Below are 86,219 nucleotides of genomic sequence, written 5' to 3'. Positions count from 1 at the left end.
TGAGCCAGGATCAAACTCTCCATTGTATAAAATACTCGTTGCAACCAAAGTTGCTGATGTGTCCGTCCGATCCGTGGCCCTTTCCTTTTTTTAGAATTGACGCAAAGTTTAATCTTCTGCGCTAAGTAAAGGTTTACCTATTTTTCTTTTTGTCTCACTCAATCTCTCAAAGAACTTCTGCAAAGACTATTTCCTTGCTTTGCCCCTTCTCGTTAGAAGGGCGGCTTACTTAAAGCCTTGTTACTGTTGTTTTCCCTACTTGACCTGCTGTCGTTTGGGGAGTGCAAAGGTCCGAATTGTTTTTCGTTTCTGCAACTCTTTTTTTCTTTCTTTTTCTTCTTTCCCTCAGCCTCCCTGCCGGAAGCCGTGCTGCTTTCTTTTGTGAAGCGGCTGCAAAGGTAAGAAGCTTTTTACTTTCGAAGCAAGCAAACAAGAAAACTTTTTTTCTCTTCAGCTGCTCTTTTGCGCTCCTTTCCAACCCCTGCAGGCTGTGTTACCAGCCTTGCCTTTGCCTGCTTTTCAGAAGCCTTCCGTCTGAAGGGGCTGCAAAGGTAAGGAATGTTTTTCTTCCTGCAAGCTACCCGGGGAAAATTATTTTTACTTTCTTTCCGGTTGCTGCCGCGGAGTTGCGCCTTCTGCTTTCACTACCCTGCAGGCTTTCTGCCAAAGCCCCTTTTCCTCTCCCCTTCTTCTCAGTTGGGAGTGCAAAGGTAGGGCTTGTTTCTGGCTTTGCAAGGGGTGCAAAACGAATTTGCTTACATTTCTCACAACTCACTCATTTACAAGACCATTATTTCACCTTGTGTTTTCTTCCCTCCATACATGGCGTCGTTCCTGTACAATTTCGCTCTGCTCACCTCTGCTTTCCCCTTCTATCAAAGCTTTCTGCCGGCTCTTTTTTAGAGGTTTCTGTACTTATTATACATGCTGCGCATTAGAATGTATGCCCTCCTTGCTTCAGCCCAGAAGCTATCCATGTTTTATACTTTCCTTACTTACCCCGCTATCGGCGTACTCTTGCAGGTATTTATACTTCTCGGTTAGTTCGCCATTGCGCGCGATAGTAGCCCGCTCCAGCATGCCGCCTTCATCTCCATTAAAGAACTGCGGGAATACATAATCTATAATGTTACGGCCAAAGTCGCGGGAAGCATTGCGGGGTAATTCGCAGGGGAGGTTATCTACAGCCATTATGGTAATGTTCTCTTTTCGGCTAAAGGCTGGCTCGAGCTCACCTGTTTGAGGATTGTAATCGTAGGCTGGCTCCGGAATAGTAGTAGAGCGCTTGGTAGTAGGTATAGAACCATCCACGTCGCAGGTAATATCGGCAATGGTGTCGATCTTGAAATCAGGCTGGCGCGTCTCCTCTTCAGTAAAGAGTTTAGGCGCACGCGGATTCCAGTAAGCACAGGCCAGCAGCAGATCGGTAACGCGGGTGAACTTGCGGAAAGTAGACTGGTATAGTTCAGGGTTGGAATAAAAATCCGGAGAGTCCCATACTTCCACATCGGGACGGGTGTTGTAGTCGCCGGAGTGCAGCTGGGCGTATACCGGCTCGTTAAACTGTTTGTACAGGTAGTCAAACACACTCACCTTCCGGATTCCCATTTTATCCAGTACTTCCATAGCTCCGCCTGCCACACGGCCTCCACCGGTTACGGCAATCTTGATAGGCGGAAGCTTCACTTTAAAGAACTCTTCCTGCATATCCTCCATTTCGTGGCAAAGGTAAGCTGGCGTCAGATCAAAGAGGTTCCACTTTTTGCCATAGGTAAGTATACCGTTGTACGCTCCTACAATGCCGGCATACCTGCCGAAAGCAACCACCCGATGCCCCTGCGAGTCTGTTAGCAGCTCGTAATCTATCAAAGTGATGTGCTTATCAAGTATGGCGCGAAGAAGCTTGGCGTTATGCGGTTGCTTCTTTATAGTATGCGAAAAGAAGAAGTATGTCTTGTTCGGGATCAGCTGGTCTACGGGTACTTCTTTTACCCCCATTAGTACGTCGCAGTCGCTCAGGTCTTGCTGCAGTGGTATGCCCAGCTCTTCGTACTCCTGATCAGAGAAGCAACGTACCTCGCTTGGCTGCACCACCACCTGGGCCTCCGGAAACTCCTGCATGGCCTCCTCACACTTTTTAGGTGTAAGTGGCACCCGCTTATCTACCGGTACTTTGCCTTCTTTTATGATCCCGATTTTAACTTTCTTCATCTGCGCGTGTTTCTGAATTGTTCTTCTTTATTTTATGTTTGGCAGTCTGGAGGATAGGGTATTTGTAAGCCCGCTACTCTCCGTGGTACTGTAGTGCATAAACCGGCGCCAACACCTTATATATACTAATGTATACCATTAGTATATATAAGGTGTTGGCGCCACACACAGAACTATTTAGCTTTCATGCTTCAATATAATAAACAATTACTATTACTTTTGCAGAAATTGTTGAAAGAGAGCCTTTGGCTTGTCTTCCACTGGAAAACTGAAACCCAAAAATTCCCAATCAATACTTCATCTATATGATACTTAAAACCAAACCTGCTGATGTTTTTAAGGAGCGCCACAACGGCCCCGACAAGGAGCAGATGCAGGACATGCTTAAAACCATTGGGGCAAGCTCACTGGACCAACTGATTGAGGAGACCGTACCGGCCGCCATTAGATTAAAAAAGCCGCTGAACCTGCCAAAGGCGCTTTCTGAAAAAGACTTCCTGAAGAAATTCGGGGAGATCGCCAGAAAGAACAAGGTGTACAAGTCGTACATCGGCCTTGGCTACAACGACACCATTATGCCTCCGGTTATACTTCGTAACATTATGGAGAACCCGGGCTGGTATACTGCTTATACGCCTTACCAGGCTGAGATCGCGCAGGGCCGACTGGAGGCGCTGATCAACTACCAGACCATGGTGATGGACCTGACAGGTATGGAAATTGCCAACGCATCGCTGCTGGACGAAGGTACTGCCGCTGCCGAGGCCATGAACATGTTCCATGCCCAGCGCAAAGGCTCCCGCAAGAACGCGAATCGCTTCTTCGTATCGGAGCAGGTATTGCCACAAACAATTGACGTACTGCTTTCGCGCGCTACGCCACTTGGCATTGAGCTGGTGATAGGCGACCACCGTGCGTTTAACTTCTCTGACGAGACCATTTTTGGTGCGCTGGTTCAGTACCCGGGTGCCGATGGCGAGGTGTTCGATTACACTGATTTTATCTCGAAAGCGCACGAGCAGGAGATGCTGGTAGCCGTTGCTGCCGACATTCTTTCGCTTACGTTGTTAACACCTCCGGGTGAGATGGGCGCTGACGCAGCCGTAGGTACCACGCAGCGTTTTGGCGTGCCAATGGGCTTTGGCGGTCCGCATGCAGGTTACTTTGCTACAAAGGATGCCTTCAAGCGTATCATTCCGGGCCGTATCATTGGTCTTTCTGTGGATGCTGAGGGTAACAAGGCTTACCGCATGGCCCTGCAGACGCGCGAGCAGCACATCCGCCGCGAAAAAGCTACTTCTAACATCTGTACAGCGCAGGTACTGCTGGCGGTTATCGCCGGTATGTATGCAGTATACCACGGCCCACGTCGCCTGAAGTATATCGGCCTGAACACTTTCGCGCTGACACAGCAACTGGACAAAGGCTTGCAGGCACTTGGTTTTGAGCAGCAGAACGAAGCTTATTTCGATACGCTGAAAGTAGCTGTTGAAAGCGCCGAGCTGAGAGACGCTATCCGCAGAGAGGCTGAGACAGCTGGCATTAACTTCCGTTATTTCGGAGAAAACAACATCGGTATTTCGCTTAACCAGAACACGGAGCTGGAAGATGTGAAAGCTATACTTGCTGTTTTCGCGAAAGTGGCTGGTAAGTCTGCCGATGTATTAAGTATAGATGAGCTTCCGGAAGAGACGGAGATCAACTGGTCTGACAGCCTGATCCGTAAGAGCGACTACCTGACACACGAGGTATTTAACAAGCACCACTCGGAGCACGAGATCCTGCGCTACATGAAGCACCTAGAGAACAAAGACATCTCCCTGGTACACTCTATGATTCCGCTTGGTTCTTGCACCATGAAGCTAAACGCTACGGCAGAGATGATCCCGGTAACATGGCCGGAAATTGGTCAGTTGCACCCGTTTGCTCCTGCTGATCAGACAGAAGGCTACCAGCAGATCTTCGCTGACCTGGAGGCCTGGTTGTGCGAGGTAACTGGTTTCGACGCGATGTCGCTGCAGCCAAACTCTGGTGCACAAGGCGAGTACGCTGGCCTTATGGTGATCCGTGCTTACCATGAGTCTCGCGGTGATCATCACCGTACGGTTTCCCTGATCCCATCTTCTGCACATGGTACTAACCCAGCTTCTGCGGTTATGGCCGGCATGAAAGTGGTGATCGTGAAGTGCGACGAAAGAGGTAACATCGACGTAGCTGACCTGCGTGCAAAAGCAGAGCAGTATAAAAATGAGCTGTCTTGCCTAATGGTGACCTACCCATCTACACACGGTGTATATGAGGAGAGCATCATCGAGATCTGCCAGATCATTCACGAGAACGGTGGCCGTGTATACATGGACGGTGCCAACATGAACGCCCAGGTAGGCCTTACTTCTCCTGCCAACATCGGCGCTGACGTTTGCCACCTGAACCTGCACAAGACCTTCTGTATCCCTCACGGTGGTGGTGGTCCTGGCATGGGCCCAATCGGTGTGGTGAAAGACCTGGCTCCGTTCCTGCCTGGCCACGCTGTAGTTGATCTGGGCCGTAAGGACGCGATCAATGCGGTATCGGCTGCACCTTGGGGTTCTGCTTCTATCCTGCCAATTTCTTATGCTTACATTGCAATGATGGGTGGCGAAGGTCTGACAGAGGCTACCAAAGTGGCTATTCTGAACGCGAACTACATTAAGGCACGTTTAGAGAAGCACTATCCGGTACTGTATGTAGGTTCTAAAGGCCGTTGCGCACACGAGATGATCCTCGATTGTCGCGAGTTCAAGAAGTTCGGTGTAGAGGTAGAGGATATCGCAAAGCGTCTGATGGACTATGGTTTCCACGCGCCAACGGTATCGTTCCCGGTTGCGGGTACGCTGATGGTAGAACCAACAGAGTCGGAAGCACAGGAAGAACTGGACCGTTTCTGCGACGCTATGATCTCTATCCGTGAAGAAATTCGCGAGATCGAGGAAGGCAAAGCCGATCAGAAAGAGAACGTGCTGAAGTATGCGCCGCACACGATTAAAGTGGTGATGACAGAAAGCTGGAACAGACCATATACTCGTGAGAAAGCGGTGTTCCCGATGGCTTACCTGCGCGACAACAAAGTATGGCCAACCGTTAGCCGCATCGACAGCGCTTACGGCGACCGTAACCTTGTTTGCTCCTGTGCTCCGGTAGAAGCTTACAACGAACAAAACCAGGAAATGACAGCCATCGGCTAAGTCATACTTACTTCAAGTATAAAACGCCTGACTCATTGCTGAGTCAGGCGTTTTTGTTTATGCTTCAGCATGTTATACTTCCTGCCTGTATTTACCGGCTGGCTGGCAACGGCGTATACTTGTACATGCACTGTCACTTAAACGAACTATGCTATGAAAAACATCGACACAAAAAGTAAAAGCCTGCTTTTGCTTCTGGCAAGTATACTTTGGGCCATCAGCTGTACGCCTACCATGAATGTGCAGAGCAGCTACGGTCGTGCAACCAGCTTCGACCGGTACAGGACTTTTGCCTGGTACCCAGCCGAGGCAGCGGATAACCTGGAAAGCAAGACTGGCTTCGACACGCAGGTAGATAGGCGCATCAAAACAGCTGTGGAGGCAGAACTGGTAAAGAAAGGCCTCAGACCGGATGCAGAGCAACCGGATTTTCTAATTGCCTATGATGTGGCAGTTCCTCCGGGCCAGGAAGCAAACGCAGAATTTTCGCCCGGCTTTGGCTATGGATACAGCCACTGGTATGGCTACCGGTTTAACTACGATGTCAGCGGATTTCCTGATTACAGAAGTATAACCCGATATCCTGCAGGCACCCTTCTCATCGATTTCATTGATCCTGATACAAATCAACTGATATGGCGCGGATCAGCAGAGGGCGAAATAGTGCCTGTGCAAACCGACGAACGAAAGATCAGGCGCTCTGTAACCAACATACTTCTGCAATATCCTCCGGGCCAGGAGGCCATGCCAACCAGGTAAAAGGTTTTACTAGAGTTTAAATTCTAGGGAGATGCCGCCCAGCGCCCTCGCTCGCGTCCCGCCACTTGTGCCGAAGAAAAACGGCCAAAGTCCGCTGGATGGCGCACACTCGCAGGACGCGAGCGAGGGCATTAATCAGAGCTCAACGGCCCAGCTTTACTAAAATTTATACTTTAGGGAAAGTCCGCCATAGTAGTTGCGAGGAGCGGCAGGCTGAAAATAGCGACCTCCGAAAGCATTCAGGTCGTTGCCCAGGCTATACTTCTGGTTGGTCAGGTTCTCTACACCTCCGAACACATCCAGCGCAAAATGCCGGCCCAGCTCCCTGCGGAAACCAGCCTGTGCACCAACCACAAAGTATGCGTCAGCAAAAAACGTATTTTCGTCTGTTAAAGGTATTTCGTCTACATAGTTTGCTGTCAGGTTCAGGTATAGCCCCAGTTTGGTAGCCAGATCCACACCAGCTGTAACGGTATGTGGGGCAACACCTGTCAGCTTGTTTCCGCTCAGGTCGGCCTCGTCTTTCTGATAATCTCTGAAACGGAAATGGCTGTAGGTATAGCTGCCCCATACTTTCAGCAGACTTACCGGCAGCTCCACGTTTTCTATTATAGTATAAGCCAGGGCTGTTTCGAGGCCGCTTTGGGCGGTAGCTCCCACGTTGCGGAACACGGCTATACTTGACAGGTCCTGCCGGCTCACGATGGTTTCGCGCAACCGGAAGTGAAAGCCTACCAGATCGTAGCTCAGGCGCCGCCCCAACGTATAGCCGCGGATGCCGGCTTCGTAGTTTATACCTTTCTCCGGCTCCAGTTGCTGGTTTAGCTCCCCGTTAGAGGTTAAAATCTCTTCCTCAGTGGGTGGCGAAAAGCCGGAGCTTACGCTGGCATGCAGCGATACCTGATCTGTTAGCCGCTTCAGAAGCGCTACCCGTGGCGATAAAACAACGTCATAGTTTCGATTAAAGCGGTACTCACCACCACTTACTGCCTGGTGTAACCTTGTAATCTCATAGGAGGTGTTGTTGAGGCTGAGTGCAGCAGTGGCTATCCAGCCGGCAGGTAATGTGAACTCTGCCTGAGTGAAGAGCAGGCCGGTTTTCGCCAGCACTTCATCGTCGGAGCGTAATGAGTCTGGTCTGCCTTTGTTGTTGTCGTAGGTTCTGTCTACGGCAAAGCCGTGCTGGTATTCACCGCCAGCGGTAAGGGTAGTACCCACAGCGCCTAAGTTGGTATTCCAGGCAAAGCTGGTGCGGCCGCCGTACTCCTGGGCTGTGTTTCGTTCATAATCGGTGTTGAATGGGTGGTCGCGGAAACGGAACAAACCATACAAGGCGGTAGTGTTCTTCCAATTGTCGCTGAACCGGTACTCCTGCGAAAGCCCCACGTTTACCCCTTCCTGGTTCATAGACGCATTTTGCACAACGCTCCCGAACATGCCGCCGCGTGCCTGCCGCGGGTTCTGCTCATACTGCTCTTTCGTCAGCCCACCCGGAAGCTCATAGTACAGGTCTGAGTAAATAACATTAGCCTTGATAGTGCTCCTCTCTGATGGATAAAATTCAGAGCTCAGCAGAAGCACCTGCCGATCCATGGCTGATTGCTCGCGGTAGCCGTCGTATTGCTGCCGGGTATACTGCACCAGCAGGTTTGCCTTGTCGCTGCCTGTGCTGGCGGTGGCCATGTAGCGCCGAAGCCCATAAGAGCCAAGGGTAGTTTTCAGCTGCAACTCGTGCTCGCCGGGGGCAGCACGACGGGGCTCCAGCAGCATGGTACCGCCTGTACCCGCTCCGTAAATACTGCCCGCAGGGCCTTTCAGCACCTCTATCCGGCTGAAGTTGGCAGCGTCCAACACGTTCAGGTTGGTTACGCCAGTAGCTTCGGTCAGCGGCACTTCATCAAAGTATACTTTCACATTGCGGATACCATAAGGCGAGCGCAGTGAGCTGCCCCTGATGGAGATGCGGTAACTAGCAGTTGCCCTTTCTTCCATGCGTATGCCCGGAAGGGTATTCACTGCCCGTACGAGGGAGCTTTCATCGGAACGTTGCAGCACCTCACTTTCCACCACACTCAGGGCGCCTGCCGTTTGCAGCAAGGGGCGGTTGCTTTCGTAGCCGGTTACCACTACTTCCCCCAACTGAGCCGCTGCCGGCTGCAACAGAATGGTTTGCCTGCTATTTATACTTTGTATTTGCAGCACCTGCGGAGTATAGCCCAGGTAAGCAAAGTTTATACTTGCTGCCTCCGGCGGCAACTGCAGGCTCCATTGCCCTGCTTTGTTACTAAGCGTCTGTTCTCCGGTATTGGCACTCACTGTAACGCCTTCCAGGGGGAGGCGGCTACGGGCGTCCCTTACCTGACCGCTCAGCAATGCCTGCGCAAATACGCCTCCTGGAAATAGCAAGTATAGGAACAACAGCAGAAGTATGGAAAAAGGTGATCTCAGTTTCATAGCGGCAAGTTGGCTGAAATGAGAACGGAAGGCAAAAGGCATGGGTTATTTTTTAGGTAGTAGTAAATAAAAAAGCTCCGACAGAATCTGCGGAGCCTTTCCAAACTATGAAAGCTAATGAGATCTTTATATCAAGTTTACTTGATTTTAAATTCTGTTCTTCTGTTAAGCTGATGCTCTTCTTCTGAGCACTGCACGCCATCCGTACAACCGTTTCTCAGCCTGGTTTTGCCATAACCTTTTGCCGTCAGCCTGTTGCGGTCGATGCCTTTTGATACCAGGTAATCGACAGCGGCCTGTGCTCTGCGCTCTGAAAGCTGCTGGTTATAGTTAACACTCTCGCGGCTATCGGTATGGGCGCTCATTTCAATTTTTATCTTAGGGTTCGTTTCCAGCACGGTTACCAGCTTATCCAGCTCTTTGGCAGCGTCCGGACGAATGTCCCATTTATCCAGGTCGTAGTAAATATTCTCCAGTACAATGGCTTTGTTCACTTCATTACGGTCGAATAGCAGCGCTACATGCACGGTATCAGGAGCCGTATCAGGCACCTTTGCCTGTACAGATTGCTTCAGGTAACCGTCTTTGGAGCCCAGGAAGGAGTAGGTATTGCCCATGCGGCCATCCATAAAATACTTACCCCCTTCATCTGACATAACCATAACCGAATCGTTTAGGTTCTGTTGCGATACAGTTATACTTACCTGCGGAAGCGGAACCTGAATATTACGCTTCTTTTCGTTTTGCTTGCGCTCAAGGGTGGTAATCGCCAGCACTACAGGTTTCTGCAGCATGGTAAAGCTGAAAATATCTTCTGTGCCATCTGCGGCGTCACGGTTAGATGACAGTAATCCGGTTTCTCCTGCCTTGTCATACATGATGCCATAGTCGTTTTGCGGAGAATTTATCGGGTGACCAAGATTTTTTACTGTTGTCCAGGCAGCATGATTACCTTCTGCAGAGAAGATATCCAGACCACCCATGCCAATGTGCCCATCAGAGGCGAAGAATAACTTGCCGTTTTTATCTACATACGGAAAACTCTCGCGTCCAGATGTGTTAATAACATGGCCTGCATTTTTTGGCTCGCTCCAGCTTCCGTTGGCCTGGCGCTCCACGAAATAAATATCGGTCTCTCCTTTGCCTCCGGGCATATCCGACACAAAGTACAACAGCTTTCCATCGGGCGATAAAGCAGGATGGCCAACCGAATATTCTTCAACTTTATTGAAGGCGAACGGCTGAATGTTGCTCAGATTACTGCCCTGTCGCTTGGCAGAGTAGATCTCCAGGCGGTTCACGTACTCTTTTACTTCTTCCTTATCTTTCACCCAGCTGGTCGGGTCTATGTCACCGGTTTCGCGTTTCTTCACCATCTGCGTTCTGGTAAAGTATAGCATACCTCCATCTTCAGCAGCAGAGGCTGTGGCATTGTGGTATTGACTGGTCTGTACATCCTGCAGCGCTACCGGGGCGCCCCAGTTGCCGTTCATATCTTTATCAGCAGTGTACAGTTGCAGGTAAGGCCTGCCTGTCCAGCCGTAGATGTCTGTTTTGCTGTCGCCTCTAAGGCCACGGTCAGAGGTAAAGATGATGCCGTTGCCATAGCTCATTGGGCTGAAATCAGCGAAATTGGCTGTATTTATACTTTGCAGACGGGTAACTTCAGCTACCGGCAGCTGCGTCATCCACTTCATACTTTTATCACAGGCCTGCATCAGCTGCTGTGCCCGCTCTTCCATTTGCGGCATTTCATCGGCCCACAGCATGTACTGCGCTTTGGCCTCATCATACTTGCCGTTGCTGCGCAACGCTTCGGCGTAGTGGTACAGGCTCATCGGGTCGCGGCCAGGCAGCGCTACTACTTTGGCATACCATACTTCAGCCTCGGAGGTGCGGCGGGTAAGGCGGTAGGCGTCTGCTATACGCTGTGTTGTCTGCGCATCGGGCTGGCGTTTGGCGATGGCTGCCTTGTACTGGTCCAGTGCCAGGGCAAACTCATAGTTTTCGTAGTGTTTGTTGGCTTTGCGCAGCTCAGACTGTGCCTGTGCTACCGGAGCCGCTCCCAGCATAGCGGCAATCAACAAGTATATTGGTGTAAATCTATATCTCATGGAAGTATAAGCTATCTGTTAAAAGTATTGCGGCGTCAGCATTTTGGTATCCTTCTTTTTGAAGAAGTAATAGCCTACCGAGATCTCGTGGGTGTTGAAGCCGTCCAGGTCGTTGAGCATTTTGTCGTAAGCATAGCCCAGGCGCAGCGACTTCATCAACTGCAGTTCGGCGATCAGGGCTACGGCCGTACGCTTCTGTACCGGATCTACCTCCTCGTTCTTGTTCATCAGGTTCATGCTGGTGCGGTACGAGCTGCCCAGCCATAGCTTATCGCCGAGCAATACAAAGGCGTTCAGGTCCACGTTGGCAGGTGCTTTGAAATCTTCCTTGATCAGCACGCTTGGCTTAAATTTCACGAAGCTGCCCATGTCAAACACATAACCGGTGGTGAAGTAGTAGTGACGCTCCGGTTCTACCAGTTGCATGTCTTTGTACTGCACCAGGTCAGAGGCTGACAGGCCGGCATAAAAGCGCTCGGTGTGGAAGTACATGCCCAGTTTCACATCCGGCTTTATGGTCACCTCTTTACTGTTTGGGATAGAAGGATCATCCTCAATGCCCAGTTCGGTACCATCCATCGTGTTCTGCACCAGGCCGGCTGCCAAACCCAAGCTCAGCACGCCATTTGCGCTTACCGGCAATTTAACAGCTGCATTGGCGTAAGCCGACAGCACCGACTGCGCCCCTACTTTGTCGCGCGTGATGCCCAGGCCAAGGCCCAGTCTGTCGTAGGCGGTAACTCCGTCCACATTCAGCGACTGCGTAGTGGGTGCACCTTCCAGGCCCGTCCATTGTGAGCGGTGAAAGGCGTTTACGTTAAGTATGTTCTTGCTGCCCGTGTACGCCGGGTTAATGGACATACTGTTAAAAATATACTGTGAGTACTGAGGGTTTTGCTGGGCACTAGCTGTAAGGGTAAGCAGTAGGGCCAGCAGGGTATAAAGTATTCTCATATTGGTTAAATTTTTCAATTATTCAGCGCTTGTCTATCGGAAGATGGTTGTGTAACCGGTAAACTCCTTGTCCACTCCATCGCATAGTTTAACCCTTACCTTATAGAAGTAAGTACCCTGGCCTAATCCTTTGCCGTTCCAATCGTTCTGGTAGCCTTTCTTTCTGTAGATCTCAGAGCCCCAACGGTTGAAGATCACCACTTCGTTGTCGGCAAACTTCTCCAGGTTTTTAACTTCCCAGTTATCGTTGCGGCCATCGCCGTTCGGGCTGAAGGCTTTCGGGAAGCTGAGCTCGCCATCAGCCAGTTTCGCGTCGATCGGAGCAGTAGTTTCCAGCGAGCTGGCGCAGCTGCCGTTGTTGGCTACTACCGTTACGGTGCCGGTAGCATTTGGCGAGCTGGCTTTTACCTTGATGCTGGTAGTGCCCTGGCCACTTGTGATCGTGAAGCCATCGCTTACGGTCCAGGTATAGGAAGTTGCACCCGCTACTTCCGATACAGAGAAGGTAAGGCCGTCGCACACATTCGAGTTGTCGGTGATAGTACCTACAGCAGTTGGAGGCAGAGTGATGCTAACCGGCAGTGTTGCTTCAGCACCGGTACCACAACCGTTCGTTACCGAAACCTTCACCGTTCCACCTTCTGAAGTGGCTGTTACTGTGATGGTGTTCGTTCCGTCACCTGCTGTAATCGTCCAGCCGGTTGGTACCGTCCAGTTATACTTTGTTGCACCAGGCACAGCCGCCACACTAAACACGTTGCCTTCGCTGTTGATGCAGATATCGGCAGGACCCGTAATGGCTACCGGAGCGGCCGGCGCTACAGTTGGCGTTACGTCTATACTTGCTGTGGCCCCTGCGCCGCACTGGTTGTTTACGGCTGCTGTTATTTTACCAGCTTCTGTACCAACTACCACTGTTATGGTGTTACCGGTACGGCTGCCTTCAAAGCTCCAGGTATTCGGAATGGTCCAGGTATACCCTGCAGCTCCGGCTACCTCATCAATACTATAGGTAAGCTTCTCGCCCACGCAGGCAGTTGCCAGACCATTGATCTTAACTGGTGCCGCTGGTGTGTTGGTTACTGCTATCGCCAGCGACACTTTGTTGCTGCTTCCGCATGGTCCGGTAGCGGCTACTTCGATGTTACCGGAAGTAGTGCCTGCCTTAACTTTGATCTGGTTGGTGTTGTTATCTGTAATTACAGTCCAGCCAGTTGGTATGGTCCAGGTATAGCTTACGCCAGCTACGGATGGTACCGTATAGGTTACTTCGGTGCCTGCGCAGATAGCAGTGTTGCCTGTAATGGCGCCCGGCATGGCAGGTAAGGCTGTGATGCCTACTACTTTGCTTGCTACCTTAGAGCCGCAGGCATTGGATGCCGTTACCGTGATGGTGCCTCCTGCAGTACCTGCTTCTACTGTGATGCTGGTTGTACCGTCGCCGCTGGTAATTCTCCATCCGGTTGGCACTGTCCATACATAGGTAGTAGCACCTTCCACCGCTGCGATACTATACGTATTGCCCTGGCTTGATCCGCATACCGCGCTTCCGCCGGTAATGGCACCAATAGCGGCCGGCGCTGTGGTTATGCCTACATTCAGGCTTACGAATGCACCGTCGCCACACGGGTTGCTGCCAGCTGCTTTTATAGTTCCGGCATCCTTCACAATAACGGTTATGGTTCTGGAGGTTCTGCTACCTACTACAGTCCAGGTAGCCGGCACATCCCATACATAACCTGTAGCGCCTGCTATTTCCGGTATGCTGTAGGTTTGCTCTGTGCCAACGCATGCAGTTGTGTTACCGGTAATACCGCTTGCAGCAACCGGTGCTGTACTTACGGACAGTGCTCGTGAGGTTAGTGTGCTGCGGCCACAGCTGTTATCGGCAGTTACCGTAATGTTTCCGCCCGCTGTACCTGCTCTTACTCTTATTTTGTTTGAGTTGGCCGGCTGAGTCAGGATAGTCCAGTCAGCAGGCACGTTCCAGGTATACGATGAGGCGCCAGCTACTGCTACCACAGAATATTCTGCTTCAGTACCTGCACAAACATCTGCCGGACCTAGTATGGCAATTGGAGCAGCTGGTGCCGGTGTTATCGTTATTACCTTAGTACCGGCAGTCGTGAAGCCACAGCTGTTGGTTACTCTCACCGTCAGGGTACCGCCAAGTGGGCTGCCTGCCTTAGGTTTTACCACTACCGTTGCAGCATTCTGGCCACTTACAATTTCAAGTCCTTCCGTAACAGACCAGTCATAGGCTGTAATACCCTCCTGGCTGGTTACAGTATAACTCACCCCTTCGGTGCTGTAGCAAATCGCATTGCCCCCTCCTGTTATAACTGGTATGGCTGGCGCTCCGGTTACTCCTACATTTAATGCAGCAGTCATGATTTTACCGCACTGGTTTTTAACTGTTGCCGTGATAATACCGGGAGCTGTACCTGCTTTCACTGTAACCGTATTGCCGCTTTGTGCTACAATTTCCCAGCCTAGTGGTAAAGTATAAGTATAAGTACCGCCAATTACCTCAGTTACAGTATAAGTTATCTTATCTGTGTTGGCACAAACAAGCACAACGCCTGTAATAGCTAACTGCTGGTCAGGGCAGGTTACAACAATGGTTTCGTCTTCCTCGTCGTTGTCCTTGTCAGGGTCTTTGGTAGGATCCTGGGCAATAACCGTAGCCACGTTTCGGATGGTGCCATTTTTAACCAGCTTCGCCTGTATGGTAAGTGTAGCTGTTGCATTGCTTGCTAAATTCCCTATGGTATAAATGCCTGTGGCCGGATCGTAGGTGCCTACGCTGGTGGTGTGGCTAACATACAGCAGCCCTTCAGGAAGTTGCTCTGTTACTTTTACTCCTACTGCTCCGTAAAGGCCGCTGTTCTTCGTGGTGATGGTATAGGTAACCACATCCCCGATCTTATAAGGGCCACCGCTTACAGTTTTATTTATACTTAAGTCAGCAGACTCTACCGGCACAACAATCGTTACATCGTCCTCGTCGTTGTCTTTATCCGGATCCTTGGTAGGGTCCGAACCTTCCACTACTGCTATGTTTCTGATGTTACCAGCGGCAGTTATTCTTGCCTGAATGGTAAGTGTTGCAGTTGTTTTGCTGGCCAGGTTGCCCACGGTATATATACCGGTTATTGGGTCGTAATCGCCTACACTGGCGGTGTGGCTCACATATTGCAAGCCTGTAGGAAGCTTTTCTGTTACTTTAACTCCCTTCGCTTCATACAAACCGTTGTTTGTTGTCTCTATTTTATAAGTAACCACGTCCCCGATAAGATAAGGACCAGCGTTTACGGTTTTCTTCACGCTCAGGTCCGCCGACTCCACCGGTACATTGATCGGATTATCGTCTTCGTCATCATCCGGAATAGGGTCCGGGTTATCGCCTATGATTACTACCTTGTTGTTTACATTGCCTGTAGATATAATTCTGAAAGTCAGCTTAAGCGTGGCTGTCTCTCCTACAGCCATATTGCCGATATACCACTCGTTCTTTTGAGTGTCATAAGTGCCCTTACTTGCCGATACCGGCCTAACAAATGCCAGGCCTACAGGAATCTGTTCTCTTACCACCACGCCGGTCGCGTCGTTAGGACCCAGGTTTCGGGCAGTAATGGTATAGGTTACTTCGCTGCCAAGTATGTAATCTTTGTTTTCAGCCTCTTTCTGCACGCTGAGGTTAGACAACACTATGTTTGGCATGAACACCAGGTTGTTATGCAGATTTACTACACTTGTCAGCGAGATAGCTCTACCGATCATGATCACGCCGTTGCCCAGGGTGATGTCTTTCTGCGCGATAACAGTGCCCTGGAAAAGCGTGGTTTTACCTGTATCTACTTTCCCTTTTACAACCCAGAACACGTTCTTTGGCTGCGCACCATCTACCAGGTTTACATAGGTCCGGTCATAGTTCGAGAGCAGGTCTCCTTGTATGATAATGATAAAGACGGCATTCGGGTCTCCGTTGCCATCCAGCGTCAGACCGCCCCTGAGAGTGGCGTCGCCATTGATCTTATAAACGCCGGGAGTCAGCGACTGGAAGTTGTTTCCCAACACCGGGTCTTGCAGCGTAGTGGCTGGCAGGTTTTCTAGTCGGTTATACAGCGCCTCTGCATCATCACGTGCTCCCGGAGCAAGCGAAGCAGGTCCGTACATCCTTTCGCCAACAACGGTAAGTTGTTCATCTCCGGTTATGTTTCTTCCGGAAGAAATACCCAGGTCACCATACACATCCGTCTCGCCAATGTTATTGACTTGCGTAGTGGCCAGAACCGCAAATTTCTCAGCGCGGTTCAAGGTAAGATCTGGCTGCCCATAGCTAAGGGTGGTGCTCACAGCCAAGAAGAGAGAGAGTAGCAGTAAAAGTTTATTCATACAGGCATTATTAAAGGAAATATACTTCCGGACATAAATATATGTATATTTTTATAGACGTTTATTATGTCCCTTTACTGATGTTTTTTAAATTAGTTTAACTTTATATAAAAAAAATAATGTATTCAGCCATAGTAGATGTTGTAACGACAATTAAATTATACTATTCGGCTATTCACTTTTTTTGAAAAAGTTTAGAAAATAATGCATTTTGAGTACAAGATGGAGAACGGGAGGAGGCAAATACAATTCAAATTATATATAGGTTTATAGTAATAATGTACAGAGTTATGGCCCGATATACGGGATACAGCATCCGATGTTATAATAAAAAGGGGAATTGGGGAGATTTTTTAGAAGAGAATTACAACAGAGAACAGTGCAATAAAAAAAGCTAGCTCCTGCCACTATTTACTGCAGCAGGAGCTAGCTATAGTACTATAATTTTTTTTTTATACGTGTACGTGGCGCTCAGCATGGTAGGAAGAACGAACCAATGGTCCGGACTCCACATACTTGATGCCTCTTCTCAGGCCTTCTACCCGGTAATGCTCAAACAAGTCCGGGTGTATGAATTCGGCTACCTCGATGTGCAGTTTGGTTGGCTGCAGGTATTGGCCCAGCGTCAGGATATCGCAACCGTTAGCAGCCAGGTCATCCATGGCCTGGTAAACCTGCTCGCGCGTCTCACCTAATCCCAGCATAATACCGGTCTTGGTGCGCTTGCCATACTCTTTGGTGCGGCGGATCTGCTCCAGGCTTCGCTCATACTTGGCCTGCGGGCGCACGCGGCGGTAAAGCTCTTTTACCGTTTCCATGTTATGCGAAACAACCTCCTGCCCCGGCGATATCATCGTGATCAATGCATCCCAGTTTGCCTTTACGTCCGGGATAAGGGTTTCTATAGTTGTTGCCGGCGATAGTTCTTTTACCAACCGTACTGTTTCGTGCCAGATGGCTGCGCCACGGTCTTTCAGCTCGTCGCGGTTAACAGAAGTGATCACGGCATGTTTTACACCCATCAGCTGGATAGCCTCGGCTACACGGCGCGGCTCGTCCTGATCGTACTCGTTCGGGCGGCCTGTCGCTACTGCGCAAAACGAGCAGCTGCGCGTACAAACGTTGCCCAGAATCATAAAAGTGGCCGTACCAGCACCCCAGCATTCACCCATGTTCGGGCAGTTGCCGCTCTCGCAGATGGTGTGCAGTTTATATTCAGATACTATGTTTCTTACTTTAGTGTATTCCTGGCCCACAGGCAACTTTACACGCAGCCAGTTTGGCTTACGTATCTTGCCATTTTCACTCAGCTCGGCGGGCGTTGTGTTAGGCTGTATAACCGGAAGTGATATTATTTCATCCATGCTGCAAAGATAGGAACTTATGAGTAAAGAGATTAGCCATTCGCTAAGATTTGTGCCACCATCCAGTGTTACAACGTTCTCTTTTAACAGTACTATCTGCCGGATTGTTTTTGGGAAAAGCTATTTACGACGGCCATAGTAGATATTAAGGTATACCGAGGCAAAGGTGCTGTAGTTTTCAGCTTCCGGAATGATGATCATTTTGTTGAAATACTGCTCTACCAGAAAGCCCACCTCGATGCCGGTTATACTTTCTTTGTAACGGCCATACTCAAAACTGAGGCCTGCTTTGGCATGCAAACCCGGCCTTATCTTTGTTTCGCCAAAGCCTGTGAATAAGTTAGCGTTGCCTTGTATATTATCAGGGATCGGGTGCTTTTGGGGGTCGTATTGTTCGGTGCGGACATCGTTGCCACCGGCGCCGCCATAATTGTAGCGGATGTAATAGGGCACCAAGAGGCCCAGGGAAGGTCCGGCAGCTCCAACAGCATTTACCTGCACGCCTGATTCGGCTGCCTTCCGGAACAGCACGTACTCAGCCCCGTATTGCGGGCGCAGCACGAACATGTAATTCTGCTTGCCAAGTATAAAAAAGTCTCCGGTCTGCCCGCTGTACCAGCGGCTTTCCTTCGGGTGTTTTACCTCCACAATCTCCAATCCCCAAAGTTGGTAAAGATCATCGCGCACAAAATGAGAGGAGCGGAAAAAGGCCCCTCCGATCAGCCCGGCATTTGAGTTGAAGTTAATGCCGTAGCTTAGCTCGTTCCTGAAGTCTTCGTCGTCTGATTGCGCAGCTGCGGGCACCAGGGCCAGCAAGGCAAGGGCTAAAGTAATCGCCAGGTATCTTACCACCTTCTATTGATTTATAGTTTGACTAAATCTATCTAAATTTACGCTGTTATAAAACTATAGTTAGCATACATGGCAACCATTCACAACACGTATACAGGCGAACTGCGCACCAGTGCCAAACACCTTGCCTCTGGCAATACCATTATTACCGATGCACCCGTTGACAACAATGGCCGCGGCGAGGCTTTCTCTCCATCTGACCTCGTTTGCGCCGCACTTGGCAGCTGCATGATGACGATCATGGGCATTGTAGCCAACCGCAACAACATCAACATAGAAGGCATGCAGATCGAAACAACAAAGATCATGTCGGCTGAGCCGCGCCGTATTGCGGAAGTCGTATTGAACTTTAAAATGCCCCTCAACAACTATACTTCCAAAGAGAAGGCATTGCTGGAAAATGCGGCCCGTACCTGCCCTGTTGCACTAAGCCTGCACCCGGACATCAAACAATCGGTTTCGTTCCAGTACTAAAACAGGCAGCATAGCAACCTGTTCAGGCTGCTATGCTGATACTTTCTTCTTGATAGCGTCTACGTTTATGCCCAGGTGAGAGGCATCGTAGGTACACATGCCGTCCTGAATAAGCAACAGCTGCGGAGACTCGTGCCGCACCTGAAACACCTCCGCTACTTCGTTGGAAACCGGTCGGTAACTGAGCAGGTCCAGGTAATAGAATTTTACGCTTTTCAGATCCTCATTGCCGCTGCACTGTCGTTCCAGCCTGCTTTTGGCGGTGGCGCTGATAGAGCAGGAGGTGCTGTGCTTAAAAATTACCACCGGAGCGCTCTTCGACTCTTCCATCACTTCTTCAAGCTGCGCCGCACTGGTTAAGGGGGACCAATTCATATAAATCTTTGCTTTTACTTCTGTGTGTTATCTTTCTTTCGTTTAAACAGCCAGCCTTTCTTCAGCTTCACAGGCAGACTCTGCGCTGCGTTGCCTCTTTCTGTAAACCTGTACTTGTTACGTCCATCGTTGGTAGCCACCCGTTTACGCCCTGCTTCTCCTTTTTTAAAAGTATAAGTGCTTGTATTCAGGTGCGTATCCTTGTAAGCAACATCTGTCTTGTCCGCCTCCTTCAGCGATTGCCGCTTCAGGTGGTTGTGCTGGTCTACGGCTTTATAACTGATCTGTGCCATAGCAGCTCCTGCGCTGAGTAAAACTAATGCTGCAACACAGGCTAATCGCTTCCAAATCTTTACAGGCCTACGCACATCCATACAAATTTTTGCTAAACTGTTGATAGTTATACTTAAATCCGGTCAGCTGGTTTCTGTACTTTACCTTCTTCGCTTCTTTTTAACGAGACCGTTCTTGTCCATCGGCACATCCACGCCCTGCAGACCGGAGGCGTTCTTGCCCTGCACTTTTACTCTTGCTTTGCTTGGCTTCGGGCACGGAATGCCTTTGCGCTGGCAACCGGAACCCAACAGCAGTACTAGGCAAAACAGGGTTAGATAAAGAAAACGTAATCTAGGCATAGGGCTGCAAAGTATAATCGCTGAACATAAAAAGTATAATTAGAAGGTGAGAACCGCTTCCACCTTTTCGCGCAGGCGCTGTTTTGGCAGGAACTCCTGCTCCAGCGGCGGCGCAAACGGTACGGCTGTATCCAGGCTGGCAACCCGTGTTACCGGGCCATCGAGCAGCTCAAAGCAGTGCTCACCGATCCAGGCAGCTATTTCGCCGCCAATGCCGCCAGTTAAGGTATCTTCGTGTAATACGATAACGCGGCCGGTACGGGCTACGGTATCGCGCACGGCTTCTTTATCCCATGGCAACAGCGAGCGCAGGTCCAGGATGTCAATACTGATCTCTGGCATTTCCTGCTGCAGTTGCTTGGCCCAGTGCACGCCCATGCCATACGTAATAATGGAAAGGTCGCTGCCCTCGGCTACTAATTTGGCTTTGCCTATCTCTACGGTATAATAATCGTCCGGAATCTCCTGTGAAATGGAGCGGTACAGCAGCTTGTGCTCGAAGTACATCACCGGGTTCGGATCTTCGATGGCTGCGTTTAGCAAGCCTTTGGCATCGTAAGGCGAAGATGGGTACACGATCTTCAGGCCCGGTGTGTGGAAGAACCAGGCCTCGTTGCTTTGCGAGTGGAACGGACCGGCAGCTGTACCGGCACCCGTAGGCATGCGCACCACCACATCGGCATGCTGGCCCCAACGGTAATGACTCTTGGCCAGGTTGTTCACGATCTGGCTGAAACCGGCGCTCACAAAGTCAGCGAACTGCATCTCCACCATACTTTTCTTATTCTTAACTGACATGCCCAGGCCAACCCCAAGTATAGCCGACTCGCAAAGCGGCGTGTTGCGTACGCGTGCTTTTCCGAATTGGTCTACAAAGCCTTCTGTTACTTTGAACACGCCGCCATACTCGGCAATGTCCTGGCCCATCAGCACCAGTTCCGGATAGCGCTCCATACTTTGGCGAAGCCCGTCTGAAATGGCATCCACAAATCGTTTTTCGGTTTTCGCGTCAGAAGCAGGTTTTATTACCTCCTGCTCGAACGGTGCATACATATCGGCCAGTTCTTCCTCGCGGTTTGCTTCCGGCATTGGCGTACCAAAGGCGGTCTGCAGTCCTTCTTCTATTTCTGCCTTTATCTCTTCGCGTATGCCCTCCATGGCTTTCTGCGTCAGCACCAGTTCTTCCAGCAGATAGCGCTCAAAGTTGTCTACCGGGTCTTTTTTAGCCCATTTTTCGAACAGTTCCTGCGGCACATACTTGGTTCCGCTGGCCTCTTCGTGCCCGCGCATCCGGAAGGTAATTGCCTCGATCAGCATCGGGCGCGGGTTTTTGCGCATGCTGTAAGCAGCCTGGCGTACCGTATCGTATACTTCCAGCACGTTGTTACCATCTATCTGCAGCGCATCGATGCCATAAGCCGGCCCTTTGTCGATAAAGTGGCTGAACTTAAACTGTTCGCTGCTTGGGGTAGAAAGGCCGTAGCCGTTGTTCTCGATCATGAAAATAACCGGGAGGCCCCATACTGCCGCCACATTCAGCGCCTCATGGAAATCCCCTTCACTGGCTCCGCCGTCACCACTGTAAACCAACGTCACCTTTTCCCTGTTATCCAGCAGGTCGGCCAGCGCAATACCATCTGCCACAGCCAGCTGCGGCCCCAGGTGCGAGATCATACCCACGATATGGTGCTCGTTCGTACCGAAGTGGAACGAACGGTCGCGGCCTTTGGTAAAGCCGGTCTTTTTGCCCTGGAACTGCGCAAACAGCCTGTCCAAAGGCACGTTGCGGCTGGTAAACACGCCCAGGTTGCGGTGCAGCGGCAAAATATACTCGTCTGCCTCCAGTGCCAGCGCTGATCCTACCGAAATGGCTTCCTGGCCAATGCCGGAAAACCACTTGCTCACACGCCCTTGGCGCAGCAGCACGAGCATGCGTTCCTCGATCATGCGGGGCTTCAGAATAGCCTTGTAAAGGGCTAAAAGTTCGTCGTCTGTATATTCTTTGCGGTTAAAGTTCATCTTCAAGAGCAGAATTTCGTTATAGTTGGGCAAGATAATGGTTTAGCGGTAGCCCTGAAATATATCCCGCTAATTTATACTTTTGTCTTATACTTTGACAAAGGATTATTTGACAAAAGACCTAGGACACATACTTGAGAATGGTGGAACTGATCGACCAAACTATAGTATATCCATAAAAAGTCTTTTGTCCTTGGTCTATCAATCTTATGTCTCTAAATAACCATGATACAATTTAAAGAATTTACCTTAGATAATGGCCTGCAGGTGATCGTGCATGAAGACAATGCCACACCGATGGCCGTGCTGAACGTGCTCTACAACGTAGGCTCGCGCGACGAGGAAGAAAGCCGCACCGGCTTTGCCCACCTGTTCGAGCACCTGATGTTCAGTGGCTCCAAAAACATACCGGTGTACGACGAACCCCTGCAGCGCGTAGGGGGCGAGAACAACGCCTTCACCAGCCCCGACATCACGAACTACTATCTCTCGCTGCCGGCTCAGAACATCGAAACCGGTTTCTGGCTGGAGTCAGACCGCATGCTGGAGCTGGCCTTTAGCGAAAACGGCCTGGAAGTACAGCGCAAGGTGGTAGTAGAGGAATTCAAGCAGAATTACCTGAACCAGCCCTACGGCGACGTGTGGCTGAAGCTGCGCCCGCTGGCCTATGAGCAGCACCCATACAAGTGGGCGACCATCGGCAAGGAGATCTCCCACATCGAGAATGCCAAGATGGAAGACGTGAGAGCCTTCTTTAACAAGCACTATTCGCCGAGCAATGCCATACTGGTGGTAGCGGGCAACATCACCTTTGAGCGCGCAAAGGAGCTGACCGAGAAATGGTTTGGACCTATACCTGCCGGAGAAAAGTACGAGCGCAGCATACCTGCCGAGCCGGAGCAGAAAGGTCCGCGCGTGCTGGAAACAAGTGCTGATGTGCCATTAGCGGCCATCTACAAAGCGTACCACATGCCGTCGCGCACGCACAAAGATTACTATGCCGTAGACCTGATCAGCGATATTCTAGGTCGTGGCAAGTCTTCAAGGCTGTACGAGCGGCTGGTAAAAGGTAAAAAGCTTTTCAACTCGATCTCGGCATCTGTTTCGGGATCGATAGAGCCAGGCTTGCTTATTATCCAGGGCAAGCTGCACGAAGGGGTAGATCTGCACGAAGCAAACGCTGCCATTGAGGCTATTAACCAGGAACTGATGGACAATCTGGTGGACGAGCAGGAACTCGACAAAGTAAAGAACCAGGCGGAGGCTACCATTGTTTTCTCCGAAATAGAGTTGCTGAACCGCGCCATGAACCTGGCATACAGCAAACTGCTGGGCGATGCCAACCTCATCAACCTGGAAGGTGAGAAAGTACAAGCTGTGACACCAGAAGATATTCAGCGTTGCGCGAGGAAGGTACTAAGCTCGAACAACTGCTCTACCTTGCTATACAGAGCCGAGAAGAAGGAAAAGGCTGTGGCACCAGTAGAGTAGAACGCACTTAGCTATACTTTATAGAAAGCGGCTGTAGCTTTAGTGCTACAGCCGCTTTTTCTTGATTCCATACTTCCCTGGCTGCATTACAGACCTAATCTGTTTCACGCGAAACCTATACTTACCATTTAAGCAAAACATTTTTACGCCAATATTTGTATATACAAACAACAACAATACCTTTGCCTCTGACAAACCAGCTATGCGCATAGAAGACGAAATACAACAACGTGAGTTTACAGACGATTACCGTCGCCTGCTCGTAAACCTGCTGTTTACCAACAACTGGGTAAACCAGCAGCAGTTGTCTTTCTTCAAGCAGTTCGGCCTGACACAACAGCAACACAATGTACTGAGCATCGTGCGGGGACAACACCCGTCACCTGTGTGTTTCGGAGACATCCAGAACCGCATGGTAGACCGCAACTCCAACGTTACCCGGCTGGTCGATAAGCTAATCGAGAAAGGCTACGTTACCCGCGATATCTGCGCTGCCAACCGCCGCATGATCGAGGTGCGACTGACTCCCAAAGGACTGGAAAAGCTGACGCAGATTGATAGTTATCTGCCGCAACTGCTGGAACGTTTTCATAACCTCAGCTCCGAAGAAGCCGTTTTAGTCAGCAACCTGCTGGATAAGCTCAGAGGCTAAAGCAAATTTTTTTATACTAATATTTGTATATACAACCAATGTATATACTTAGATCTAACTTATGAAAAATATCACGATACAAGGCGCTGTTATACCTGCTTTAGGTTTGGGTACGTTCCAGTTGCCGGACGCTGTCGCCCAGGAAATCACAGCTGCGGCCCTGTCTGAGGGCTACCGCCACATCGATACGGCACAGATCTACCAGAACGAAGCCGGTGTGGGTACCGCCATCAAAAACGCAAGCATAGACCGGGAGAAGATTTTCCTGACCACCAAAGTATTCCGCGAGAACCTGCATAAAAAAGATTTCCTGCCATCAGTAGAGGAAAGCCTACGCAAACTGAAAACCGATCACGTGGACCTGCTACTCATCCACTGGCCCAACCGCAACGTGCCCGTAGCCGAGTATATGGAGCAACTGATGGAGGCCCAGCACAAAGGATACACGAAGTATATCGGCGTGAGCAACCACACGACGGCTTTGCTAGACCAGGTGCTTGCGACCGGTGCCGACATCATCACCAACCAGGTAGAGTACCACCCGCTGATTAACCAGAACAAGCTGCATACTTACCTGCGCGAGAAAGGCATCTCCTTAACGGCTTACAGCCCGATAGCGCAAGGCAAAGTACTCGGCAACCCTACGCTTAAAGCTATTGGCGAAAAGTATGGCAAGAGCGAAGTACAGGTATCCCTGCGCTGGCTGGTGCAGCAAAACAACGTGATGGCTATACCCAGAACATCCAAAGCAGAACGCCTACGGGACAACATCAACCTCTTCGATTTTGAGCTCACGGCCGACGAAGTAAAAGCAATTGACCAGCTCAAACAGGACAACATTCGGGTAGTCAACCCTTCTTTCGCCCCGGACTGGGACACGGTTTAATTACGAATTACAAATTAATAATTACGAATGAGGGAGACAGGGAAGGCAGAAGTGACAATGACTTTCTAACTCTCTAACTTTTTAACTTTCTAACTACACATATGGCACAACCACTTTTAAGACCGATAAGAATACAGGATCTAGAACTGAAGAACCGCGTGATCATGGCGCCTATGACGCGCAGCCGCGCCGATAACCCGGAGAACGCACCTACCGAGCTGCATGTGCAGTATTACGAGCAGCGTGCCGGAGCCGGACTGATCATTTCAGAAGGCTCCCAGATCTCGAAGCAGGCAGTTGGGTATATCAACACGCCCGGCATTTACTCCGAAGCACAGGTAGAAGGCTGGAAGAAAGTAACCCGCGCCGTGCATGCCAAAGGTGGCAAGATATTCCTGCAGCTGTGGCACGTAGGCCGCATGTCGCACCCCGACTTCCATAACGGGGAGCTGCCAGTAGCGCCTTCCGCCATCAACCCGAACGACAAATCCTTTACCCCGCAGGGCTTTAAGGATACCGTTACGCCCCGCGAGCTGACCCAGGAAGACATCAAACAAATTGTGCAGGACTTTAAAAACGCTGCCAAAAACGCGATGGAAGCCGGCTTTGACGGGGTGGAAGTACACGCCTCCAACGGATACCTGCTGGCCCAGTTCTTTGTAAGCTCTGCCAACGTGCGCACCGATGCCTATGGCGGCAGCAAAGAGAACCGCGCCCGCATTCTCTTCGAGGTGCTGGATGCCATCAAAGAAGTAGTACCAATCGAACGGGTGGGTGTGCGCCTGAACCCAAGCCTGCACAACTCCTTTGGCATTACCCTCAATGAGGATACCATCCCGACGTACGATTACATCATCGAGAAGCTGAACGAGTACAACCTGGCCTACCTGCACCTGTCAGAGCCGTTTACCAACGTGAGCAGCATTCCGTACGCAGAGCCGCACATTGCCAAGCGTTACCGCCCGATCTACATAGGCAACCTGATCATCAACGCAGGCTTTACGCAGGAAACAGGCAACCGCGTAATAGAGGAAGGAGACGCAGACATGGTAGCTTTTGGTATACCGTTCATCTCCAACCCGGATTTACCGAAGCGTTTCGAGCTGCACGCCGAACTGGCCGAAGCTGACAAGAGCACCTTCTACGCACCGGGCCCGGAAGGCTACATCGACTACCCGTCGCTGGACGAGGAGCAGAACGAGGAAGAACTGCGTGCTTAATGTATAACGTATAAACTGCCACAAAAGAGCGCCGGCTACTGAGAAGTAGCCGGCGCTTTTGCTTTTATCTGCACCCAAAACAGCACAAACAAAGTATAGCTTCCAAAAATCGCAGGCGCGGCTTCCAACATATCGCCATTTGCGTTACATTTACTTTTCAGACCTGCTCTTTTATAAGCAGGCAATGCAAAAACCTATACTTATACATGAAACTGAAGATAAGAACCGGCTTTGGCTACGATGTGCACCAGTTGCAGGAAGGGCTGGATTTCTGGCTGGGCGGCATCAAGATACCGCACACGCATGGCGCCTTAGGGCACTCTGACGCGGATGTGCTCATCCACGTGATATGCGATGCGCTGCTGGGCGCTGCCAACCTGCGCGACATCGGCTTCCACTTCTCCGACAAAGACCCCAAGTATAAAGGCATCGATTCTAAGATACTGCTGAAAGAAGTGGTGCACCTGCTTTCCCGCGAAGGCTACGAGATCGGCAACATCGACTCTACCATCTGCCTGCAGGAGCCCAAGGTAAACCCGTACATCCCGGAAATGAAAAAGTGCCTGGCAGGTGTGATGGGCATACCGGAGCACGATATTTCGATAAAAGCTACTACCACCGAGCACCTGGGCTTTGTGGGCAAAAAAGAAGGCGTGGCCGCTTTTGCCACCGTTCTGATCCAGAAACTATAATCTAAACTAAACTTCACCCACCTTAAAAACAACCATGAAACATACTACCTACTATGCCGGGGTATTGCTGGCTGCCCTCTCTGTGGGCTGCGCCAAAACACCCACTACCTCGGTTAAAGAACCTGTAGTTGTTACCGATGCAGCGCAACTACAGGCTGCTGCTCCAAAGTATGCCGCTACCGTTACGGCTGCTGATTTGTCCAAGCACCTGCACATCCTGGCTTCAGATGAGTACGAAGGCCGCGACACAGGACAAAAAGGTCAGAAAATGGCTGCTGAGTACATTTCAAAAGAGTTTAGGGAAGATGGCCTAACCGGGCCTGTGCAGAACAGCAGCAACCCATACTACCAGCCGGTTGAGCTGGAAACAAGCAAGTGGGGAACTGGTTACATCACCATAGGCAAGCAAAGATTCTCGATGCTGCAGGATTTTTTCGTGCTGGGTGCCTCTCCTTACCTCACCGAGCAAACCCCTGAGATCGTGTTCGCCGGGTATGGCATTGATAACGGAACGTACTCAGATTATACTAGCCTGGATGTAAAAGGTAAAATGGTAGTGGTGCTGGGCGGCGAGCCTAAAACTGCCGACGGCAAGTACCTGATCAGCGGCACCGACAAAGCTTCCGACTGGGGCAACGACTTCCGTACCAAGCGCAACGCTGCTACCAAGCGCGGAGCCAAGAGCGTGGTGATCGTTACAGGTGCCAACGCCGATGAATTCAAGACCATGACACAGCGCTACAGCTCTTATGCTACACGTCCGGCCATCGGTTTGAAGAACAGCGCTACACAGGAAAACGCAACGGTTATACTTGCCTCTCCTGCAGTTGGCGCAGCACTACTGAACACGACTCCGCAGAAAATGTTCGCCTATGCCGCGACAGTTGCAAAAGCAGGTAAGCCGACACCAGGCACGTTTACAGCAGCAAAAGACATCAAGATCAAGACCGAGCGTATTGCCACGCCACTTCCTTCTGAGAACGTGCTGGGCTTTATCGAAGGCTCCGATAAGAAAGATGAAGTAGTAGTTGTTTCGGCGCACTATGACCACGTAGGCGTAGACTCAACGCTGCAGGGTGACCAGATCTACAACGGCGCCAACGACGATGGTTCCGGCACGGTAGCCGTACTTGAATTGGCAGAGGCGTTTGCCCAGGCAAAGAAAGATGGCTTTGGCCCACGCCGCAGCGTACTTTTCCTGACTGTTACCGGCGAAGAGAAAGGCCTGCTGGGCTCTGAGTACTACTCCAACAACCCGGTGTTCCCGCTGGCCAACACCGTTGCCGACGTTAACATCGACATGATCGGCCGCATGGACTTTGATTACGAGAAGACCAACGACAGCAATTACATCTACGTGATCGGTTCGGATAAACTTTCTTCGGAGCTGCACGCCATCAACGAGGAGGCCAACAAGAAGTACGTGAACCTGAAGCTCGACTACAAGTATAACGACGAGAACGACCCGAACCGCTTCTATTACCGCTCCGACCACTACAACTTTGCCAAGCACAACATTCCGATCATTTTCTACTTCAACGGGGTGCACGCCGACTACCACAAACCGTCTGATTCAGTAGACAAGATCTTGTTTGACAGTGCCGAGAAAGTGGCCCGCCTGGCGTTTTACACTACCTGGGAGCTGGCCAACCGCGACAACCGCATTGTAGTAGACAGCCACAAGCAGTAACATACTAAAACTGGTACAAAACCCGTTTAAAACAAAACAAAGTATAGCCCCTGTTGGCTTTTAAGAAAACACCCTAACTTTAAGGGTGTTTTTCTTTTGATTACCACCTCCTGAATGCAGCTATACTTCAGGAAATACCGTAGGGTAGTATCGTTATGAGTAAACTAAAACAGTTTCTGCAGGATTCAGAAACAAAAGCATTTGACCTTGGCCACCGCAATACCATCCGGTTCAACATCGGCAAGTATAACGCCGCTGTGCAGCGTGGCCTCACCCAATACACCGACCACGAGCTCGCCCGCGAGCGTGCCTCCTATATCAAAACAAATACCATCAACAACTTAGACAAGTACCTGATGGAATTTGAGTCCAATTTTACAGCCCGTGGCGGCAAGGTAATCTGGGCCCGCGATGCACAGGAAGCACTCAAAGAGATTGGCGAGATCATGAAGCGCAAACGTGCCCGCTCCATCGTAAAGTCTAAATCGATGACGACGGAAGAGGTGCACCTGAACGATTACCTGGAGAAGAACGGCATTGAGGCAGTAGAGACCGACCTGGGCGAGTACATTGTGCAGCTGGCAGAGCAGCGGCCTTACCACATCGTAACACCGGCCATGCACATGTCCAAAAAGGATATTGCCGACCTGTTTGTCGAGAAGCTGAAGATTGCTCCTACCGATAGCGCGGAAGAACTCGTAGGTGTAGCCCGCAGGCTACTGCGCGATAAGTATACTTCGGCAGAGGTGGGCATAACCGGTGGGAACTTCCTGCTGGCAGATATTGGCGGCGTGGCGGTAACGGAAAACGAAGGAAACGGGCGCCTGTCCACTGCTTTCCCGAAAACACACATTGCCATTGTAGGGATCGAGAAGATGCTGCCCTCTGTGATGGACCTGGACTTGTTCTGGCCATTGCTGAGCACCAGCGGTACCGGGCAGAACGTGACCATCTACAACACCATCTTCACAGGCCCACGGCAGCCAAAAGAGAAGGATGGCCCGGAAGAAATGTACGTGGTGCTGCTCGACAACGGCCGTACCGAGCTGCTGGCCCAGCCTGAGAAGCGCGAAGCCCTGAACTGCATCCGTTGCGGTGCCTGTCTCAACATTTGTCCGGTATACAAGAATATCGGCGGCCATACCTACGAGACTACTTACAGCGGCCCGATTGGCTCTGTTATCACCCCGCACCTGAGTGGTATGGAAGAAAACAAGCACCTGAGCTTTGCCAGCTCGCTGTGCGGTGCCTGTACGTCGGTTTGCCCGGTCAAGATCAACATCCACAACCTGCTGCTGCTTAACCGCAAGCAAAGTGTGGAGCAAGGCCTGGCCGATAGCCAGGAAAAGCTCGCCTTTAAGTACTGGACCAAAGCCATGAAGAGCCGAACGTTGATGAATCTGGCTCCGGCCGGCATCAAAAATTTTGTAGTAAAACGCTTTACCAAAGATACCTGGAGCAAGCGCCGCGAACCGGTACACTTCCCTCCGAAAACGTTCAACCAACTCTGGAAGGAGCGGAAAAAGTAAAAGTATAAACGAACATGTTCCACATGAAAAATGCCTGCAATTAAGTTTGCAGGCCTTTTATACTTTGTTGCCGGTTATACTTTGCCAGCAGTTATTATTGCCGTCGTCATCCATAAGTTTATACTTTAAAAGATGGTTGATGCAAATGGTTTACGGGAGAAGACCGTGGCTTCGTCCACATCTTTCAGGCGGCAGATAAAGCGGGTCATGCGCTCTACGCCAAAACCTGCCCCGGCTGTTCTCGGCAACAAACCACTTTTGGCCACTTCCAGGTAATGGCGGAAGGTTTCCTGGCTGGTGCCAACCTCGTCCATTCGCTTCAGGATCTGCTTATACTCGTGTTCGCGCTCTCCGCCGGATAATCCTTCACCAAAGCCTTCCGGCCAGATCACGTCGTAGTTCAGGTAAGTGCCATGCTTAACCGGGTCTTCTTTGTCGTAAAATTCGCGTTTGTGGTTCAGCAACCAGAACGGCTCCGTTGCCTCCTCTGATTTTAGCTTTTCATACTCCGGCCCATAGGCAGCCTCCAGCTTTTCGGTACGGTATACCGGCCACTTCTCGTACTGTGGCAGCAGTTCGCCCCGTAGTTCCAGCAGTACTTCCGGCAGCTCTTTGTTTAGCCGCGCAAAAATAAAGTTTACCAGCTCCTCCATAAACTCCATCACATAGAAGCGGTCCTTGCCCTTAAACTCGAAATCTACCTGCGTGAACTCGAACAAATGCCTGCCGGTACCCGCGCGGTCGGCAAACTCCAACCGCACGTTCGGCGACACAATGTAAATGCCTTCCAGTTCCGGGTTTACCAGTGCCAGCTGCTTGTGAAAGATCATCGATTTGGTCAGGCTCCAGCGCTGTTCTGCATAGCCGATGGTGGCATCTACCACACCGTGGTTCAACGGGTCGGTAATGGGTGAGAGCATGAGCGGCATGAGCTGCGTGAGACCTTTTTGGAACATGAACTCATGTGTAGCACGTACAACCCCCTGCTGCACCTTCAGGACCTTGGCCAGGGAGGCGCGGCGCAGATGATCGAGGGTTGCATCCAGCACCGTCGGCGCTGCAACTGTTTGTGTTTCCATTTATAAATCTTTAATAATGAATGATTTGATACATCACAAAATTAAAATACAATACCTTTCTTTGAAAAATATTTAACATATATTTAAATTTGTTGAAAATTACAAACACATTACCCTTATAGATTATAATATTGATAAAAATATACTTTATTAATGCCCATGAATTACGAAATTGATAAACTGGACCGGCAGATTCTGAGCCTGTTGATGCAGAATGTGAACCGTGCCTACACCGATATTGCAAAGGAGCTTGGCGTTTCAGGAGGAACGATACATGTGCGGTTGAAAAAACTAAATGAGATGGGCATCGTGCAGGGAGCGCAGCTGCTGGTGAGTCCGTCGGCCATTGGTTACGATGTATGTGCCTTTATCGGGGTGTTCCTGGAGAAAGGTTCTGAATATAAAGATGCCGTAACCAAGATGCGTGAGATACCGGAAATTGTGGAACTACACTATACCACCGGCTCTTACAGTATGTTTGTAAAGATTATCTGCCGCGACACCAAACACCTGCGGGAAGTGCTGAACGAGAAGATACAGGTCATAGACGGCGTGCAGCGCACCGAAACGTTCATCTCGCTGGAAGAGAGTATTTCGAGGCAGATAAGTATAGAAGTATAAAACAGAAAAACCGCTAAGTATACTTAGCGGTTTTTCTGTTTTATGTCATTTCGAATGCAATGAGAAATCTTATACTGTAGCTGAAGTTTATACTTTGCGCTAGCAAGCCTTTGCTTTGTAGCCACCTGTGTTCCTCAGTTATACTTGCCTATAGTTTCATTTTATACTTTGGTGCGCTCACGGCCGCGGGGCCTCGTCCTCGGGCATCGCGCTGTGTGCCTGAAGCTGCCATCGGCTGCGCCTGCAGGCTGCTTCGCTGTCGCTCAGCACCGCAACATGCACAAGGCGCTCAACCCAAGGACTGGAAATGACACGGCTTCGTAAGCTACTTTGCAATAGGAACAGAGTTCCCTCTCCTGTTTTTAGGAGAAGGTTAGGGTGAGGTCAATACTGGCGCTATGAAACTTATACCTCAAGTATAGCTACTACAGAGTTCCCCGCCTTAGACTAGTGAGAACGCGAGTTCGAAACTAGCGAGCGTAGCTCTGAGGGGCAAGGGGTGGTTGGACAACACCGACTATGAAAGTATAAGCTTAACGATTGCTAAAGGCAGAGATTCCCCTCCCAGGAGGGGCGCAGGGGTGAGTTTATACTTTACCTTATCTAGATACAGCAGAAATCATAAACATAAAGTCCCCTCTCTCTTTTCAGGGAAGGGGACTTTATATATGTTAGCTAGCTGCTCCTTTTGCTATACTTCTGTTACTTACTTCAGCTTTTGCAAAGCGGCACGCAGTCTGCCCAGCGACTCCTGAATAGCCTCCAGCGATGCACCGCCTACTGACAAACGGAACCAGTTAAGGCCACGGTCAGAGCCGAAGGCAGAGAACGGCACCACCGCCAGCTTCGCCTCCGACAGCACGTAAAACGATACATCCTGGCTTGTTTGCAGCACTTTACCGTCCGGTGTGGTTTTGCCGGCCAGGTTCATTTGTGCCGAAAGATAAATGGCCCCCATTGGCTCGATGGCGTCTACTGTAAAACCTTCTTCTTTTAACTGCTTGAAACCATTGTACAGTACATCAAGGCTCTGCTGCACCTTCTCCTTGAATTCAGCCATAAAGCTATCTACCGCCTCCGGCTGGTTCAGGTACGCGGCAGTAGCCATTTGCTCGGCTTTCGGAGCCCAGGCACCTACGTGGCCCAGTATGGCCTTCATCTTGTCCATCACCACGGTCGGGCCAAATGCATAGCCTACGCGCACGCCTGTTGCAGCAAAACACTTCGAGGTACCGTCAATGTAAACCACGTAATCGCGTAACTCCGGGCGCAGGCTAACCGGGTCGTAGTGGCGGTGTTCTGTACCGAAGGTAAGCATCCAGTAGATCTGGTCGTAGAGCATGTAGAGCGGCTTTTCACCTTCAGCGCGGCTCTTGTTTTCCGCTATCACCAGGTCGCATATCTCTTCCAGGTCTTTGCGGGAGAACATGGTACCGGTTGGGTTGAGCGGCGAGCAAAGCGCCAGCATGGTAGCCCCTTTCAGGTGCGGAGCCACATCGGCAGCCGTCGGCATAAAGTTATTTTCCGGCTTTGTCTCCACCATCACAGGCGTAGCACCTGACAGATGGCAGTAATGGTTGTTGTTCCAGGAGGGCGTCGGGAACACTACTTTATCGCCCGGATCAACCAGAGCCAGGTAGGTTGCATAGATCAGCGGACGTGAGCCGCCAGCAACCAGGATGTCGTTTTCAGGATATGAAAGCCCCAGTCGCTCTTTTGTGAAAGCGGCTACGGCTTTGCGCAGCACGGCTACACCGTTAGCAGGCGGGTAATTGGTATGTCCTTCGGCGTATGCTTTGGTTATTTCTTCGCGGAGTTCTTCCGGAATCGGGTATATGGTAGGGTCGAAATCACCGATGGTAAGATTACAGATCTGCTCACCACGTGCGATCATAGCGTTTACCTCTCCGCCTAGCTTGATAATTTCAGAGCCGATGAGGGTTTGCGCCATTTTAGAAACGGTCATGCTATTTTGAGTTTGAGTTTGCTGCAAGTTACGACTATTCAGTATCTTAACATAACATGCCGCAACAGTTCCCCTTCAGAAAATGTGTAAAAGCAAAGTGCCTGCAAGAATTCTACAACTCGCAGGCACCCAATAAAAACAGGTATTATACTTACAACAACAGCCTCAACATTATAGTGTCCGCTGGCTTAAATAAAAGGAGAAAGCTTTTGTAACTCTCTACCTCTTTAACTCAATTCGTCTTCATCCGGCAGGATCTCCACGTCCTGCACCAGCACGAAATTTTCAATCTCGCGGGCTTTGGGTGTATTGGCAAGACCGCCTTCGGCAGTCTCTTTATACTTGCGCTCCATACTTTCGCCAACCTCGCCGAGGGCAGCCACGCACTGGTCTACCGGTATAACCGGGTTAACGCCTGCAATGGCAAGCTGCGAGGAAGAGTAGGCAATGGCTGCCGCACTGGCGTTACGAACGATGCAGGGCACCTCTACCAGGCCTGCCACCGGGTCGCACACCAGGCCGAGCATACACTGGATGGTAATGGCAACGGCTGCAAACACCTGCTCCACGCTTCCGCCAAGGCAGTACACAATAGCACCGGCCGCCATCGCAGCAGCGCTACCTGTTTCGGCCTGGCAACCGCCCACCGCGCCGGCCAGCGATGCGTTCTGCTCAATGATCAGGGCAATGCCTGCCGCAACCAGCAAACCTTCCAGAATTCTTCTATCGTCGAGATGGTGCAGGTCCTGCAGCGTAGTTAGCGTGCCGGGCAAAATGCCGGAAGCACCCGCCGTAGGCGCCGCTACTACGCGGCCCATGCACGAGTTTACCTCTTTAGCTCCCAAGGCACGCGACACCAGCATCTGAAACTCCGGCGACAGCACCGTTACCGGCGACTTTGCTACCTTCTTGGCGCTGTTGTCCACCATACCCGAGCGGGAGCGCATGTCTTCCGTCAGGCCGGTATGCACAGCATCTTTCATCACCTCGTAGGCTTTAGCCAAGTTCTCCCAGATAAACTCTTCGGTTCGGCCTTTCTGCTCTACTTCGTACTCCAGCACAGGCTGGTATAAGGGTTCGCCGGTTTCTGCGCAGTGCTTTTCCCAGCTTTTAAAATCAGTGAATAGTAATGACATATATCTCGTTTCATAGCCTCCTGTTGCACGTTGGCAACAAGGGCACTAAAGATAAATCAAATTTAACAATCAGCCATGCGTTGGCCCAAGTTCATAACAACAGTAGTAGCTGCAAACGTTCTGTTCTGCTAAACTATACTTTGCCCAAACCTGCTGCTGTGCAGTCCGTTCCCCAGAGATACCGTATCTATACTTTTGAACGATGGAAAACAACAGGAAACGCATTGCCATACGAGTGCACGGTAAAGTGCAGGGCGTATTTTTCAGGGCCAGCACCCAGGAGAAAGCGCAGGAACTTGGCCTGTCCGGTTTTGTGCAGAATGAAGACGACGGCACGGTATACCTGGAAGCTGAAGGAGAAGAAGCCGTTCTGAAAGAACTGGAGCAATGGGTGCACGAAGGCCCAAGACACGCGCGGGTTGATAAGGTGGAGGTAGAGGAAAAGGAAGAGCTAAAGGGGTTTAAGGGATTTGAGCAGCGGAGATAGAAGTGTTGGAAGATGTGTAATTAAACATTAACTTTATCCTATATAAATCTTCCTCTTGCTTCACTACAATGAGTACAAGAATCCTTCATTGCTCAACTTCTGTTGAAAACTATAACATCTGTGTAGAACATAGTATAGCTGGCTTCTCGCATCGTGGCCCACAGCCCAATGATCTGATTTACTTAGCGGTCAAAGTAGGGAAGAAAACTTTGTGTGGAGTACGATTCAGGTTAGAGGCAGCGACAGATTCCAGACCTTGGCCCGATGGAGAGAGATACGCACATGCTCTGACAGCTAAAGAGGTAGAGTTCTGTAAGCCATTCGACCTTGCAGTTTTATCAGAACCAGGAGGTAAATACTGGAGCATAAAATATGTGCAGTCATCAAAGCCCATCACAGATAAAGCGGCATGCGACCTGCTAGACAGGGAATTCAAGATCAATAAAATCAATCATTTCATACCGTTTCAAGCAGATACAAAAGTAGGCAGTACTCCTACAAGCCCGATACAGGTACCTGAACAAGACACAGATATTGCTGAAGACGCTCCGTTAACACGTGATTCTATTAAAATTCAGGCAATGCTCGCAGAAATTGGTAACCAGATGGGATACAACATCTGGCTTCCGAAAAACGACAGAAGCCGGGTACTGGAGATATGGCAGTCAAAGCAGAACTTTGTGTTAAACGACCTGCCTCTGAACTATAACATTGATACTCTTAAAACTATCGAGAACATTGATGTGCTGTGGATAAAGGGCAGAACTATTGTACGCGCTTTTGAAATAGAGCATACTACTTCTATTTACTCTGGTATACTTCGCATGGCTGACCTGATGGCACTGCAACCTAACCTTAATATCAAGGCACATATTGTTGCGCCAGTTGAAAGAAAAGGGAAGGTTATGCAAGAGTTGTCCAGACCGGCTTTCAGATATATCTTAGGACAAAGCTGTACTTTCATTTCCTATAACTCGGTTGAAGAACTGGCTAAAGAAAAAAGACTCAAGTATATGAGTGACGATGTACTGGAGGAGTTTTCTGAAGCGGCTGATCTCATAAGATAAACCTCCGCCATTGTTGATTTTCTCGCCAACAATCCATACATCAGCGGCCGCCGAAAACAATTTTCTCATAATATCCCTTTTCACTTACAAAGGCTCTAGCGCTTTTAACATTAGTAACAACACCAAAAACGGCAGAAAAAATTATTCCACCTTCCAGTTAAATATGTCGTAATTTTCCATCAAATACTCACCCTCCTCCTCAGCCTTCTTCTTCGATTCTTCCAGGCTAAAATCAGCAATTTTAACTGGCTTTACCTGCTTTTTTTCTTCCAGAACTACTTTACCACGCAGCTTTTCAGAGACTCCCATTAAAGCGATATAATTAGGCGCTAGATCTCCTATCCAATATTCTTCTTTAGATAAGACCCAGTCATTAGCGCTTTTTCTGTATTCAAAGCTGTATGTCTTCCCATATACATCATATAAAAAGTGACTGATAGTGATCAGATTGTCCTTGAATTCAACTTCAACATTTCTAGGAAACCTGCTGCTAATGTCCTGAGTCAACGGGTTTGTCTTTACATAATCCGGATCATAGCTTTTTAAAACAGGTGACTTTAAATTATCTAAACTCTTGATAAGCTTATAATTGGAATCATCTATTTTAATATAAATGTCATGCGTAATAATATCACCATCAGCTAAAGGCATTTTATGATATCTGACTATAACGTCTTTCCTTCCATCCATATTCAGATCGACATCATTTATAACATAACCAATAACTTTATCAGCTGGAATACAGATTTCTTTTATTAATTTCTTTTTCAGCGAATAATCTACTACCATTCGATTACACTCTGACTGACTATAACAGCTTTGATTTAGGAGGAATCCTAATGATACAATCATCAAAGTTCTTAAAGTTAATTTCATCTATTAGCAGTAATTTTATTTTTCAACAAGAGGTTGGCTCCAGCGTTCCTAAATATTATAGGCTTCTAATATAATGATAAAAGCTTTATCAGTCTTTATTGGTGTTCTCACCAACAATCTATACTTTAGTGGCTGTTATGCTTGCTGGTGAGAACACACAGCAAGGGCAGCGGGTGGACAGAATTTATACTTAATGTTCGCACTAGTTGTATTAGCAGCTCAATTTAAAATAAGTATAAAGCCCATGCTCCGCATCCTCCTCCAGCAATTCCCATACTTCACCCCGGAAGACATTGCCGCCTTCGAGCCGCTCTGGAAAAAGCGGGTGCAACTGAGCCGCCTGAAATAAATTTATACTTCAGGCGGCTCATGCAAGATTATATTTTAGTTCAGGCTGTTGTGGTAAGCTATAAGCTTTGCCAGGTCCTCGTCCTCGCGCAGGTTCAGGGCATTGGCTCTGATGTATACTTCCAGTTTATCCTTGTCGCCGGCCAGCGCATTCATCACCGACTTTTTGTCTTTCCGGATCTTAACAAGCTTGTCGCCAGAGGCAATAAAGAAATCCTCCTTTTGCTGCACTTCTCTTACAATAGTGGCGGAACTGTAGCCTTTCCGGTCGAATATCGCTTTGGTAGTTCTCCGCAGCAATGAGGTTTTGCCATCTGTCAACACTTCATAAAACGCGTTAACTTCTCCATCGCCGCTGTACCCTTTCCGGAAAATATGGGCTACAGGTTTATCTTTTTGGATATAGCTTATCTTAAATTCTTTTACAGGTTCTAGCAGCTCTCTTGGCTGGTTGTCTTTCCCCTTGAAGAGCAACATGTCCTTTACCTGATCATACATGAGTTCCAGCCCCTCGTATACTCTTCCGTTAGCTAAAGTCACGGTTCCTGAGGCCCACTCCGGGTGCAGGTATGGCGAGCCCTGCATGTCAATGGTGCTGTACTCGTGCACCACTTTCCCCTCCATGTCGTTTTTCTGTAAGACCTGCGCCTGCGACGAAGTATAAAAGCCGCTAACCAGCAGCAACGACAGCATACATAGGGTAAATTTTGTTTTCATAATAGCTTCATTTGATTATAGAGTATAAATATAATAAAATACCATTAATACACAACAACCCATATATCTGCTGCTTAAACTTTTGAAAATGAAAGTGTTACACATGTGCATCGGCAGCTGTAAATCTTGAGGCCGATCAGGGATTGGAAAGCATAACCTGCTGTACCTTTGGAGTGTACAAATAAAAAATGACCGTTATGACCACTTTAGAGCAACTACAGCAAACCGCCGGCAAGCTGTACCAGATCGTTAACACAGAATTTGCGTCGCTAGACCTGAGCCTCCTCAACTTCAAGCCCGCCCCCGACAGCTGGAGCATACTCGAGTGCCTGGAACACCTCAACCGCTACAGCCGTTACTACAACCCTGCCCTGGCAAAAGCCATTGCCGCAAACTCTGATGGGAACGATATGCAAAGTATAACCTACAGCTGGCTCGGTAAGAAATCGCTGGACATGGTGCGCCCGCAAAACACGAAAAAGCATAAGACGGTGAAGCACATGAATCCGAACAACAGTACCCTGGACCGTAAAACCATTCAGGAATTTTTACAGCACCAGACAGAGCTGATCAACCTGCTTGGCAGTGCTAAAAGTGCCAACCTGAACAAGAAGGCCGTGCCGGTAGAGTTCTTTAAACTGCTGAAAATGCGCATTGGTGAAGCGCTGGAGTTTGTGGTGCTGCACCAGGAACGACACCTGCAGCAGGCCCTGCGTGTAAAACAGCAGGTGGCGCAACAGGCGGCAGCCTAACCCATTTCTCAGGTTGCTGATTTCTATACTTTGCTGCTGTCTATCTGCCTGAAATTTGCTTACTTGCGCGCCGATTGTTGTTTAAACAAAATCAGCACCACAAGAGGCGGAAAGGTTATGCGCGAGAAGGTTATCAATTACAGTTTCTTCTTTACCGGGTTAATGCTGTTTGGGCTGGGCAATGCCATTGCTGTGCAGGTGAAGTACCTGGGCCTACACCCTTGGGAGGTGCTGAACGTGGCCATGTTCCAGAAGTTTGGCTTCTCTATTGGTACCTGGAGCACGCTGATCGGGCTGTTGTTTGTGGCGTTGTCGTGGTTCATGAACCGGAAGTACATCAACATCGGCACGTTCCTGAATGCCCTGCTCATTGGCCCTTTTACAGACCTTTTCCTGTGGCTGGACTTTCTGCCAAAGGCCACCAACACATACCTCGATTACCTGAACCTGGCCTGCACCATGGTGATAGCCGGTATTGCCGGTGGTATGTATGTGGCAGGTGGTGTGGGGGCAGGCCCGCGCGATGGGTTTATGCTCTCAATAGCCGAGCGCACGAAGCTTTCTGTGAGCCGCGCCCGCATCCTGGTAGAACTGGTGGTGCTGGCCATTGGCTTTACACTTGGCGGACCAGCCGCTGTTGCCTCCTTCTTCTACACGCTCATCCAAAGTCCGATCTTCCAGTATACACTCAAATTCTTCCGGAACCTGCGCATGCAACTTATTGAAGGCCAGGTACAGCAGCAAGGCAGGGTGTGAGGTTCGTTGATCGTATCCAGGTGAATAATTCGTAATTCGTAATTCGTAATTAAAAACTCACCTTCACTTCTTCTTTCTCGCCGGTGTGCAGGTCTACTTTAAAGAGCTGGTGGCTGTTGGTGCTGGTTACCCATAGCTGCCCGTTCAGGAACATCACATCGTTGGGCTCGCTCAGGCCATCGGTAAGGGTGCGTACCCGGTTGCGCTCTACATCCAGCACTTTTACTTTCCCATTGTAGGTGTCGGCAATGTACACGTCGCTGTCGATGATCTCCAGCCCTACGCAGTGCTGCAGCAGCGCATTGTCCACATGCCCGTCCACGTCGCCAAAGTCAAAAAGCCCCTGACCGAGTGGAGTAAGCACCATACCTGTTTTCAGGTTTACGGTACGGATGGCGCTGGCCTCTGCATCGGCTACATAAAGTACGTTGCCGTTAATGGCTAATCCGCTGGGCTGGTTGAAGGCGGCTTCGCGTAAAGAGCCATCGGTTAAGGCTTCGCGGCCGCTTCCGGCAAAGCGGTATACTTTATGAGTAGCCAGGTCCATGCGCAGGATCTGGTGGTTACCGGCATTAGCTATGAACATGCTGTCGCCGTAGATGTACAGATCCCAGGGGCTGTTTGGGTTTACAGGCACCCCTATCTTATCATCCAGAAAGTAATAATCCAGCTCTCCTGTACCCGCGGCCGTGCTTACCATCCGGTGCTCCAGATCCACTTTGCGGATGGCGTTGTTCTTGGCATCGGCAATGTAGAGCGTGTTATCGTGCAGCGCCAGCCCGTGCGGCTCGTTAAAAGTCGAATCAGCATAGCCTCCGTTGTTAAAGCCCCGTTCGCCGCTCCCGATCACCTCCAACACCTGCCCCTGCTGGTTCAGTTTCAGAATGCGGTTATGGCCGCTGTCGGAAAGGTAAATATTGCCTTCGCTGTCGCTGATGAGTTTGGATGGGAAGTATAAAAGCGTCTCCACCGGCTGCTCCACGTGGAAACGGATCGGCTCGCGGTTCAGCACCTCTTTAAACTCCTCTTTCATTTTCTGGATGTAAGGTCGCACCGTATCGTACACGCCTTCCCCGGCATGCTGCCCGATCACTTTGCTATTCGGGTCGATCAGCACAATGGTCGGCCAGGCCCTCACGCCAAACTGATTCCAGATCTTGTAGTCCGCATCATTTACCACAGGGTGCTCAATCCCAAACTTGCGTATGGCCTGCTTAATGGTTTCGTTCTGCTTCTCGGCATCAAACTTAGCCGTATGCACCCCGATCACTACCAGAATATCAGCGAACTCCTTCTCCAATCGCTCCAGGTCCGGCACAATATGCTGACAGTTTATGCAGCCAAAGGTCCAGAAGTCCAGCAGCACGATCTTGCCTTTAAAGTCTTTGATAGACCAGGAGCGGTCGGTGTTGAGCCAGCCATATTCAGTATTGATCTCAGGTGCATTTACGCGTCCGGTAAGCATAGGAGTGTCGGGGTTTGACTAGTTGATATTTGGTACTATTTGTTACCGGATTGCTTTGCGAAAGGTTGTTTTTGATTGAATCTGTCATTTAGAACGGTAGTGAGAAATCTTATACTTATAGCTAAAGTTTATACTTGTGGCAAGCTGGCTTATTGCTGTCGTAGCTGTCTTTGTTTCTCAGTCTTACTTGCTGCTAGTTTCATCGCTAACTTTGGTGCGCTCACGGCCGCGGGGCCTCGTCCTCGGGCATCGCGCTGTTGATTTGAAGCTGCCATCGGCTGCGCCTGCAGGCTGCTTCGCTGTCGCTCAGCACCGCAACAAATCAAAGGCGCTCAACCCTAGGACTGGAAACAACACTGCTTCGTAAGCTGCTATGCAACAGGAACCATGTGTAGGGACAGGTCGCGACCTGTCCGCGCTATACCTACAGCTATGAAACTTATACTTTCAAAGTATAGCTAAGGCAGACTCCCCTCCTCTGAGGGGTGCAGGGGTGGGTTTATTCTTGAGCATAATAAGATCTCTCCCGCTGGTCGAGATGACAGTGAACACAGCATAACTCAGGGAAAAGCATATATCACGTATTTTATCGTAAATTTGTGTACACAGCTGCAGCACTATGGCAGAAACCTATTTATCGGACTTCGGAACTATCCTGCTCTTCCTGATCGGAGGCGCGATCTTCGTGGTCATTGGCTTGTTTACTTCCCGGTTACTTCGCCCGAACCGGCCGAACCCGGAGAAGCTGACAACTTATGAGTCGGGCGAAGAACCGATCGGTAACTCGTGGGTGCAGTTTAACCCGCGCTTTTACGTGGTGGCGCTTATCTTCATCATTTTCGATGTGGAGCTGGCGTTTCTGTTTCCGTGGGCGGTAGTGTTTGGCCGCAGAGATCTGATAGAAGCAACCGATGGCATGTGGGGCTGGTTCTCGCTGATCGAAATGTTCATCTTTATCGGCGTGCTGGTACTGGGGCTGGCCTATGCCTGGGCCAAAGGCCACCTCGACTGGATCAAGCCAAAACCGGTAATTCCGCAGAGCCGCTCCAAAATACCGATGGATGTGTATCAACAGTTTAACGCGCGTCAGGAGGCAAAGCGCGAAGTATAAGTAAAGAGCAAGTGAGGGCTATACTTTAGCCATTCATAATTCTTAATTTCTAATTCATCATTACCTTGGATAAAACAGGAGAAGGCGGTGTAGTGATCACCAAACTGGACGATCTGCTCAACTGGGCGCGACTAACCTCGTTATTCCCAATGGGCTTTGGTCTGGCTTGCTGCGCCATCGAGATGATGGGTGCCTATGCCTCTGGTTATGACCTGGACCGCTTCGGCATTATTCCGCGTGCTTCTCCAAGGCAATCGGATGTGATGATCGTGGCGGGTACGGTTACCTTTAAAATGGCAGACCGCGTGCGCAGGCTCTACGAGCAAATGCCGGAGCCGCGCTATGTGATCTCGATGGGCAGCTGCTCCAACTGCGGAGGCCCTTACTGGGAGCACGGCTACCATGTGGTAAAAGGCGTGGACAGGATCATACCGGTGGATGTGTACGTGCCGGGTTGCCCGCCAAGGCCAGAGGCTTTGATCGGAGGATTTCTGCGTCTGCAGGAGATCATCCGCAAAGAGACCATACGCGCGCCCAGAGCCGTGCAGCAGATCATGGCGAAAAGAATGAATAAGGAAGGAATGATTAAGGATGAATCAGAAATGAAGAATATGGAAGCGAACAGAGATCAGTCAGAAGGGGATGTTCGGCAAATCCCAATCGCTTAAAGCTGTTAATCATTATCCATTATTATTCACTCAGTTACACATTCGCTCATTCAAAATTAAAGTATGACCTTCGAAGAGCTAAGAAGTATAATAGCAGATAAGTTTGGGGCGGAGGTTATACTTGATACCAAAGCCGATAAGCTGCAGCCTTACCTGGTGCTACAGACAGAGCGCCTGGCGGAGGTGTGCCTGGAACTGCACGACAACCAGCAGACTTACTTCGATTTTCTTTCCTGCCTCACCGGCATCGACAACGGTCCGGAGGCGGGCACCATGGAAGTTGTTTACAACCTATACTCCATCCCCTACAACCATAGCCTGGTGCTGAAGGTGATCGTGCCGCGAAACTCTACGCCCGAAGAGCCAATGCCACAGGTGCCAACGGTTAGCCACATCTGGCGCACCGCCGACTGGCACGAACGGGAAATATTTGATCTGGTAGGAATATACTTCAAGGATCACCCGGACATGCGCCGCATCCTCTGCTCTGCCGACTGGGAAGGCCACCCGCTGCGCAAAGATTACAAGCTGCAGGATTACTACCACGGCATCAAAGTACCCTACGACGACCACAACGAGAACAACGGCTTCAAGAGCGAGCCACCTTTCCTGACAGGTATTCCGACACCTTTCTCAGACAAGCGGGAGAAGCCGCAGTAGTTTTTATACTTCCTGCGGGAGCGTTTTGTAAGACAAGATCCAGTAGTGTTGCAGGTTGGTGAAGTTGATGTCAGTAGCTTTATCCTGCAGCAATTCTCTGATGCCTGCCTCTGTCGGGAAATTCTTCAGCACCAGGTGTTGGCTGCCATTTTCAAGGGTTCGAGTCTGGTAGGTATTTCCATTTACGTCCTGCTGCGAAATGGGCAGGCTGCTTCCTTCCACGTAGTGGTTATCCATCAATACCACCGTTCCGCCGGGTACCACCCGGTTGTTAAGTATACCGATAAAGTGCGGGAGGTCCTGCAACCGGATGTGCGACCAGATAAAACCACCAAACAGGCTTTCATACTTGGCTGCCAGAGAAGCCAGATCGAACAGATCTGCCTGCCTGAAACTGACGCTGTCTTTGGGGTAGGTTTTTGTTTTAGCTACTTCCAGCACGGCCTCGTTGATGTCGGTAGCCAGGATGAAGTTGGCTGTGGCGGCAATGCGCTCGGTCCAGTAGCCGGTACCACAGGCTACTTCAAACACATGCCTGCCCGAGAAGATATCCTGAAGTATAGCCGTAGCCTGCCGGAGTTCCTCCTGTCGCTCCGGTTTCTGGTAAACGCGTTCATACTCCTGTGCCCGCTCTTTGTAATAAGTAAACAGGTCGGTGTTCATCCTTTTGATAAGTTACAGCTTATGGAAGTATAAAAGTATGGCTTGTTATACGCAAAAAGCCTACCACTGAAGGTTTCAACTTTGTCAGCATTTGGCGGCGTTTCGCCACTTATATTACACCTGTAAGTTTAAGCGGCCAGTGTCCGCAGGCAACTCACACTCGCCGGAGGCGAGCGAGGGCAGAAAAGGTTGTAAGTTCCTCTACTGCACGTTCTTAAAGAAAGTAGGTGAGTTGCCGTAAAGCGGGGTGCGACCGTCCCATTTCTCGATGAATTGCTGCTGAATAAGCAGGGGCGTTAGCGTGCGCTGGCGCAGTTCGTTGGCTCTGGCTTCGGCCTCGGCTTCCACTATCTTTTTGCGTGCCTGCGCTTCGGCTACTTTAAGTTCGTTTTCTACCTGCAGGGCCTGCTGCACGGCCTGGTTCTTCAGGTTTACGGCCTGCACGATCACCTCCGGGTACTGCAGACCGCTCGTCATCTGCTCCAGGTCAAAGCCTTCTTTCCTCAACGATTCGCCTAAAGCATGCTGCACTTTATCCTCAAACGACTGGCGGTTCGAGATAATGCTGTCGGTGCTGTACTTGTTGAACTGAATCCGGAACGCGTCGCGGGTATAGTTGTAGAGTGTCGTTTCGGTAATCTGCTCGATCTCTTTTCTATACTTGCTGAAAATACGCGGGCTTTCGCCCGGCAACACCCGGAACGAGATGGTCGGATCAACCGTGAAAACGGAGCCATCTTTGGCGTTGACGGTGAAAGGGGCGTAATCTACCGTCTGCACGAAAGTCGGAAACTCGAATACTTCTTCGGTGAAAGGATTATACCATACGCGCCCTGTTACCAGGCTCACATCCTGCACGCCTTTATCGGTACCATACAGTTTAACAAGTATACCCTCATGCCCTGCATCAATGCGGGTGCAGGATTTCATGGCGGTAATAGAGAAGAGGATGATAAGTATAAAGGCGAGGCTAAAAGTAAAGATCGGACGGTTCATTAAGCGTTGAGTTTGGAAAAGGTGAAACGAATTACAAACAGGTTGACAAGTATAAGTACAGCCAGCAACCCGAAGCCTAGTATAACCGAGACATCAGAAGGCTGACGAATGAGCGTAACTACTTCCGTGTAGGCAAACACATCAGCCAACAACACAAGGCCGAGAAGCAGCAGGTACAGAAGTTTCATGCGGTTATCACAAATCTCTGGTATCAAACTCCGGGTATGTCGCTCTTATCATGGAAAATGATTTTTCCTTTTGATCGGCCTACCGTTACCATTTCATCCGCACCGCTCGAAGCACCACCAATTCGCAGCACCGCATCGCAATGATCGAGCAGGCGGATGGCTACCGGGTGAAAGATCTCGTTGAAAATTTCATCACCTGTTTTCTGAGAGCCTGCGGCTTCGATCAGGGGCAGGGCATACCATTCGCCTAGAACAGGCAGGTGCCCCATCTTGTAAATTTCCAGGGCAGTATCTGTCATGGCCTTTACATTGGCAGCGATCAGTTCCGGATCGTCGTTGGTACCGGAGCGGTATGGGCCCGCCACGAGTATCATCAGGGATTTTTTGGATTCCATTCTATCAGGTTGTTGAGGTTTTGCATAAGGAAGTACGAGCTAGAAACTCACGCTAGCAGGGCTCTTAATTCTTTAATTAGCTTTGGGACTTAGAGCAGGCGTGGTATAGAAAACGTAGCCGAAAAGTATCGCAAAGACGGAATAAACAAGCGCTGCAGCCCCGATGTAACTTAGGCTTGGATCCTTTACTGCCAGTTTAGCCAGGGCAAGTGCGCCGATCACAAAATGAGCCATGTTTCCGATAGCAACCGGTCTGCTGTAGATGCCTCCGATCAGGTTTGCTTTGGCCATCCAGTTAAGCATGGCAAAGCCAAAGTATAACGCACCTAATACCTGCAGCACAATAGCAGATGCCTCATTCATACCTAAACCGCCGGCAATTTCCTGAGTGAAAAAAGATAATGCTAAACCGGTCATACCCATAACAAGGGCACTTATAGTCATTAGTAGTTTTGTGTTCATGATTGCATTTGTTAAGTATGATGTAACCTTTAGTTGGTGTAAGCTTGCAGTTCGGGCCGTGGCTTCTTTCTAATGGTTCTAAAGTGCGAACCACAAGCTCGCACTTACATAGTTTAGAATTGACTTATTACAAAAGCACTATACACGTTTGCCGCTCCTGTAGAGTAAATACCCTACTACCATGTAAACTATAACTGCAACTGCAATTGGGGCTTCCTGTTGCGCATACCAGATACTACTGTCTTTAAGCAGAGGATTGGTAACCATGCCAATCAGAATAAAAGAACCAAAAACCAGGGCAGGTGAAAGAATGACAGCAATGGCCCGAACCCAAAGGTTACGATTTCTACTGAGGTGATAACCTATACCTGTAGAACCGATTAACAGCAACACGATGCCAATTGTCATGAAAAGCGCTGCGGCTCCGGAAGTTATAATCCGACCATTCGTGGAAACAATTACAGCTAGCTTTATTGCCCATGCTACAGTGCCTCCCATTAAAAATGCTCCTGCTACCTGAGACCATCTTGAAAAAAGTAAATTCAGTTGCATAAATAGTTGATTTTGTTCGGTTAAAACGAGTAACAAAGAAATTGACAAGTATAAGTATAGTTAACAGCCATTCGCTAGTGCGGGAGGTTACCCGTGGTTAGCGGCTGTTTTACTTAGCTGCTCTTGCTTCTATCTATACTTAAATGTAGATAGTCACTCATTCGGTTCAGCTTCTTTCCAGCAACTACTATTGTCTACTTTATACCTGCTCCACCTAAAACATCAAGCTCCTGCCCTTTCTCCGGCATTCCGTCCAGCAGGGGCATAGCCTGAGAGATCAGCTCTCTTACACCTTCTACTTTTAAAGAATCATCATGGTCTGCTTTGCTACTCCATACTTCCGTCACCCAAACAGCGTCCTCATCTTCTTTATCTTTGCTTACTAAGTAAAGCTGGCAACCTTTAGCTGTTGATACCAGTTTTGCAGCTTCAAGAAGGATAGAGGAAAGTTGCTCTCCGTTTCCCACTGTCGCTTTTAGCTTTCCATGAAGGCCGTATTTGTTCATTTTGTAGATGGTTGAGATTTAGAGGCTATTGATTTAGATGATAACGTTACTCATGCAACTGAAGCCCGAAGCGTAGCGAGGGTTAAGGTTGAACTGTGTTGGCGGAAGTACTATTTGATTATCACTGCTCCATTATTAGCGCCACTACCATATATTTTTTGTGCTTCATCTGCAGAAAGTACCACTATTGACTTAACTTTAGAAAATTTAAGATTCATGAGCTTACCCTCAACATTAGGCTTTAATATTTCATCATTAATAACATACATTAAGTTATCTCTATCATTAGGCTCAGTTACTGTCCTATCATGATACTCTTTTGAAATATTGGCAAGTTTTGGTCTGTAATTACTGATCGCATATTTCTTAGTTATCAACAACACGACACCATTATCTATATCATCCTTAATCGCTTTCGGTACCTTTTTGTCTGATTTTTCATACATTGTTATACTAGCAATGTCGCTAGGGTCGATTGTATTTAAAGCACTTTTGTGCCCCACTTTTTCATAATCTACATAGAACACTGTTTCATCAGTTATCTTTTGCAAAACTTCTGTTCCATTCCACTTTTTTCCATTAGTCGCTATTAAGCTGGATGAACAGCTTAATAGACATAGTATGGAAGCACAAGCGAACAAGGTTTTAGTAAAATTCATTTTCATATTTTTAACTTGATTTTATAATGTATTACCGCCAACGTTTAGTATAAACGGAACTAACACCGTTTAGCCAACCAACGGTAGTCGAATAACCGTAACTGAACCATCGAATATACTATATAGCAACCACATAATGTAATTCCTCCTGAAAATTCTCCTAAATAACAAACCCCTGCTTTATTCCCTCATTTTTCCGAACTTTGCTCTTAACTTTTTAACTCTCTAACTTTTTAACCTTCTAACTCACGCCGTGTCCACCATCTACAAAGATTACCTGCTGCAGTCGGAGCCGAACAAGTTCAGCCTAGATAACCTGAAGGCAGGCGAGATGATTGTGAACATGGGGCCGCAGCACCCGAGCACGCACGGCGTACTGCGCCTGGAGGTGGTAACCGACGGAGAGATCATTACCGATGTAGCGCCGCACGTTGGCTACCTGCACCGCTGCTTCGAGAAGCACGCCGAAAGCATGGCCTATAACCAGACCATCCCCTACGTAGACCGCATGGACTACTTGGCTGCCATGAACTCGGAGCATGTATGGTGCATGGGTGTGGAAAAGCTGTTGGGCATCACCGACCAGATACCGAAACGGGTGGAGTACATCCGGGTGCTGGTAACGGAGCTCAATCGTATTGCCTCGCACTTCCTGGCCATTGGTACTTATGCCATCGACATCGGGGCTTTTACGCCTTTCCTGTGGCTGCTCCGCGACCGCGAACACATACAGCGCCTGCTGGAGTGGACTTCCGGAGCCCGCATGCTCTACAACTACATCTGGGTGGGCGGTTTATACTATGATCTGCCTATTGGCTTCGAGGAGCGCAGCCGTGAGTTTATAAAATACCTCGGCCCGAAGCTCGACGAACTCGATACCATACTTCTGGAGAATAAGATCTTTATTGATCGCACAGCCAATGTAGGTATCCTGCCGTTGGATGTGGCGATCAACTACGGTTGCTCCGGGCCTATGCTGCGTGGCTCCGGCCTGAAGTATGATCTGCGCCGCATAGACGGCTACAGCGTTTACCCGGAACTGGAATTTGAGGTGCCGGTTGGCAAAGGTACTGTCGGCACCACCGGCGACTGCTGGGACCGCAACTATGTGCGGGCGCTGGAATGCCGCGAGTCTATCAAGATCATCAGCCAATGCCTGGATCAGCTACAAGGCGATTATAAACGTACTCCGGATTTCGATCCGCAGGCAGCCTGCCCGAAAAAGCTGCGCATGACCGGCACCCAGGAATTATATTTCCGCGCTGAAACACCACGCGGCGAGCTGGGCTACTTCTTCCGCACCACCGACCGCAGCGATGTACCTTTCCGCTGCCACGGCCGCTCTCCCTGCTTTTCTAACCTATCGGTGCTGCACGAAATTGCCAAAGGCTGCATGGTGGCCGACCTGATCGCCATTGTGGGCTCTGTGGATATTGTTCTGGGCGAACTGGACCGTTAATGGTTCGTGTGTCGTTTTTCGTGTTTAGTGTTTTGTATTTTGGTAACTGGTAAGTATAAACTGCCGGGTAGTATACTTTCTAAAATGGTCAAAAGAAACTTTACACCCCGAAAAACGATAAACGATACACGAAAAAAGAACAACAATGGGGCACGATTTTTATAGCAGATTGGTTTAGCTCCTAATCGTAAACTTAAAGCCTACTTACACTTGAAACTATCGAAAATTCTGACGGCGCACCTGCTTTGGATGAGTGTGCTGGCAACCCCGGTAATGGCTCAGGTACAGCCGCAACCTGTACTTACTGATACGACAACAGCTACAATTGCCAGCGATCCGGCAAGTATAAAAGCTGGTTCTGCAACTTCTGCTTTCCAAGCCTACCAATACAGCAGCCGTACGGCTCCTGATACGCTCTTCAAAGTAAACACGCCTGTCGTAGCCGACACCGTTTACCGCGGCCAGAAAAAGCCTTTCACGGAATCGCAGCTGCGCGAGGGCAGCAACAAACGGTATCTCACACGGGCTGTGTTACCAGCCGCTGCGCTGATCGGTGCCGGTATCTATACTATCCAGGACAACGGCTTTTATAGCAGCCACGATGCCCGTGATGCGCGCCACAAACACGCGCCCAACTTCAGCACCAAGGTAGACGATTACCTGTTCTTCCTGCCGGTGGCGTACATGTATGGGTTTAACGCCTTCTCCTCGCAGAACCGCCACGACATACGCCGGCAGACTGGGCTGTTGCTGGCCGCGGGTGCCCTTACCTCCGCTATCGTATGGCCTGCCAAAAAGCTAACGGACATCGACCGCCCGAACGGCGACCCCACTGCTTTTCCTTCCGGGCATACGGCGTATGCGTTTACCATTGCCACCATCGTAGATAAGGAGTTCCGCCACAAGAGCCCCTGGGTAAGCGTGGGCAGTTATACCATAGCCAGTGCTACAGGCGTGATGCGTGTACTAAACAATGAGCACTGGATGGCTGATGTACTGGCTGGAGCCGGCGTTGGTATACTCTCGGTAAATACGGTATACTGGCTGCATGATAAGATCTTTAAAGACAAAGGGTACAACACCTCGGTAACGCCGGTGGTGCTCCCTTCAGGTAAGCCCGGACTTGGCTTGTCGGTTACGTTCTAAACAATAAATCAGGTATAGAAGTATAAAAGGCGCCTCTTCCGGCATAGGAGGAGGCGCTTTTTCTTTTATATCTTTACAAGATGACGCGTACCTGGTTCCTTCTGCTTTTCTGCTTTTTAAGTATGCCGCTGCTGGCGCAGGTACAGGCGGTACGTGGCACGGTGCGCGATGCCGGAACCAACGAAAAGCTGCCCTTTGTAAGTATAGCTGTAAACGAAGGCGAGACCGGTACCACCACCAACCTCAACGGGCAATACCAGATCCGGCACAACCGCCCTGTTACCAGCCTCCGTTTCAGCTATGTGGGCTACGCACCACAGCTGCTCACCCCGGACTCTACAGGAGTACTGGATGTATACATGCAGCCGGTGGCAGCACAGCTACAGGAGGTAATCGTACGTTCGGGCATTAATCCGGCGCACCGCATCATCCGGCTGGCCACACAGAACCGGGAGCGACACCGCATCGAGAACCTGGATGCGTACACCTACCGGACCTACAACAAATTTATACTTACCGCTACCGATCTGAAGGAGCAGGACCTGCAGGATACGCTGAACCTGTCTTCCCAGGACTCTGCTTACCTGAGAATGCGCAGCCTGCTGGCCAAACAGCATCTCTTCCTGATGGAGAGCATCACCGACTACGCTTACCTGAAGCCCGACCGCACCAAGGAAACCATACTGGCTACGCGTGTGTCGGGGCTGCAGCAGCCGAGTTTTGGCGTAGTAGCCGCCGAAGCCCGTGACTTTTCTGTTTACACCAATATGCCCGTCTTCTTCGGTAAGCGCTACCTCAGCCCCCTAAGCCCGGGCAGCACCCGCAAGTATGATTTTATACTTCAGGAAACAAGTATGATCGGGGGCGATACCGTGTTCATCATTTCGTTCAAACCACAAAAAGGAAAGAACTTCGAAGGTTTGAAGGGACTGCTTTACATCAACAGCAAGGGGTGGGCCGTACAGAACCTGATAGCCGAATCGGCTACGGATGACAAGCGCGGCATAAAGCTGCAGCAGCAATTTGAGCAGGTAAACGGGCAGTGGTTTCCCAAAGAACTGGATGTAGAGCTAACCGTGCAGCAGATCAGCCTTAAGGGTCACCAGCCCTATGGCCACATTCGTACTTACATCACCAATGTTAACCTGAACCCGGGATTGCAGCGCAGAGATTTCGGCGCCATCGCCCTGCTGCAAACGCCCACTGCCAACCGTCAGCCGGAGTATGTCTGGCAGCAAAACCGCCCCGATACGCTTAGTTTGATGGAGCAGCGCACCTATCAGCGCCTCGACAGCATTGGCCGGGCCGATAACCTGGACCGCACCATCCGCACGATGGAGTATATCTTAGCCAAGCAAATACCCATTGGCCCGGTTAGCCTCGATATCAACCGACTGCTGAAAGTGAGCCGCTTCGAAGGACCTCGCCTCGGCATTGGGGCACACACCAATAACCGCTTTTCGGAACGCTTTTCGTTTGGCGGGTACTGGGGCTACGGCCTCCGGGATAAAGCGCAGAAGTATGGCGCCGATGCTTCCCTTATACTTCACCAGCCCTCTGAGCTGAAGGTGACCGTAGATTATTTTGAAGATGTGCTGGAGCCGGGTGGCAGGCGCCTTCCTTTCAAGCAACGCAGCCTGCTGTCGGACCTGCGCCCTGCCGTACTCGATCAGCTGGACTATACCACCCATTACGGGGTTTCTTTATCGGGCAGACTGTTCCGTTACATGCAGGTGCAAACACAGCTGCGCCAGGAGCAACGTCGTCCTACCTTCACCTCTGACTCTCTTGTAACTGTTCCTGGCAAGATAGATGTAACGGAAGCTACGGTTGGTTTTCGCTATGCCTACGGAGAGCAGTTCACGCAGCTTTTCGGCCAGACCCTGCCTATGGCTTCCGCTTACCCGGTATTATGGTTTCAGTATACACGTGGGTTGGATGGCTTTTTGGACGGTGACTACAGCTACAACAAGTATGATGCACGCCTGGAGGCTTCCTTCCGCCACCGCACCACCGGAGAAACAAAGCTCATTTTTGCAGGAGGATTGATACGCGGGCGGGCTCCTTTTACGAACCTCTACAATGGCTATGGCAGCTACAGCCCTACCTATACCGTGTATGCCGGCGAAGGCTTCGAGACCATGCGCCCCTACGAGTTCTTCTCCGACCGATATGCAGCACTATTCCTGAGCCAAAACTTCGGCAAACGGCTGCTTCGCACCGGTTTCTTCAAGCCCGACCTGGTACTGGTTACCAACATCGGTTTCGGTGACCTGAAACAGCAACCGGCAGAGCAGCCGCAACTGACGTTCAACACCATGCACAAAGGCTTTTATGAATCAGGCTTGATGCTCAACAACATCATCAGCTCTCCTTTTTCCGGCATTGGCGTGGGTGCCTTTTACCGCTACGGCCCTTATGCTTTCGAGCGAGCCTCTGATAACCTGAAATTCAAGCTCACCCTGACACTGGCCTTCTAAAACAGAAAACCCCGAGACTGCTATGGAAGAAGCACAGCAGTCTCGGGGTTTATAACTGGTCTAAGCTCTTAGTTTGCTACTTTCTCATACTCCTGCTCAGGTTCCGGAGCCGGCTCTTCTTTCTTTCTTCCTTTCAGCAACTTCATCAAAGCACTGCCACCTCCTACTATAGCAAGCGCAATTACTTTCCAGAACTTCAGCAGGAGTGCAAAGAAGCCAACTTTGGTCAGGATCTTTCCTGCAACCAGGCTTCCGATTGTCCAGGCTGCCACCTCGTCTACGTTAGGATCAAAGTCGAAGTAGCTGTGCCCCTGCTCAAACGTTACACTGTTCAGGATCAAGGGGATGTTTTGCTTTACTTCCGGCAGGCTGTTCATATCTGCAATGGCATTCAGCATCAGCACTCCTTTGCGGCCCAGCACACGCACGTTGTAGTTCAGCGTATTGGATTCAGCGCCGCCAAAGTTCAGCTCTTTTGCCCAGTGCAGCACCTTCTTATTGTTGTCGTAGTAAGGTTGTGATGCCCATCCGATCAGTTTGATCTCATCGTATCCGTTGGCTACCCGCTCCTTGTTTGCCTCTGTCATATCTTCCTGCATGGTTTCCAGCAGCTCTGTATAGTCTATGTCAGCGGCATCGGTGTCTTTTACATAGCCCATGTCCTCGTACTCGATGTCAAATACCCAGGTATCTGCGTCCAGCACGCCTTTCCCTTCAGGCACGAGCATACCCAGCGTAGTACCTGATGCAGGGTTACCCCACAACTCTGTTAAAACGTATTCTGATTGTTTGGCATCCAGGTACCGGAAGCCTTTCGGCACAACGATCTTGGCCATGCCTTCGCCTAAGGAGATTTCTCCATGCTGGTAGTTGAGCGATTTCTCAATTTCTGCAATCCTCAGGCTCAGAGAGTCTGTTTGGGCAAAGGACGCATATCCAGCAAATAAGCAAAAGAGTAAAGTGTAAATGTGTTTCATAGGGTTTTGTTAAAATGTTTACTGTTGTTTAAGATTGTCTTGTATTGAAGAGGAGACGTTAACTTTTTACTGAAACGGCAACTTCAAAATGGCATATAAAGTATGAAAAATAGTTGAAAACATATATACATCCTGTGTTTTAAATCAACTTTAAAGGTAGTTCCATGAAAATTCTGACTGCGGCCCAGACGCGGGAAGCTGACGCCCAAACCATTACAAATGAGAACATCGCCTCTGTTGATTTGATGGAGCGTGCGGCGCTGGCCTTTACCTGTTGGTTTGAAAATAAATTTCTACCTCGTCAGTCGGTCTATATCTTCGCAGGGCCGGGCAACAACGGCGGCGATGGGCTGGCAGTAGCACGCCTGCTGCACGAGCGCAGCTACCCGGTAAAGGTGTTTGTAATTGGCGACCTCACCAACGCCTCCCAGGATTTTCAAATCAACCACGACAGGCTTCCGGCAGCTATCGCCGCTACTCCAATAGTATCTATAGCCGATTTCCCGTCTATCCCCGAGAGGGCGCTTGTCATTGATGCGCTGTTCGGCACTGGTCTTTCGCGCCCGGTTACCGGTTTGTTTGCTGAGGTGATCGGGAAGATGAACAACAGCAAAGTGTGCGTCATTTCCATTGATGTTCCTTCCGGTTTGTACACCGACAAGCAGACACCTTCGGAAGGCGCTATCATCCGTGCGACTCATACAGTAAGTTTTGAGTTACCGAAACTGGCTTTTTTCCTGCCGCAGCATGAGCAGTATGTAGGCGCGTGGCATACCGTACCGATAGGGCTGAGCCCGAAGTATATCGCCGAGGCTAAAACAGATCATTACTTCACTACATTGGAGGATGTACAGCAGCTGCTTAAACCACGCAGGAAGTTTTCGCACAAAGGCCTGTATGGGCACGCTTTGCTGCTGTGTGGAAGCTTAGGCAAGATGGGAGCTGCCGTGCTGGCAGCCCGGGCGTGTCTGCGCAGCGGTGTGGGTCTGCTCACGGTACATGCCCCTTCAGTAGGCTACTCTATACTTCAAACGGCTGTGCCCGAGGCCATGACGCTCTCTGACCCTAACCGCCGGGTGTTATCAAAGCTGCCGGACCAGATGGACAAGTATAGCGTTGTAGGCGCAGGGCCTGGCATCGGCACTGAGAGACAAACCAAAACAGTTATTGGTCAACTGCTTGCCACCACCTCTTTACCGCTTGTACTCGACGCCGATGCCATTAACCTGGTAGGCAGCAGCGACCGCCTGAAAGCACAGCTGCCGAGAAATAGGGTCATCTTTACCCCTCACCCCAAAGAGTTTGAGCGGCTGGTTGGCAAATCCAAAGACGACTACGACCGGCTGGAAAACATGCGGGAGTTTTGCCGTGAGTATGCCTGCTACATGGTGCTGAAGGGCAGCCACTCGGCCATCTGCACACCCGAGGGCGAAGTATACTTTAACACCACCGGCAACCCGGGCATGGCCACGGGCGGCACCGGCGACGTACTGACCGGCATTGTAACCGCACTGGTAGCACAAAATTATACGTTGAAAGAAGCCTGCCTGCTGGGCGTATACCTGCATGGTTTAGCCGGAGATCTGGCTCGGGAGACTGTAGGGGAAATCAGCCTGATTGCCTCTGACCTGATCGAGCAGTTGCCCAAGGCATTCCGGCGGCTTGCTCCTCACCAGGATTTAGCCAGGTAAACGCAGGCAAAATGTACGAGCATGGCACCATCTGCCAGCAACGCATAGTACAACCGCGACCTTTTATGCGAAGCATACATAACTATCCCGGCTGCTATCACAGCACCTGCCAACAAACCTACCTGTGTAACACCGGTTTCGGTCAGGCTCACAAGGGTGCCATAAAGCAACAGCAATGCCAACGACATCAGTTTGGTTTTGTGCACGCCCATAAGCCCGGGAAAAGTGAGGGTATTGGTGTGCCGGTCATACGTGTAATCGCGGATATCGAAGAGCAGGGCCAGTGCCAGGATGAAAAGGAAACGGCGCACCCCCAACAACAGGCTTACCTCGTTCCATACCTGCAGCCCCGCATCCATCAATGGGAAGAGCGCCGTAACTACCGCCCATACATAGGCTATCAGAAATACCTTCAGCAACGGCACGCTCCGCAGCGGCCGCACCTTGCGCGCTTTGTATACTATCGGCACGGTATAGCCAATCGAGATCAGGGCCAGGTGCCCCACAACCCATAAATTAAGCTGCAAGTCAAAGTATAAGTACAATGCCGCCGCCCCTGCTATACTTGCCAGCCCGAGTAGCGCCAGCTTATTTCGGTGCCGCTGCCCCCACGACTGCTGCGCTCGGGGTTTTGTTTGCCTGATACCGCGCAACATACTTTGCACACTGCTCAGGTTATAGGTAAACAACGTAGACAGGAAAACGAACCAAACCAGCGGCAACGATATCTCCAGGCCTGCCAGCAGGTAGGTTTCTATGGTCAGGCCAAGCGCACAGAAAGAGATGAACACACTACTATACAGCAGCGCCTCCAACACAGGATGCGGCTCTGCTTTCGTTTTCCGCACATGGTTGTCGTTTTTCTTCTCTGGTTGTACCTGCTCCATTTCTACCTGCAAGTTTGTAAATCCTGGCCCTAACTTAAGTACGGCTAAACCCGTCACAAAAACAAAAAGCCTGACGCGTGCATAGAGCTACATCAGGCTTAAAAACAAAAAGCTAAAAGCTTTAAGACAGGCTTCTTTCTGCGGGAGCACCAAACGTAGCGTTGTACAGCTCGATGCTTTCCTGAATGATCTCGTAAGCACGCTCACGGCCCAGGAACTGCTCCACGATCACCTCTTTGTGCTCCAGTTTCTTGTAGTCTTCAAAGAAGCGACGCATCTCCAGCAAGGTATGCGGCGGCAGTTCGGAAATATCATTGATGTGGCGTACCGACATATCGTTGTTTGCAACCGCTATGATCTTGTCATCCTCTTCGTTGTTGTCGATCATCTGCATCACCCCGATCACTTTTGCATCGATCAGGCACATTGGCTGCACGTCAATCGAGCAGATCACCAGGATATCTAGCGGGTCTTTATCGTCGCAGTACGTCTGCGGAATAAAGCCATAGTTAGCCGGGTAGTGGATAGAAGAGAAAAGCACTCTGTCCAGTTTCAGCATGCCACTCTCTTTATCTAATTCATATTTTGCTTTAGAACCTTTCGGAATTTCGATAATGGCCGTAACTACTCCCGGTGCCTCCTCGCCGTAGCTCACGCTATGCCATGGATTGTTGTTTTCCATATTCACTTTGTTGTTAATTTTAATTAATTGTCGCCTCCCGCTCTACTTCTTATACTTGGTATGGGTAAGCGTAACTTATTTTACTTCATCAATTCCTGTAAGGGCTTGCCCACACTACCATTCGGCTCCTGTATGTATAACCAGGATGCAATGGTTGGGGCAATATCCGCCACCTGTACTTCTGCTGAGCTCTCGCCCGGCTTTACCTTCCAGCCATACCATACCAGCGGCACGTGTGTGTCGTAGTTTGAGTAAGAGCCGTGTGTGGTACCTTTTGGCTCTTTGGCAGCACCATAGCCTTCAAACCAGCCTGGCTGCAGTACTACCAGTACATCTCCGGAGCGTTGTGCATTGTAACCGCTGGCGATCCTGCTCATCAGGCCTTCGCTCCAGCCTGCCCGCTGCACGTTTTCGGCAGCCATAGCTCTTGCTACTCCTTCAAACCGCATCACGTAGTTGGCCACTTTCTCCTGCACGTCAAGTCTGTTCAGCTTTTTTGCTTCGATCAGCTTTCTGTTCAGGTAGATCTGCTGGTTTGTATACCGTTCGATCCATTTGCCACCTCCGTAGGTGGTATTCAGATATTTTTCCACCGAATCGCGCATTATGCTGGAATTGGCAACGCCTGCCGGTACTTTCTTATCTTTCAGGAAAGCGGGTACATGGGCTGCGCCGTGATCTGCCGTCAGAAACACCAGCACATTGCCTTTGCCTACGTGCTGCTCAAACTTGTTGAGCATCTCTTCTATTTCACGGTCCAGTCGCAGGTATACATCCTGTGCTTCAATAGAGTTTGGCCCGAAAGCATGTCCTACATAATCAGGGGTCGAGAAGCTTACCGCCAGAAAATCTGTAAACGGTCCTTTGCCCAATTCTTCGCCTTCCAGTGCTGCCAGAGCAAAATCCTTTGTCAGGGTGTTGCCTGCCGGAATAGAGCGGATCAGTTCGTACTCCTTTTTACGGATAGCCGGGATGTTGTGCGGGAATACAGGTTTCTGTTCCCCTGCCAAAGGCTGTTCCCATGGCACATCATCGGCAGAGCTCTCTGTATATTGATCAATAGGCAGCAGCGTATTCCATACCTGGCTCAGGTGCTGGTCCGGATACTTCTTGTTGTTGAATGCCTGCACCCAGTTTGGCAGCTCGTTCTGGTAAAAGGTACTTGTGATCCAGTTACCGGATGGCGAATCAAACCAGTAGGCGCCATTCGCTGTGTGACCTGCCGGAAGTATAGCGCCTCTGTCTTTCAGTGCTATGCCAATTACTTTCGAGCGCATGTTAGTTGCAATGCGCAACTCGTCGGTAATGGTAGAAGTCAGCAGGTTAGCCGGTGACATCTGGCCTGCAGTAGAAGTACTTCCTACCGTCTGTACGGTTTTATCTTCTACGCAGTATACATCGGCTCCCGCCTGGCGGTTATACCAGCTGTTGCCAATAATACCGTTTAGGGCCGGTACACTACCCGTATAAACGGAAGCGTGGCCAGGACCGGTATACGTTGGCACATAACTATATTGCGCATTCTTGAAGTTGAAGCCGCTTCGCACCAGTTTCTTAAAACCTCCTTCGCCATACTTGTCCCAGTAGCGGAACAAAAAATCGTAACGCATCTGATCCACTACAATTCCTACCACTAACTTGGGGCGCTGCATGGCTGTTACCTGCTGCTTTTCACTTGCAACGGTAGAGGATGTACTTGTTACTCTAACACAGGCGCTAAGCAACAACACCAGCAACAAGGCTGTTGGTGCACTTTTGCCTGCGATATAGTTTTGTATACTTCTGATCATGTTATTGGCTGATTTTCTGCAAATATAGCAGGCTTGCATTTTATGCCATACTTTACTTGCCGCTCAATCCTGGTCTTAACAAAAAGATAAACTGCTTATCTGTAATAAAAAAAGAACGCCCACCGGATTGATGGGCGTTGCTTTAGCTGGTCTTTTATCTTCTTATTCAGATGCCAGGGCTTCGGCGCCACCCACAATTTCAAGGATCTCCTTGGTTATAGCGGCCTGACGCGTCCTGTTATAGGTTAATTTCAGCTGTTTCAGCAGTTCACCCGCGTTCTCTGTCGCTTTGTCCATGGCTGTCATACGGGCACCATGTTCAGAAGCATTCGACTCCAGTACTGCTTTGTACAGTTGTATTTTAAGTGACTTAGGGATCAGTTCTTTTACGATCTCTTCCATCGAAGGCTCGAACGTATACTCTGCTACCAGAGCCGAGTCATGCATCTGATCCGCTGGCTTTTCTTCAACCGGCAGGAACTGCTCCGTACGTACGATCTGTGTAGCAACGTTTTTGAACTCGTTGTAAAGAATTTCCACCTGGTCAAATTCGCCATTCAGGAAACCATCCATCGCGCGCTCTGCAGCAACACGTACCGAATCAAAAGAGATATTAGAGAAGATCGTAGAGTAGTCGCCTACCAGTGGAATGCCTCTTTTAGAGAAAGCATCTGCACCTTTTCTACCGATCGCCATTACAGAAACTCTTCCGGCAGCTAACTGGCTGCTATACTTATCATTGATCAGCGCTGAAGCAGCTTTGATAATGTTAGAGTTAAAAGCACCGGCCAGACCACGATCCGAAGTTACCACGATCACCAAAACACTGTTAACTTCACGCTTTACAGCATAAGGATTATCTACAGCACCCTCGGTTAGTGTTGACAAATTCGTCAGGATGCCACCCAGGCGCTGTGCGTAAGGGCGCATACGCAGGATGTTGTCCTGTGCACGTCTTAACTTGGCAGCCGCCACCATTTTCATGGCTTTTGTGATCTGCTGCGTCGACGACACCGATGTGATGCGGCTTCTAACCTCTTTTAAACTTGCCATATTTTATGTGTTATGAGCATAAAGTTAAAGGTCGAAGGCTTCTGAGCCCTCAACCTTTAACTCATAACTTTTATATTACTTCTTGTATCTAGCTGAAAGCTCTTTGGAAACTCTTCTCAGAACACCAGTGGTTTCGTCGTCAAGTTTACCAGCCAATAGCGCATTAAGGGTATCCTGGTGCTGTGCACGCATTGTACGTAGGAAGTCCTTCTCGAATGTTCTTACCTCGTTTACAGGCACATCATCCAGCAAACCGTTTGTAGCGCAGTAGATAATAGCTACCTGCTCTTCAACCGACACTGGTGAGAACTGTGGCTGCTTCAGGATCTCCAGGTTACGGCGACCACGCTCAATTGTAAGCTTGGTAGCAGCATCCAGGTCAGAACCGAATTTCGCAAATGCTTCCAGTTCTCGGAACTGCGCCTGATCCAGCTTCAGTGTACCTGCTACTTTCTTCATTGACTTGATCTGAGCAGAACCACCCACGCGTGATACCGAGATACCTACATTGATCGCAGGACGGATACCGGCGTTGAACAGGTTCGTCTCAAGGAAGATCTGACCGTCTGTGATAGAGATCACGTTTGTCGGGATGTAAGCAGAAACGTCACCAGCCTGCGTCTCAATGATCGGAAGTGCTGTTAACGAACCACCACCACGTACTAAGTGACGGATAGACTCCGGAAGGTCGTTCATGTTGCGAGCGATCTCATCAGAAGAGTTCACTTTTGCAGCACGCTCCAATAAACGAGAGTGCAGGTAGAATACGTCACCTGGGTAAGCTTCACGTCCCGGAGGTCTTCTCAGAAGCAGAGACACTTCACGGTACGCTACTGCCTGCTTGGAAAGGTCGTCATAAACAACCAGTGCAGGACGGCCTGTATCACGGAAGAACTCACCGATAGCAGCACCAGTAAACGGAGCAAAGAACTGCATTGGAGCCGGATCAGAAGCAGAAGCCGAAACTACTACGGTATAATCCATGGCACCACCTTCCGTAAGTGCTTTTACTACCTGTGCTACTGTAGATGCTTTCTGACCTACGGCAACATATATACAGAACACTGGCTGTCCTTTTTCGAAGAACTCGCGCTGGTTCAGGATTGTGTCAATTGCAACAGCTGACTTACCAGTCTGGCGGTCACCGATGATAAGCTCACGCTGACCACGGCCGATCGGAATCATAGAGTCGATCGCCTTGATACCAGTCTGCATTGGCTCGTTTACCGGCTGACGGAAAATTACACCTGGTGCTTTACGCTCCAGTGGCATTTCGTACAGTTCGCCAGCAATAGGGCCTCTGCCGTCGATTGGCTGACCCAGCGTGTTTACCACACGGCCGATCACACCATCACCCACTCTAACAGAAGCAATTCTGTTTGTTCTTCTTACGGTTGCGCCTTCCTTGATCTCGCTGTAGTCGCCAAGTAATACAGCACCTACGTTATCTTCTTCAAGGTTAAGAACAAGCGCCTGAAGTCCGTTTTCAAACTCTAAAAGCTCACCAGACTGTGCTTTGGAAAGGCCATAGATACGAGCGACACCGTCACCCACCTGCAGTACAGTACCTACTTCTTCCAGCTCTGCCTCAGAACGGAAGTTAGACAGCTGTTCTCTTAATATGGCTGATACTTCATCAGGTCTTACTTCTGCCATGATTATAGTTTATTGATATAGGGGTTTTCTTTAAAATTACTTTTCAGCTTGCGCAGGTTGTTTCGCACAGAGCTGTCGAATTGTTTATCGCCTACACGAAGTACAAAGCCTCCGATCAGCGATGGATCTACACTCTCCTCCAGCTGAATTGTCTTGCCGGTTTGTGCAGCCAGGCGGCTGCCTAACTCATCGCGAAGGGCTGGAGCCAAAGGAGCGGCAGATACTACCTGTGCTCTTTGTATTCCTTTTATCAGATTGTACTGTTTTTCGAATTCTGTCGCAATAAACTCCAGTAACGATTCACGGTTTTTACGCGCTACGATCTGAAAGAACATCTCTGTCATCGGCTGTACTTTGCCAGCGAAAACAGCATTGATCACCGCCAGTTTTTTATCTGATTTGATGATCGGGTTACGGAGCATTAAATAAAAGTCTCTGTTACCGGCAAGTACCTTGGTGAACAGTTTCATGTCGGCATGCACCTGCTCTAGTACTCCTTTTTCCTCCGCCAGCTCGATCAGCGACTTTGCATACCTGGAAGCAACTCTAATTTCTGACATAGTGCTTTTTAGAATGAATGGCGCCTGGCAATTGCTTCCGGCACCATCTATTTATACTATTTAATTATAGCGTTACTTCGCTGATGTAGTCCTGCGCCAGTGCCTGCTGTGCCTGAGGGTCGCTAAGCTCTCTTCTCAGGATGCGTTCTGCGATATCTACAGAAAGAGCAGCAGCCATGTTCTTCACTTCCGTGATTGCGGCCAGCTTCTCGTTTTCGATTGCCTCACGAGCATGTGCGATCATACGGGCACCTTCTTCATTAGCTTTGTTCTTAGCTGTTTCCACGATGTTGTTACCAGCATCAGAAGCCTCTTTCAGGATTCTGTCGCGCTCCAGACGCGCCTCTGCCAATAATTTCTCGTTTTCAGCCTTCAAACCTTGCACCTCAAGCTTTGCTCTTTCAGCAGCACTCAGGGCATCTTCAATAGAAGCCTCACGCTCACGCAATGCGCTCATGATTGGTTTCCAAGCAAACTTTGTCAGCAGGAACAGTACGAGAAGAAACGTAACTAACTGCCAGAAAATTAAGCCTATACCTGGGGTTACTAATTCCATTGTTTATGAAAATTGAATATGAGGTTTATATTTTTGGCTGCGCTGCAGCCTTTTTAATCAACTATACTTTCAACTACATCTTTTGATCTCATCGTCCGGACCATGCGTCCGGACGTGAGATCAACAAAAGCTTAATTAGCCTTTGAAAGAGATTAGCAAGCAAACTACCACACCGAACAGTGCAACACCTTCGATAAGGGCAGCAGCGATAATCATCGCTGTCTGGATTCTTCCAGAAGCTTCTGGCTGACGAGCGATAGATTCCATGGCAGAGCCACCGATTCTACCAATACCCAGACCAGCACCAAGAGCAACTAGACCAGCACCGATACCGGCACCTAGAATCGCATAACCTGCGCCTTCTGATAGAGCTTGAAGCAAAATTGCTAACATAATTGTAGTTATATATAGTTAAAAATTAAAAGTTCTTATTAATGCGCTTCTCCGTGTGCGTGTTCTTCATGATGATGCTCTTCCACGGCACCACCAAAGTACATTGCCGAAAGCAGTGTGAAGATATAAGCCTGCAGCAGCGCCACGAATAACTCCAGGAAGTTCATGAACGTTGCAAAGGCAACACTCAGAGGTCCTACAGCGATGCTTTGGAAAATAAAGATCAAGCTGAACAAGGAAAGAATGATAATGTGACCAGCCGTGATGTTTGCGAAAAGTCGGACCATCAGCGAGAATGGCTTTGTCAGGATACCGATCAATTCTACAGGTATCATGATCGGAGCCAGCCACGTTGGCACGCCTGGTGTCGCAAAGATGTGTTTCCAGTAGTTTTTGTTACCGCTGAATACCGTGATCAACAAGGTCATGGCAGCCAGCACCAGCGTAACTGCAATGTTACCGGTTAGGTTAGCACCACCTGGCATCAGGCCCAGCAGGTTGTTAAACCAGATAAAGAAGAAGATGGTCAGCAGGTAAGGCATGTAGCGCTCGTACTTCGGGCCGATGTTCGCCTTGGCAATATCGTCGCGGATAAACACGATCAGTGGCTCGAAGAAAGACTGCAGACCTCTCGGAGCCTTGCCAGCGTTCTTCTTATAGCTTGCTGCAATAGAGAAGAAAACAAAGAACAGCAGGGCCACACTAACAAACATCGAAGCCACGTTCTTTGTAATAGAAATGTCAATCAGGCCAGCCTTGTCGTGAGAAGCTTCACCTTCCGGCGTAGCACGGTAGATGTGACCATGCTCCAGAACATACCCTTTATAAGGCACCAATTCATGATTCTCGTTATAGAAGTTGCTGGATGAGAACACCACCGGCTGTCCGTTATCAAACAGAATCACAGGCAGATGCAGCACCACGCCATCAGCAAAATGCCAGCTGTAATCATCCGCGATGTGATGCGTGATCATATCGCCGGGCCTAAACTCCCCGCCTTCTGCCGCCGCCTCGGCATACACCGAAATTGTCAGAAAGGAAAACAGTAAAATAAATAACTTCTTCATTAAGAGAGATTTATAAGCAAGTTTTATAAAGCCGAACTTTAAACTTAATCCTGCCTTTTCAAATGCGGGCGCAAGTTAGCCAATAAGCTGAAAATTTCAAACCCGGTGAATAGAAAATATAAGACAAAGAAGTTGATCACAAACTGTAACTCACTCTCTGCGAACAGATATACATACAGAAACACCACGCCAATGCTTAGCAACATTCTAAAACCCATGGAGCCAAAGTAGTACAATTGGAAATTATCGCTGTCGTAGCTTACCCCCAGGCGGGAGATGTAAAAGGTGCCCGCTGTAACCAGTACAAAGAAGGCCAGGATATACCAGATAAAGGAATGCACCAACGCGTTGCCGGTAAAATAAGAGAGAGCTCCGATCGCAAGGCCGACCACGCCGGTAAACACCAGAAGGTTTTTAAAGAAATTCACTGTTACTGTTTTTTATTAAGAGATAGTATAATCAGCACCATAGAGGCCATTACAGCCAAAAGGAGCAGCACAATGGTAAACCACGGGTTCTCGGTCTGAAAATGTTCGTCCAGTTTCATCCCTAACCAGGCTGCCAGCACCAGTGCCCCTATCATCTGGAAGGCCATGCCAGAGTATTTCATGTACTGCTTTACAGAACCTTCTCCTGGTTGCTTTGGCTTATCCTCGTTCAGATCGTTTTCCATGATTATGAATCGTTTGCAAAATTACTCCTTTTTACGGTCTTATGTGCAACCTTCGCTTCACAATCCGAACATTATTGCTCTAAAGAACCGCTGCAATACCCCAGATCTGCTGACTGAAACCAAAACACAGCTTCCTGAGTTCATTAGCAACAGGCTTAAGGTGCAAAGTTGAGTGCATCTCGGGCCTATACTTATTTATTTACAGATTGTTGTATTTTTGCGTGGGAGTTTGCATTTTTTAGTTTTCTTGCGCCCATAAGGCTTATACTTTATACTTTGCCTGAACCGTTTTATACTTATAACTTGTACCCTAACGGCCACTATATCTCCAGCGCCTCTTTCACCTTGGCAAACCGACTACTGCATATAGCTGTTATACTTGTGTGCCTGCTGCTGACGGCATGCTCTGCTGAACGCAACAACCCGCTCAGCAAGACCTATCATAATACTACGGCACGCTACAACGGCTACTTCCTGGCAAGGGAGAAAATGGAAGCCATTGAAAAAGGTATTCAGGCCCAGGTGGTGTATGACTATAACCAGCCGCTGCCGATTTACCCGCTCCTTGATTCTTCTACTGCCAAAGCCTTTGCTGCCGACCTGGAAGACGTGGTAAAAAAAGCCTCGTTCCCGATACAGTGGCATAAGAACAGCAAGTGGGTAGACGACAGTTATAACCTCATTGGGAAAGTACGCTACTACCAGCTCAACTTTCCGGATGCAGCCAGAACCTTCAAGTATGTAAACTCTACCAGCAAGGATGCCAACGCACGCCACGAAGCACTGGTATGGCTGATGCGCACGTTTCTGGTGACAGGTGAGTTGGATAACGCCCAGTCAGTTTCCGAATTCCTGAAAAAGGAGCGCCTGAACAAAGACAATGCCCGCGAATTATACTTAGCCCGCGCCCAATACCATCGCCTGCAAGGCGATACCACGGCTATGATCGAGAACCTGGCGCTGTCGCTGCCTAATTTCGAGGAGAAAGACGCTGAGTCGAGGGTACGCTTTTCCCTGGCCCGGCTTTACCAATTGCAGCGCCAGGACAAGGAAGCTTACCAGCAGTACAGCCGCATCTTGCGCCGCAACCCTCCGTACGACCTAGGCTTTTTCAGCCGTTTATACTTAGGCCAGGTATCGGAGCTGAGCGATGCACAGGACAAAGAGCGCATGGCCAACCATTACCGCAAGCTGTTAAAGGACAGCAAGAATAACGAATACAAAGACAAGATCCTTTACGAGATGGCACAGTTCGAGCTGCGCCAGCAAAATTACGACAAGGCACTGGAGTACCTCAATGCCTCTCTTAAATCAACAGGAGCCCTGCCCAACCAGAAAGCATACAGCTATCTGCTGGCAGGCAAAGTATACTTTGAGCACCTGAACAAGTATAACCTGGCCCAGGCGTACTACGACAGCGCCGTGCAGGTATACCCGCCTGGTGCAATCGATTACCAGCAGGTAGTAGAGCGGCGCGATATCCTCACCGACTTTGCCACACAGTTCAGCACCATCCAGACGCAGGACAGCCTGCAGCGCCTTGCACGCCTAAGCGAGGGGGAGCGCCTGCAATTTGTGCAACAGTTGGTGCAGCGCGAAGAGGAGGAGCGCCTGCAGGCACTTGCAATGCAGCAGGCGAAACAACAAACCCAGGAGCAGGGGCGCCGCGGCTCATTAGAAAACACCAGAAGAAACAATGGAGGGAATGGGGGAAATGCAGACAACTCCGGCATTTGGTACTTCGACAACCCGGCAGCCATGGCCACGGCACGCTCGGAGTTCGTGCGCCGCTGGGGCGACAGGCCGCTGCAGGATAACTGGCGAATCAGAAGCAGAGGAGAGGCAACAGAGCAGGCGCCGGTAGCCCAACAGCAACCTGAGGCAGCTCCGGCAGAGCCTACCCAAAGCCCGGAAGAGCGCATGGCAGCCCAGGTGCAAACCTATCTGCAGAATATCCCGACTACAACAGCCGCACTGCAGCAGTCGGAAAGGCAGGTAGAGGAAGCCCTGTTTAAGCTAGCCAACATATACAGCCAGAAGTTAAAAGATAATACCAAAGCTGCCGAAACCTATGAGCAGTTGCTGGCTCGTTTCCCTACCACCGGGCATGCCGCTGAGGCTTATTATGCCTTGTATTTGATCTACGACAAAGCCGGTGACGAGCGCAAAACAGCTTATTATAACAAGATAAAGCAGCAGTTCCCGTACTCTACTTTTGCCCAGCTAATTGATGATCCGGAGTTCCTGTCCAAAAATGCAGCAGAGAACATCAAAGCCCACACGTTGTACGACTCCGCTTTTGTATACTATGAAAATAAGGAGTACAAGGAGACAACCCGCCTACTGGCACAACTCGGCAAGGAATACCCCCGCAACGATATTGCAGACAAGGCAGCTTTCCTGGGCGTACTTGTAACAGCCCGTACCGAGAAGCCGGAAGCGCTTAGGGAGCAACTGCAGCAGTTCAAAGCCGCCTATCCAGCAAGTCCGCTGCTGCCGCAGGCCAACCAACTGCTGACTACCTACCAGGAGCTCGAACAGAAAAACCTGCTGAGACGTGAGGCACCGCAGGTTATTACCGCCCTGCACCGGGCTGAAAAAGGAGCGTCTTTGACGCCGGAAGAAAAAGTTAGCACAGAAATTGCTTCAGCTACTGCATCCACAGCAGCTGAGATCCCGCTGCCTAATAAGCAAACAGTTAAGGATACAGCAGCAGCTCCTCCGGACACAGTGGCACAAAAGGTGAGTACAAAGCAGGCAGATACAACTACTCAGGCTGCGCCGCCAGTTGTGCAACCAGACACGAACAGCACAACAGCGAACCCTGAGATTGCCGACCCGCTGGCCTATGATGTTAGCACAGACAGTGCCTTTTACTTTGTGCTCCTGTACCCGACTGCTGCCCCGGCTTTTAAAGATGTAGTGGCAAAGTATGAAAAGTATAACAGCACCTATTACAAGAAACAGAACATTACCATTGATTCGGTTGCTTTCTCAGATTCGCAGACCATGCTTGTGCTGCGTTCTTTCCCGGATGTAAAGCTGGCACAGTCTTTCAATGTAAAACAAAAAGGCCCGCAGGCGCCGATCGGCAGAATCAGAGGCGTAGAATTCACTACCTTTGTAATCTCTTCTGCCAACTTCCAGAAGTTTAAACAGAAGAAGGACCTGGAAACTTACCTGAATTTCTTCAGAAACAATTATTAATTACATGACTACGCGTCAAAACGGACTCTACTCAAAAGCAATTACGGCTATATGGTTACTTTTTGCCGGCGGCCTGATCGTATTTATCCTTTACATCTATGCGGTTAGCATCAACTTCCTGAACCTGTTTGGGGAGCTGCCGAACATGCGTACCCTTGAAAACCCTAAAAGTGCGCTCTCTTCGGAGTTATACTCTGCTGACAATGCACTGCTGGGCAAATATTTCCGGGAGAACCGCACCCCGGTTGATTACGAGGACCTGCCCGAAAACTTTATTAATGCGCTTGTCGCAACAGAAGACATCCGTTTTGAAGAGCACTCAGGCATAGATCCGGAAGCAATGGGCCGCGTTGCCGGTTCGCTTCTGATCGGCAGTTCGAGGGGCGGTGGTAGTACGCTTACGCAACAGCTTGCCAAGAACCTCTTTAAAACGCGTGGAGAAGAGCTAAACAACGGTTTGCTGAATGATACGCCCGGTCTTCGTACGCTTATCCATAAAACGAAAGAGTGGATCATGGCCGTGAAGCTGGAGCGCTCCTATACCAAAAAAGAGATCATGATGATGTATCTCAACATTTTTGAGTTTGGCAGCAATGCTTTTGGTGTACAGTCTGCCGCTAAAACCTTCTTCAACAAGCATCCAAAAGACCTGGAAGTGCAGGAATCTGCCGTACTCGTGGGCCTGTTCAAGAACCCGAATTACTACAGCCCTAAGTTTAATCCTGAAAACGCCAAGATTCGCCGGAACGTTGTTCTTTCGCAGATGGTAAAGTATGGCTTTTTACCGGCCGAAGAGTACGAAAAGCTAAAGGACAACGACATCAAGCTGGATTACCGCGTAGAGAACCAGAACCTTGGTCTTGCGCCATACTTCCGCACCGAGGCCAGCAAGTTCCTGTTACAGTGGTGCCGCGAAAACGGGTACGACCTGTATGCCGATGGTCTGAAGATTTATACTACGATTGACTCCCGCATGCAGAAGTATGCCGAGCAGGCCATGGAGCAGCACATGAAGGACCGCCAGAAAGAATTCTTCAAACACTGGAAAGGCCGCAACCCCTGGACGGACCGAAACGGAAACGAGATCAAGAACTTCCCTGAAATAGCAATCAAACGTACAGACCGCTACAAGAGACTTGCCGAGCGCTTTGACGGAGACCAGGACTCGATCAATTATTACCTGAACAAAAAGATCCCGATGACGATCTTCTCCTGGGATGGAGAGAAAGAAGTAATGATGAGCCCGATGGACTCACTCAAATACTACAAACATTTCCTTCAGGCTGGCTTTATGGCCATGGAACCGCAAACTGGTCACATCAAGGCCTGGGTAGGAGGTATCAACTACAAGCACTTCAAGTATGACCACGTGAAACAGGGGGTTCGTCAGCCTGGCTCTACGTTCAAGCCATTCCTGTACACGGCAGCTATCGAAAATGGCTATTACCCGTGCTATGAGGTGATCGATTCGAAAGTATGTATCACCCTGCCAGATGGCAATACCTGGTGTCCTAACAACTCTGACAATAAGTTTTCGGGTAAGAAGTATACCTTGCGCAATGCCCTTGCAGAGTCTGTAAACTCAGTTTCGGCTTTCCTGGTGAACAAATTAGGTGCAGAAACTCTGGTAGCCACTGCAAAACGGATGGGTATCACAACGCCTTTGGAGCCTAATCCGTCTCTGGCGCTGGGGGTGAGCGACGTTACCCTTTTTGATATGGTAGGCGCTTACGGCACCTTCGTGAACAGCGGCACCTGGACGCAACCAACCTTTATCACACGCATCGAAGACAAGCACGGCAATATTCTAGCAGATTTCACTCCTACTAAGGTAGAGGCCCTGAGCGAAGAGACTGCTTACATGATGGTGCACATGCTCAAAGCCGCCGCAGAGCCGGGTGGTACCGCTTACTACGGCCTGCGTCACCGCAACGGCTTAAAGAATGAGATTGGGGCAAAGACCGGTACAACCCAGAACTACTCCGACGCCTGGTTCATGGGCATTACGCCAAACCTGGTTTGCGGTACCTGGGTAGGCGGAGACGACCGTTCCATTCACTTCCGTACGATTGCTCTCGGTCAGGGTAACAAATTGGCCATGCCGATCTATGGATACTTTATGAAGAAGGTTTATGGAGATAAGACACTTGATGTTTCTAAAGAGCCATTCCCTAAACCTTCTACGCCTTTATCGGTAGAATTAGACTGTGCCAAGTACAACGGCCAAATGCCTGTAGATTCTTCTCAGATGGAAGAGTTCCTGCAGATCCCCGCTGAAATTGACTTGGACGCTGAAATCTGATGAAGCGACATGGCTGCGAACGAAAAGATAAAGGAGAAAATTTCACATCTGCCTCATAAACCGGGCATCTATAAGTTTTTTGACGAGAACGGTATTATCTATGTTGGCAAAGCGGTTGACATACGCAAGCGCGTAAGCTCATACTTCAACCGCTCTGCACAGCATAACAAGAAAACGCTGAAGCTCATCTCCCAGATCCAGGATATTGAGTTTACCATCGTAGATACGGAAGCAGATGCTTTTCTGCTCGAAAACAATCTTATCAAGCAATATCAGCCTAAGTATAACATTCTGCTCAAGGACGGGAAGACCTATCCGTATATCTGTATCGTAAACGAGCGTTTCCCGCGCATCATCAGCACGCGCAACAAGATCAACGATGGCTCCCGCTATTTCGGTCCTTATGCCAGTGTCACTACCATGAACGTGGTGCTCGACCTGATCCGCACGCTCTATCCTATTCGCACCTGTACCTACAACTTATCACCTGAGAATGTAGATGCAGGCAAGTTCAAGGTGTGCCTGGAGTACCACATCGGCAATTGCAAAGGTCCTTGCGAGAACCTCATCGATGAGACAACTTATAACCAGAACATCACCCAGATCAGAAGTATACTTTCCGGCAACCTTTCTGTAGCTAAGAACTATTTCAAGGAACGTATGGCAGCAGCTGCTGAGGAATACCAGTTTGAAGTGGCTCACCAATACAAACAGAAACTGGATCTGCTGGATGACTTCCAGGCAAAGTCTACGGTTGTCAGCAACACACTTTCCAACATCGATGTGTTCACCATCACTTCCAATGATAAATGCTCTTTTATCAACTACCTGAAAGTGATGAATGGCTCCATCATACTTACGCAGTCGCTGGAGGTACAAAAGAAGCTGGATGAGACAGATGAAGAGCTGCTTGCCACTGTGATCGTACAGCTCCGCCACGAGTTTGAAAGCACCTCCCGGGAAGTGATCACGAACATTGAGCTGCAACTACCACTCGATAACGTTACGGTTACCTACCCACAGATAGGGGACAAGCGGAAGCTTCTTAACCTGTCTCTTAAGAATGCGATGTACCTGCGCAAAGAGCGGGAAGGCAGGCAGGAGAAGAACAAAGACCTGAGCGAACAACGCGAAATTCGTGTTCTGGAAACCCTTAAGAAGGATCTTCGGCTTACCGAATTACCTCGCCAGATTGAATGTTTCGATAACTCCAACTTCCAGGGCGACAATCCGGTAGCGTCTATGGTGTGTTTCAAGAACGGAAAACCCAGCAAGAAAGACTACCGCCACTTCAACATCAAAACCGTTGTTGGTCCCAATGATTTTGAGTCGATGTATGAAATCGTCACCCGCCGCTACAAGCGGCTGCTGGAAGAAAAGCAACCTTTACCGCAGCTGGTTATTATAGATGGTGGCAAAGGCCAGTTAAGTTTTGCTGTCAAGGCGTTAAAAGATCTTGATCTTTGGGGTAAGATTGCGATTGTGGGTATCGCTAAACGACTGGAAGAAATTTTCTATCCCGGCGATACACTCCCGCTGTACATCGATAAGAAATCTGAATCATTGAAGCTGATTCAAAGGCTGCGCAACGAGGCACACCGCTTTGCCATTACGTTCCACAGGAGCAAACGTGATGCGGGCACGCTAAAAACGGAGCTAACTGAGGTAAAAGGTATTGGTCTCTCAACTGCCGAGTCTTTGCTTGCCAAGTTTAGATCAGTTAAGAAACTCAGGGAGCTATCGCAGGATGAGCTGGCGCAGGAAATTGGCCAGCGCAAAGCTTCTATACTTTATAATTACTTCCACAACGTTGCTTAAGCAACTTATGAGCATAAAAAAAGGAGGCCTTTCAGCCTCCTTTTTTTATGCTTTGTACTTATTAGTAGCTCCACAAGCTGTACTCGTATTCGATAAGTGCTTCCAGCGCATCCTGTGCAGCCAGCAGGCCTTTCTTACCGCCACCATAGATATCGGATAAACCTCTGTCACCAGTGTTTGATATCTTGGTAATGTATGAGCTGAATAACCACAGATCAAATGCATCAGCAAGGTTCTTGTGCTGCGCATCATTCTGCTCGTTATACCAGATCGCCATCTCCGGATTTGCTTTGAACACGCGTACCAGATCGCTCATTTTAAAGCTGCCTACGTTCTGCTCAAAACCCAGTGAGTTTAGCGTAGAAGGCACTTTAATGCTGATTGTCTGGATATCGTGGTACATACGAGAACGCTTTTTGTCAAATACCACGTTCTCTTTCATTTCCAGCAGATACAGTTGCTTTGCAAAATATTCGTTGCTTACAGGAGCTGCAGTTTGTCCACCGGCGTCTTTGCCTAAGGCTTCACCCCAGGCATCCGCCTCCTCTTCTTGCTGTTCCTTACCAAAACCAGCTGCTATTTCCTCTTCAGATAAGCCACCGCCCGTGTCTTTACCAGTCATATTGGCGATAAACTCTTCTCTTGTAAGAGGTGTGCTGGTAGAGTCGTTTTTGTAAGCAACAAGCTCTCCGCTTTTCACAGCATTGATGATGACCTTTGTTATTTCTCTGTTTTCAGAGAACATTGGTCTGTTCTGCTTTTCACGCAAGTCGATTTTGCGCCAAACAGTTTTCTTGAACAGGATGTCAGATTCAGGAATCGGACGGGCAGATGGATTGCTCGATTGCGTGGTTGATTCCACTTGCTGTGCCATTGCTCCCACTGAGAACATCAGACCTGCCGCAACACCAATTACTTTAACTAATTTCATACTCCTTGTAAGCTTCTATTTTAGTTTAATGGGATGTTGTAGATCTGCTCCCCTACGTTTACGTCTACAGGGCTTCCCTTGTAGTTTAGACGCTTCACGTCAAGTACTTCCACAACAACTCTGTCTCCTTTATTTGCCTTAGCAGCAAAGCTTGTCAGGTTAGCAGAAGGGCCGTTGATTTCCTGCTGATCGATCGGGCTGCTGCCTCTTACCAGGTAAGCTCTCCACTTGGTTACTCTATAACGAGCTTCCTGTGGCAAAAATTGCTTGAATCCTTCATCTGCTACAGCCTGTATCTCTACTGCTCTGAAAGAAGCTGCAGGTATACCTCTTTTACCGTCTATCGGTCTGCCGTTAACTTTGGCTACCAGCTCTGGCTTAGGGATTGGGCGTACTTTGAATGTCTCAGAACCGATTGCGTTACCACCGCTGCTTACGTTTAGTTTTACTTCGGTAGAAGAAGGAATCACAGTTACCTGGCCTTTCTTAGCACCTTTGATCGCTGTACCACCTGAAGCGCTGAAGCTTGGATCGTACACAGCTCCTAAAGCAGGAACCTGGATGTTCAACTCGTTAGCACACTGGAAGTATAACGCCTGAACTGATGCAGACTGCACCTGGATTACCGGCTTGGCTACTACGTATTCTTCTACTACTGTAAAAGTTGTGTCTTTGCCATTCTGGTTGATCGTGATCTGGCCTTTCCACTGCTGCTTAGAGTTACCTTCTGCGTCGTAATTAGAGGCTGCGGCAGTAAATTCTACCATACCTTTGCCATTTTCTACTTTCACTGGTCTTCCCTGGAACGACATTTTTGGTGTGATCGCGTCAGAAGAAGCTGCGATAAACATATCAGCTCTGTACTTGGTACCGGCTGCTACAGTCTTTGACTCAGCACGTGCCATCGCAAAGATCTTCTCGAACTTGATGATGTCAGCACCAACCTGCGTTGCAAGCTTCTGCAGAGCGTCAGCTTCATACTTCAACACTTCTGATTCTTTCTGAGAAAGTACAGCCAGTGCTGCTACCAGGGGAGTGTCTTCGAAGTTAAGTTCAGCAAAGTCTTTGTTGCGCTGCGTTTTGTCGTTCTTTGCTACAGGATCGTCTTTACCGTCGTTTGCGATACTTGCCGGCATGTTCGGGTTGTACTGACGCAGGAACTTTGCATAGTTGTCCAGCTTATCTTTTAACTTATAAGCTTCACCGTTCTTTTTGCCGCCGATCATGTTGATCGCCACAACGTCGTTGGACTCTGGGTTCACGTAGTGGTTCTCTTCGTTCAGACCACCCGTTTCCTTGATCAGCTTCTCACGAACGCTGCGCAGGTAGTTAACTACTTCTGAAGTCTCTTTGCGGATGCTTTCTGCAGTTGTCAGAACGCGCTGGTCGCTAGACCTGTTACCTCCTTTGTCAACGGCAGATCTGATATTGGTGAGTACACCGGCATTATCTGTTACAGTTTTGTTATTCACTTCCTTCAAACTTTCGTCGAGGAACTGAAACTTTAACAGGATTGCCGAGCTCACGTTTAGGGCAAGAAGTGCGGTCAGTACAAGGTACATCATACCGATCATCTTCTGCCGTGGTGTCTCTTTTCCTCCAGCCATTTTATACTATGTTACTGTTGTTTTCTTGTTGATTTAGAACTAGGTCAGGTTAGCCTCTCATGGCTGTGAGCATGTTACCGTACACTGTGTTAAGTGAGTGTAGGTTCTGCGTCAACTTGGCTACTTCATTCTTGAACTGTTCTGTATCCTTGCTGGCATCAGTCAGGTTTTCCATTGCCATGCTCAGGTTACCGTAGAACTTGTTCATTGCTTTCAGGTGGTTGTTAGCATCCTGAAGCTCCATTTCATACACTGCGTTAAGCGCACCCAGGTTTCTGGTCATGCTCTGTACCTGGCTGTGGTACTCCTGTGCATCTACTGTTGAACCTGCCATTTGCGCAAGGGCATCAGCTGTAGTAGCATAAGCGTGTGTGATTTTCTCAAGTTGCTCACCTGCTGCTCTTACTCGAACGTTGTAGTCTTGTGTAGCGGCAGTAGCCTGGCTAAGGTCAGCCATCTGAGCAGTTGTTTCGCTCAGTCTGTTCAGGCCAAGGCCAAGTGTATTGATTGTTTCTGGAGTGATGTTCGCATTGCGCATCATATCATCCAACTTGCCTGTTAAAGACGGACCATTAGATGCGGTAGCAGGCATAAGTGCCTCGCCAGTGTAATCATCAGCAAGCTGTGGATATACTCTAGCCCAATCCGGATCGTGTGGCTGTGGCTGGAAAGCACTCAGGAAGAAGATAACTGCCTCTGTGCTAAGACCCACGATAAGCATCAAGTCAGCGCCATCCCAGTGCTGAATTTTAAACAATGCACCAATAATTACGACAGCAGCACCGATACCATAGATTTTCGGCATCAAAACGTCGTACAAAAAACTGCGACCTCTAGCTTTGCTCATTTTGTTTTCAATAAATTAAGTTGTGAACGATTTGTATTCTTTTGTTTGAATTTTATTCTACGCTGTTACGATTATCTAAACTCGCTTCCGGAAGATCTTCCCAGGTAAATCATGGCGTTACGGAAGCCAACATATGATCTGGCAGAATCCTGGAATTCGAAGTTACGTGTACCTGTTTCCAGGAAGTAGGCGATGTCTTTCCAAGAACCACCTCTAACTACCTTGCGCGGCTCGTTGTCGTCATAATAAACCGGGTTCAGGTCCCAGGTAATCGGAACAGTAGCGTCAGCATAAGCGTCTTCGCACCATTCAGCCACGTTTCCGGACATATCATATAAGCCAAAATCGTTCGGGAAGAACTGGGCTACAGGTGCTGTATAAGTAAAACCATCGCTGTAGTAATCACCACGGCCCGGTTTAAAGTTTGCCAGCAAGCATCCTTTTGCATTGCGCAGGTAAGGACCACCCCATGGGTAAACTGCCATGTCACGGCCACCTCTTGCAGCATATTCCCACTCAGCCTCTGATGGCAGGCGGAATTTAGGCATCGGAGCTTTTCCGTTGTCTGCATTTGCTTTGTTTTTCAGCTTCGTGCGCCAGTCGCTGAAATATTTTGCAGCAAACCAGTCAACACCTACCACTGGATACTCATCAAATGCAGGGTGTGTGAAGTAATATTCCATCAATGGGTCTCCCATATGGTAAGTAAAGTCACGCACCCATACTGTCGTATCCGGATAAAGCTGTGTCATCACAAACTCTTCACCAAGCACATCAATCGAGTCATTTACCATCACTTCAATAAACTGACGGTATTCGTTATTCGTGATCTCAGTTTCGTCCATATAGAAGCCACCAATTGTCACCTGCTTGTTCAGGTTAGCCATTGTTGCGGCTATATCCTGATCAGCCTGGCCCATATGGAATGTTCCGCCCGGGCAGGCCACCATGCCGTAAGGCACTTCCTGAGGATTGTATTCAGGACGATCTTCTGAACCTATAAGATCACCCTGCGGACCTCTTCTTAACCCACAGCTTGCAAGCAGTACCACCGCCAATGCGAAGGAAGACAGCTTAAATAGTTTGTTCATGATGACTTTTAGAAAGGTAAATTTTTTAGCAATGTTTCAAGCACACTTTTCAGGTGTAGCAAATATATTGAGAATTAGAAAAAAACAAAAGTAATTAAAAGTGACACCTATTATTATTTTTCAACGGTGCAACCTACTTAATATTATAACTATTCAAAACAAATTTATTATGTATTTTTTCAAGAATTGTGTTTTACCGCCGAATCGGGCTTTTGGGCTATGTTATTTCTGGAAATAATAGCGAGGGGTTCTAACTGGTGGCCGGAATCGCACAACAGGTTCTGGCAACCTGTAAGATACCATTACTTCATGCGAGGTTGGCGCCTTTGCTTCTCTGTTAAACGTTGTAAAATCAAATGCATATCCTACTCTGAGGGCGTTTTCCTGAAAGAGAGCCACGCCCACCAGGGCACTAACAGCTTCCTGGTGCCGATAATTCACTCCGCCCCAATATTTTTCATTATACGTTACCCGCGCGCCTGCATCAAATGAGAATGTTTCCGTGTCATGTTTTAATAATAAGGCCGGCGTCATCACCAGTTCATTGGTGAGTGGCAGGTGGTATCCGGCTGTGGCATAAATGTGGTTCTCGCCCAGCAAGCGTCCTTTTCCGGTTCCGGTAGAGTCTGCAAACAGGTATTCCGAGCGCAGCAGGTTTGTTACCCCGCCACCGGCATAAAACGTGGATGACTCATACCATACCCCGGCACCCATATCATACTTTGTATCGGAACTGTTGTAAGGCACATTCGGGTCGTTATCATCTATCGCCCTGTAGTTGCCTTTCTTTATGTTGTTCACGTTGCCTTGTATCCCTAAGCCCAGCTTACCTTCTCCTATAGTTATATGGAACGAGTAGGAGAGGGCTGCAGTAAGTATGGTGGTATTGGCAATCTTGTCCCGCATCAGATTCATACCCAAGCCTCCCTTTAAAAACCGCACAGGTGTATGCGCAGTCAGCAGCAGTGTTTGAGGAGCGCCTCCGTCGTCAAAAGACGCATCGTAGTTTAGCCACTGGTAACGGTAAATAGACATCACCTCCGGCCGGTTCGTGATACCGGCATAGGCGGGGCTGATGTACATGCCATTAAAACCGTAGTGCGTAAACTGCGGCTGTTGCTGTCCCCATACCATGGTGTGGCAGGCCAACAAAAACAAAACAACAGGTAGAATCTTTTTCATAGGCTGCTGCAACCAAGCAAGATGCTCAATCGGAGTATGGCATGTATAGAATCAAATATAGAGATTAAACAGTAAAACGCAAAAGCTAGTATGCGATTAATACAACTAACTTTTGCGTTTTAGTAACTATGCGATTTTTCAGCAAAGGTTACATGCTTTTACTATTTTTTCTGCGCCAGCGCCTGCTTTTGATTCTGGATGTATACTTCAATTGCACCTGTCATAGACGGCGCATTTGGCATGGGTGCCTCAATATCTAGCTCCAGCCCTGCATCCCGTACGGCCTTGGCTGTTGTTGGGCCGAAAGCAGCAATGCGTGTATTGTTCTGCTTGAAGTTCGGGAAGTTGATAAACAACGAGGTGATACCGGATGGGCTGAAAAAGGCAATGCAGTCATAGGTTACATCGTCCAGGTCAGACAGGTCAGCGGCTACCGTCTTGTAAATTACGGCCTCTGTATGTTTGATCTTGTTTGCAGCCAGGAATTCCGGGATATCATCTTTGCGGATGTTAGAGCAAGGATACAGGAACTTCTCGTTCTTATGCTTCTTGATCACTTCAAAAAGATCCTTTGCCGTTTTCTCGCCCACAAACAACTTGCGCTTACGAAGTACAATGTACTTCTGCAGGTAATAAGCCGTTTGATCTGAAATACAGAAATATTTCATATCTGCCGGCATCTCGATTTTGCTTTCCTGACAGATGCGGAAGAAGTGATCTACTGCGTTACGGCTCGTGAAAATAACAGCCGTATGGGCAAGGATATCAACTTTATCTTTTCTGAATTCCTTGTAAGAAACAGGTTCAACCTCAATAAAGGCTCTGAAGTCTACCTTGATGCCATACTTCTCCGCAATCGACAGATAAGGAGAGTTATCGGTGGTTGGCTGCGGTTGTGTTACGAGGATGCTCTTGATCGGAATCTTGTGTCGCTCAGGGTTAGCGTACGCCTTTTCTTTGTTTTCAGCCATATGAGGTCTGTACTTTTATTAGCCTTCCTTGTTCGCGGCTCCTGCTAATTGTGTTTTTAATAGTTAAACACGATAAATTTCAGCATGATGGCCAGCGGAATTACTTCTGTGGCGCAAAGGTATGAAATTAAATGCAAATTTATCACAGAAGCTTTCTTATTTACAGTAATAAACACCTTTAGTATCGTGAGAACCAACACCAAAGATACTGCCACGTTCGACATGACAAGTATGGTTTCAGGCATATACGCATTAAGACCGAGGTAAAGCAGCATAACGGCAGGTAAAAATATACCAAGGAAAAGTATAGTTCTCAGGAACTCACGGTATTGCAGCTGCACCATCTGCTCCAACCCGAATATGAACCCCATCATCTTCAAAAAAAGGTATTTTATCAGGATCAAGACAAAGATCAGCAAAGTATAGAACAAGATCTTGGTGGTGATATCGGCTTCTGAGACCGGGAAAAGACGGTTAAAAAGCCGCACATGCTGCACATTGGTATGGATAGCTGCTACCAGCAGAGCCAGCGAAAGCGAAAAGGCCAGTACGAAAAGCACACTCGACCAGGTACTGATCGATTTTGTAAGGAAGCTCTCATCCAGCGTACTGTTGCGCAATAAAGAGCCTACCCGAAAAATACTGTTAAACTCAGAAGGGAAACTGGTTTTAAGGCTGCCGTAAATAATCCCGATCAGCAGAATAAATATTACAAAGGCGTTCTGGTTGATGTATTCTCTGGCTTTAACCGCAAAAGGGCGCTCATTCACTTGCCGGCCCAACTGTTGCTCTGCTGCCTGGTTCCGGAACGTGCTGATATTAGGTTGCTGCAGCGGGTGCCATACCGTAAGCAGGTACTTGCCGTGAACAGGCTTTACCTCTTTGCTGTATTTGGCCAGGTCAAGCGTGTAGGCCGAAGAAGAATCGGCACGGAAAACAAGCTGGTTATTCAGGAACAGACACAATTCTTTCTGGGCAGTAAACCCAATTCTGAAAGGTTGAGCAGGCGTAACAGACAGCCACTGATGGATCGCATTGTAGTTTGTGTGCACACTGGCAATGTAAGGCACCAGTTGGGTAGCACCTTCCTCGTACACCATCCAGTCGCTGCTGATGGTATTCTTTTGCTCCAGCGGCAACACCTGTGCCCTGCCCGGAATTACAAAACCCAGTATGGCTACAAGCAAAAGCAGGCAACTATACCTGAATTTATACTTTGGAAACGCTTTGAGCACTACGCGACCTGTATACACCTAAAAATATGCTAAGCACCACTGAGAAAGCCAACAACATCAGCAGCAGGTTCAGGTTCCCCCACGCGCTGAAGCTCACTACAAAGAGAATCACCATCACGTTGATCAGGGCCAGGGTAAGCACCGTACTGATCTGGTTCAGGCCCATCGCCAGTAACCGGTGATGTATATGGTTTTTATCCGGGATGAACGGCGACTTGCCTTTTAAGATTCGGATGATCGAAACACGGATTGTATCGAAAAGTGGCACGAACAGTATGCCAAGGGCCACAGAAGGCGAAGATGCCACCACGCGCATCTCAATGAACTGGATAGCTAACACCGAAACGATAAAGCCACAGAGCAGCGAGCCCGTATCGCCCATGAAAATGGTTGCCTTAAAGAAGTTGTAGCGCAGGAACCCCAGTAAACCACCGATCAGGCAGAACGCAACAGCTGCATAGTTGCTGTAGGCAGCACCGCCATACAGGAAAAAGTACATCCCGAAGGTAAGGCTGATGATCAGCACGATGGTACCGGCCAAGCCGTCTAGCCCATCTATCAGGTTGATGGCATTTGTTATTCCCACAATAACCAGGAAGGTGAAGCCATAGCTCATGCCTATCTGCAGTTCACCGATACCGAATATACCCTGGAAACTCGTGATGCGGATATCTGCCATAAACATCACAATGCCTGTTGCCAGGAGCTGTACCGCAAACTTTTTGAGGGCAGAGATATTAACCAGGTCATCTTTCAGGCCGATGAAGAACAAAATGATGCAGCCGGCAAGCAGCTGCTGCACGCCATTGCCTAGATCACCGAAAATAGAAAGTGCTGACATGAAACCGGCAAACATGGCCAGGCCACCCAAGCGGGGAGTCAGCGATTCGTGCACGGTACGCAGGTTTGGCTGGTCCAGGATATTCTTGAGGTGTGCCACCCGGATAATGGATGGAACAGCAAATATCGCGATAAGGAAAGCCCAACTTGATGAAAGTATAAGGGGTAAAATGTTCTGGTCCATAAGCTGATTCTGCGAAACAAAGAAATACAAAATTCCTGTACTTCTAAAGTTTATCGGGCAGGTTATATCCTAATGAGATACTGTCGTAAGAGACGCAACTACAAGCAATTAAACAAGGTTCACTGTGTAGCGACAAATCTTTTAGCTGGCAGCGGGTATTAAAAGTATAGTTATATTAAACAGATCAGGAATGTAGCACACCCTGCATTTGCAGCATGCTGATGTCGATCATGTTTTCTTCTGTGATGGAGTCCGGCACGAACACGAACTTTTTATCATAGATTTTCCCGTCGATGTAATAGCTGACCCAGTATTCGTTGTTGATGTGAAAAATGGCCGGATCGATGGGTTCGATCTGCACAAAGGTTCTGGCGCCCACCTGCTCAAACATATGCCGCAGCACCGACGTCTTCACCTCTTCTCCATCAACTTCTCCGTAGCCTTTAGACGCTACCAACACATTATCCAGCGGAAAGCTGTTGTTGTTCAACAGGTAAACATTCCAGGCACGCTCTCCATACTCGTTCTCAGCAACAGCAACTGCCACCGAAACGCCCTCTACCATACTAAAATCAATGTCCTTCTTCATGCGTTATTGTAGAAATGACTGCACCAAACAAGTCAGCCAAATGCTTTTTTAACTTTTCTTCCACATCAGCCAACGGTACCTCGTATCCGAACTCTTTAGCCAGGGATGTTACTTGTTTATCGGTAATGCCACAAGGCACGATGTTATTAAAATAATTCAGGTCGGTGTTGATGTTAAAAGCAAACCCGTGCATGGTTACCCAGCGGCTGCACTTCACGCCCATCGCACAGATCTTGCGCGGGTTCTTCTGTTCCTCGTGGTCCAGCCATACTCCGGTAAGCCCTGCTATTCGGCCTGCCTCGATCCCATAATCTTTCAGGGTAAGTATGATCGCCTCTTCCAGAAAGCGCAGGTACTTGTGGATATCGGTAAAGAAGTTCTCCAGGTCGAGAATAGGGTAGCCTACAATTTGTCCCGGCCCGTGATAGGTGATGTCGCCGCCACGGTTGATCTTGTAGAACGTGGCTCCTTTTGCTTTAAGCCCCTCCTCGTTGATAAGAAGGTTGGACTCGTGCCCGCTCTTGCCCAGCGTGTACACATGCGGGTGCGAGCAAAACAACAGGTAGTTTGGCGTTACCTGCTGCGCATCCGGCTCCGCATTGCGGTTGGCAGCCTTGATCTCCAGGATGCTGGTAAACAGCTTATCCTGGTAATCCCAGGCTTCCTTGTAATCGATCAGGCCCAGTTGCTCAAACTGTATTTCTTTATTCTGTGACACGCTTATGCTATCAAATTTTTCATCAGGTAGTTAATGCTTCGATCGTATCCGGACCTGTTTCGTTCAAGTCAGGTAAGTATGACCACCCCTCCAGGACAGGATAATGTATGGTCTTTCCGTTCCGGGCAGGGTACTACAACCTATATAAACAGCAGCATACCGCCTGATAGTATAGAAGTTGAATGCAAATTACAGGAATTTTATGGCTACTCAAAAAAATAACCACCTGGTAACCGGGCAGAGCGGCGAGGCAAAAGCTGCCACTTTCCTGGAGGAGCACGGTTACAGCATACTTCAGCGCAACTACAGAGCAGGGCGGGCAGAGATCGATATTATTGCCCAAAGGGCCGGGTTGCTGGTTTTTGTGGAGGTAAAAACCCGTGCCACAGACGAGTTCGGCTTCCCGGAAGCGGCTGTGAGCCCGAAAAAAGAAGCTCTGTTACTCAGTGCTGCAGAACATTACATTGAGGAGAACGGATGGGAGCACGACATCCGGTTTGATATCATTGCCATAACCCTCGCAACGCCACCCGTGGTACATCACATACAGGACGCTTTCCACTAACGCTGCGCCGAACGCTTGTCGAGCTTGTCTTTTTCGTAGATGAGGGTGCCGTGCCGGTCGTATTGCTTGAGCAGGTAGGGCTCGGCCGGGGCGTCGTAAGCTGTTTTTGGGTACTGGTATTCGTAGTGGCGGCGGTTGCGGAAATCGTAGTGCTTGATCCAGACGCCCACTTTGCGGCCTTTCTCGTACCGGCCCGACCATTCTACCTGTCCATTTTCATAGAAACGGTAGTACATGCCCTGCACCTCGCCATAAGCGTAGGGAATCACTTCCTTTATTTTCTTGTCGCCACCGTCGTAGTACTTTACTACGGCATCGCGGGGAAAGCCTTTTTCATAATGCTCTTTCGCGATCAGGATGCCGTTTTTGTTGTAGCGTTCCCAGCGCAGGTGCTTGGTGCCGTTGTAGAAATAGCCTTCTTCCACCACCTCGCCGTTGATCTTTTTCTTGTAAGGCCCGTGCAGGATTTTATACTTGTCCGGGTCTACCTCGCTGCGGGTGCGGTATACTTTCTTCTTTTTAGGATCGAAGAAATACTTTTCCGGCGCATACGGGTCTGGTTCCTTGAATTCGGGAAGATAGCTGAACGTTTCCAGCACCTCATTGTTGCCCTGTTTCACCTTCACAAAGCCTCTGGTTACCTTTTCGCCCATGAAATAGCGTTTGCTGGGCTTGCGCTTCCTGCGCTGTTCTTTCTGCCCTTCGGCACCTTCGCTCGCCAGGCTTTTTTCAAGCGACGGTTTTGTTGTATCAGCATCAGCCACCACTCCGGATTTTGCCTCTTCTTTCTCACGCGCACGGCTCAGGTTATAGTCGCTGTTATACTTGGCAGAGCCGCATCCGCTTAGCCCTGCCAGCAACCACACTGCCACACCGTACAAAAAGAAACGAAGAGAATGCTTCATGCTGCAAGTTTGATGGATCATATCCTGAAGGAAAGCTTGCCGCCACAGACGATACGCTCCTCCATTTAATGCTTTTAGATAAACGTAAATATGCACATAAAATATATACGTGCCAATCAGGCCGCGAAAAGCCTGCCGCTATAACTATACCTGGTTATACTTAGTTTCACTTTCCTGGCCAGTGTAAACAGAAAAGGCGGCACAAGAATGCCGCCTTTTCCCTAATTTATATTTGAGGTATACTTATTCTTTGTCGATCAGGTCTACGCTACGCTTCACAAAGGCAGTAAGCGCGGAGCCGGAAAGCATGTTCTGCGACAGCAGGGCCAGATCAAAGGCCTGACGGGCGATGCGCTCTTTGTTGTCATCTTTTGCCTTCAGGATGCGCTGGTTAATGCTGTGGTTGGCGTTGATGGCCACGTTGTATGTATCCGGCATGTTGCCCATAAACATCATACCACCACCTCCGGTGCGGCTCATGTCCTTCATGCGGCGCATAAATTCGGGCAGCGTGATCACAACCGGCGCATCGTCCGGCGATAGCGGTTCTACCTGCACATGCATGTTCTGGTTGTTGATGGCCTGCTCGTAGATCTTTTTCAGGTCTTCCTTCTCGGTATCGCTCAGCACGCTTTCTTTCAGCTCATCCTTCTCGATCAGCTTATCAATGGTGTCAGAGTCAACGCGCTTAAGGGTGGTTTTCTCCAGCTTTTGCTCCAGCATACCGATAAAGTGGCTGTCGATAAGGGTATCCAGCTTCAGCACATCGTAGCCACGGTTGTGCGCAGCCTCTACAAAGGCGTGCTGCTTGTCCACATCCGTAGTATAAAGCAAGGTCAGCTGACCGTTTTTGTCTGTCTGGTTGGCCTGCGTCAGGTTTTTATACTCTTCTAAAGTATAGTATTTGCCTTCGGTGTTCTGCAGCAGCACAAAGTCTTTGGCTTTCTCATAAAACTTCTCATCCGAGAGCATGCCATACTTTACGAACACATTGATATCGTCCCAGTTGTTCTCGAAGGTTGCTCTGTCCTTTTTGAAGATCTCGGTCAGTTTGTCGGCTACCTTTTTGGTGATGTAGGTGTTGATCTTCTTCACGCTGGAGTCGGCCTGCAGGAACGAGCGGCTCACGTTCAGCGGAATATCCGGCGAGTCGATCACGCCGTGCAGCAACATAAGGAACTCCGGCACTACATCCTTCACCTCGTCGGTAATGAATACTTGGCGGGAGTAAAGCTGGATTTTGTTGCGCTGCAGCTCAAAGTCGTTCTTGATCTTCGGGAAGTATAAAATACCGGTCAGGTTGAACGGGTAGTCTACGTTCAGGTGGATCCAGAACAGCGGAGCCTCCGAGAACGGGTACAGCTCGTTGTAGAACTTCTTGTAATCTTCTTCGGTCAGCTCGGAAGGCTGCTTCGTCCAGATCGGGTTCGGGTTGTTGATCACCTCGCCTTCGAACTCTACCTCTACCGGCAGGAACTTGCAGTATTTGTTCAGGATGGTGCGGATGCGCTCTTTCTCCAGGAACTCTTCTGAATCGGACGCCACGTTCAGGATCACGTTGGTACCGCGCTCTTCTTTTCGGGCATCCACGATGGCAAACTCGGTGCTGCCGTCGCAGGTCCAGTGAGCCGGCACAGTGTCTTCTTTGTAAGATTTGGTAACGATTTCCACACGGTCTGCCACCATAAACGCCGAGTAGAAACCGAGACCGAACTGACCAATGATCTGGTTCTGCTCCCCAGCCTCCTTGTAGCGCTCCACAAACTCGGCAGCGCCCGAGAAAGCGATCTGGTTGATGTACTTCTTGATCTCTTCGGCCGTCATACCGATACCGCGATCGGAGATGGTGATGGTACGGGCATCCTTGTCCACTTTCACCACCACTTTCAGATCACCCAGCTCACCTTTATACTCTCCGATAGACGATAAACGCTTGATCTTCTGCGTTGCATCCACGGCGTTACTTACCAGCTCGCGCAGGAAGATCTCGTGATCAGAGTACAGGAATTTCTTGATGATCGGGAAAATGTTTTC

Annotated in this window: 77 protein-coding genes (1 of these 77 only partly in view); 27 read left to right on the top strand and 50 right to left on the bottom strand. The window is 49.3% G+C overall.

The annotated features are described in order from the left end of the window. Positions 1 to 229: 229 nt before the first annotated feature. Together MJ611_RS06760 and MJ611_RS06755 are read right to left on the bottom strand one after the other, a co-directional pair. The gene (locus MJ611_RS06760) at positions 230 to 478 is read right to left on the bottom strand and encodes a hypothetical protein (RefSeq protein WP_250428749.1); all 249 of its coding nucleotides are present in this window, start codon (positions 476 to 478) and stop codon (positions 230 to 232) included. Between the two features lie 491 nt (positions 479 to 969). Then, positions 970 to 2,211: an NAD(P)-dependent oxidoreductase gene (locus MJ611_RS06755; RefSeq protein ID WP_250428748.1), complete on the bottom strand. Its 1,242-nt coding sequence runs from the start codon at positions 2,209 to 2,211 to the stop codon at positions 970 to 972. A 305-nt stretch (positions 2,212 to 2,516) separates the two neighbouring features. On the opposite strand from MJ611_RS06755, the gene gcvP reads away from it, so the two are divergent. Both gcvP and MJ611_RS06745 read left to right on the top strand, forming a co-directional pair. Continuing rightward, positions 2,517 to 5,435: an aminomethyl-transferring glycine dehydrogenase gene (gene gcvP, locus MJ611_RS06750; RefSeq protein ID WP_250428747.1), complete on the top strand. Its 2,919-nt coding sequence runs from the start codon at positions 2,517 to 2,519 to the stop codon at positions 5,433 to 5,435. A gap of 153 nt (positions 5,436 to 5,588) precedes the next feature. Then, a complete protein-coding gene (locus MJ611_RS06745; RefSeq protein WP_250428746.1) occupies positions 5,589 to 6,194 on the top strand; it encodes a DUF4136 domain-containing protein in 606 nt (201 codons plus the stop codon). A gap of 159 nt (positions 6,195 to 6,353) precedes the next feature. On the opposite strand, the gene MJ611_RS06740 is transcribed toward MJ611_RS06745, so the two are convergent. The 6 genes from MJ611_RS06740 to MJ611_RS06715 form a co-directional block, all read right to left on the bottom strand. After that, a complete protein-coding gene (locus tag MJ611_RS06740; protein ID WP_250428745.1) occupies positions 6,354 to 8,648 on the bottom strand; it encodes a TonB-dependent receptor domain-containing protein in 2,295 nt (764 codons plus the stop codon). Positions 8,649 to 8,785: 137 nt separating this feature from the next. Further along, on the bottom strand, positions 8,786 to 10,762 hold the full coding sequence (locus MJ611_RS06735) for an OmpA family protein (protein WP_250428744.1): 1,977 nt from the start codon (positions 10,760 to 10,762) through the stop codon (positions 8,786 to 8,788). An 18-nt stretch (positions 10,763 to 10,780) separates the two neighbouring features. Further along, positions 10,781 to 11,716 (bottom strand): PorP/SprF family type IX secretion system membrane protein, encoded by a 936-nt coding sequence (locus tag MJ611_RS06730; RefSeq protein ID WP_250428743.1) that lies wholly within the window; start codon positions 11,714 to 11,716, stop codon positions 10,781 to 10,783. A 33-nt stretch (positions 11,717 to 11,749) separates the two neighbouring features. Continuing rightward, on the bottom strand, positions 11,750 to 16,114 hold the full coding sequence (locus MJ611_RS06725) for an ice-binding family protein (protein ID WP_250428742.1): 4,365 nt from the start codon (positions 16,112 to 16,114) through the stop codon (positions 11,750 to 11,752). A gap of 452 nt (positions 16,115 to 16,566) precedes the next feature. Next, complete coding sequence (gene lipA, locus MJ611_RS06720) at positions 16,567 to 17,469, bottom strand: lipoyl synthase (protein ID WP_377496570.1); 903 nt, start codon at positions 17,467 to 17,469, stop codon at positions 16,567 to 16,569. A gap of 129 nt (positions 17,470 to 17,598) precedes the next feature. Next, a complete protein-coding gene (locus MJ611_RS06715; protein ID WP_250428740.1) occupies positions 17,599 to 18,330 on the bottom strand; it encodes a hypothetical protein in 732 nt (243 codons plus the stop codon). Between the two features lie 69 nt (positions 18,331 to 18,399). Between MJ611_RS06715 and MJ611_RS06710 the strand changes: the two genes are divergently transcribed. Continuing rightward, positions 18,400 to 18,804, top strand: a complete 405-nt coding sequence (locus tag MJ611_RS06710; protein WP_250428739.1) for an OsmC family protein — start codon at positions 18,400 to 18,402, stop codon at positions 18,802 to 18,804. A gap of 30 nt (positions 18,805 to 18,834) precedes the next feature. Here MJ611_RS06710 and ytxJ read toward each other — a convergent pair whose 3' ends face one another. The 4 genes from ytxJ to MJ611_RS06690 form a co-directional block, all read right to left on the bottom strand. Further along, on the bottom strand, positions 18,835 to 19,179 hold the full coding sequence (gene ytxJ / locus MJ611_RS06705) for a bacillithiol system redox-active protein YtxJ (protein ID WP_250428738.1): 345 nt from the start codon (positions 19,177 to 19,179) through the stop codon (positions 18,835 to 18,837). A gap of 14 nt (positions 19,180 to 19,193) precedes the next feature. Then, positions 19,194 to 19,472, bottom strand: coding sequence for a hypothetical protein (locus MJ611_RS06700; RefSeq protein ID WP_250428737.1), 279 nt, complete (start codon positions 19,470 to 19,472; stop codon positions 19,194 to 19,196). Positions 19,473 to 19,613: 141 nt separating this feature from the next. Then, positions 19,614 to 19,814 carry a hypothetical protein gene (locus MJ611_RS06695; protein ID WP_250428736.1) on the bottom strand — a complete coding sequence of 67 codons (201 nt, stop codon included), beginning with the start codon at positions 19,812 to 19,814 and terminating at the stop codon, positions 19,614 to 19,616. Positions 19,815 to 19,853: 39 nt separating this feature from the next. Continuing rightward, positions 19,854 to 21,833 (bottom strand): alpha-ketoacid dehydrogenase subunit alpha/beta, encoded by a 1,980-nt coding sequence (locus tag MJ611_RS06690; RefSeq protein WP_250428793.1) that lies wholly within the window; start codon positions 21,831 to 21,833, stop codon positions 19,854 to 19,856. 225 nt (positions 21,834 to 22,058) lie between these two features. On the opposite strand from MJ611_RS06690, the gene MJ611_RS06685 reads away from it, so the two are divergent. The 7 genes from MJ611_RS06685 (at position 22,059) to MJ611_RS06655 (ending at position 29,993) form a co-directional block, all read left to right on the top strand. Further along, a complete protein-coding gene (locus MJ611_RS06685; RefSeq protein ID WP_250428735.1) occupies positions 22,059 to 23,324 on the top strand; it encodes a M16 family metallopeptidase in 1,266 nt (421 codons plus the stop codon). Between the two features lie 202 nt (positions 23,325 to 23,526). Further along, positions 23,527 to 23,976: a MarR family winged helix-turn-helix transcriptional regulator gene (locus MJ611_RS06680; protein WP_250428734.1), complete on the top strand. Its 450-nt coding sequence runs from the start codon at positions 23,527 to 23,529 to the stop codon at positions 23,974 to 23,976. Positions 23,977 to 24,037: 61 nt separating this feature from the next. Next, positions 24,038 to 24,862 (top strand): aldo/keto reductase, encoded by an 825-nt coding sequence (locus MJ611_RS06675; RefSeq protein WP_250428733.1) that lies wholly within the window; start codon positions 24,038 to 24,040, stop codon positions 24,860 to 24,862. 101 nt (positions 24,863 to 24,963) lie between these two features. Next, positions 24,964 to 26,082 (top strand): alkene reductase, encoded by a 1,119-nt coding sequence (locus tag MJ611_RS06670; RefSeq protein ID WP_250428732.1) that lies wholly within the window; start codon positions 24,964 to 24,966, stop codon positions 26,080 to 26,082. A 206-nt stretch (positions 26,083 to 26,288) separates the two neighbouring features. After that, positions 26,289 to 26,774, top strand: a complete 486-nt coding sequence (gene ispF / locus MJ611_RS06665; protein WP_250428731.1) for a 2-C-methyl-D-erythritol 2,4-cyclodiphosphate synthase — start codon at positions 26,289 to 26,291, stop codon at positions 26,772 to 26,774. 34 nt (positions 26,775 to 26,808) lie between these two features. Beyond that, positions 26,809 to 28,464 (top strand): M28 family peptidase, encoded by a 1,656-nt coding sequence (locus tag MJ611_RS06660; protein ID WP_250428730.1) that lies wholly within the window; start codon positions 26,809 to 26,811, stop codon positions 28,462 to 28,464. A gap of 155 nt (positions 28,465 to 28,619) precedes the next feature. Beyond that, the gene (locus MJ611_RS06655) at positions 28,620 to 29,993 is read left to right on the top strand and encodes a LutB/LldF family L-lactate oxidation iron-sulfur protein (RefSeq protein ID WP_250428729.1); all 1,374 of its coding nucleotides are present in this window, start codon (positions 28,620 to 28,622) and stop codon (positions 29,991 to 29,993) included. 125 nt (positions 29,994 to 30,118) lie between these two features. On the opposite strand, the gene MJ611_RS06650 is transcribed toward MJ611_RS06655, so the two are convergent. Continuing rightward, positions 30,119 to 31,072, bottom strand: a complete 954-nt coding sequence (locus MJ611_RS06650) for an asparagine synthetase A (RefSeq protein ID WP_250428728.1) — start codon at positions 31,070 to 31,072, stop codon at positions 30,119 to 30,121. A gap of 159 nt (positions 31,073 to 31,231) precedes the next feature. Here MJ611_RS06650 and MJ611_RS06645 point away from each other — a divergent pair, with 159 nt between their 5' ends. Next, positions 31,232 to 31,693 (top strand): Lrp/AsnC ligand binding domain-containing protein, encoded by a 462-nt coding sequence (locus tag MJ611_RS06645; protein ID WP_250428727.1) that lies wholly within the window; start codon positions 31,232 to 31,234, stop codon positions 31,691 to 31,693. Positions 31,694 to 32,399: 706 nt separating this feature from the next. Here MJ611_RS06645 and MJ611_RS06640 read toward each other — a convergent pair. Together MJ611_RS06640 and sdaAA are read right to left on the bottom strand one after the other, a co-directional pair. Beyond that, on the bottom strand, positions 32,400 to 33,659 hold the full coding sequence (locus tag MJ611_RS06640) for a pyridoxal phosphate-dependent aminotransferase (RefSeq protein WP_250428726.1): 1,260 nt from the start codon (positions 33,657 to 33,659) through the stop codon (positions 32,400 to 32,402). 227 nt (positions 33,660 to 33,886) lie between these two features. Beyond that, positions 33,887 to 34,795, bottom strand: a complete 909-nt coding sequence (gene sdaAA / locus MJ611_RS06635) for an L-serine ammonia-lyase, iron-sulfur-dependent, subunit alpha (protein ID WP_250428725.1) — start codon at positions 34,793 to 34,795, stop codon at positions 33,887 to 33,889. 202 nt (positions 34,796 to 34,997) lie between these two features. On the opposite strand from sdaAA, the gene MJ611_RS06630 reads away from it, so the two are divergent. Both MJ611_RS06630 and MJ611_RS06625 read left to right on the top strand, forming a co-directional pair. Beyond that, positions 34,998 to 35,282 carry an acylphosphatase gene (locus tag MJ611_RS06630; protein ID WP_250428724.1) on the top strand — a complete coding sequence of 95 codons (285 nt, stop codon included), beginning with the start codon at positions 34,998 to 35,000 and terminating at the stop codon, positions 35,280 to 35,282. 68 nt (positions 35,283 to 35,350) lie between these two features. Beyond that, positions 35,351 to 36,349, top strand: coding sequence for a hypothetical protein (locus tag MJ611_RS06625; RefSeq protein ID WP_250428723.1), 999 nt, complete (start codon positions 35,351 to 35,353; stop codon positions 36,347 to 36,349). A 141-nt stretch (positions 36,350 to 36,490) separates the two neighbouring features. On the opposite strand, the gene MJ611_RS06620 is transcribed toward MJ611_RS06625, so the two are convergent. Continuing rightward, positions 36,491 to 37,138, bottom strand: coding sequence for a hypothetical protein (locus MJ611_RS06620; protein WP_250428722.1), 648 nt, complete (start codon positions 37,136 to 37,138; stop codon positions 36,491 to 36,493). Positions 37,139 to 37,418: 280 nt separating this feature from the next. Between MJ611_RS06620 and MJ611_RS06615 the strand changes: the two genes are divergently transcribed. After that, positions 37,419 to 37,574 (top strand): hypothetical protein, encoded by a 156-nt coding sequence (locus tag MJ611_RS06615; protein WP_250428721.1) that lies wholly within the window; start codon positions 37,419 to 37,421, stop codon positions 37,572 to 37,574. Between the two features lie 35 nt (positions 37,575 to 37,609). Here the strand turns inward: MJ611_RS06615 and MJ611_RS06610 are convergent, their stop codons facing one another. After that, a complete protein-coding gene (locus MJ611_RS06610; protein WP_250428720.1) occupies positions 37,610 to 38,290 on the bottom strand; it encodes a hypothetical protein in 681 nt (226 codons plus the stop codon). A gap of 197 nt (positions 38,291 to 38,487) precedes the next feature. On the opposite strand from MJ611_RS06610, the gene MJ611_RS06605 reads away from it, so the two are divergent. Together MJ611_RS06605 and MJ611_RS06600 are read left to right on the top strand one after the other, a co-directional pair. Next, entirely contained in the window at positions 38,488 to 39,042 is a 555-nt protein-coding gene (locus MJ611_RS06605) for a DinB family protein (protein ID WP_250428719.1), read from the top strand. Positions 39,043 to 39,159: 117 nt separating this feature from the next. Continuing rightward, on the top strand, positions 39,160 to 39,798 hold the full coding sequence (locus MJ611_RS06600) for a YczE/YyaS/YitT family protein (protein WP_250428718.1): 639 nt from the start codon (positions 39,160 to 39,162) through the stop codon (positions 39,796 to 39,798). A gap of 49 nt (positions 39,799 to 39,847) precedes the next feature. Here MJ611_RS06600 and MJ611_RS06595 read toward each other — a convergent pair whose 3' ends face one another. Then, a complete protein-coding gene (locus tag MJ611_RS06595; RefSeq protein ID WP_250428717.1) occupies positions 39,848 to 41,263 on the bottom strand; it encodes a thioredoxin-like domain-containing protein in 1,416 nt (471 codons plus the stop codon). A 619-nt stretch (positions 41,264 to 41,882) separates the two neighbouring features. Here MJ611_RS06595 and MJ611_RS06590 point away from each other — a divergent pair. The 3 genes from MJ611_RS06590 to MJ611_RS06580 all read left to right on the top strand — a co-directional run bounded on the left by MJ611_RS06590 (position 41,883) and on the right by MJ611_RS06580 (position 43,702). After that, positions 41,883 to 42,374: an NADH-quinone oxidoreductase subunit A gene (locus MJ611_RS06590; RefSeq protein WP_250428716.1), complete on the top strand. Its 492-nt coding sequence runs from the start codon at positions 41,883 to 41,885 to the stop codon at positions 42,372 to 42,374. A 56-nt stretch (positions 42,375 to 42,430) separates the two neighbouring features. Further along, the gene (gene nuoB / locus MJ611_RS06585; RefSeq protein ID WP_250428792.1) at positions 42,431 to 43,042 is read left to right on the top strand and encodes an NADH-quinone oxidoreductase subunit NuoB; all 612 of its coding nucleotides are present in this window, start codon (positions 42,431 to 42,433) and stop codon (positions 43,040 to 43,042) included. Positions 43,043 to 43,105: 63 nt separating this feature from the next. Then, complete coding sequence (locus MJ611_RS06580; RefSeq protein ID WP_250428715.1) at positions 43,106 to 43,702, top strand: NADH-quinone oxidoreductase subunit C; 597 nt, start codon at positions 43,106 to 43,108, stop codon at positions 43,700 to 43,702. Positions 43,703 to 43,705: 3 nt separating this feature from the next. On the opposite strand, the gene MJ611_RS06575 is transcribed toward MJ611_RS06580, so the two are convergent. The 8 genes from MJ611_RS06575 to MJ611_RS06540 form a co-directional block, all read right to left on the bottom strand. Next, complete coding sequence (locus MJ611_RS06575; RefSeq protein ID WP_250428714.1) at positions 43,706 to 44,365, bottom strand: class I SAM-dependent methyltransferase; 660 nt, start codon at positions 44,363 to 44,365, stop codon at positions 43,706 to 43,708. Positions 44,366 to 44,566: 201 nt separating this feature from the next. Next, complete coding sequence (locus tag MJ611_RS06570) at positions 44,567 to 45,361, bottom strand: SPFH domain-containing protein (protein WP_250428713.1); 795 nt, start codon at positions 45,359 to 45,361, stop codon at positions 44,567 to 44,569. After that, on the bottom strand, positions 45,361 to 45,549 hold the full coding sequence (locus MJ611_RS06565; RefSeq protein ID WP_250428712.1) for a hypothetical protein: 189 nt from the start codon (positions 45,547 to 45,549) through the stop codon (positions 45,361 to 45,363). Before MJ611_RS06565 ends, MJ611_RS06570 begins: the two co-directional genes overlap by 1 nt. 23 nt (positions 45,550 to 45,572) lie before the next feature. After that, positions 45,573 to 45,944 carry a DUF4406 domain-containing protein gene (locus tag MJ611_RS06560; protein ID WP_250428711.1) on the bottom strand — a complete coding sequence of 124 codons (372 nt, stop codon included), beginning with the start codon at positions 45,942 to 45,944 and terminating at the stop codon, positions 45,573 to 45,575. Between the two features lie 72 nt (positions 45,945 to 46,016). Then, positions 46,017 to 46,406 carry a hypothetical protein gene (locus MJ611_RS06555; RefSeq protein ID WP_250428710.1) on the bottom strand — a complete coding sequence of 130 codons (390 nt, stop codon included), beginning with the start codon at positions 46,404 to 46,406 and terminating at the stop codon, positions 46,017 to 46,019. A gap of 138 nt (positions 46,407 to 46,544) precedes the next feature. Continuing rightward, positions 46,545 to 47,006 carry a hypothetical protein gene (locus MJ611_RS06550; RefSeq protein ID WP_250428709.1) on the bottom strand — a complete coding sequence of 154 codons (462 nt, stop codon included), beginning with the start codon at positions 47,004 to 47,006 and terminating at the stop codon, positions 46,545 to 46,547. 146 nt (positions 47,007 to 47,152) lie between these two features. Then, complete coding sequence (locus MJ611_RS06545) at positions 47,153 to 47,464, bottom strand: putative quinol monooxygenase (RefSeq protein ID WP_250428708.1); 312 nt, start codon at positions 47,462 to 47,464, stop codon at positions 47,153 to 47,155. Positions 47,465 to 47,574: 110 nt separating this feature from the next. Continuing rightward, positions 47,575 to 48,129, bottom strand: a complete 555-nt coding sequence (locus MJ611_RS06540; protein WP_250428707.1) for a hypothetical protein — start codon at positions 48,127 to 48,129, stop codon at positions 47,575 to 47,577. 247 nt (positions 48,130 to 48,376) lie between these two features. On the opposite strand from MJ611_RS06540, the gene MJ611_RS06535 reads away from it, so the two are divergent. From MJ611_RS06535 to MJ611_RS06525, 3 genes are all read left to right on the top strand, one after another. Beyond that, positions 48,377 to 49,582: an NADH-quinone oxidoreductase subunit D gene (locus MJ611_RS06535; RefSeq protein WP_250428706.1), complete on the top strand. Its 1,206-nt coding sequence runs from the start codon at positions 48,377 to 48,379 to the stop codon at positions 49,580 to 49,582. A 210-nt stretch (positions 49,583 to 49,792) separates the two neighbouring features. Next, the gene (locus tag MJ611_RS06530) at positions 49,793 to 50,728 is read left to right on the top strand and encodes a phosphatase PAP2 family protein (RefSeq protein WP_250428705.1); all 936 of its coding nucleotides are present in this window, start codon (positions 49,793 to 49,795) and stop codon (positions 50,726 to 50,728) included. An 80-nt stretch (positions 50,729 to 50,808) separates the two neighbouring features. Further along, positions 50,809 to 53,208: a DUF5686 and carboxypeptidase-like regulatory domain-containing protein gene (locus MJ611_RS06525; RefSeq protein ID WP_250428704.1), complete on the top strand. Its 2,400-nt coding sequence runs from the start codon at positions 50,809 to 50,811 to the stop codon at positions 53,206 to 53,208. A gap of 68 nt (positions 53,209 to 53,276) precedes the next feature. Here the strand turns inward: MJ611_RS06525 and MJ611_RS06520 are convergent, their stop codons facing one another. Further along, the gene (locus MJ611_RS06520) at positions 53,277 to 54,185 is read right to left on the bottom strand and encodes a DUF2167 domain-containing protein (RefSeq protein WP_250428703.1); all 909 of its coding nucleotides are present in this window, start codon (positions 54,183 to 54,185) and stop codon (positions 53,277 to 53,279) included. Positions 54,186 to 54,349: 164 nt separating this feature from the next. Here MJ611_RS06520 and MJ611_RS06515 point away from each other — a divergent pair, with 164 nt between their 5' ends. Further along, on the top strand, positions 54,350 to 55,876 hold the full coding sequence (locus MJ611_RS06515) for an NAD(P)H-hydrate dehydratase (protein WP_250428702.1): 1,527 nt from the start codon (positions 54,350 to 54,352) through the stop codon (positions 55,874 to 55,876). On the opposite strand, the gene MJ611_RS06510 is transcribed toward MJ611_RS06515, so the two are convergent. The 11 genes from MJ611_RS06510 to MJ611_RS06460 form a co-directional block, all read right to left on the bottom strand. Further along, positions 55,855 to 56,763, bottom strand: a complete 909-nt coding sequence (locus MJ611_RS06510; protein WP_250428701.1) for a UbiA prenyltransferase family protein — start codon at positions 56,761 to 56,763, stop codon at positions 55,855 to 55,857. The two genes, MJ611_RS06515 and MJ611_RS06510, sit on opposite strands and share 22 nt — an antisense overlap. 121 nt (positions 56,764 to 56,884) lie before the next feature. Next, a complete protein-coding gene (locus MJ611_RS06505; protein WP_250428700.1) occupies positions 56,885 to 57,445 on the bottom strand; it encodes an inorganic diphosphatase in 561 nt (186 codons plus the stop codon). A gap of 80 nt (positions 57,446 to 57,525) precedes the next feature. Then, positions 57,526 to 59,235 carry an alkaline phosphatase PafA gene (gene pafA, locus MJ611_RS06500; RefSeq protein WP_250428699.1) on the bottom strand — a complete coding sequence of 570 codons (1,710 nt, stop codon included), beginning with the start codon at positions 59,233 to 59,235 and terminating at the stop codon, positions 57,526 to 57,528. 162 nt (positions 59,236 to 59,397) lie between these two features. Further along, positions 59,398 to 60,288 (bottom strand): ATP synthase F1 subunit gamma, encoded by an 891-nt coding sequence (gene atpG / locus MJ611_RS06495; RefSeq protein WP_250428698.1) that lies wholly within the window; start codon positions 60,286 to 60,288, stop codon positions 59,398 to 59,400. Between the two features lie 75 nt (positions 60,289 to 60,363). Continuing rightward, positions 60,364 to 61,944, bottom strand: a complete 1,581-nt coding sequence (gene atpA, locus MJ611_RS06490) for a F0F1 ATP synthase subunit alpha (RefSeq protein ID WP_250428697.1) — start codon at positions 61,942 to 61,944, stop codon at positions 60,364 to 60,366. 2 nt (positions 61,945 to 61,946) lie between these two features. Further along, positions 61,947 to 62,504 (bottom strand): ATP synthase F1 subunit delta, encoded by a 558-nt coding sequence (gene atpH / locus MJ611_RS06485; protein ID WP_250428696.1) that lies wholly within the window; start codon positions 62,502 to 62,504, stop codon positions 61,947 to 61,949. Between the two features lie 64 nt (positions 62,505 to 62,568). After that, a complete protein-coding gene (locus MJ611_RS06480; protein ID WP_250428695.1) occupies positions 62,569 to 63,060 on the bottom strand; it encodes a F0F1 ATP synthase subunit B in 492 nt (163 codons plus the stop codon). Between the two features lie 135 nt (positions 63,061 to 63,195). Then, positions 63,196 to 63,453 (bottom strand): ATP synthase F0 subunit C, encoded by a 258-nt coding sequence (gene atpE / locus MJ611_RS06475; protein WP_250428694.1) that lies wholly within the window; start codon positions 63,451 to 63,453, stop codon positions 63,196 to 63,198. A 38-nt stretch (positions 63,454 to 63,491) separates the two neighbouring features. Then, entirely contained in the window at positions 63,492 to 64,520 is a 1,029-nt protein-coding gene (gene atpB, locus MJ611_RS06470; RefSeq protein ID WP_250428693.1) for a F0F1 ATP synthase subunit A, read from the bottom strand. 44 nt (positions 64,521 to 64,564) lie between these two features. Further along, positions 64,565 to 64,948, bottom strand: coding sequence for a hypothetical protein (locus MJ611_RS06465; RefSeq protein WP_250428692.1), 384 nt, complete (start codon positions 64,946 to 64,948; stop codon positions 64,565 to 64,567). Between the two features lie 2 nt (positions 64,949 to 64,950). Continuing rightward, positions 64,951 to 65,193 (bottom strand): AtpZ/AtpI family protein, encoded by a 243-nt coding sequence (locus tag MJ611_RS06460; RefSeq protein ID WP_250428691.1) that lies wholly within the window; start codon positions 65,191 to 65,193, stop codon positions 64,951 to 64,953. Between the two features lie 276 nt (positions 65,194 to 65,469). Here MJ611_RS06460 and porW point away from each other — a divergent pair, with 276 nt between their 5' ends. Genes porW through uvrC form a run of 3 tightly spaced genes read left to right on the top strand, consistent with a single transcriptional unit; the run spans position 65,470 to position 72,520 of the window. Beyond that, positions 65,470 to 68,400 (top strand): type IX secretion system periplasmic lipoprotein PorW/SprE, encoded by a 2,931-nt coding sequence (porW, locus tag MJ611_RS06455; protein ID WP_250428690.1) that lies wholly within the window; start codon positions 65,470 to 65,472, stop codon positions 68,398 to 68,400. Positions 68,401 to 68,404: 4 nt separating this feature from the next. After that, positions 68,405 to 70,702: a penicillin-binding protein 1A gene (locus MJ611_RS06450; RefSeq protein ID WP_250428689.1), complete on the top strand. Its 2,298-nt coding sequence runs from the start codon at positions 68,405 to 68,407 to the stop codon at positions 70,700 to 70,702. Between the two features lie 9 nt (positions 70,703 to 70,711). After that, positions 70,712 to 72,520, top strand: a complete 1,809-nt coding sequence (gene uvrC / locus MJ611_RS06445) for an excinuclease ABC subunit UvrC (protein WP_250428688.1) — start codon at positions 70,712 to 70,714, stop codon at positions 72,518 to 72,520. Positions 72,521 to 72,581: 61 nt separating this feature from the next. Here the strand turns inward: uvrC and porN are convergent, their stop codons facing one another. From porN to lipB, 10 genes are all read right to left on the bottom strand, one after another. After that, a complete protein-coding gene (porN, locus tag MJ611_RS06440) occupies positions 72,582 to 73,451 on the bottom strand; it encodes a type IX secretion system ring subunit PorN/GldN (RefSeq protein WP_250428687.1) in 870 nt (289 codons plus the stop codon). A gap of 20 nt (positions 73,452 to 73,471) precedes the next feature. After that, entirely contained in the window at positions 73,472 to 75,058 is a 1,587-nt protein-coding gene (gene porM / locus MJ611_RS06435; RefSeq protein ID WP_250428686.1) for a type IX secretion system motor protein PorM/GldM, read from the bottom strand. Positions 75,059 to 75,107: 49 nt separating this feature from the next. Then, a complete protein-coding gene (gene porL / locus MJ611_RS06430) occupies positions 75,108 to 75,905 on the bottom strand; it encodes a type IX secretion system motor protein PorL/GldL (RefSeq protein ID WP_250428685.1) in 798 nt (265 codons plus the stop codon). A 71-nt stretch (positions 75,906 to 75,976) separates the two neighbouring features. Further along, positions 75,977 to 76,996, bottom strand: a complete 1,020-nt coding sequence (porK, locus tag MJ611_RS06425; protein ID WP_250428684.1) for a T9SS ring complex lipoprotein PorK/GldK — start codon at positions 76,994 to 76,996, stop codon at positions 75,977 to 75,979. A 222-nt stretch (positions 76,997 to 77,218) separates the two neighbouring features. Continuing rightward, positions 77,219 to 78,178: a PorP/SprF family type IX secretion system membrane protein gene (locus MJ611_RS06420; RefSeq protein WP_250428683.1), complete on the bottom strand. Its 960-nt coding sequence runs from the start codon at positions 78,176 to 78,178 to the stop codon at positions 77,219 to 77,221. A gap of 161 nt (positions 78,179 to 78,339) precedes the next feature. Further along, positions 78,340 to 79,149: a uroporphyrinogen-III synthase gene (locus tag MJ611_RS06415; RefSeq protein WP_250428682.1), complete on the bottom strand. Its 810-nt coding sequence runs from the start codon at positions 79,147 to 79,149 to the stop codon at positions 78,340 to 78,342. Positions 79,150 to 79,205: 56 nt separating this feature from the next. Further along, entirely contained in the window at positions 79,206 to 80,384 is a 1,179-nt protein-coding gene (locus MJ611_RS06410; RefSeq protein WP_250428681.1) for a DUF4271 domain-containing protein, read from the bottom strand. Beyond that, positions 80,359 to 81,408 (bottom strand): MraY family glycosyltransferase, encoded by a 1,050-nt coding sequence (locus tag MJ611_RS06405; protein ID WP_250428680.1) that lies wholly within the window; start codon positions 81,406 to 81,408, stop codon positions 80,359 to 80,361. The genes MJ611_RS06410 and MJ611_RS06405 overlap by 26 nt, the downstream gene beginning before the upstream one ends. 184 nt (positions 81,409 to 81,592) lie before the next feature. Continuing rightward, complete coding sequence (locus MJ611_RS06400; RefSeq protein WP_250428679.1) at positions 81,593 to 81,997, bottom strand: hypothetical protein; 405 nt, start codon at positions 81,995 to 81,997, stop codon at positions 81,593 to 81,595. Beyond that, positions 81,981 to 82,721: a lipoyl(octanoyl) transferase LipB gene (lipB, locus tag MJ611_RS06395; protein ID WP_250428791.1), complete on the bottom strand. Its 741-nt coding sequence runs from the start codon at positions 82,719 to 82,721 to the stop codon at positions 81,981 to 81,983. The genes MJ611_RS06400 and lipB overlap by 17 nt, the downstream gene beginning before the upstream one ends. Positions 82,722 to 82,917: 196 nt before the next feature. Here lipB and MJ611_RS06390 point away from each other — a divergent pair, with 196 nt between their 5' ends. Further along, positions 82,918 to 83,280 carry a YraN family protein gene (locus tag MJ611_RS06390; protein ID WP_250428678.1) on the top strand — a complete coding sequence of 121 codons (363 nt, stop codon included), beginning with the start codon at positions 82,918 to 82,920 and terminating at the stop codon, positions 83,278 to 83,280. Here MJ611_RS06390 and MJ611_RS06385 read toward each other — a convergent pair. Further along, positions 83,277 to 84,185, bottom strand: a complete 909-nt coding sequence (locus MJ611_RS06385) for a toxin-antitoxin system YwqK family antitoxin (protein ID WP_250428677.1) — start codon at positions 84,183 to 84,185, stop codon at positions 83,277 to 83,279. The two genes, MJ611_RS06390 and MJ611_RS06385, sit on opposite strands and share 4 nt — an antisense overlap. Before the next feature lie 243 nt (positions 84,186 to 84,428). Beyond that, positions 84,429 to 86,219, bottom strand: the 3' portion of a protein-coding gene (gene htpG / locus MJ611_RS06380) for a molecular chaperone HtpG (RefSeq protein WP_250428676.1). Its footprint extends 33 nt past the window's final position; only the last 1,791 of its 1,824 coding nucleotides appear in the window; its start codon lies beyond the right edge, outside the window — the gene reads right to left on this strand; its stop codon occupies positions 84,429 to 84,431.

The sequence above is a fragment of the Pontibacter ruber genome (assembly GCF_023630205.1).
GTDB lineage: Bacteria > Bacteroidota > Bacteroidia > Cytophagales > Hymenobacteraceae > Pontibacter > Pontibacter ruber.
The sequence above is the reverse complement of the archived record's forward strand: the minus strand, read 5'-3'. Positions and strand labels throughout refer to the sequence as shown.

Excerpts from the sequence above, each read along its gene's own strand:
- MJ611_RS06730 (WP_250428743.1), bottom strand. The coding sequence starts at position 11,716 with ATGAGAATACTTTATACCCTGCTGGCCCTACTGCTTACCCTTACAGCT.
- porM (WP_250428686.1), bottom strand. The coding sequence starts at position 75,058 with ATGGCTGGAGGAAAAGAGACACCACGGCAGAAGATGATCGGTATGATG.
- MJ611_RS06555 (WP_250428710.1), bottom strand. The coding sequence starts at position 46,406 with ATGAACACAAAACTACTAATGACTATAAGTGCCCTTGTTATGGGTATG.
- porN (WP_250428687.1), bottom strand. The coding sequence starts at position 73,451 with ATGAAATTAGTTAAAGTAATTGGTGTTGCGGCAGGTCTGATGTTCTCA.
- MJ611_RS06700 (WP_250428737.1), bottom strand. The coding sequence starts at position 19,472 with ATGGCACAGATCAGTTATAAAGCCGTAGACCAGCACAACCACCTGAAG.
- MJ611_RS06655 (WP_250428729.1), top strand. The coding sequence starts at position 28,620 with ATGAGTAAACTAAAACAGTTTCTGCAGGATTCAGAAACAAAAGCATTT.
- porL (WP_250428685.1), bottom strand. The coding sequence starts at position 75,905 with ATGAGCAAAGCTAGAGGTCGCAGTTTTTTGTACGACGTTTTGATGCCG.
- MJ611_RS06615 (WP_250428721.1), top strand. The coding sequence starts at position 37,419 with ATGTTCGCACTAGTTGTATTAGCAGCTCAATTTAAAATAAGTATAAAG.
- MJ611_RS06480 (WP_250428695.1), bottom strand. The coding sequence starts at position 63,060 with ATGGAATTAGTAACCCCAGGTATAGGCTTAATTTTCTGGCAGTTAGTT.
- MJ611_RS06505 (WP_250428700.1), bottom strand. The coding sequence starts at position 57,445 with ATGGAAAACAACAATCCATGGCATAGCGTGAGCTACGGCGAGGAGGCA.
- MJ611_RS06735 (WP_250428744.1), bottom strand. The coding sequence starts at position 10,762 with ATGAGATATAGATTTACACCAATATACTTGTTGATTGCCGCTATGCTG.
- MJ611_RS06570 (WP_250428713.1), bottom strand. The coding sequence starts at position 45,361 with ATGAACCGTCCGATCTTTACTTTTAGCCTCGCCTTTATACTTATCATC.
- atpA (WP_250428697.1), bottom strand. The coding sequence starts at position 61,944 with ATGGCAGAAGTAAGACCTGATGAAGTATCAGCCATATTAAGAGAACAG.
- MJ611_RS06675 (WP_250428733.1), top strand. The coding sequence starts at position 24,038 with ATGAAAAATATCACGATACAAGGCGCTGTTATACCTGCTTTAGGTTTG.
- MJ611_RS06605 (WP_250428719.1), top strand. The coding sequence starts at position 38,488 with ATGACCACTTTAGAGCAACTACAGCAAACCGCCGGCAAGCTGTACCAG.
- MJ611_RS06640 (WP_250428726.1), bottom strand. The coding sequence starts at position 33,659 with ATGACCGTTTCTAAAATGGCGCAAACCCTCATCGGCTCTGAAATTATC.
- MJ611_RS06670 (WP_250428732.1), top strand. The coding sequence starts at position 24,964 with ATGGCACAACCACTTTTAAGACCGATAAGAATACAGGATCTAGAACTG.
- MJ611_RS06695 (WP_250428736.1), bottom strand. The coding sequence starts at position 19,814 with ATGCCTAGATTACGTTTTCTTTATCTAACCCTGTTTTGCCTAGTACTG.
- MJ611_RS06755 (WP_250428748.1), bottom strand. The coding sequence starts at position 2,211 with ATGAAGAAAGTTAAAATCGGGATCATAAAAGAAGGCAAAGTACCGGTA.
- sdaAA (WP_250428725.1), bottom strand. The coding sequence starts at position 34,795 with ATGTCATTACTATTCACTGATTTTAAAAGCTGGGAAAAGCACTGCGCA.
- ispF (WP_250428731.1), top strand. The coding sequence starts at position 26,289 with ATGAAACTGAAGATAAGAACCGGCTTTGGCTACGATGTGCACCAGTTG.
- MJ611_RS06525 (WP_250428704.1), top strand. The coding sequence starts at position 50,809 with ATGACGCGTACCTGGTTCCTTCTGCTTTTCTGCTTTTTAAGTATGCCG.
- MJ611_RS06580 (WP_250428715.1), top strand. The coding sequence starts at position 43,106 with ATGACCTTCGAAGAGCTAAGAAGTATAATAGCAGATAAGTTTGGGGCG.
- MJ611_RS06420 (WP_250428683.1), bottom strand. The coding sequence starts at position 78,178 with ATGAAAAAGATTCTACCTGTTGTTTTGTTTTTGTTGGCCTGCCACACC.
- MJ611_RS06520 (WP_250428703.1), bottom strand. The coding sequence starts at position 54,185 with ATGAAACACATTTACACTTTACTCTTTTGCTTATTTGCTGGATATGCG.
- porK (WP_250428684.1), bottom strand. The coding sequence starts at position 76,996 with ATGAACAAACTATTTAAGCTGTCTTCCTTCGCATTGGCGGTGGTACTG.
- MJ611_RS06515 (WP_250428702.1), top strand. The coding sequence starts at position 54,350 with ATGAAAATTCTGACTGCGGCCCAGACGCGGGAAGCTGACGCCCAAACC.
- MJ611_RS06575 (WP_250428714.1), bottom strand. The coding sequence starts at position 44,365 with ATGAACACCGACCTGTTTACTTATTACAAAGAGCGGGCACAGGAGTAT.
- MJ611_RS06645 (WP_250428727.1), top strand. The coding sequence starts at position 31,232 with ATGAATTACGAAATTGATAAACTGGACCGGCAGATTCTGAGCCTGTTG.
- MJ611_RS06680 (WP_250428734.1), top strand. The coding sequence starts at position 23,527 with ATGCGCATAGAAGACGAAATACAACAACGTGAGTTTACAGACGATTAC.
- MJ611_RS06610 (WP_250428720.1), bottom strand. The coding sequence starts at position 38,290 with ATGAAAACAAAATTTACCCTATGTATGCTGTCGTTGCTGCTGGTTAGC.
- MJ611_RS06725 (WP_250428742.1), bottom strand. The coding sequence starts at position 16,114 with ATGAATAAACTTTTACTGCTACTCTCTCTCTTCTTGGCTGTGAGCACC.
- MJ611_RS06460 (WP_250428691.1), bottom strand. The coding sequence starts at position 65,193 with ATGGAAAACGATCTGAACGAGGATAAGCCAAAGCAACCAGGAGAAGGT.
- MJ611_RS06595 (WP_250428717.1), bottom strand. The coding sequence starts at position 41,263 with ATGCTTACCGGACGCGTAAATGCACCTGAGATCAATACTGAATATGGC.
- MJ611_RS06560 (WP_250428711.1), bottom strand. The coding sequence starts at position 45,944 with ATGGAATCCAAAAAATCCCTGATGATACTCGTGGCGGGCCCATACCGC.
- MJ611_RS06690 (WP_250428793.1), bottom strand. The coding sequence starts at position 21,833 with ATGAACTTTAACCGCAAAGAATATACAGACGACGAACTTTTAGCCCTT.
- atpH (WP_250428696.1), bottom strand. The coding sequence starts at position 62,504 with ATGTCAGAAATTAGAGTTGCTTCCAGGTATGCAAAGTCGCTGATCGAG.
- MJ611_RS06685 (WP_250428735.1), top strand. The coding sequence starts at position 22,059 with ATGATACAATTTAAAGAATTTACCTTAGATAATGGCCTGCAGGTGATC.
- MJ611_RS06630 (WP_250428724.1), top strand. The coding sequence starts at position 34,998 with ATGGAAAACAACAGGAAACGCATTGCCATACGAGTGCACGGTAAAGTG.
- MJ611_RS06540 (WP_250428707.1), bottom strand. The coding sequence starts at position 48,129 with ATGAAAATGAATTTTACTAAAACCTTGTTCGCTTGTGCTTCCATACTA.
- MJ611_RS06740 (WP_250428745.1), bottom strand. The coding sequence starts at position 8,648 with ATGAAACTGAGATCACCTTTTTCCATACTTCTGCTGTTGTTCCTATAC.
- MJ611_RS06590 (WP_250428716.1), top strand. The coding sequence starts at position 41,883 with ATGGCAGAAACCTATTTATCGGACTTCGGAACTATCCTGCTCTTCCTG.
- MJ611_RS06565 (WP_250428712.1), bottom strand. The coding sequence starts at position 45,549 with ATGAAACTTCTGTACCTGCTGCTTCTCGGCCTTGTGTTGTTGGCTGAT.
- MJ611_RS06400 (WP_250428679.1), bottom strand. The coding sequence starts at position 81,997 with ATGAAGAAGGACATTGATTTTAGTATGGTAGAGGGCGTTTCGGTGGCA.
- gcvP (WP_250428747.1), top strand. The coding sequence starts at position 2,517 with ATGATACTTAAAACCAAACCTGCTGATGTTTTTAAGGAGCGCCACAAC.
- MJ611_RS06600 (WP_250428718.1), top strand. The coding sequence starts at position 39,160 with ATGCGCGAGAAGGTTATCAATTACAGTTTCTTCTTTACCGGGTTAATG.
- atpG (WP_250428698.1), bottom strand. The coding sequence starts at position 60,288 with ATGGCAAGTTTAAAAGAGGTTAGAAGCCGCATCACATCGGTGTCGTCG.
- MJ611_RS06745 (WP_250428746.1), top strand. The coding sequence starts at position 5,589 with ATGAAAAACATCGACACAAAAAGTAAAAGCCTGCTTTTGCTTCTGGCA.
- ytxJ (WP_250428738.1), bottom strand. The coding sequence starts at position 19,179 with ATGAATTGGTCCCCCTTAACCAGTGCGGCGCAGCTTGAAGAAGTGATG.
- MJ611_RS06545 (WP_250428708.1), bottom strand. The coding sequence starts at position 47,464 with ATGAACAAATACGGCCTTCATGGAAAGCTAAAAGCGACAGTGGGAAAC.
- atpB (WP_250428693.1), bottom strand. The coding sequence starts at position 64,520 with ATGAAGAAGTTATTTATTTTACTGTTTTCCTTTCTGACAATTTCGGTG.
- pafA (WP_250428699.1), bottom strand. The coding sequence starts at position 59,235 with ATGATCAGAAGTATACAAAACTATATCGCAGGCAAAAGTGCACCAACA.
- MJ611_RS06390 (WP_250428678.1), top strand. The coding sequence starts at position 82,918 with ATGGCTACTCAAAAAAATAACCACCTGGTAACCGGGCAGAGCGGCGAG.
- MJ611_RS06415 (WP_250428682.1), bottom strand. The coding sequence starts at position 79,149 with ATGGCTGAAAACAAAGAAAAGGCGTACGCTAACCCTGAGCGACACAAG.
- MJ611_RS06650 (WP_250428728.1), bottom strand. The coding sequence starts at position 31,072 with ATGGAAACACAAACAGTTGCAGCGCCGACGGTGCTGGATGCAACCCTC.
- MJ611_RS06510 (WP_250428701.1), bottom strand. The coding sequence starts at position 56,763 with ATGGAGCAGGTACAACCAGAGAAGAAAAACGACAACCATGTGCGGAAA.
- MJ611_RS06620 (WP_250428722.1), bottom strand. The coding sequence starts at position 37,138 with ATGGTAGTAGATTATTCGCTGAAAAAGAAATTAATAAAAGAAATCTGT.
- MJ611_RS06385 (WP_250428677.1), bottom strand. The coding sequence starts at position 84,185 with ATGAAGCATTCTCTTCGTTTCTTTTTGTACGGTGTGGCAGTGTGGTTG.
- MJ611_RS06710 (WP_250428739.1), top strand. The coding sequence starts at position 18,400 with ATGGCAACCATTCACAACACGTATACAGGCGAACTGCGCACCAGTGCC.
- MJ611_RS06450 (WP_250428689.1), top strand. The coding sequence starts at position 68,405 with ATGACTACGCGTCAAAACGGACTCTACTCAAAAGCAATTACGGCTATA.
- atpE (WP_250428694.1), bottom strand. The coding sequence starts at position 63,453 with ATGTTAGCAATTTTGCTTCAAGCTCTATCAGAAGGCGCAGGTTATGCG.
- MJ611_RS06405 (WP_250428680.1), bottom strand. The coding sequence starts at position 81,408 with ATGGACCAGAACATTTTACCCCTTATACTTTCATCAAGTTGGGCTTTC.
- uvrC (WP_250428688.1), top strand. The coding sequence starts at position 70,712 with ATGGCTGCGAACGAAAAGATAAAGGAGAAAATTTCACATCTGCCTCAT.
- MJ611_RS06660 (WP_250428730.1), top strand. The coding sequence starts at position 26,809 with ATGAAACATACTACCTACTATGCCGGGGTATTGCTGGCTGCCCTCTCT.
- MJ611_RS06625 (WP_250428723.1), top strand. The coding sequence starts at position 35,351 with ATGAGTACAAGAATCCTTCATTGCTCAACTTCTGTTGAAAACTATAAC.